Source organism: Micromonospora sp. NPDC049801, from assembly GCF_040656575.1.
In the GTDB taxonomy this organism is placed as follows: domain Bacteria; phylum Actinomycetota; class Actinomycetes; order Mycobacteriales; family Micromonosporaceae; genus Micromonospora.
Genome location: NZ_JBFAMS010000003.1, coordinates 57,320 through 172,662, shown reverse-complemented (window position 1 = coordinate 172,662; position 115,343 = coordinate 57,320). Strand labels below are relative to the sequence as shown.

The following is a 115,343-nucleotide window of genomic DNA, read 5'->3' as shown; positions in this document are numbered from 1 at the left end:
CCACCGTAGTAGCGCAGCGCGGCCAGCCCGGTGAAGCCGACGCCCGGCTTCGTCGTGTAACCGCCGGCCGGGCCGGGGCCGATCTCGGTGACCATGGGCGTGGCCGGCGGTCGGACGTCCGAGCCGTCGCTGATGTCCCAGCTGGCGAGCTGGGTGAGAGTGTCGCCGGAGTTCGCGGAGACCACCAGCCGGTACCAGCCGTAGGCCGTCGTGTTGGTGACGCCGTACCTGTTGGTGGCGAACCGCTTGGCGAAACCCTGCTTCGTCTGGCGGTCCAGGTCGACCCAGGCGCTGCCGTCGGTGGACCCCTGGAGGGTGAAGTCGCGGGGGTCGCGGCCCGGCTCGTCGTCTGCCGAGGTCAGCGCGTACCGCTTGACGACCGCCGGCTTGGCCAGTTGGTACGTCACCCACGCGGTCGATTCGAACGCCAGCCACTTGGTCGACGGCTTCCCGTCGGCGAGGTTCGCCGCGATCTCGTTCGGCGGGTTCTGGGCGCTCGCGGTGACGGCCTCGACCTGGCCGAGCAGGCTGCCGGGCAGGTTCGCGTCGCTCGACCCGCTGAGGTTGCCCTGCACGGGCCGACCGGAGCGGTCGACCTCGACGGTGCTCGGGGCGGGCTGCGGGTCGGCCGATTCGAACGAGGAACGGAAGGCGCCCGGTGGCGGGGCGCTCGGCGCGGCGCTGGCCAGCGGCGCGGCGACGACCATCCCCAGGGGAAGCAGGACGGCGGTTGTCGCCACGGCTATCCGCAGGGAGACGGCGCGCGTACGGGGGAGATACGGCATGGGGGCGGGACCTTTCGACTCGATCCGGTCGAGTACGTCGAGCGTCTGGGTGGCAGTGGAGGGTGGACCGGCTCTGACATCGTTGTCATCGGGCGTGCCTGACAAGCGAGGGCAGATCCGGTGGATGTTGGCCAGATGTTTCCGGGCAACCAACGGCCTGTCAATGGGTTGATCGCCGCGAAACGCGCCCAGCGCTTCCAGTTCGTAAGGAAGGGCACCTTCCTATACACGAGGCGTTAGGAAGGTGCCCTTCCTTACTCGGCCTTGGCGAGGCGCAGGTGGACTCGCGGCCGCTCAGCGACCGCCCGCCGCCAGCTCGGCCAGCATTCCCTCGCAGCTACGCACGACCACCTCGGCACCGCGCCGCTGGGTCAGTGGGAGCAGCGGATCCTCCGCCCGGTCCCGCCACCGCCACTGGGCGTCGGCGGCGGTCTCCCAGAGCCGTTGGGTGGTCGCCTCGTGCTCGACACCGAGCCGGGCGGCCAGGGAGACGCCCTCGCCGCCGACCAGCCGCCGCGCCTCGGCGGCCAACTCGGCGTCGAAACCGAGACGGGCGTTGCGCAACGCCACCAGCAGGCGCAACTCACGGAACTCGTGCGCGCCCGCCAGGATCTGCTCGATCGCGCCGACCAACTCGTCGCTGCCCCGGACCGGCTCGGCCCGCACCAGGGACTCCACCGCGGCCAGCGCCGAGCGCGCCTTGAGCGCGTCGCGCCGATCGACGAAACAACGGGTCATCGACTCGCGCAGCTCGGTGAGGCCGCTGCGCCGGATCAGCTCGGCCGACATCGCCACCCGGGTGTCGAACCCACCGCGGACCAACGTCGTGGCCAGCCGGATACCGAAGAGGCCGAACCGGTCCAGCAGGCCCGCGCGCACCTCGGGATCGAGGCGCACCGGAAGGTCGCCACGGACGAAGCGATCGGCGGAGAGCAGGTGGGGCTCCAACCCGGCGCGGGGCACCCCGGCCAGCGTCGCCAGCGCGGCGAATTCGGACTCGCTGAGCAGCCGACCCGCGAGGCCGACAGCTCCACTGCACGCCACCACGTTGACGGCCAACGCGCCCACCCGGGGATCGCGGTGGTGCCGACGGGCCAACTGTCGGGCGGTGAGCAGCCCGTCGATCCGGCCACCGCCGACCTCGTCCGCCCGGGACAACACCATGATCACGTTGACCGGGGCGGCCTGCCCGACGGCACTGTCCCGACCGGACTCCAACACCCGCAGATCGCTGTCGCGGCCGTCCCGGGTCAGGAACAACACCGCGTCCGCGTCGGCCAGCACCCGGTCCAGCACCGGCGCGTGCCCCTGCTCGTCGACCGTGCTGAGCGCCGGGGTGTCGACGAGCGTCACCTGCCGCAGCGCCCGCGTCGGCCACCGCACCACGATGTCGCGTACCTCCCCGGCACGCCAGCCGAGATCCACCCGCATGCCGGTCGCCGACTTGACCACCGTCAGCTCCTGCGGAGGCTGCCCCACCGGGTAGGCGGTGGCGCCCGGCGACGCGCCGTCCTCGTACCAGGTGAACGCGCCGTCGGCGCCCTCGACCGGCGCGACCTCCTCCCCCATCAGCGCGTTGAGCACCGTCGACTTGCCCGCACGCCACGGCCCGGCGACCGCGATCCGCAGCGGCTGCTCCAACCGCGCGATCTGGTGCCGCAACCGCCCGACCGCCCGCGCGTCGTGCTGGTAGACCTCCAGCGCCTGGTGCAGCAGCCCCCAGGCCGCCTCGTCCAACCGCACCCCGACAGTCATGCCCCGGGCTCCAACAGCACCGGGGTCGACCGGGCGGCGGTCAGGTGCTGGGACTGCTCGTAGAGCGCGGCGAGGCGGGTCATCTTCGACCGGATCTCCCGCTGCCGCTGCTCGCGCAGGGCGACGTCGGTGTCGGCCTCCTGCTTCGCGCTGCGGAACGACTGCACGATGGCCTCCTGCAACTCCTCGGTCAGACCCGTGAAGTGGTCGCGCAGCATCCGTTGCACCTGCCGGGTGGCGTCCCGGCAGTCCCGGACCATCCGGACGAAGAACTCGTCGACATGCCGCTGGATGGCCGTCTTCACGGTCGCCTGCCGGCGGCGCAACATCTGCTTGCTCTCGTCGCGGATGCTCTTGCCGCCGAAGAGGGCGCCGATGCCGACCGAGACCGGGTTGATCATCGGCATCCCGGCCAGGGTGGTCGCGAGGCCGAACATCAGCATGCCGCCGTACGAGCCCTTCATGCCGGTGAACAGCTTCTGACCCGTCGTGAACCGGTCGATCCGCGGCCGTTCCAGGTCCGGCAGCCGGTCGCCGAGATCCTCCGGCATCGTCATCGACCAGGGCGGCAGCACGTCGTAGCCGTACCGGTTGAAGTGGGCGGCCACCCGGCGGGCGATCCAGTCGCAGCGCTGGACCAGCCACTCGTGGTTGGCCTCCGCGGCCTCGACCAGGCTGCGTGACAGCCACTCGTCGAAGGTGTCCCAGGCGACGAGCGGGTCGGCCTCATCGAACGCCTCGTCGACCGCCCGCAGGATCTGGCGCGTCCGGTCCCGCAGGTCGTACTCGATGTCGGAGAGCAGGTCGGCCATCTCGTCGTTGAGGGTGTTCTGCCAGCGGGTCGAGCAGCGCCGCAGCTCGTCGACCTCCCGCTGGGCCGCGTGCAGCCGCGAGATCGGCCCGGACTGCTCCGCCGCCTCCTGCGTCGCCAACTCGGCGCGCAGCGGCGCGGCCAGTTGCTCCACCACCGTACGGGCCACCGCCTGCACCGACGCCCGCGCCAGGTGGTCGGCCTTGCCGGCCAGGTCCCGTTGCAGGCGGGCGATCAGCGCCGGAAAGCCGGACTCGGCGTTGAGACCACGGTCGTCGGCCGCCGCCGCGCGCAGCCGCAGCGTCGCCGACACCGGGATCAGCGGCGCCGCGACGCCGGCATCGGCGAGGTGTTGCCGGTTGCGCTCGGCGACCGTCCGCCAGTCCGCCACCAGGTCGGTCTTGCTCTGCACCACGACCACGTTCGGTTGCGAGCGCATGACGTGCAGCAGCATGTTCAGCTCGGCCACCGAGAGCTCCCTCGTGGAGTCGGAGACCAGCAGCACGGCGTCCGCGCGGGTCGAGGCGGCCACCTCCACGGCCGCGCCGAGCGCGGTGACCTCGTCGGTACCCGGAGTGTCCACCAGCACGAGTCCGGCGGCGAGCAGCGCCCGGGGCAGGCCGACCTCGACGTACGCCGGACCGCCCCCCGGCCGACGCCCGACCGCGCCGGACACGCCGGCCGCGACCTGGTCGAGCGCCAGGGAGGTCCGCTCGGCGAGCGTCACCGCCGGCCCTCCCGCGGGTCGTCCGGCCGACGCCTGGACCATCGTGGCGCAGGCGGATTCGGCGTGCTGCACCACGGTCGGCAGGACCGTGGTGCGACCGTCCCCGACCGGGCAGGCCGGCGCGTTGATGATCGCGTTGATGAGCTGACTCTTGCCCTGGTTCGGCTCGCCGACGACCAGGACCCGCAACGTCGGTTCGAGCAGTTGGGCACGCTTCTGCCGGACCGTCTGCAGCAGATCGCCGCGACCGTGTGTCGTACACGTCCGGGCGATCTCGTCCAGTACATCCAGCCAGATCCCCGCCATCACCGCACCAAGTGTGCGGATTTCGGCTTAATTAGCAAGAGGTGTCGGAGAGGAAACCGGGAAGGGCCGGGCCGCTCGACGCGACCCGACCCCCCGCTTCCGACGGAAAATCCCGTCAGAGCAGACCGCCGGTGATGCCCAGCAACCCGTGGTCCGACGAGGCGGGCCCCCCGTCGTGCGAGTCGCCGGTCACACCGTCGGTGAGCCCACCCGTCACGTCGCCGACCGTGCCGGTGACCCCGGGAAGGAGACTGTCCACGTGGTGCGTGACACCGCCCACCACGGACGGAACGTCCACCGGCGGCACCACGCCGCCGACGGCGCCCTCGCCGAGGCCCAGGCCACCCAGGGTGTCGTGGACACCGAGGGAGCCGACGATGCCGTCGACCTGACCGTGCACGCCGGAGAGGACGCCACCGGTCACGTCGCCGCCGAGCACCGGGTCGGTGACGCCGAGCACGCCGGTCGGGTCGCCGACCGTGCCGGTCGCGCCGCCGAGCACCGGGTCGACGATCCCGTCGACGGGCTGCACCACGTCCGCGTCGAGCGTGTGCGCCACGTCGGACACCCCGGTCAGGTCGGTGTCGAGGCCGCTCGGCCCGACACCCAGGCCGACACCCGGCAGCACGCTCACCCCGGCGGCGACGGTCGACGGGTCGACCGCGATGGCGCCGAGCACACCGGCCTTGACGTCCACACCAGACGGCGAGCTGGTGACGCTGATCTGCTGCGCCACGCTCTGCAACTGACCGACCACGTCGGTGGCGTCGGTCACCAGCGGGTCGAAGCCGAGCTGCCCGACCACCGGGGCCAGCGGCGCGAGGCCCTGCCCCGGCGCGTAGTCGACCACCAGCGGCACCACGTCCTGCACGTCGGCGGCGGTGATGTCGCTGAGCCCCGCGGCGTGCAGCGCGCCCTCCGGGTCGAGGTCGAACGCCGACCGCGCGTCGGGGTTGGTCAGCAGGTCGAGCACGAAGTCGTGGAGGGTCTGTTGCGAGTCCATGTGCCGGTTCTCCTCGGATTGGCATCGGCGACCGTCGTTCGTCGAGAGGAACGCTATGGCGGGGGGCGGCCCCGGACATCGGGGCTGCGCCCGCAATCGATCACGCCGCGTTAGGGCGTTCGCCGGCTCCCCCGTTAGGGGGACTGGGGGAAACCGTCCCGGTCAGATTAGGGTGCCGACCACGCAGTGATCTCTGGTACGAACGTAGGGGCCCGCGGGTTTCGCCGGGGGTGGGTCGCCGGACAGCGCCGACGCCATCGCCATCAGCCGGCCACTCGCGGAAAGAGAAGAGACGGATGCCGTACGTCCTGGGGATAGACATCGGAAGCACCAACACCGCCGCCGCCGTCGCTCGGCGCGACGGCCGGACCTGGACGCGTCCGGAGGCTGTCCCGCTGAACGCCGGCTCGCCGCTCGTACCGTCGGTGCTGCACCTGGCCGAGGACGGCGCGCTGCACATCGGCGGGCCCGCGACCGACGACGGCAGTCGCACCAGCAGGGATTTCGTCCGCCGGATCGGTGACGACGTGCCCCTGCTGCTCGGTGGCGAGGCGTGCGCGCCGCAGACCCTCACGGCGGAGTTGGCGGCCTGGGTGGTGGAGCAGGCGCACGCCGCGGAAGGCGGCCCGGCCGAGGCGGTGGTGCTCAGTCACCCGGCCGGCTGGCGGCCGTACCGCCGGGAGCTGCTGCGCCGGGCGCTCGTCGACCTCGGGCTGCGCACGGTGACGCTGCTCCCCCGTACGGTCACGGTCGCGGAGAGTCACGCGGCGCGTGGCTTCGCGGGCACCACGGCGGCCGTTTACGCGTTGGGCGGCGCCAGCTTCGAGGCGGCCCTGGTCCGGCGCACCCCGCACGGCACCTACGAGAGCTTCGGCACGCCCCAGGGTCTCGACCCGATCGGCGGGGCCGACTTCGACGAGCTGCTGGCCAGCCACGTCCGTACCGTGCTGTCCCGGGAGCTGGCCGCCATCGGGCGGCGGGACCACCACGCCGCCCTGCGCGGCCTGCCGGCCGAGTGCGACCGGGTCAAGCGGGCGCTGACCGTCGAGCCGGCCGCCGACGTGGTGTTGAGCCTGCCGACCGGTCCGGCACGCATACCGGTGACCCGCGCGCAGTTCGAGGCGATGATCCGCCCCACCGTGCAGGCCACCGTGGACCTCCTGCTGCGCACCGTGCAGGGCGCCGGCCTGACGCCGACACAGCTCGACGGCGTCCTGTTGGCCGGCGGCTCGACCCGCATCCCGCTGGTCACCGAGCTGATCAGCACGGCGCTCGGTGTGCCGGTCGAGGTCGAGCCGGACGCGCAGCTCACCGCCGCCACCGGAGCGGCGAGCGCCGCCTGCCAGGTGGTGTCACCCCGGCCGCGCCCTCGACCCCCGGCCCCGGTCCGCGATCCGGCGCCGGTCCCGGGTGAGGGCCGGGCGAGCCTCCCGGCCCTGCGGCGACCCCGGGACCACGCCACCGATCCGGGCGAACCGCCACCCCGACCGCCGGTCCGGATCCTCCCCCTCGACCTGCCGAAGGCGTCCCGCCTGGCACTGACGCTCAGCCGGGGACGCGAAGGATGACCACAATGATCATGAATAACCTCGTCGACTCCCGACTGGTGCTGGGCCGGGCGTCCAGGGCCCTGTTGGACCGGGTCGCCGACGATCCGGTCGCGCCGCTCACCGTCGGCCTGGCCGGCCCCGCCGGGCACGGCAAGACCGCCCTGCTCGCCGAGCTGACGAACATCCAGCAACGGGCCGGCGTCACCGTGCGCACGGGTGTTCCCGGGCCCGGCAAGCCCGTCGACCCGGACGACCTGATCCTGGTCGACGACGCGCACCTGCTCGACGACGAACGGATCGGCGTGCTGCTGCGCCTGGTCGCCACCCGCCGGCACCGGCTGGTCGTCGCCCACCGCCCCTGGCCCCGGTCGGCAGCCCTCACCGAGCTGGTCGACACGCTGCGCCGCGACGGGCAGGCCGTGCTGCTCGGGCCGTTCACCCGGGAGCAGACCGGGGCCTGCGTCGCCGCCGTCCCCGAGTTGACCCAGCGCGCCGAGCTTGTCGACTTCGTACACGCGCAGACCGGTGGCGTCCCCCGCGACGTCGAGCGGCTCACCCGCGGCCTGCGCGCGGCACCGAGCCTGACCACCGCCCCGACCGAGCCGCCCCGACCCGTCGTCCTCGAGTTCGCGCCGGAGCTGGAGATCCAGCCCGCCCCCGTACGACGACTGTTGCTCGCGGTCGCGGCCGGCGTACCGCTGCCGGTGGCCATGCTCGGCCCGCTCCTGGATCAGGAGCCGGAGGCGGTGGACGAGCTGATCGCCACGACCCGGGCGGCCGGGCTGATCGGCGCGGACGGCCGGCTCACCCCGCTGGTCCGCCGGGCCGTCACCACGCTCAGCCCGGCCACCGAGCGCAGCGCCGTCTGGCGTCGCCTCACCGAGTTGCAGCTCGCCCGGGGTGGTCCGGTGCTACCGCTGGTCCGCTCGCTGCTCGCGGTGGGCGTCCTCGGCGACTGTCCGGCCCCGACGCTCGCCGCGGCGGCCCAGGAGGCGCTTGCCGACCAGCCGGCCTTCGCCGCCGAGCTGTTCGCCGCCGCCACCGCGGCCGGGCACCCGACCGGCGCCCGCCAGGCTCTCGCGGCCGCGCTCGCCGGTGACCTCGACGACGCGCTGCGCCTGGCGGACCGGCTGCTGACCACCGCCGACCCGGCGGTCCGCGCCGAGGCGGCCGCGGTGGCGGCGACCGCGCTGGCGCACCGGGGCCACGCCGGCCGCAGCGTCGAGCTGTACCGGTGGTCGGGCACCGCCTCGTCGGTGGCGTTCGCCGCCGTGGGCGGGTTCGCCATCGGCGACCTGACCGCCGACGGGCCGCGCGTGGACGAGCCCGCCGGCGCACCGCCCACCCTGCACGCCAGCGCCGCCCGGCTGATGGCCGACGGAGTACGCGAGGGCGTCACCGGCACGCCGAGCGCGGCGCTCTCCGCGCTCGTGCAGTCCGCCGCCCTGCTGGAACCGGACGGTCGGGCGGCCCTCCTGCCGGACAGTCCGGCGGCGCTGGCCGCGCTGACCGCCGTGCACTGTGGCGAGCTGGACATCGCCGAGCGGGTCCTGCACCGCGCGGAGGCCGGCGGTGTCGGCGGACCGCTGATGGCCCGCCGGCATCGGCTGTTGCAGGCCTGGATCCTGATGGTTCGAGGTCAGACGCTCGCCGCCGCCGAGCGCCTCGCCACGGTCACCGCCGACGAACGCCCGTTGGAATCCCGCGACCTGCTCTTCGCCGCCGCGCTGCGGATGGGCATCGCCCGGCGCACCAGCGACCTCGGCGCGCTCAAGCGGGGGTGGGGCCAGGCGCTGGAGGCGGTGGTCCGCCACGGGGTCGACCTGTTCACGCTGCTGCCGCTGGGCGAACTGGCCATCGCGGGCGCGCGGCTCGGTGACGTGGCCCGGTTGGCGCCCTACCTACGGGAGGGCGCCACCCTGCTCGACCGACTCGACACACCGACGCTGTGGAGCGTCCCGCTGCACTGGAGCGGCCTGCACGCCGCCATCCTGACCGGCGAGCCGACGGCCGCCGACGACCACGTCGCCGCCCTGCTCGCCGCCGCCGAGCACAGCCGCTACGCCGGTGTGGTCGCCGCGGCCGCCGAGAGCTGGGTCGAGGTGCTACGGGGTGTGGTCGACCCGGTACGGGTCGAGGCCGCCGCCCGGGGCCTGCACGACACCGGACTGTGTTGGGACGGCGCCCGCCTCGCCGGTCAGGCCGCGATCCGCACCGCGGACCGACGGGCGATGACCACCCTGCTCGAGTGCGCCCGGGTGCTCCAGGGTCGGCCGGCCGGCGCGACCGGTGGGCAGCGCCCGAGCGACGGCGCGACCGCCACGCCGGCCGCCACCGCGGCCGGCCCCACCCAGCAAGGGCTGAGCGACCGCGAGTACGAGGTGGCCGAGCTGGTGCTCGCCGGGCTGACCTACCGGGAGATCGGTGACCGGCTCTTCATCTCGGCCAAGACCGTGGAGCACCACGTGGCGCGCATGCGCAACCGGCTGCACTGCGCCAATCGGGCGGAGCTGCTGGCGTTGCTGCGGACCATGGTCGCCGACCGGGCCAGCGACGCCGCCGGGCAGCCGTGGCCGCAGCGGTCGGCCCGATGAGCCGGCGCACCCGGCGGAGCGCCACGTGACGCGCGCACGACGACCTGGGGTCCGGCTCGTCGCGACGGCGGCGGTGCTGCTCGCGTTGTGGTCGTACGCAGCCTGTCTGACCGGCCAGGACGCCCTCGACCTGCTGCGGGTGCGGGCCCTGGCCGACACCCTGGGCCAGCCCATCGACCGGCTGGTCCTGAGCCTGCAGACCGAGCGCCGGGCGACCGCCGAGACGCTGGCCGACGCCGCGCCCGCAGGGGCCACGCTGGCCGGGGCGCGGGCGGCGACCGACGTGGCAGCGGCGCAGGTCCGGGCGTTCGGAGACGGACACGACCTGCGCCTGCTCAGCGCGGGGGCGGTCCGCGACCGGGCCGAGACCCTGGTCCGGAGGCTGAACGGGCTGGGGGCGATCCGGTCCCGGGTGGACGACGGGCAGCTCGACCAGGCGGGCGCGGTCGACGGGTACGACCAGCTCGTCGACGCCGCCTTCGACGTGTACGGACCGGAGTGGGGCGCGCACGAGAGCAGGCTGGCGGTCGACACCCGCGCGGTGATCGCGCTGGCCCGTGCCCGTGAGCTGCTGGCCCGGGAGGACACCCTGGTCACGGCGGCCGTCCTGAGCGGTCGACTGGGCGTCGAGGAGCGCCGCCGGCTGGTCGAGCTGGTGGCCGTCCAGCGGTACGCCCGGGCCGAGGCGACGGCCGGCCTGCCGGGCGACGGCCAGGGCGCGTACCAGCGACTCGTGGCGGGACCCGAGTTCGCGGGCCTGCTCGCCGTGGAGGACACGCTGCTGCGCACGGACCGGGTCGACGCGCTGCGTGGGGTCAGCGCGCAGAAGTGGCGCGCGGCGGCGGACGCCGCCCTCGGCGCGCTGCACGAGCTGGTGACGACGACCGCCCGCGCGAGCGTCGAACGGGCCACACCCGGCGCCGCGGTGATCGTGGGGCGGACCGGCGTGGTGGTGGGTCTCGGGCTGATCGCCGTAATCGCGGTGCTGTTGGGCTGGGCCAGGGCCGTACGCCGCGGGCCCGAGCACGAGACGCCGCCGGGCGCCGACGAGCCTCGGTCGGAACCGCCGACCGCACCCGTCGACCGGCTGCCGCCGGTTGCCGAGAACGGCGGCGATCAGCAGGGTGGCGGGCCGGCGCGGGAACGTCACGCGGCCGACCTGTTGCTGGGGATCACCCGGCGCAACCAGGTTCTGCTGCGCGACCAGCTCGACCTGCTCGACGCGATGCAGCGGCGGGAGCAGGACGCCGCGGAGGCCGACGAGCTGTTCCAGCTCGACCATCTCACCACCCGTATCCGCCGCAACGTGGAAAAGGTGATCACCCTCGCCGGGGCGCGGCCCGCGCGCCGCTGGCGACGCCCGGTCCCCCTGCTCGACGTGACGCGCGGCGCGGTCGCCGAGGTGCCGGAGTACCACCGGGTCCTGGTGGCGCCGCACTGGCCGTGGTCGCTCGCCGGCCCCGCCGTCACGGACGTCGTGCACCTGCTGGCCGAGCTGATCGAGAACGCTCTGACCTTCTCGACGACCGACACCACGGTCCGGGTCACCGGCGAGCACCGGCCACACGGCTGCGCGATCGTGGTGGTCGACGACGGTCCCGGCCTCGACGCCACCGCGCTCGACGAGGCGAACCGTCTGCTCGCCAGCCCGCCGAACGACCCGCCGAGCGACGCCGGAGGGTTGTACGCGGTCGCCCTGCTGGCCGCCCGGTGCGGTGCCCGGGTCGTCCTGCGGCCCAGCCGACGCGGCGGGACGGCTGCCATCGTGCACCTGCCGGCCGAGCTGGTCACCGTGACCGGCGGCCCGGACGCGACGTCGCCGGGGCCCGCGTACCGGCCGCTGCCCGGAGCGGTCGAGGTGCCGGACGCGAGGCCGACGGGCAGCGCCGACGGGCTGCCGATGCGGATCCGCCAATCCGGGGCGCCCGTGCCCGGCCCCGGCAACGCCGGCCCCGAGACCGTCGAGCTGCCGATCACGAGAACAACGAGGAGACATCGATGACGCACGCAGTGGTCACCGAGGACAGCCTGACCGGCGCGCTGGACCGCCTGGTGGACCGGGTACGCGGTGCGGAGTTCGCCGTGGTGCTCTCCCCGGACGGGCTCCCGCTCGGCGGTTCCCGGCAGGTGCAGGCGAAGCTGGCCGAAGAGATCTCCGGGATCGTCGCCGGCCTGTTGGCGCTGGGACTGGCCGCCACCCGGACGTGCGACGCGGGCGGGCTGCGCCAGATCGTGGTGCAGATGTCGCGGGCGTTCCTCTTCGTCGCCACCATCTCGAACGGGACCATCCTGACCGTGCGGATCTCCGGCGACGAGGTCGAGGTGGGCGACATGGCGTACGAGGTCGCGCTCTTCGTCGGGCAGGCCGAACGGCACCTGCCGATCCGCCTGGAGACCGCCGCCGCGGCGAGGAGCGGAGATTCTGGTGCCCAGCGCCGGCTCAGCTGACGAGGCGTGGTACGACGACGACGCCGGCCCGGTCGCCCGTCCGTACACGATGACCGGTGGGCGTACGACGTCCGAGCGCGGCCGATTCGACCTGATCTCGCTGGTCGTCGCGCGGCGGTCGGCGACGTCGCCCACGTCGCTCTTCCCCGAACAGGCGCGGATCGTCGAGCTGTGTCACCATCCAGTGTCGGTGGCTGAGGTCAGCGCCGAGCTGGATCTGCCCCTCGGCACCGTTCGGGTCCTCCTCGGTGACCTGCTGGGGGCGGGGTTGGTCGAGACGCACGAACCGCCGTCGCTGTCGGATCTGCCGTCGCAGGAGCTGCTCGAGTCGATACTCGTCGGGCTGCGCGCCCTGTGACCGCTCGGGTGCCACCGCGACCGAGCGGTCGCGGGCGGGCGTCCGGCGACGAAGTGAAGGGGAGACAGGCAGTGCCGGCAACACCGCCGCAGCCACGGCGTACTGTGGCGATCATTCTGCTGGACCGGATCGTGGCCGCTGCCGCAGCCGCACGGCGGGTGGTCACCGGCCGGGCCGACGTGTCGCGGGCCACCTGGGTCGCCGTATTCGCGGCGCTCGGGGTGGTGGTGGCGACGGTGGTCTCGATCGTCAGTGTGGTGCGTACCCCGGAGCGGCTCGCGCCGGTGACCCTGGACGCGCCCCCGTCGGTGGACCAGTTGGGCACGCCGGGCCCCGGTACGCCCCGGGGGCAGGCACAGCCGGCCGCCACCAGCCCGACCACCGTGGGGTCGCCCTCGGCCAGCGCCGCGCCGCCACCCGTCGAGCCGCCGTCCAGCGCGCCGGCCGTGACCCCCTCGTCGGCCTCCCCGACCCCGGCCGCCCTCGCCGCCGACTTCGTCGTCGAGGACAACGCGCTGCTCAGCTACGGCGCGACCGTGACGATCAGCAATCCGGGGCCGGTGCCGGCGACGCGGTGGACGCTGACCATCACGCTGCCCCGGGAGTCGCTGCGGGTCAGCGCGGTCGAGGGCGCGCGGGCCACCCAGGACGGCGCGGTGTGGACGTTCGTGCCGGACGGCAGCGTGGGGCAGGTGCCGGGCAGCGCCTCGACGCGGGTGACCTTCCGGGTCAACGGCGCGGTGGTCGGCGCGACGCCGACGGCGTGCACGATCGACGGGGTCGCCTGCGGCGGCCTGTCGAGCTGAGCCCCGGCCGCCGAGTCGGTCCCGACGGCGGCCCGGACGCGGTGGCGAGCATCGCTCATGCTGAAGGGGTGATTCGCTTCGTCCTGAACGTCCTGTGGCTCATCTTCGGCGGTGGCCTCGTGCTGGCGATCGGCTACGGCTTCGCCGCGCTGATCTGCTTCCTGCTGATCGTCACCATTCCGTTCGGCGTCGCCGCGCTGCGCCTCGCCGTCTACTCGCTGTGGCCCTTCGGCCGCACGCTGGTGCCCAAACCGGGCGCGGGCGTCGGCTCCGGGCTGGCGAACGTGCTCTGGGTGGTGCTGGCCGGTTGGTGGCTGGCCCTGTCCCACATCCTCGCCGGCATCGCGCTCTGCGTGACGATCATCGGGATCCCCTTCGGCATCGCCAACTTCAAGCTCGTCCCGGCCGCCTTCTGGCCGCTGGGCCGGGAGGTCGTCGAAGCGCCGTGACACGTCGACGGGTCGCCCGTTTCCGAGGCGGGCGACCCGGTCGGGGCCGACGCCGTCGATAGTGGACAATCCGGTTCACCCCGACGGACCCCTCGATAGGAGCCTGGCATGGCCGGCCCGGACGCCGAACTCACCGCGACGCTTCAGCCCGACGTGCCGCACGCGGCACGGATCTGGAACTACTGGATGGGCGGCAAGGACAACTTCCAGTCCGACCGGGCGGCCGGTGACGCGGTCGCCGAGGTCTACCCGGAGATCGTCCTGATGGCGCAGCAGTCCCGCCGCTTCCTGGTCCGGGCGGTCCGGTACCTGGCCGCCGAGGCCGGCATCCGGCAGTTCCTGGACATCGGCACCGGCCTGCCGACCATGCAGAACACCCACGCGGTCGCCCAGGGCATCACGCCGGACGCGCGGGTCGTCTACGTCGACAACGACCCGATGGTCCTCGTGCACGCCCGCGCGCTGCTGGCCAGCACGACCGTCCAGGGTGTCACGACGTACGTGCCGGCCGACTACCACGACCCGGAGGCCATCCTCGCCGAGGCGGCGCGGACGCTCGACTTCGACCAGCCGATCGCCGTCATGTTCATGGGCGTGCTGGGGTACGAGCCGGACCTGGAGGTGGTGCGCTCGATCGTCGGGCGGACGATGGACGCGACGGCGTCCGGCAGCCACCTGGTGCTCTGGGACGGCACCAACACCAGCCCGCAGGTGGTCTCCGGGGCGCAGCGGCTGGCCGAGAACGGCGGTGTCCCGTACATCCTGCGCAGCCCGGCGGATCTCGCCGGCTGCTTCGCCGGGTTGACGCTGGTGGAGCCCGGTCTCGTGCCGATCCCGCTGTGGCGTCCGGACGAGGCCGACGCCCGGGGGATCGACGCCTACGGCGCGGTGGCCCGCAAGCCCTGACGCGACGCCGACCCCCGGGTACGTCGCCCGGATCAGCGCGCGCAGGTCAGCGTCAGCCCGGCCGGCGGCGCGCTGGCCGTCGCGAGCAGACCGAACGTCGTCGACCCGTCCGGCGCCAGCGTTCCGTTGTACGGTGCGTTGCGCACCACCACGTCAGCGCCGGCCGGGTCGACGACACCGCCCCACACCGCCTGGATCCGCTCGTCGCCGGCCCAGCGCCAGGAGACGCGCCACTGGTCCAACGGCTGCGTGCCGACGTTGCGGACCGTCACGGTGGCGACGAATCCGGTGCCCCAGCGCGAGTCGATGGTGGCGGTCGCCCGGCAGGACGTCAGCGCGGCGGTCCGGCCGCTCCCCCCGTAGTAGGGCTCCCACCGGCCCTCGGAGTCGCGGAACCCGAACCAGTACTCGGTGTCGGGGGTCAGCCGGTCGAAGGTGACGGTGCCGTCACGCTCGGCGGAGACCAACTCGGCCACCGGGTTCCGCCACGCGTAGGCGTCCTCGCGGCTGGCGAAGAGTCCGACGGTGATCGGCGGCCGGTAGCCGCACGGCGGGCTGAGCGCGATGAAGTAGACGACGGTCAGGCTGGTGGTGGTGGCCGCGGACACCCGACCACCGATGGGCAGTGCCGGCGGGCAGACCGGGGTGGGTGTCGGCGCCGCCGTGACCGACGCCGTGGGTGTCGGCGCCGCCTGGGCGACGCCGGTGGTCGCGGCCCAGCCGGTCGTGGCGGTGGTCAGGGCGATGGTCGTGAGAGCCAGGAAGATGCGACGCATCCGTACCTCCGAGAAGCCGTCGCCGTCGCGGCCACGGATGGGCAGCCGACCGTACGGGTCCGGACCTGCGCGGCGGCCGCCCGACGGCGATCGGCATGCGGCCGCTGACGGGGACTGCCCGCGCGCGGGTGGTGGGGCCACCTCGCGCGTCCCCGACTCCGGAGCAGAGATCGACCACGCCGGCTCCCGAGCGCGGCCGAACCACAGCATCGCATTCGACGGTTGTCGATACAAGCGGGGTGTCGCGAGCCCGTCGGACGCCCGCCGCCTGCCCGTCGCCGCGAGGACACGCGCCGGGCCCCCGGATCGACGATCATCCATAGTGGTATGTCACTTCGACGCGGGAGCACACACCATGCGCGACAGGAGCAACACGAACCGGCGGGTGACGAGGGCACTGACGGCGGCGGCCACCGTGGCAGCGCTGACGCTGGCCCCCCTCACGACGCCGTCACCCGCAGCCGCCGCTCCCAGCCGGGCCGACCTGGCCCTGCGCTGGGCGCCCATCCACTACCAGGACGTCGACGCCACCGGCACCCACGCCCTGGGCGGCCGGAGTGACTACGTCACCGCCGTGGACTTCGACGGCGACCTGAACGGGCGCAACAACTGGGACCGCACCGGGGCGTCCGGCACGTCGCTCGCCGCGCACGTGTACTACTCCGTCGTGGAGACGAGCACGCACTGGTACATCACGTACCTGTTCTTCCACCCCCGGGACTGGACCGACCACCCGTTCTTCGAGACCGAGCACGAGAACGACGGCGAGGGCGTCCTCTTCGCGATCGAGCGGGACGGCTCCACGTACGGCGTCCTGCGCGGGGCGGTCACCGTCGCGCACAGCGACTTCTACTCGTACACCCCGGCCGGCAGCAGCTGGACCAGCGGCCGGGAGAGCGTCGACGGCACCCTGCAGTTCCAGTCCTCGCCGCACGACTCCTTCACCCACCCGGTCACCGCCCAGGAGGCGCAGGGCCACGGACTGAAGGCGTACCCGCAGTACGCCATCAACGGCGACGGCCTGGTCTACTACCCGTCCACGGTGGCCGAGACGCCGGAGAACGGCGACGACCGGGACGTCCGTTACCAGCTCATCGACATCTTCGCCGCCGGCGGCCTGTGGGCGCAGCGGACGAACGCGAATCTCTTCGCCAGCCTGGGCACCTTCGCCGGCGACACCTCCGGCGACTGCGGCGTCGGCACCTGGAGCTGCTCGTCGAACTCCGCGAACGCCCCCTGGGGCTGGGACGACGGCAACGACGTACCCGCCCGTGGCGAGTTGGCGAGTGACCCGGCGAAGCTGTCCGCCGATTACTTCACCGTCCCGGCCGGGTTGGCGCGCAGCTACAGCTACAACCCGTACGCCACTGCCGCCAAGGCACTGGCTGAGGCGGCCCGCACGGCACCGCCGACCGTCGACTGACCCGATCCGCGCAGGTGCGCGGCCGACCCGTTCGGCCGCGCACCCACGCCCACCGGCGGTCGCGCCACGCCGGATCGACACGTAGCCTGCGCAGATGCGACACACCCTCGCACCGGACGACAAGACCCTGCACGGCCACTTCTCCCCCGACCTCGCGCCGGTGCTCACCATCGACTCCGGCGACACCGTCACCTACCGCACCCTGGACTGCTGGTGGTCGGCCGGCCCGTACCCCGGCGGCGCGAACCGGGACCGCCCCCGGGTCCCGCAACGCCGGCCCGAGGACGGGCACGCGCTCGTCGGACCGGTCGCGGTCCGCGGCGCTCGCGCCGGCCAGACCCTCGCGGTACGCATCGACGCGATCGTCCCGGGCACCTGGGGTACGACGGTGGCGGGCGGGTGGCCGAGCGCCTTCAACGAGCGCTACGACGTCGAGTCGACACAGGTGGTACACGCCTGGGAGCTGGACCCGGCGACGATGACCGGCCGCAACCAGCACGGCCACACGGTGGCGTTGCGTCCCTTCATGGGGGTGCTCGGCATGCCGCCGGCGGAGCCGGGACGGCACTCCACCACCCCACCTCGCGAGTGCGGCGGCAACCTGGACTGCAAGGACCTGACCGCCGGGACCACGCTGTTGCTGCCGATCACGGTCGACGGAGCGTTGTTCTCGGTCGGGGACGGGCACGCCGCCCAGGGCGACGGCGAGGTGGGCGGCACGGCGATCGAGTGCCCGATGGACGAGGTGACGCTGACCTTCGACGTCCGCGACGACTTCCCGGTCACCGGCCCGGTGGCCCGTACCGCCGACGCCTGGCTGACGCTCGGCGTGGGAGCGACCCTCGACGAGGCGACGCTCCGTGCCCTGGAGGCGATGATGACCCTGCTGCAACGGCTGCACGGTCTCAGCCGGCCGGACGCGGTGGCGCTGGCCAGCGTCCTCGTCGACGTACGGGTGACCCAGATCGTCAACCAGACCGTCGGCGCGCACGCCGTGCTGCGCGACGACGCGCTGCGCTGAGTTGACGCCGGTCCGGGTCGTGGTCAGCGCAACCGGCGGGCCGTGAACCGGGCCGGCGGCTCGGCGATCGCGTCCTGCGCGGCGATCAGTTGGATCTCCCGGGTGCCCGCCGCGAGGGTCGCTTCGAGGACGGCGAAGACCGAGGAGACGGTCCGCTCCAGCGCGGTGGCCGGTGAGCCGGTGGTCGACAGGTGCGCCAGGTACAGCGCCGCCGTGACGTCGCCGCCGCCGTTCGGGTTGATCGGCAGCAGCGGGGTGGTGACCGCCCAGGCCCCCTCGTCGGAGACCGCCACCACCTCCAGCGAACCCGCCGCCACGTCGTCGTGCAGCACGCTCGTCACCAGGGCGTGCCTCGGCCCGGTGGCACGGACGACGTCGACCGCCTCCAGCACCTGGGCGAGGGTGGTGGTCGTACGGCCGGCGAGGAAGTCCAGCTCGAAGTGGTTCGGCGTGATGATGTCGGCGCGCGGCACGACGGTGTCGCGCAGGTACTCCGGGATGCCGGGCCGGACGAACATCCCCCGGCCGACGTCGCCCATCACCGGGTCGCAGCAGTACACGGCGGCCGGGTTGGCGGCCTTGACCTGGGCGACGGCGTCGAGGATCACGGCGCCCATCGCCGGGTCGCCCTGGTAGCCGGACAGCACCGCGTCGGCGCTGCCGAGAACCCCCCGGTCGGCGATGCCCGCGATCACCTCGGCCACGTCGGCGGCCGCCAGCAACGGGCCGCGCCACGCCCCGTACCCGGTGTGGTTGGAGAAGTGGACGGTCAACACCGGCCAGACCTCGTGCCCGAGACGCTGCAGGGGGAAGACGGCGGCCGAGTTGCCGACGTGGCCGTAGGCGACCGACGACTGGATGGACAGGATCTGCACGGACCCATTCTGGCCGCCCCGTCCGCCCCGGGACGCGCGGGCCACCGATTCTGTCGGCTGGCCCACTGCGGTTCGCCCGGACGCCACACGGCACTTGGGGGCGGCCCGGACCGCCGAAATCCGGGCCGCCCCCTCGTGCCGCGCGGTCAGCCGCCGAGGCTCGCCGCGGCCGAGGCGATCGACGAGGCGAAGTAGCTCACCTGGGTGTAGACGCCCGGGTAGTTGGGTCGGGCGCAGCCGTTGCCCCAGCTGACGATGCCGACCTGGATCCAGGCGTTGGTGGCGTCGCGGCGGAACATCGGGCCACCCGAGTCGCCCTGGCAGGTGTCGGTGCCGCCGCTGGCGTAGCCGGCGCAGATCTCCTCGGCCGGGATGAGGTCGCCACCGTAGTTGGAGTTGCAGGTGGAGTCGCTGACGAACGGCACGCTCGCCTTGAGCAGGTACCGCTGCTGCGCGCCGCCCTCACGGGCCGCGCCCCAGCCGGCGACGGTGAAGGTGCCGCTGTCGTACGCGGTCGTGGTGGCGATCTTCAACGTGCTCAGCCCGGTGACGGGGGTGGCCAGCCGGATCAGCGCCCAGTCCTTACCGTTGCCGTTGTAGCCGGGCGCGCGGTAGACGTAGTTGGACCGGACGGTGATCCGGCTGGACGACTGGAGGTCGACCACCCCGAGGGTCGCGGTGATGCTGGTGTTGGTGCCGGTCGCGCCCACGCAGTGTGCGGCGGTGAGCACCAGCCGGGAGCTGTAGAGGGCCCCGCCGCAGCCCATCGAGAGCCGCACCATGAACGGGAACTCGCCCTGGGCGGCGCGGGTGCCGCCGACCACGTTCGGCGTGACGGGGTTGTCGGCCGCGGCGGCGGGTGCCGCGAGGGTGAGGCTGGCCGCGGCCAGCGCGGCGGCCACCAGGCCGGTGAGGGTACGCCAGCGAACCATGCATTCCTCCGCTTCGGTACGGCACGCCTTGTGGGCGCACCTGATCGATAGCGGCTATCGTATTGATGGGAATATATGTTCCGGGTCATCCCCTCTGGGTCGTACTCCAGGGTTATGGATCGCGCTAGACGTCGCGGTCCCGCCGACGGCGACGCCCACGGGCGGCGACGACCGCCATGAGGCTGACCACCGCGGCGGCCAGTTGCAGCACCGCGCCGAGCAGGTCGACCAGGCTGGAGAGGGCGGTAGCGTCGGGGACAAGGTCCATCGCGGCCTCCGGGTTTCGACCCCCACCATCCGCGCCTTGCGGAGGGCTTCCCCCGGGCCCACGGACATCGACGGGCGCCACCACCATTATGGCAGCGGCCGGCGAGCGCACCAACCCCGGATTCCGAGGCGGTGACCGGACGGCGGCCGGCTCACCGCGGAACGGACTCCTGCCCGGCCAGCACCACCAGGCCGTCGGCCGGAACGGAAACGGAAGCCGTCGCGCCGTCGGGCCAGACGAGGTAGCCCACCGGTGGCCCCGCCGATCCCCATCGCGCCCCGACGATCGTGGCCAGTCGCGCGTCGTCCGCCCCCGCGGCACGTCGTACCCGGGTGCCCGGGGCATGCCCGTCGTCGGCCACGATGAGCAGCGCGTCGAGGATCTGTCCCACGCCGGCGGCCGGCAGTCCCGGCACGTACGGCTCGTCCACGGAGCCGAGGCGCGGCGTCATCATCGTGCGCAGCAGCGCGGCCTGGCGGACCGCCGCGTGGCGGAGCTGCCCGTCCACGCCAGCCTCGACGACGGCCAACGCCTCCTCGATCGCCGACCAGAGCCGCGTCGGCGTCTCGTCGAGCAGCCGGCGGGCCTCCCGGTCGACATCGGAGCAGGCGGTGTCGACCGCCGTGTCCTCGCCCAGCTCCGCGATCCAGGCGACGTCCCCCACCTCCGGGAGCAGTCCGGGCGACTCGGCCGCGACCACGAGGTACAGCATGGCGAGCAACTCCTGCCGACCTTCGCCGTGGTAGAGCCGACCGACGCCGGAGCCGGCCGGCCCACGGCTGGGCGGGAAACGTTCGACGAGGTGCGCGGCGCGGCCCTCCGGCAGCGTCGCCGCGCGGCGCGTGTCGGCCACCCGTTCGCCGAACGAGCGCCGTTCGCGGCGGTCGACGAGGGCCTGACGGTACGGGTCCGCGCTGGTCGGATAGATCGTCCGGCCGTACCTGGCGAGGGTTTCGCCGGGCTTCAGACCGGCCGAGTCGAGTTGCCGGGCGGCCACCGAGTAGCCGACGCCGGTGCGGGCCGCCTCCTCCCGGATGGCGCGCCTGCGGGCGCGGCCCGCGACGGGGGAACGGTGGGACGGGTGATCGGACATGACGCCTCCGGTGCAGCCCCACGCGCTCCACGGAGCGGGCGACGTGACCGGCACGCCGAGAATCGACACGACCGCGCGGAGTCGGCGACTCTTGGCCCCAGGTATGTGGTCGGGCGTGGGCCACCACATCGGGCGCGGGCAGGCGCTCTGCCGCCGCCAGCATATCGCGACGCCCGCGCCGACGGCCGCCCTCGCGTCGGCACGGTGTCGGCCCGCGTCGGCGGGGCTGTCAGCGGCGTGTCGGGGCCGTGTCAGGCGCGCCGCGCACGCTGGTCGGCATGACAAGCGATCTGGTGATCGAGGCCGAGGGCCTCGTCAAGACCTTCGGGAAGACGAGGGCGCTGCAGGGCGTGGACCTCGCCGTACCCCGGGGGACGGTGCTCGGGGTGCTCGGCCCCAACGGCGCCGGCAAGACCACGGCCGTCCGCATCCTCTCCACCCTGCTGGCCCCGGACGCCGGAAGCGCCCGGATCGGCGGCTTCGACGTCGTCCGCGACGCCGGGCGGGTCCGGCAGCGTATCGGCCTCACCGGCCAGTACGCCTCGGTCGACGAGGATCTGACCGGGCGGCAGAACCTGGAGCTGTTCGGCACGCTGCTGGACCTCGGTCGCGCCGGTGCCCGGCGGCGGGCCACCGAACTGCTCGAATGGTTCGACCTGACCGACGCCGCCAACCGGCCCGCCAAGACGTACTCCGGGGGTATGCGCCGACGGCTCGACCTGGCCGCGAGCCTCGTCGGCTCGCCGGACGTGATCTTCCTGGACGAGCCGACGACCGGGCTGGACCCGGCCAAGCGCGAGGACATGTGGGACGTGGTCCGGTCGCTGGTGACCAACGGCTCCACGGTGCTGCTCACCACGCAGTACCTGGAGGAGGCCGACGCGCTCGCCGACGCGATCACGGTGATCGACCACGGCCGGGTCATCGCCCACGACACACCCGACGGGCTCAAGCGGATCGTCGGCGGGCAGACCCTCGAGGTCCGGCCGACCGACCCGGCGCAGCTCCGCCGAACCGCGGCGATCCTGACCGAGGTCGGCTCGGGCGGGCCGGCCGACGAGATCCGCAGGGGCGTCCTCGCCGTGCCGGTCGCCGACGACACGGCGCTGACCGAGAGCGTCGCGCGCCTGGCCTCCGCCGGCATCGCCGTCACCGAACTCTCCCTGCACCTGCCCAGCCTCGACGAGGTGTTCTTCACCCTCACCGGGCGTACGGCGTCCGAGGACGACACCACTTCGCGTACGGAGGTAGCGGCATGAGCACCCTGGTCGGCGCACCAACCACACCGAACTCCACACCGTCGACGGCAGCGGTGAACCCACGACCGTTCCGGCTGGTGCGGCACTCGCTGGCGCTCGCCAAACGCAGCCTGATCAAGACCTGGCGTACGCCCGAGGCGCTGATCGATGTCACGCTGCAACCGGTGCTGTTCCTGGTCATCTTCGTCTACATCTTCGGCGGCGCGGTCGCCGGCTCCACCCATGACTACCTGCAGTTCCTGCTGCCGGGCATCCTGGCGCAGACCATCGCCACCGGGGCGATCGCGATCGGCGTGAACCTCAACACCGACATCGCCAAGGGCATCTTCGACCGGTTCCGGTCGCTGCCGGTCCCCCGCTCCGCACCGCTTGTCGGCGCGGTCCTCGGCGACGTCGTCCGGTACGTGATCGTCACGGTCTCGACCCTCGCGATCGGCTACCTGATGGGTTTCCGGATCGACACCGACCCGTTCCGGGCGATCGCCGGCTGCGTGCTCGCGGTATTGTTCGCGCTCTGCCTGAGCTGGCTGCCGGTCTGGGTGTCGATGAAGGTGCGCACCCCGGGCGCCGTGCAGGGACTGATGTTCGCCCTGATCATGCCGCTGAGCTTCGGGTCGAACGTGTTCGTCGGCACCGACACGCTGCCCGGCTGGATGCAGGCCTTCGTGAAGGTCAACCCGATGACCCACCTGGTGGCCTCGGTACGCGGACTGTTCCTCGGCACCCCGCTCGACGCGCACGTGTGGTGGACCCTCGCCTGGTGCGCCGGCTTCGTGGCGGTGTTCATGCCGATGGCGTTGCGCGCCTACCGCAAGAAGGTCTGACCCGGGCTAGGCGAGCAGGTCCTCCATCAGCTCACGGACCCGGGTGACGGCCGCGGCCACCGGCCGGGCACGCCAGACGGCCAGCAACGACTCACGCTGCTCCTCGTTACCGAGGGCGGCGTCGAGTCGTTCGCTGCGTTCGCTCGGGAAGAACAGCTCCATGTGCGTCCCGAGCCGCTTGGCGAGCGCGGACAACTCGCGGGTGGTGGCGATGTCGTCCCGGTACGCGGCGAGGTCCGCGCCGCCTGACGCCCACGCCCCGATCACCGGCAGGTCCTTCGAGTTGAGCGCGTCGTCGCGGGCGAGCGCCAACAACGTGGCCGCCTGGCGGGCGGCGTCGGTGCCCGATGCCCCCCGCGCCTCGGCCACCCGCAGGTACAGGACCGCCACCGAGGCCCGCAGCATCACCCGCGGCTGCGGTGGCGGGCCGGTCCAGCCGGCGAGAGTGCGGTTCACCTCGTCGGCGTGGGCCAGTGCCTCGTCATAGCGCTCGCGCTGCCAGGCGAGGTGCGCCAGGCCGAGAAGCGCCTGCGCGACGTCCATCTGCTCGGCCTGGCCCGGCGTCGCCGTCTCACCGAGTCGCCGTTCCGCGTCCGCGTCGCCGGTCAGGGCGAGCTGCACGTCCAGCCGCACCCGGATCGACCGGGCGTCCTGCTGTGCGCCGATCATCTCCATGTGCCGGACGCTGCGCGCCAGCCACTCGGCCGACCGCCCCTCCCTGCCAGGGAGCAGGAACTGCCCGACGGCACCCGCGGCCATCGCCATGCCCCAGTGGTCGCCCGCCACCTCGAAGCGGTGGTACGCCTGCTCGGCGTCCTCGATCGACGCCTCCGGCAGGCCGTTGTTCTCCCGTACCGCCGCGCGCGCGATCAGGCCGAGCGCCTGCACGTACGGGTCCGGGTGCGCGATCAACTCGGTCGCGGCCTTCAGGCTCTTCTCCGGGTCGGACTCGTCAAAGCCGGGCAACGCCACCGCGAACGCGGTCAGCCGCGGCGACACCTCGGCGGGCCGCTCCGCGAGCAGCGTGCGCAGGGCGCGCCGCGCGAGCACGGCGGGCCGCAGGTCGGCGCTGATGCCGCCGTTCGCGCTGATCAACAGGCACGTCCAGGCGAGTCGGTCCCCGTGCGGCAGGGGCCGGCCGCTGGCCCGGCCCCGCAGGATCGCCGAGCGTCGACGCCGATGCGGCTCGTCGACGTGCAGCATCCCGCGTGCCCAGACGAGGACTTCCAGGTGCAGGCCGCGCACCGTCCAGAGGTGCAGCAGCGCGGTGGCGACGTCGACGGCGGCCGGCTCGTCGTCCTGACCCAGCGCCCACCGCAGGCCCGCGACCAGGTTGTCCTGCTCGACGGCGCAACGGTCGAGCGCCTCCACCTGGTCGGGGCCGACGAAACGGTCGCCGAGCGCGACGGCCTCGTCCCGGCACCACCCCGCCAGGCCGGCCATCGCCGCGTCCCGGTCGCCGGACGCACCGAGTCGGGCCTCGCCGTACTCGCGGACGGTCTCCAACATCCGGTAGCGGGGCGGCCCGTCCCCCTCGACCAGGGTCAGCAGGGACTGTTCGACGAGCCTCGCCAGACCTCGCCGTACGTCGGGGGTCCGCGCGACCGCGGCGGCGAGGTCGGCGGTGAACGGCGCGGGGATGACCGCGACCCGCTCCAGCAGCGCCCGGTCGTCGGGGGCGAGCAGTTCCCGGCTCCAGTCGACCATCGCCCACAGGCTGGCGTGGCGTTCCGGCAGCCCGCGCAGCGCGTCGTCGAGCAGGGCGAACCGGTCGGTCAGCCCGGCGAGCACGTCGTCGATCGGCATGTGCCGCAGCCGCGCGGCGGCCAGTTCGAGGGCCAACGGCAGGTTGTCGAGCCGGTTGCACAGCGCGAGAACCCGCGTGGTGTCCCAGGTCGGCACCGCGCCACCGGCCCGTGCCCGGGATTCGACCAACCCGAGCGCGTCGGCGTCCGGCAGGGCGGTCAGGCGGTGGACCCGCTCGCCGGCCAGGCCCAGCGGGGCGCGACTGGTCGCGAGCACCGCCACCTCCGGGGAGACCACCGCGAGCAGATCGGCGACGACGGTGGCGACCGCGTCGAGGACGTGCTCGCAGTTGTCGAGCACGACCAGGCCGTCGAGGTCCGGCGCCACGGCCCGCATCCGCTCCTCGGGGCTGAGCACCCGGCGTTCGAGGCCCAGGTTGCCGCCGGTGGACGAGGTGTCCGCGCCGCCGAGCGCCGCGAGCACGGTGGGCAGCACCTCGTCGGGCGAGCGCAGACCGGCCAGCTCGACCACCCGCACCCCCTGCCCGGCCGCCGCCGCGCGCCGGGTCACCTCGGCGGCGAGGCGGGTCTTGCCCGCGCCGCCGGTCGCCACGATCGTCACCAGGGCCGACTCGTCGAGCGCCGCGTCCAGGGCCTCCACGTCCCGCTCGCGGCCCAGCAGGGCGGTCATCGGCCGGCGCCACGCGGCGGGCAGGACGACGCGTGCCGGCGGACGGGGTGACGCCACGACGGCCGGCTGGTTGAGTTCGCCGCGCAGGAGGGCCAGGTGGACCTGTGTGATCACCGGGGACGGGTCGGTCCCGTAGCGGTCCGCCAGCTCGTCGCGGAGACGCTCGACCACCTCCAGCGCCTCCGCCTCCCGCCCCTGCGCGGCGAGCACCCGCACGAGCAGGGCGGCCGACGGCTCGTCCGGGGGCGTCCGCGCGGCCAGCCGGCGCAGGTCGGCCTCGTCGTACGGGCCCGCGCCGGCGAGCGCGGCCTCGGCGCGCAGCGCGGCGACGGCGGCGAACAGGCGCGCGTCGTCCGCGCTGGCGATCTCCGGCACCTCGGGAAACAGGGCGCGGGCCCGGTCGGCCGCGTCGCGGGCCGCGCGCGCGTCACCGGCCCGCAGCGCGACCCGACCGCCCTCGACCAGCGCCCGTGCCTCGACCGCGTCGACCGTCACCTCCTCGGCCGGCAGGCGGTAACCCCCCGGCACGGCCACCACGGGCAGCCCGAGACGACGTACGCGGGACACGAGCGCCTGCACGGCGCCGGTCGCGTCGTCCGGCGGGGCGCCATCCCAGACCGCGTCCACGAGCAGGCTGGTGGAGACCGCCCGCCCGCGCGCCTCGACGAGCGCGCGGAGCACCGCGGCCAACCGCTCGCCCCGGACCGGCCGGCCGTCGACGGCGAGGGGACCGAGGATGGTGATCTGCACGGGACCAGCATCCCTCACGCGCACCACAGAGCTATGCAGGGTGCCCGACGGCGCGGGGTGCGGCCGGGACGCCGCGGTGCGTACAGTTTCGGGTCGGACTTGGGGTGGGCCGGCGAAATCCGGCACAGGAAACGGGACGAGACAACGACGCATGACGGTGGACAACATTCCCGACAACGCTCAGGGCGGCATCGACCGGAACCGGCTGGAGACCTGCCTGAGCGTCTTCGAGGCGTTGGAGGCCCTTCCTCCCGACCACCCCGACGTGGTGCGGGTGCAGCGGGCCACCGCGCGGCTCTACAAGGTGATCAAGCAGCGGCGACGTGAGGAGCGGCGCGACGCCATCCTGGCGGCCGACCGGGCGGTGACGGAGGCCACGGCCACCGGCGCCCCGGGTCGGATCGACGACGAGACCCAGGGCATCCCCCTCGCCTCCCCCACCAGCGGCACGACGGCGGGGCTCCTGCACAACCCGCGCGGCTGCTACATCTGCAAGCAGCGCTACCGCGAGGTGGACGCCTTCTACCACCAGCTCTGCCCGTCCTGCGCCGCGCTGAACCGGGAGCGCCGGGACGCCCGTACCGACCTGACCGGCCGGCGCGCCCTGCTCACCGGCGGGCGCGCGAAGATCGGCATGTACATCGCGCTGCGGCTGCTACGCGACGGCGCGCACACGACGGTGACGACCCGGTTCCCGCACGACGCGGTCCGCCGGTTCGCCGCGATGCCCGACAGCGCGGACTGGCTGCACCGCCTGCGGATCGTCGGCATCGACCTGCGCGACCCGGCGCAGGTGATCGCCCTCGCCGACTCGGTCAGCAGCCAGGGCCCGCTCGACATCCTGATCAACAACGCGGCGCAGACGGTCCGCCGCTCGCCCGGGGCGTACGCCCAGCTAGTCGCCGCGGAGGCCGCGGCCCTGCCGGACGGTCCCCTGCCGGAGCTGATCACGTTCACCAAGCCGGCCGGCGCGGGTGACGCGCTCACCGCCGGCTCGGAGTCGCCGGCCCTCACCCCGCACGCGCTCACCGCACTGGCGTTGACCAGTCGTTCCGCCTCGCCGGAGCGGATCGCGGCGTCCACCGCCATCGACGCCGGCGGTCTCGTGCCGGACCTCGATCCGGTCAACAGCTGGGTGCAGCGGGTGCAGGAGGTCGACCCGGTCGAGCTGCTGGAAGTGCAGTTGTGCAACGTGACCGCGCCGTTCGTGCTGGTCAGCCGGCTACGTCCGGCGATGGCCGCCGCGCCGGCCCGCCGGAAGTACGTGGTGAACGTCTCGGCGATGGAGGGTCAGTTCGGTCGCGGCTACAAGGGGCCGGGGCACCCGCACACCAACATGGCCAAGGCCGCGCTGAACATGCTGACCCGCACCAGCGCCCAGGAGATGCTGACCGACGGCATCCTGATGACCAGCGTCGACACGGGTTGGATCACCGACGAGCGGCCGCACCCGACGAAGATGCGCCTGGCCGACGAGGGGTTCCACGCCCCACTGGACCTGGTCGACGGCGCGGCCCGGGTGTACGACCCGATCGTCCGCGGCGAGCAGGGCGAGGACCTGTACGGCTGTTTCCTGAAGGACTACGCGCCGTGCGCCTGGTGAACGACGAGGAGAAACCCATGCCATCCGACCACGATTCCTGGCCGACCCTGGACGAGCTGCTCCGCGAGGAGGCGGAGCTGGAACGTACCGGCCTGTCCGAGACGGACGCGTACGAGCTGGGCATGCGCGCCGTGGCCGCCGCGAGCGAGCGGGCGCTGCCGGTCGCGGTGGGCGTGTGGCGGGCCGGGCGTCAGCTGTTCCACTGTGGCCTGCCCGGCTCCAGCCAGGACAACGACGCCTGGCTGCGCCGCAAGGGCCGGGTGGTGATGCGGTTCGAGCACTCGTCGCTCTACGTGGCCCGGCTCTGCCAGGACAAGAACGTGACGCTGACCGAACGTTACGGGCTGCCGGCCTCCAAGTACGCCGCCGCCGGGGGCGCGGTGCCGCTGCGGGTGCGCGGCACCGGCGTGGTGGGCTGGATGGGCGTCTCGGGGCTTCCGCAGTTGGACGACCACCGCTTCGTCGTCGACATCCTGCGGTCGGCCGCGCAGTAGTTGGCGAACCCGCCGCCCGTCCGGCGTCGGACGGGCGGCGGGGTCTCTCCGTCAGCCCGCCCGACGGTTGGCGCGCACGGCGCCCAGGATCACGCCGAGTTTGGCCAGCGACAGCGGGTGCTCGCGCATGGAGACGACCTCGTTGAACCGGCGTGCGATCGCCACGTCCGTCACGGTCGCCGTGAGGATCTGCCGGCTCGCCCAGCTGGAGATCCGGTAGCCGCGCGGGTAGGGGCCGTCGACGTGCGGCAGCGCCAGGTCGGCGGAGGTCGACGTCGACCACGCGGCGTCGACCACGACCTTCTGCAGGCCGAGGAAGTGGCGGGCCGGCACGCTCAGGTCCGGGCCGGGGCGTAGGTACGCCGACAGGCAGGCCGCGTGCAGGGCCGCGGCCGTCATCCCCTGCCCGTACACCGGGTTGAACGACGCGACGGCGTCGCCCACGCTGACGAGCCGGGCCGGGAAGCGCCGCAGCGCGTGGAAGTCCCGACGCCGACTGTCGGCGTGGTGGTAGGTCTGCACGTCACCGAGCATCTCCTGGTCGGCGACCTCGCCGAACTCGGGCGGGAACTGCTCGCGCAGCCGTCGGACGAAGTCCTGCGCGGTGCGTCCCGGCCGGTCGTCGCCGTAGCCGGCCATCATGGCCATCCACCGGCCGTCCTCGATGGCGAAGAAAGCGGCGCCGGCGACGTCCGTCATGGTCCGTGGGGTGTGCAGGGCCATGACGACGCGCATCTGAGGGGTCTGCTCCGGGCGTCGGAACAGCGCGGTGGCGTAGTTGAGGTGCACCGGCATCCGGCGGGTGGCGGGCCGCTCCCAACCGGCCTGTTCCAACCAGTCGGAGAGCCGGCTGGACCGGCCCATGGCGTCCACCACCAGATCGCCGCCCTCGACGCCGGCCACCCCGTCGACCTCGCAGCGCACACCGGTGACCGCGTCGCCCTCGATCACGAGCCCGGTGGCGCGGGCGGTGACGGTCTTGACGTTGGGGAGTCGGAGCACCTGCTGGCGGATCAGCCCCTCCAGCAGCGGCCGACTGCCGGCGAGGCTGTCGTCGTCGTCGGGTACGACCACCTTGCGTCGACCGTCGAGGTAGCTGCGTCGGGTGGCGGGTGGCGCCTCGACCGCGCCGTGGGCCAGCGCCTGCTGGCGGAACCCGGGGAACAACTGCTCCAGTTGCAGAAGACCGCCGGGCAGCAGCGCGTGCAGTTGGGTGCCCTGGGGCACGCCGGGCCGTGCGCCGCTGACCTGCGGGTCGTCCCGGTCGATGAGGATCACGCTCTCGGCGTGGTCGGACAGGACCCGGGCGGCCAGCAGGCCGGCGACGCTGCCGCCGACCACCACCGCCTTACCCAGGACCGAAGTTGGCTGTTCGGGAGGTCGCACGGCGTTCAACGCGGCGAAGACCCGAACCGGGGAGAGGGACATGGTGCTCTCCAAAGGAGTACGAGGCAGGGCACCCTCCCCCGAGTCTGCCGCACGGACAGACCGGCGGCGCCGGCCGTTCGACAGGATGCCTGACGATCGTTGCACAGGCAGTGTCGGTAGTCCGTACGGCCCACACGGGTGTCGGAAACCGGCCACACCGCTGGACGAGGTGAGCGTACGGCTGATTGGGCTTGGCGCGCGCGAGTCGGATCTGTCAGCATCACCGGCATGCCCGTCGCCCGTCGTACCCTGCTCGGGGTTGGCCTGGCCGCTGCGACCTCCGCTCTCACCGGCTGTGGCGACAGCGGCGGTGAGTCGGCGGGTGGGGCCGACCCGGGCGGCACGGTGACGGCCACCGACGCGGCGGGGAACAGGGTGGGATTCGGCGCGGCCGGGAAGCCCACGGCCCCTTCGTCGGGCACGCCGAGCGCCTCCCCCACGGCCGGCGCGGGCGTGCCGGGCAACCAGGCCCGGTACGCCGCGGACGTGACCGCGTTGCTGCGGCGACACCTGCCCGCCTCGGCGCAGACCGTCACGCACCACGGCTTTCCCGGTGCGGTCGCTCTCGTGCTGGTGAACGGGAAGACGACCGTGCACACGGCGGTCGGGGAGGCCCTGCGCTACGCGGCCGGCCCGAAACTGCTCGCGGCGAAGAGCCGGGTCGCGATGCGCCCGGACTCCATCTTCGACCTCGCCTCGGTCACCAAGGTCTACACCGCCATCCTGCTGCTGCAGCAGGTCGACAGGGGCCGTGTCGACCTGGGCGCCCCGGTACGCGACTACCTGCCGGGGTTCACCGGCACGGGCAAGGACCGCGTCACCGTCGAGATGCTGCTCACCCACACCAGCGGCCTCCCGGTCGGCGCCAAGGTCACCGGTCTGCCGGACAACGCGGCCCGGTGGAACGCGGTCCTCGCCACACCGCTGGTATCGGGCGCCGTGCCCGGGGACACGTTCCGCTACTCCAGCGTCGGCCTCATGGTCGCCGGCAAGATCGTCGAGAAGATCACCGGCAAACGCCTCGACCAGGCGCTCAAGGCGAACCTCACCGGCCCGCTCGGCCTGCGCGACACCGGCTTCGCCCCCACGACCTGGCTGTCGGCCAGCGAGAGGGCGGCCCGGATGGTCGCCACCGACGCCCGCTCGTCCCGCGGCCTGCTCCGCGGCACCGTGCACGACGACGTCGCCAACCACCTCGGGGGCGTCGCCGGTCACGCGGGGGTGTTCGCCAGCGCCAGCGATCTCGCGGCGGTCGGCCAGCTGCTCCTCGACGGTGGCACCTACCAGGGCCGCCGGGTCCTCGCCGCCGACACCGTGCGCCGGATGCTGACCAACCACAACGCGGGCAAGCCGGCCGTCGACCCGGAGCGTCCGCACCGCACGGCCGCCCACGGTCTCGGCGTCGTGCTCAACCAGCAGTGGTTCATGGGCCGGCTCGCGTCGGGTCGCACCTTCGGCCACACCGGGTTCGCCGGTCCCTCACTGCTGGTCGACCCGGGCCGCAAGCTGGTCCTCGCCCTGCTCACGAACCGGGCCCACCCGAACTGGTCCTGGGCGAATCCCGATCCGGTCCGCGCGGCCGTCGGCGACCTCCTCGCCTCGTCGGTCACCTGACCGACGCCATCGGCGGTCAACCCGCCATGGCGGCCGGCTCCCGGTCCCGACGACGCCCCGCGTAGCTGACGATTCCCAGGCCCAGCCCGATGACCGCCAGGACCAGGCCCACCCGGGCCGGCGCGAGGTAGCCGAGCCCGGCGGCGATGCCGACGCTGCCCAGCGCCGCGCCCAGGCTGTTCGCGATGTTCATGGCGGACTGGTTGAGCGCCGCGCCCATCAACTGGGCGCCGGGGGCGACCGTGATGAGGCGTGCCTGCAGGACCGGACCGAGGTAGAGACTCGTCGCGCCGACCAGGAACGCGCCGACGAAGAGACCCACGGGGTGCGACGCGACGAGACTGAACACGCCGATGCTGACGATCATCGCCACGAAACCGATCATCTGGCTGCGACGCAGGTCCCGATCGGCGAGCCAGCCGCCCAGGGCGTTGCCGACGGTCATGCCGAGGCCCACCGCGACCAGCACCCAGGGCACGGTCGCGGCGGAGAGTCCGGCGACGTCGGTGGTGACCGGCGCGATGTACGAGTCAACCGCGAAGAACCCGGCGAAACCGATCGCGCCGGTGGCCGCGACCAGCCAGACCTGCGAGGTCCGCAGGGCCCGCAGCTCGGCGGCCGGCGAGCCGTCCGCCGCCGCGGCGACCTCCGGCACGACCGCCAGCACGGCCAGCAGCGTGAGCAGGAAGACACCGGCGATGACCAGGTACGCCGTACGCCAGCCGGCCGCCTGCCCGAGCCGGGTGATCAGCGGTACGCCCACCACGTTGCTCACGGTCAGGCCACCGAGCACGGTGGCGAAGCCCCGCGCCTCGTTGCCGGGACCCATCAGGGTCGCGGCGAGCAGGCCGGCCGCGCCGAAGTACGCGCCGTGCGGCAGCGCGGCGACGAACCGCGCGACCAGCACCAGCTCGAAGTTCGGGGCGGTCGCCGAGGCGATCGTGCCGGCGACGAAGAGGACGAGCAGCCCGAGCACGAGCCGGCGGCGGGGCAGGCGCGCGCTGAGCGCGGCGATCAGTGGGGCGCCCACGACGACGCCCAGCGCGTACGCCGTGATCATCCAACCGGCCCGCGCGACGGCGTCCGACGAGGATCGGGCGTAGTCCTGGGCGAGCAGGTCGCGTGCCATCTCGGGGAGCAGGCCCATCGCCACGAACTCCGTCAGGCCGACCGCCACGCCGCCCAGTGCCAGGGCGGCAAGCGCCGCGAGGCGTTGACCTCTGCTCAGTGCGTTCACCGAGCGAATTTAGCAACAGCGTTGCGTAATAGAGTGGCGAGATGACGCGGACCACAGCGGACGTGACGTTCCTGCGCGGCTACAACCAGGCGCAGGTGTTGGCCGTGGGGCGTACGGCACGGACGTTCGAACGGTCGACCGTCGTCGCCGCCACCGGCCTGACCCCGCAGGCCGTCTCCAAGGTCATCGCGCGCCTGGGCGCCGACGGCCTGATCCGCCCCGCCGGTGTCCGCCGCCCGGGCGTCGGCAAACCCGCGCTCGTCTACGAGCTGGTCCCGGACAGCCGGTACGCGATCGGCGCGCACGTCGCCCGGCGCACGCTGCGACTGGTCCTGGTCGACCTGGCCGGCGCCGTGCGCCACTCGACGGTCCGACCGCTGCCCGCGGACTTCACCCCGGAACAGCTCCTCGACGCCCTGTGCGTCGGCATCGGAACGATCACCGCGGACCCCGCGCTACGGGACCGGCTGACCGGCGTGGGCCTCGGCATGATCGGCCCCCTGGACCACGCCAACGGGCTGGTCCGGGACGCGCACGGCCTACGGCACTGGCACGACGTACCGCTGCGCGAACTGGCCGAGGCGCGCCTCCGCCTGCCGGTGCACCTGGACAAGGACGTGACCGCCGGTGTCACCGCCGAGGCGTGGCGGTACGGCGCGACGTTCGGCGACGCGGCGCTCATCATGGTCGAATCCGGCATCGGGGGCGGTTTCTGGCTGGGCGGCGCGGCCCATCGGGGGGCGCACACCAACGCCGGCGAGTTCGGCCACACGGTCGTCGACCTGGACGGGCCCGTCTGCGTCTGTGGACGCCACGGCTGCCTGGAGGTCGTCCACCTCCGTGCCGTCGAGACGGGGGACGTCCCGCGTGCCGCCCGGGTCCTGGCGATCGGCGTCGTCAACCTGCTCCAGACCCTCGACCTCGCCCACGTGGTCCTCGCCGGCGCGGATCTGCTGCGCCACGCCGAGGTCTACCGCGCCGCCGTGGAGCAGGCCGTCCGTACCGACGTGCGGCGTGCGGACTGGCTCGCCCCGAGCGTGACCCTCTCCAGCCTCGGCGCGGACGTGATCGCCGCCGGGGCCGCGATCCAGGTCCTCGACCAGCAGTACGGCGTCCCGGCGCTGGCCCCGGTCAGCTAGACGAGTAGTGCCTAACCTCGCTGGGGCGCCGGGCGCGGCCGGTGGCCGGGGTGACCCTCAGTCACCCGCGTGGGGGCGGATGCGGCGAGCCGCCGAGCCAACCTGTACACCTTTCGTGACCACCGAGGTATCGGAGGGTGATGCCGCGTCGGGATGCTGACGGCATGCGCAGAAGACGAGCCCCATGGGTCCTGTTGTCATTGCCGCTGCTCAGCCTTCTTACCGCCTGCAGTCCACCCGACGAGCCTGTTGTCGCGCTAGCCGTCCACGATGGTCGGCCGGTAGGTGTCCTGGTGACCTGCGGCGGGATGTCAGCCCGGGTCCGTGTCTACGAGGACCCCCCGGACGACGGGACCGAGCGTCCGCTGGTCTTGTGGGCCGCCAGCGGTCGACCCACAAGCGGGACCGTGGAGGTTGTCCTGCTCGGTCAGCCGCCGGATGGCTGGGAGGTCGAGGAGGCTACCGACTTCTTCGCCGAAGGACTTGGCACAGTGGTGGACGTCGAGCCGCTCACCGAACTCAGGCCCGAGGTCACCTACAGCGTCGGGGGGTCTGGTGGGCGTGATGCCATCTCGGTAGATTTCACCCTCGCGGATCTCCCGCGAATCGGGCCGGACCAGGTGCTGGCGCCGAGCGGCCGGGATTCGACGAAGATCGTTTCGCGGAAGACCTTCCTGCGCAAGGCCCGCGCCAGTTGCTGACGACATGGGCGTCGCCGTGCAGTCGTTACCGACCCCTGCGTGTCGTACGTGACCTCGTACCCGCTGAGCGACCCCGGGACCGAGCGGTCACCTACCGCGGGACGGCGTCCGTGTAGACGCAGCCGTTGCCCGGGTCCTCGCTGGCGCTGATCACCGCGTCGAGGCGATCCCGGACCTGGACGAGTTGGTCGATCTGGTGGGTGATGCGGTCCCGTTCGGCGTTCAGCAGGGCACGGGACTGCGGGGTGTTGACCTGAGCGTCGACGCAGGGCAGCAGATCCAGGATCGTCCGGCTGGACAGACCCGCGCCGTACAGCGTCTGGATGAGCTGGACGCGGTCGATCGCTCCCTCGCCGTAGTGGCGCTGGCCGCCGCCGCTGCGCTCGGGGATCAGCAGCGACTGTTCCTCGTAGTAGCGCAGGGCGCGCACCGACACTCCCGTGTTGGTGGCGAGTTCTCCGATCCGCACGGCCCCTCCCCCCTCACGTGGTGACGCCGACAACACTTACCTCTGACGTCAGCGTCAGATTCTAGCGTCGTCCACGCGACGGCTGCCAGTGCGACGGCTCCCGTCGACGTACGCCGGCGGACCGGGAGGGTTGGCGCACCCCTCCCGGTCCGGACCACGGCGACGTCCGTCGCAGTCGGTCAGCGGGTGTACGGGCCGTTGACGACGTCCATGATCGGATGCTGGGTCGTCCTGTCCTGCGCCCGGCCGCCGGTCGAGCCGACCGGGTCGGCCCGCCCCTCGCTGACATCGAAGTCGTAGGCGCTCTCCGCGTGCAGGACCTGGTCGATGCCGGCGACCTCGTCCGATCGCGGCACCCGGAAGCCGACCGTCACATCAATGATCTTGACGAGCAGCCAGGTCAGCGCCACCGAATACGCGGCGACGGCGAAGGCGCCGACCGCCTGCTTCCCCAGTTGCCCGGCACCCGCGCCGGCGACGAGGCCGTCGGTGGTGTCGAACACTCCGATGAGCAGCGTGCCGACGAAACCACCGACCGCGTGAACCGCCACGACGTCCAGTGAGTCGTCGTAGCCGAAGCGGTCCTTGAGGCCGACGGCCCCGGCGCAGACGACACCGGCGATGACACCGATGGCGATCGCACCCCAGGTGTTCACGACCGCGCACGCGGGGGTGATCGCCACCAGGCCGGCGACCGCGCCCGACGCGGCGCCCAGGGAGGTGAAGCCACCCTTGCGTACGCGCTCCCAGACGAGCCATCCGATCATGCCGGCACCGGCCGCCACCTGGGTGTTCATGAAGGCGACACTGGCGGTGCCATTGGCGGCGAGGGCCGATCCGGCGTTGAACCCGAACCACCCGAACCACAGCAGGCCGGAGCCGAGCATCACGAGCGGCAAGCTGTGCGCCCGCATCGACTCACGCCTGAAGCCGACCCGGTTGCCGAGGACGAGGAGCGCGCCGAGGGCGGCCATGCCGGCGTTGATGTGGACCGCCGTGCCTCCGGCGAAGTCCTTCACGCCGAGCTTGAAGATCCAACCGTCGGCCTGCCACACCCAGTGGGCCACCGGGAAATACACCACGGTCACCCAGAGCGCGACGAACAGCATCCACGCGCCGAACTTGGCACGGTCGGCGATCGCCCCGCTGATCAGGGCCGGCGTGATGACGGCGAACATCATCTGAAAGACCGCGAACGCGAGCACCGGAATGCTGCCCGTCAACGTGGTGTCCGAGATGCCGCTCAGGCCCACGTTGCTCAGGTCGCCGACGAGTCCGCGTCCACCGACGTCGTCGCCGAAGGCGAGCGAGTATCCGTAGGTCACCCAGAGCACGCTGACGATGCCCAGGCTGATGAAGCTCATCAGCAGCATGTTGAGAACGCTCTTCACGCGAACCATGCCGCCGTAGAAGAACGCCAGGCCGGGGGTCATCAGCATGACCAACGCGGCGCTGATCAGAACGAATGCGGTATCCCCCGCGTCGAAGCCGTCTGGCATCGAGATGCACTCCATGTCGTGGTAGCTGCCGCAGCAGTGCGGCGTGGTGAATGTCGGTCCGACCGCCTCAGACGAGGTCGGCGGCCTCCAGGGCGCTGCAGCAGGTGTCGACGATGAGGCGGGTGACGGTGTACGGGTCGACATTGGCGTTGGGCCGGCGGTCCTCGATGTAGCCCTTCTTGTCGATCTCCACCTGCCACGGGATGCGGACGGAAGCACCGCGATCCGAGACGCCGTAGCTGTACTCGTTCCAGGGCGCCGTCTCGTGCGCGCCGGTCAGACGGGCCTCGACGCCGGCACCGTAACTGCGGATGTGCTCGGCGGGCTTGTCGCCCCGGCCGAGGGCCTCGCAGGCCTCGATGATCGCCGAATAGTTCTCGCGCATGGCGCGCGTCGAGAAGTTGGTGTGCGCGCCGGCGCCGTTCCAGTCGCCCCGCGCGGGCTTCGGCTCCAGGGTCGCGGAGATGCCGAAGTCCTCGGCCGTGCGGTGCAGGAGCCAGCGGGCGATCCACAGCTGGTCGGCGACCTCCAGTGGGGACAGCGGACCGACCTGGAACTCCCACTGGCCGGGCATGACCTCGGCGTTGATGCCGGAGAGGGACAGTCCCGCGGCGAGGCAGTTGCCCAGGTGCTTCTCGACCACGGCGCGGCCGTAGATCTCGTCCGCGCCGACGCCGCAGTAGTAGCCACCCTGCGGAGCCGGGTAGCCGCCGTCCGGGAAGCCCAGCGGGCGGGAGCCCTTGAAGAACGTGTACTCCTGCTCGATGCCGAACAGCGACTCCTGGCCGGCGAACTGCTCGGCCACCGGGCGCAGCAGCGCCCGCGTGTTGGACTCGTGCGGGGTGCCGTCGGTGTTGAACACCTCGCAGAGCACCAGCAGGTGCGCCCCGCCGCGGATGGGGTCGGCGTAGGTGGCGACCGGCTCGAGGACGCGGTCGGAGCTGCTGCCCTCGGCCTGGTTGGTGCTGGAACCGTCGAAGCCCCACGTGCCCGGCGTGACGCCGTCCTCGATGATCTTCGTCTTCGACCGGAGCTTCGCGGTCGGCGCGGTGCCGTCGATCCAGATGTATTCAGCCTTGTACGCCATGGGTCTCTTCTCCTGTGATCGGGCCGGATGGCCCACGAAATCGTGATCGGTGAAACGGGCGGTTCAGACCGCCGCGAGCGGCGCGTCGGTTCGCACGAGGGTGGCTGACGCCGGGCCCTCGCCCACCGTCGACGTGAGCAGTGCGACAACGTTGTCATGTGCTCCGCGTTCGGCATCGGAGAGCGCCGTGCCTCCCCAACGGTCCCGCAGAGTTGGATCGGCCCCCCGGTCCAGGAGGTACTGGACCACGTCGAGGTTTCCGTCGGAGGCGGTCAGGTGCAGCGCCGTCCGCCGGTCGTAGTCGGCCGAGTTCGGATCCTTCCCCGCGGCCAGCGCGAGCCGGACGTACTCCAGATCGCCGTGACTGGCGGCCCACAGCAACCGCGTGGTCGACGCCACCTCGTCCTCGTTCCTGCCACGTCGCGGATCGCGTTTGCCGGAGTCCTCCCCGGCGGCCAACGAGTCGTAGACGTGGAAGTTGAACCGGTTGATGAGTTCCTTGCAGAACGCGACTCCCCGGACGGAGTTGCCGAGCGCGTCGAGGCGGGGCGACCAGACGCAGACGCCCATCACGCCGGGAACCACGATCATGAGTCCGCCGGAGACACCGCTCTTCGCCGGCAGACCGATGGTGAAGGCGAACTCCCCCGAATAGTCGTACATCCCGCACGACGACATCAGCGACAGGCACTTGCGTGCGGTGTCAGCCGAGAAGATCCGCTCCCGGGTGAGCGGGTTGACGCCGCCGTTGGCGAGTGAGGCGGCAACGACCGACAGCGACCGCGCGTCGACCTCGATGGAACAGCACTGGAAGTAGAACTCCAATGTCTCGGTGAGGTCGGTGCCGTCCGGAAAGGCCTGATGCTCGCGCATGAAGTACCCGAGCGCGAAGTTCCGATCCGCCGTACGCCGTTCCGAGAGATAGACGGCATTGTTGAAGCCGACCGTCCCGCCGCCGGCCAAGCTGCGCCACGTTTCGGCGACGTGGTCGAAACGGTCGGCCATCTCCCATCTCGGGCGCAGCAGCGAGCAGCACATGATCGCCCCAGAATTGATCATCGGGTTGTGCGGAAGGCCCTCGTTGTTCAATGTCAGCTCGTTGAACCCGCGACCGCTGGGTTCCCGCCCCACGTGCCGATGGACCTGTTCGGCGCCGTGCTGCTCCAGCGCCAGACAATAGTTGATCGGCTTGCAGACCGACTGGACGCAGAACGGGGTCTCCGCGTCCCCCACGGCGAAACGCTGGCCGTCGGTCGTGCACAACGCGATCCCGAAATTCTCCGGATCGACGCGGCCGAGCTGCGGGATGTAATCGGCTACCCGCCCCCCGTCCACACCCCTGAGGCCCTCGTAGATCGAGAAGATCTCCGTCTGTAAGGCGGCGAAGTCCGGAATGACGAGGTCTCCGCGAAGGGACCTCTCGATGACACCGCCACCCGTCCTGCACCACGCGATGAAACGGGATATGTCGATGCGGGCCGGACCGTCGCCGCTGGTGGCAGACCGCACCTCGACCAGGCGCGGGTCCGTCTCCGAGATGCCTGCGGCGCGCAGCCGGCCGACGAGTTCCGCCGCCGCGACCGTTCCGTCGGTGTCGACCGTGAAGGATCCGAACAACTTCCCGTACTCCGCCGCTGCAAAATCGTCGAAGCCGGACGGCTCGATACGGCGGGACCACGCCTGATCGGGGCGACGTGGCACGGCTCTGGTTTTCCTGGTCGCGGGCATAGCGGGTTTCAACTACTCCGTAATCAATGGTGACAACGTGGTGGCGACGCCATCTCCGGGAGTCGCGCTCCGGTGACGGTCGACCCACCGACCTTTCGAAGACTAGGAGGGACCGGTGTACGACCGCTTGATTCCCTCTTACCTGCGACTGCCGCCCCCAGCCGCTCCATCGGGGGTGCCGGGACACGTGAGTGAATAGGGGCAGCACTACCGCTACGGTGATTTCTCACACACCTTTGAACAGGTTGTGTGAATCCGTTGGGCGCACGCCTCCGATGTCATGGTCGCGCGCACGCGGTCACCCAGCCGTCCGTACGCGCCCGGCTAGCCGCCGGTCCCCCCGTCGTCGACGAACGCGACCACGGCTGCCCAGGCCGGCCCGGCACCTGTCGCGACGCCTCGTGCGGCCGAGGGCGCCGGGGCGGACGACCCCGTGGGAGGCTGGCGACACCGCCGACACCCGCGCGGCGGCGGGGATGGACTGCCGACGGACCCGCCGATTACGTCTTTTCGAGAATCGATATCCAATCGACAGGAGAGACCGTCGCGCAGAGCTGACAGGGCAATCCCGGAGCGATATTTAAGGCATATTTAATCGGCACGGCCGGATAGGCGCAGGGGGTCGACTCGTACTCTTTCTTCTCGGAAGAAAGGTGCACCCTCGTTGACACATCTGCGATCCACCCCTCGACACCGTCGCGCCCTGACCGCCCTGCTGGTGGTGGGCCTGGCATTCACCGGCGGATGCAAGGAGTCCCCCGGCACGCCCGGCGCGTCCGGCCCGTCCAGCGACACCGGCATCGGCTCGTCCGGGGCCGCGACGCCGACGACCGCCCCGGCGGGCGACCCGGCGACCACCCCGAGCGCCCCGGGCACCTCGACCAGCCCGTCCGCCCCGGCCAAGCCGGGCACCTCGTCCACGACCGCCGCCGCGCCCACCACGTCGGGTGGTTGGATCACCGTCGACGCCGCCGCGCAGGCCGCCGCGACGAGGGCGTTCTTCGCGCGCAAGCCGAAGCCGGTGACCGGCAACCCGGTGAAGGTCGCGGAGTTCAACGTCGGCTGCACGGTCAGCCACCACAACAGTGACGACCCGATCGTCCTGCCCAAGCTGGCCGGCGCCTCGCACAACCACACCTTCTGGGGCAACAGGTCGACCGACGCCACCTCGACGGCGGAGTCGCTGCGGGCGTCGAAGGCGACCACCTGCAACTCGCCGGACGACCAGTCGGCCTACTGGGTGCCGACCATGTACCAGAACGGCAAGGTCGTCGACCCGACCGAGGTGACCGTCTACTACGGTTCCCGCCTGAAGGACCCGAGCAAGACCCAGCCCTTCCCGTTCGGCCTGCGGATGATCACCGGCAATGCCAAGAACCAGGTGGACACCCCGGACAAGCAGGGCAACCACTTCTGGTGCGCCGGCATCGGTGGCGAGATCGGCCGCAGCGCCGACAAGACCTTCCCCGTCTGCGCCAAGACCGCGCACGTCGTCCGGCAGATCACCTTCCCGGACTGCTGGGACGGCAAGCACCTGGACAGCCCCGACCACAAGGCGCACATGGCCAACGGCGACCACACCGGGGCCTGCCCGAAGAGCCACCCGGTACCCGTACCGTCGGTGTCCTTCGTGATCTCGTACCCGTTGAGCGCGAACACGAACGGCGTCACCCTCGCGTCCGGCACCTCGTTCTCGATGCACGCGGACTTCTTCAACGCCTGGAAGGACGAGGCGCTGGCCGCAAGGGTCCGCAACTGCCTCGACCAGAAGGTGAAGTGCAACTCCGCCGGCAACTTCTGAACTGACCGGCCGGCGAGTCGACGCCGATCGACGAGGTCTCCGGTGGACGATTCGGGCGACCAGCCCGGACCCGATGCCGGAGACCTCGCGTCAGCCGACTCGACTGCCTACTTGCGCAACAGACCCAGGAATTTCTGCTGCCGTCGGGAACGCCCGGTCGGCGGCGAACTCGCCGATGTAGACGACGGCGGCACCACCGCTCAAGCGCGGACATCCCTGGTCCATCCGAGGAATCGGCGGTGCAGCACACCGGCCGGCGTCCACCGCATGTCCTCGGTCGCCTGCACGAGGTAGGACCCGAGGTAGAGGGCCAACGACACCGGAGCGTCCGCATACTCCGCGCGCAACTCGCGCTTACAGATCGTGCAGGGCCAGGGCAGGCCGCAGCCACCGCAGCTCCAGATCGGCATGACCGGGCCGTGGGCGGTCATCGCACACCGGCCAGGAGGCAAGCGATCATCGTCGATGTCTGCCGACTGGTCGCCCATCCGCCCTGCCAGCAGGGGTACGGCGCGAGCCGCGTCCACGACGTCCGGCAGCCGTTCCACCTGTCGTACGAGCCCCGGATGTGAACCGCGATGTTCGCCTCTCGCCGCCCACTGCTCACTGCTCACCCTCCTGGGGCCAGTGGACACGACTGATCGGAATCCGGTGCCGGGCACGGCAGGGCAGGTCTGCTCCGCAGCGGCAGACGTGTCGCCAGAGCCGCCACGACCACACCGGCCGATGCCTGCGGGCGAGCGTCAGCGCGGTGGCCGAAAGGTACTCCTCATAAGAAACGCGCCGCACCGACCTCTCCCTCGTTCGAGCACGAGGAGGGCTCCCTGCCCTCGAAGCTGAGGGACGCGGCGACCAGGCGATACCCGCACCGCCCGCCGCATCCCGTGAGCAAGAAGCTACGGTGGGTCGCGGAACGGAATGGGTAGAGTTCCTACCCCTGGATCACGAGAGAAGCCCGACCTTGACTGCGAGGTCACGGGCGTCGTCACGAGTGGAACGTGGGCCGTCGAGCAGGTCCACGGTGATCTGGCGGGCGTACCCGTTGAAGCGGATGGTCTCCGGTGCCGACTCGTACGCCTGCCGGAGGGTCGAGACGGCCGCTTCCGTGTCGTTCTTGCCATGGTGCGCCCGCGCGACCTCGATGAGATGGCGCGCCCGGCGCGGCCTCGACGGGATCGCCGCGGAGTCATGACGGCGCGCCTGTCTCACCGCCTCACCGGACTTCTGCAACTCCACCGCCACGGTCACCGCATGAGCGCCCATGATGACCTTCGAGAACGATGTCTGCGGCTGATAGAAACCCGTTGGCAGGCGCTGCGCCACTCGATCCGCACGATCCCAGTACCGCCAGGCCCTACCTTCCTCACCAGCACGGGCGGCGGTGTAGGCAGCCTCGAAGTTCAACGCACCCCAGAGCGCCAACAGGTTCGTGTTCCCATCGGCCGCACGGGACTCCAGCGCCGACAGGAGGTTCACTGTCACCGCCATCGCCGTGTCCCAGTCACCGGCATCCCGATGTACCTGGCAGAGGAACCACCCCGCGCACGCCACCGCCTCCGGGTCGCCAGACTCCTGCGCCGCCACCATCGCCCGGTCGGCGACCCGCCACAACAACTCGGCTGCGGGCTGATACGCGAGGAACATCTGCGCCAGGCCGAACGTCTCCGCCAACAGGGCCTGAGCCTGCCGACGCTCGTCACCCTCGTACGCCAACGCAGCACGCTGCACGTCGCGCAGCAACCCCGGCAACAATCCGCCCAACACCGTACGGTGATCCGACGCCTGATGACGCGCACGCCAGGCCATCGCGAGCCGATCCCTCAGTCTCGTCAACGACTCCGGCGAGATCTCGTCGAAAGCTGCGAAGCGGTTCACCGCGTCCCGCACCGACGCCAGCGCCGGGTGCTCCGGCCCATTGACAGCAGCAGACCGCGCCCCCAACTCGCCGGCAAGGACGGACACCTCGACCTTCAGAGCACGCGCGATCCGGTCCAGCATGTGAATACGGGGCGGCAGGATCCGATCGGTCTCCACCGCCTTGACCCACTCGGCACTGCGACCGACCAACCCACCGAGCACCGCGCGGGTTTTGCCCGACCGCTCGCGGTAAGCCTTCAACCGCTGCCCGAAGGTCAGTTCCGGCACGAGATCCATCCCGAACCTCCTCGTAGCGCGACAACACCAGCCGTATCCAGGGCCGACGTTGCCTCAACGCTACCGAGCGGCCAAGTCCCTCATAACCCCCTCGCTGGCAAGTTCTGGGCGCTCCGACACCCCACCCGCAGCTGTCTCCGGGGTCGGGGTCGGGCTGGTGCTGGTCCGTCGCAGCCCCACCCGGCTCGCGACGGTCCGGGCCGATATGACGGCGGTGACCGGTCACCCCGAGGGGTGACCGGTCACCGTCACGTCGATCGGTCAGAGCTTCGCCGCGCCCGCCTCGGTGGCCTCCTGCACCGCCGAGGTACGACGGACCTCAGCCCGCTCGTCGCCCGCGTCCTCCCGGTCGGCGGCGGACATTCGGGCCGCCCGGTTGGCGGTCGGCGCGGCCTGGTCACCCGTCACGCCGCCCCGGATGCGGTTGTTCGCCGCCACCTGCGCGGCCGGGTCGTTGCCCGTCACCGTCAACTGGCCGTTGATGATGTTGTCGTCGACGGTGACGCCACCGGTGGTGTTGGTGACACTGACGTCCGCGCCCCAGTAGCCGCCCGACGCGCAACTGTCCAGGGTGCCGTTCGGGCCGAGCTGCACGCCGCCCAGGTTTCCGGCGAAGGTCGCCCGACCCTGCACGGCGCTGCCGCACACCACACTGCCGGTGGCGCTGTTGAGCACCGAGAGGGTGCCGTCGACGAACGAGTCGTGCACGTCGGTGTAGTACGTGCCGGTGCTGCTGACGTTGCGCGTCACCTGGGTGCCCTGGTCGAGGCGTACCTCACCGGCGCCGACGGTGACGTTTCCGCCGATCGTCGACGCCTCGGCGAACAGGAAGCTGTCGATGGTCGCCGAACCCTTCGGCCGGACGGTCAACGCGCCAGTCCGGGCGTCGGACAGGAAGACGCCGTAGCCCCCGGCGGCCAGCACGACCTGGCCGTCGACGGTCGTCTCGGTGGCGTCGAGGTAGCCGTCGGCGGCGATCCGTACCTCACCGCTGACCCGGCCGCCGGTGACCACCAGGTTGGCGCCGGCGGCGACGGTGACGTTGCCGGTGATCGTGGTGCCGGTCAGCGCGCAGGACTCACCGGCCGGGACGAGCAGGTCGTTGGGCACGGTCACCGCGCCGCCGGTGCCGATGCAGTGGGTGACCAGGTCGGCGTGGGCGGTGGGCGCCACGGCCAGCACCGAGGCGGCGATGACGGCGCTCACGGTGGCCAGCTTGGCGACGGTACGTCCGGGCATCGTGGTTCTCCCTCTGAATGAGATGCGGGGGCTCATGCGCCGACGTCCGATCGGGCCGCGGCCCGGACGATGGCGCCCTGCTGGCGCTTGCTGAGCGTTCCGGCGGTCACCAGCGCGGTGGTGACCGCCTCGACGTGCCGGACGAAGTCGGCGTGGCCGGGGTAGTCGGCGTGTTCGTCGATGAGATCGTTGATGGTGCAGCCGTCACCGGTGTCGATGTTCGCCACGCCGGTGTCGACACCGTCGATGACCACCGTTTCCCGCGTGTCGGAGGCGGGGCAGGCGTCGGTGCCGTCGGCCACGACGGTGAACGTCACCGACTGCTCGGCGGCGGTGTTACCGGCAGTGTCCGTCGCCCGGTAGCGCAGGGTGTGCGCCCCGACGGTACGGACGACGACCGGCGCGGTGTACGCGGTCCACGCGCCGCTGTCGAGGGCGTACTCGGTTCGCGCCACGCCCGAGTCGGCGTCGGTGGCCGTGACGGTCACGGTCGCGCCGCCGACGTACGCGCCGTCGCCGTTCCGGTCGCCGGCCACCGTGGCCGTCACGGTGGGTGCGGTGGTGTCCTCGGCCGGCGGCGCGACGACGGTGAAGTGGGCCATCTGCTCGGCCGAGGTGTTACCGGCCACGTCGGTGGCCCGGTAGTGCAGCATGTGCATCCCGGTGGCGGTCACCACGACCGGGCTCGTGTACGCCGTGAAGGCGGCCCCGTCGAGGGCGTACTCGATGGTGGCGACCCCCGACCCGGCGTCGGTGGCGGTCAGCGTGGCGGTGGCCGTACCGACGTAGTTGCCGTCGCCGTCGCGGTCGCCGGTCAGCGCGGCCGTGACCGTCGGCGCGGTGGTGTCCTCCTCGGTCGGCTCGACGACCCGGAACGACACCGAGCCGACCGCGCTGGTGTTGCCGTCCCGGTCGGTGGCGCGGAACTGGACCGAGTGGTCGCCGACCGCGTTTACCTGCACCGGCGCGGTGTACGGCTGAAAGCTGGTGTCGTCGACCTGGTATTCGACGGTGTCCACACCGGAACCGGCGTCGGTGGCCGTGACGGTCACCGTCGCCGCGCCCACGTAGTTGCCGTCGCCGTCGCGGTCACCGGACACGGCGGCGGTGACGGTCGGTGGCGTGATATCGCCGCCTCCCCCGCCGTCGGTGACCACCAACTCGCCGACCATCTGGCTGTGGCCGGGAATCGAGCAGAAGTAGCGGTAGCGGCCCGGCGTCAGCGTGACGGTCGCCTCGTGCCGGCCGTTGTTGGCGTCGAACGGACTCGCCAGGATGTTGAGCGTGACGTCGTGGTTGTAGCCCTCGGTGGACGTGTCGAAGGTCAACGTGTGCGGCATTCCGGTGGTGTTGCCGGTGGCCGCGCTGTTCTCCCAGACGATTGTCGTCGCGCCGGCCACCGCGGTGGTGGGGACGGACTTGTAGCGGGTGGTGTTGTCGTCGGCGGTCCAGGTGAGCACCTGGTCCGCGGCGGCGCGCGGGGCGGCGGAGGCGGGTGGCGCGGCCAACGGCGCGACCGTGAGCAGGACCGCCGCCAGCGCGGCCGTGAGTCGTCGGATCATCGTCTCTCCTAGAGTTCGCGCACGCGGATGTTGCGGAACTCGGTCAGGTCGTTGTCACCGTGGTTCTGCAGGCCGATGAAGCCGCGCAGGAACTGCCGCAGGTCGGTCGGGGGGTCGCCGGCCCGGGAGGACTGCTTGCCCGGCGTGTTGTCGAACTCGTTGATCACCACGCCGTTGCGGATCATCGTGTAGTGCTGCCCGACCACCCGGATCTCGTAGTCGTTCCACACGTTCTTCGGGGTGATGCCGGCCTGGGCGAGCGGCACCGGGTCGAAGTTGTAGACCGAGCCGGTCTTCTGCGGCTCGCCGCTCTCGCCGTCGTAGATCTGGATCTCGTGTCCGCAGTAGATCGCCATCCAGGCGGTCGAGGTCCGGGCCGAGCCGATGGTGCCGCAGCTGCCCGCTGGCCGCTGCTCCAGCGGCACCCGCAGGTCCGGGAAGCGGATGAAGACACCGGTGTTGGCCCGGTTGGTGCCCGGCGCGATGTCCTTGAACTGCACCTTCAGCGAGAAGTCGCCCAGCTCCCTGGTGTGCCAGAGCATGCCGAGGCCGCCGCTGGAGCGCAGCGCCCCGTCGGGCTGGATGCTGAACGAGCCCGTCGGGGCCTGCTCCCAACCGCGTAGCGACTCGGCGGTGCCGTCGTAGAGCGGCTCGTACCCGGTGCGACCGTCCCGGCCGATGTCGGAGGCGGCGGCCAGCCGGGTGAGCGTGCCCGCCTCACGGGTGTTGAGCAGGCCGTCGTCCTGCAACGCGCGGGTCACCGCGCTGACGTGCCGGACGAAGGCGTTGTGGTCGGGCCAGGTGCTCTCGTCGTCGACGAGGTCGTTGATCGTGCAGCCCTGCCCGACCGTCCGGCTGGGCACGCCGGTGTCGGTGTCGCCGAGCCAGACCGTGGCCCGGGCGTCGGGCACCGCGCAGCCGACCGTGACGGTGGTCCGCACGGTCGCCGTCGCGCCGTCGGCGTACGTGACGGTGAGCTTCGCGGTGTAGGTGCCCACCTTGGCGTACGTGTGTCGGGGGTCCGCCTCGGTCGAGGTGCCGCCGTCGCCGAACTCCCACCGGTGGCTCACGCCGCCGGACTTCGAGCCGGTGAAGGCGATCGTCAGCGGCTTGTTCTGCACGGCCACCGAGGTCGCTGCGGGCGCCGGGGTGGGCGCGCCACCGGTGTAGGTGACCCGGATCAGCTTCTGGTTGGGGCTCAGGCTGAAGAAGCCGCCTCCGTAGTCGAGCAGGTAGAGCGCGCCGTCCGGGCCGAACTTGGCGTCCATCCAGCTCTGCAACCGGTTGTCGCCGTTGCCGCTGGGGATGATGGCCCGCAGCGACTCGGCGTACACCGGCGGGGCGGCCTGCGGCACCCCGGCCTCGTCGACGGTGACCGCGACCCGGTTGACCGGGTTCGACTGGTCGCCGATCAACCACTTGCCGTCCCAGTGTTCCGGCCAGGCGACGCCGCTGTCGGTGTCGACCAGGCTGCGGTGGTACGTGGGGCCGGACATGATGGCCTGCCCGCCGCCGCGCAGGTACGGCTGAGTGTAGGTGGCGTCGGCCGCGACGTAGGTCGGAAGGCCGCTGCCGTCGGTCCGCTTCGGGAAGACCGGGCCGCCGCCGTCCGGCGAGTACCAGATCATGTTGTCCCGGGCCGCCGGGATGTCCTCCAGTCCGGTGTTGCGCGGCGAGGTGTTCTTCAGGTTGTCGCAGTCGTACCAGCCGGTCAGCACGCTGGCGTCGGTGTTGCTGCGGTCCCGGTACGGCTGCCGGTTACCCATGCAGTACGGCCAGCCCTGGTTGCCGGCCGAGGTGATGATGGTGGCCGTCTCGTACTTCGCCGGACCGAGGGTGGGGCTGGGCGACGAGGCGTCCGGGCCGACCCAGCCGGCGGTCAGCCACTGGTGCACCGGGTCGATCTGGAGGCGGGCGATGTTGCGCACGCCCATCACGTAGATCTCCGGGCGGGTCTTCTCCGTGCCCGGCGGGAAGAGGTTGCCCGGCGGGATGGTGTACGTGCCGTCCGCCTCCGGGTGGATCCGGATGATCTTTCCGGCGAGGTCGTTGGTGTTACCCGACGTACGGCGGGCGTCCTGGAACGAGGTCCCCTGGTACTCCTCGGTCCAGTTGTTGCCGGAGTAGCCCTGCGACCCCTCCGAGGAGTTGTTGTCGCCGGAGCCGACGTAGAGGTTGCCCTTGGCGTCGAATGCCATGCCGCCACCCGCGTGGCAGCAGCTGTGGATCTGCACCGGGAACCGCAACAGGTCCTTGCGGGTGCCCTGGTCGATCGTCTGGGTCGTCCGGTCGTAGGTGAAGCGGGAGATGGTGCGCTGCCCGACCCGTTTGACCCGGTCGATCGACTCGTGTGGCATCCAGTAGACGTAGAGCCAGCCGTTCTCGGCGAACGTCGGGTCGGGCACGATGCCGAGCAGACCCTCCTCGTTCTTGACCAACTCCGAGCCGCTGCCCCGGTTGCCCATCACCTCCAGGGTGGTGAGCAGCTTGACCTGCTTGCTGCGCGGGTCGTAGGAGTGGATGGTGCCGCAGCCCAGGCCGACCTTCGGATCGTTCCAGTCCGCGATCGGGCCGCTCGGGCAGGCCGCCTTGCCGACGTAGAAGACGGTGCCGTCGGGGGCGATGGTGAGCCCGTGCGGCTCGCCGATCTGGTCGAGCTGCCCGGTCTGGTTCGCGGCGGTCAGCCGTTCGACCTTGTAGTTCGCGGCGATCGTCGCCTGGCAGTCACCGCGTACGCGGCCGGTGGTCCAGTTCAGCGCCCCGGTCAGGTGCGCCCGGAACGCCTCCTCACCGTAGCTGCCCTCGGTGTGGCCCATGCCGGTGTAGAACGACCGCCCGCCGTCGTAGTCCCGGCACCAGGACACCGGGTGGAACGGACCGTTCGCGCCCGGACCCGGGTCGTAGTGCCGCTCCTCGACCTGGGCGAGGGTGTGCACCGCCCCGATCGGGTTCGTCTCCCAGTTGTCCCAGCGGTCCGACCGGGTGAGGGTCAGCGGCAGCGACGCGGTGGCCGGGTGTTTGCGGTCCAGGATGTCGACCACCGCCCGGTTCACCGGGGTCGGCGGCGGCGCGGTGGCCGTGCCGGTGAACAGCCGCAGGTCGGCGAGCTGGATCAGCGGCTCACCGCTGTTGGCGGTGATGTTCAGCCGGTAGCGGCTGAACTCCTGCGGCGAAGCGATGTCGAACCGCCGGGTCTGGAACCGTTCGGCGAACGTCTGGTTGGTGCGCTGGTCCAGATCGGTCCAGCTCTGGCCGTCCGTTGAGCCCTGCAGGGTCCAGTCCTTCGGATCCCGCCCGACGAAGTCGTTGGCCGACGTCAGCGCGTACCCGGTGATCCTCTTCGGTGCGGCCAGCTCGTAGGTCACCCAGGCCGTGGGCGTGCGGACCAGCCACTTCGTGTTGGCGTCGCCGTCGGTCAGCTTCTCCTTGGTCTCGGTGGGCGGGTTCTCGCCGCTGGCGGTCACCCGGGCCACCGGCTCGGCCACCGGGATCGCGCCGGCCGGGCGGGCGCCGATCAGGCCGGTGAACCAGGTCGAGTCGACCTGCGCGCGGGCGGCGTCGGCGATGCCGACGAAGCCGCCGCCGGCCTTCAGGTAGGCCTGGAGCGCCAACTCCTGGTCGCGGTTGAGCGCGGCGCCCGTCGCGGAGAGGAACACCACGCTCCGGTACGCGGACAGCTTGGTCGGAGTGAACACACCCGGGTCCGTGGTGGCCATGACATCGATGTCATGACTGGCCGCAAGTTGTCGGATGGTGTCCACCGCGCGCGCCACCGGGTCCTGCTGTTCGGCCACCGGCCCGTGGAACACGAGCACGGCCGTGCCGCTCTGCTGCGTCGGCGCTGGCGCCGCGCTCGCCGCTCGCGGCGCGGCTGCCGCCGCCGATGCCGTGGTCGTGGCCGGGATCAGCGTGGCGAAGGCCGCTATCGCGGCGAGGGTACGTCGTAGGTCTCTTGTCATCCCCGTCCCCACCTTTCGGTCAGCTTCCGTGCGTGTGGGTGTGGCCCTGGAACCGGTGGATCGCCTCCTCGGCGCCGGGGGGCATGCTGCCGTCGGCGTTGCGCACCAGGAAGATCCCGGCCATGCCGCCGTCGGAGTGGTTCTGCACGTGGCAGTGGTACATCCACGCGCCAGGCCCGACGCCCTCCCCGGCCAGCACCTGGAACCCGAACGAGCTGCCCGGGTTGAGGTCCTTGTTGTCGACGACCAGGCTCGGGTCGGCCGGCCCTTCGAGCATCCCGGTGCGGTTGTCCGCCCAGCGGTGGGCATGCAGGTGGAAGGTGTGGAACAGGTTGCCGTGCCCGATGGCGAGCCACTCCACCCGCTGGCCCAGGTTCGCCTCGAACATGGGCGTGTTCGGGGCCATCCGGTTGTTGATCGTCATGTCGTGGAACACGACCGTGAACTGCTTCTCCGGCAGGATGTCGCCCCGACGCCGGACGATCAGCGCGCCGTACAGTCCCTTCGCGACACCGGCCGTGCCGTGGTCGGTGCCCATGGCGTGGTCGTGGTAGTGCCAGTAGCCGGCGCTGCCCGGCATGTACCGGCGACCCGAGGCCGCGACCATCTCGTGCGAGCGCCACACGTACGTCCGTGTCTCGCCGGGGTCGTTGAAGGAGTCGTTGAACGGACTACCGTCCGAGTCGGTGCTGTAGTCCACGCCGTGCGGGTGGATGGACAGCCGCTGGTCGGTGGTGTTGACCAGGGTGATCTCCAGGGTGTCACCCTCGTAGATCTCCAGCACCGGTCCGGGCACGGTGGCCTGGCCGGGTGCGAGGCCGTAGCCGTACAGCCCGCCGGGCAACTGCTCGGCGTAGATGGTGACCTTCCTGGTCACTCCGGCGGCGGCCTGCGCGGGGCTGCCTCCGAAGGCGCTCCCGAGCGTGGGGGCGGACGCGCCCAACGCTCCGGCGGCGAGCGCCCCGGTGGCGATCAGTGATCGGCGGGACAGGTGGCGATGGGAGCCAACGGCGTGATCGTCCATGGGTCTCCGTTCCCGACCGGGCGAAGACGCGACGAGCGCAGGGTGCATCGACCGCCGAGCACAAGGCGGCAGCACGACTGGGGTGAGGATCGTCGCGGACTTCGCTCGGAAGACTCAGAACTTTCGATGGATGAACCCAACTTATGTAATCCATCGACGAAAGTACAGGTCTGATTGCAGGAAGATTACCGCGACATCACAATGGCCATCGATCGGCCGGCGCTGGTGGTGTCAGAGACCGTGCCGGTCGTCGGCCGGCAGGCTGGGGGTTTCCGGTGGCGCCGGCGGCTGCTCGGGCTGACCGACCCGCGCGTGCGTCGGGTCCAGGACGCGGGAGAGGAACGCCCGGGTCCGTTCGTGCTTCGGCGCGCCCAGCACCTCCTGCGGCGGCCCCTGCTCGACGACGACGCCACCGTCCATGAACACGACCCGGTCGGCGACGTCCCGGGCGAACGCCATCTCGTGGGTGACCACCATCATCGTCATGCCATCCTCGGCGAGCCCGCGCATGACGGTGAGCACGTCACCGACCAACTCCGGGTCGAGCGCCGAGGTCGGCTCGTCGAAGAGCATCAGCTTCGGGTCCATCGAGAGCGACCGGGCGATCGCGACCCGCTGCTGCTGCCCGCCGGAGAGCTGCGCGGGGAACGCGTCGGCCTTGTCGGTGAGGCCGACCCGCTCCAGGTTGGCCCGCGCGATCCGCTCGGCCTCGGCGCGCGAGCGGCGCAGCACCTTGCGCTGCGCGACGGTGAGGTTGCGGAGCACGGTCAGGTGCGGGAACAGGTTGAACGACTGGAACACCATGCCGATGCCCCGGCGGACCGCGTCGATCTCGACGTCCGGGTCGGTCATCTCCACGCCGTTCACCCAGATCGTGCCGGCGGTGGGTTCCTCCAACAGGTCGACACAGCGCAGCAGGGTCGACTTGCCGGACCCGGACGGCCCGATCACGCAGACGACCTCGCCCTGGCCGACCTCGAAGTCGATGCCCTTGAGCACCTCGATCGGCCCGAACGACTTGTGCAGGTCACGGATCTGTACGGCGGGACGGGACGGGCTGGTCGTCATGCGGGTCACCGGGCCTTGGCGTAGCGGAGTTCGAGGCGGCGTACCACCTGGGACAGCGGCAGGGTGATGACCAGGTAGGCGAGGCCGGCCACCAGCAGCGGGGTGGCGTTCACCCGGTCGTTGAGCATGTCCCGGCCGAACTTGGTGACCTCGATGGTCTGTGCCGTCACGCCCAGCACGTACGCCAGCGACGAGTCCTTGGTGAGCAGAATGAGCTCGTTCGTCAGCGGCGGGATGACGATCCGGAACGCCTGCGGGATGACGATCGTGCGCATGGCGGTGAAGTGCGACATGCCGAGGGTACGGGCCGCCTCCATCTGCCCCTTCGGCACCGCCTGGATGCCGGCGCGGATGGTCTCGGCCATGTACGCCGCGGCGGTCAACCCGAGACCGATCGCGATCGAGCCGAACACGCCGCCGGGGATCTGCCGCTCCGGAAAGGCGATGGGGATGCCGTACCCGACGAGGAAGAGCACCAGCAGCGCCGGCAGCCCCCGGAACAGCTCGATGTACGCGGTCGCCAGCCAGCGGTACGGCGCCACCCGGGACAGCCGCATGAGCGCGAGCACGGTCCCGAACACGAGGCCGAAGGCGAACGCGCCCAACGTGTAGAGGATCGTGTTGCGCAGCGCCACGGTGATGATCGTCGGGAACATCGATTCGATGATGTCGACGCGGAAGAACGCGTCGGCCAGTCGGCCCCAGTCCGCGGCGAGGAGCACCGCGGCGATGATCGCGACGAAGACCAGGTACTGGATACCGAGGGACAGTCGTTCCCGCTGGCGGCGGCGCAGCTTCACGTTGGCTCGTTGCCTTCCCGGATTGTGCCGACGGGGCAGGGCACGCGGTCCGCGCGCCCTACCCCTTTGGAGCGTCGATCAGGCGTGCGGCCGCTTGCCGATCCACTTGGAGTAGATCGTGTCGTACGAGCCGTCCTGCTTGGCCTTGGCCAGCGTCTCGTTGATCTTCTTGAGCAGTTCCGGGTTCGCGTCCTTCTTCACCGAGAACCCGTACTGCTCGCCCGTGTCGAACTCGGCGGTCACCGCGAACCCACCCGGGTTCTTGCGCAGGTACTCGGTCCACACCGGCAGGTCGTTGACGGCGGCCTCGACCTGACCGTTCGCGACGGCCTGCTGCAGGGCGGCGAGATCCTCGAACTCGACGAGCTGCAGGCCCTTCTCCTTCTCGAACTTGCGGGCGTAGTCACGGCCGGTGGTGGCCGCCTGCACGCCGAGCTTCTTGCCCCGCAGGTCGTCGAGCGACTTGTACGGCTTCCCGGTCTTGACCAGCATCGCCTGCGTCGCGTCGAAGTACGGGTCGGAGAAGTTCATCACCTTCTGCCGCTCGGCGGTGATGGTCATGCCGGCGGCGGCCGCGTCGCACTTGCCGGTGTTCAGGTCCTGGCCGGACTTGATGCCCTCGAAGGGCGTGTCGATGATCGTCTGCTCGACGCCCAACTCCTTGGCCACGAGGTCCATCACGTCGACGTCGAACCCGGTGACCTTGCCGCTGGCGTCCTTGGACTGGAACGGCGGGTACGGCAGGTGGGTGCAGACGGTCAGCTTGCCGGCCTCGACCAGCTTGACCCCGCTGGCCTGGACCTCGCTGTCGTCCTTCTTGGCACACCCCGCGGTCACCGCCAGAGCGGCGATCGCCACGACGAGGCCGGCCTGACGGACTGCGCTACGGACCCTCACGAATGTGTCCCTCCGGTTCGGCTTCCCGTTGCGCCGGGCAGCCAGGTTGGTACGAAGACGGTGTGACAGGGGACGGTACCTGATTCGACGAACGGTAACTCAGGTCACGCGTTGTAGCCGCAGCGCTGCGGCGACCATCACAGGCCGTGAACGGGACAGTGGGCCCCGAAGGGGACGGCGAACGGGACCAGGCCCACCCGTGCGCCCTGGCGGGCCGCGCGTTCGCGCCGCCGATCCGCCGCGACGACCGGCATTTGAGTATCCGCACCACCCCGAAGGAGTAGGCCAGCGCCCCGAGCGCCGCTGCGCCGCCGCAGAAGCTGATAGACGATCAGTGGTACCGCCGTCACCGCAGGGCAGATCAACCCGGATGGGAGGGCAGGACCTGAGGATGGACACCTACCCCACGACACCTCAGATGGCCTTCGCGCAGTTCGTCCGCCAAGCCGTCGACGACGCCCGCGAGGAACACGGCTGGACCGTCGGCGACATCGCCCACCACACCGGGGTGAGCCGCTCGACGCTGTTCCGCTGGCTCGCCGGAGACTGGCAGCGCTACCCCGAGCTGGCGAAGGTGCGTAGCCTCTGCGCCACCCTCGACCTCTCCATCGCCGCCGCGATCCGGCCGCTCGCGATGCCGGACGCGGCCGAGACGCCCCGGGCGCTGGCGCAGGTCGAGACGGACATGGGCACCATCCGCCGTCGTTTGCTGGACGACACCGTCTCGGCCGCGGACAAACGCCAGATCCGCGACCTGCTCCGCCGCCTCGCCGGCCGGGACCTTCCGGTCGAGGCGGCGTCGTCGACCGGCGCCGGGATCACCCGCCGGCCCCGTCGCGGGTGGGAACATCGCGCCGGTGAGCCGAGCGCGCGGACCCCCTAGGGCCCGCCGACGTCAGGTGGCGGCGCGTCCCTGCCGGCGAGAGCCGCCGTCGGGGCGACGGGACCCGATCCGGGGTGCCCGCACCACCGGCGAGCTGCCGACGCCGGGGCGATAGTCACGTGCCGCGGCGGCCACCATGTCGTCGGAGTCGTTCTTAAGCGCCTGCCGCACGTGCGACGGGATGAGCTCGGACGTGGCCATGGCCAGGCGTACCTGCACGGCACGGTCGTCGACCAGACCTGCCAGATCCGCCTCGCTCAGCTCCAAGGCGCGGACCAGGGCCGCCCGTACGTCCACCGCCGGGTCCCTGGCCAGGGCGCTGCGCTGCGCGGCGGTGGTCCGCGGGTTGCGGGCGAGCCCCTTGCGGACGCGGACGGTGCGGTCGGCCAACAGGGCGACGACGACCTCGGGGTCGTGGGTGTGGGTGGCGAGCCGCTCGCGTACCTCGGGTGAGGCGTCCTCGACCAGCTCGGCGGCGAGGTGGGGCTCCAACTCGCGGGTCTCGGCGAGCAGGCCCCGAAGCTCCTTGTCGGGCGCGGCGACCATCACCCGGCGGACCGACTCGTCGCAGGCCGGGTTGCTGGCGACGGCCCACCGGACCCACCGGTCGGCGTCCTTGACGAGACGCAGGAGGTTGCCGACCGACGTGGCGGGATTGCGTGCCACCGCCTCCCGGACCTGACGATCGTGGTCGCGGGTCAACGTCCGCAGAGCCTGCGCGGGCGCGTCCGGCCGCGCCGCGACCGCCTTGCGCACCGTGACCGATGCATCCGACGCCAGGTCGATGAGGGTCATCTGTGGTGTTGCGGGGTCCTGTGCGAGGGCGAGTCGAGCGTCCGCCCCGCCGTCGGTCGGACGGTCGGCCGTGGTTCCCGACCCGCTGTGCCGGTCGGCCCCGCCGACGTGCTGCTGCTTGCCCATGGGCGCAATCATGGCACGGGTCGACCGGGGCGCCGCGCGGCAAGCCTGGACGCCGTCCCTGCTCCGGGGGCCGCCGACCTCAGTGCTGACGCGGGGCCACCAGCCCGGACTCGTACGCGACGACGACGAGCTGGGCGCGGTCGCGGGCGTGCAGCTTGGCCATGGCCCGGTTGATGTGGGTCTTGGCGGTCAGCGGGCTGATCACCATTCGTGCCGCGACCTCGTCGTTCGACAGACCCTGGGCGACCAGGACGACGGCCTCGCGTTCCCGGCTGGTCAGCTCCCGCAGCCCGGTCGGGACCCGCAGGTGCTGTGGTTCGGCGACGTACCGGTCGATGAGGCGGCGGGTGATCGACGGCGCGAGCAGCGCGTCCCCTCGGGCGGCGACGCGTACGGCGTGCAGGAAGTCCTCCGGCTCGATGTCCTTGACGAGGAAACCGGCGGCGCCGGCGCGCAGCGCGTGGAAGACGTGTTCGTCGAGTCCGTAGTTGGTCAGGATGACGACGTGCACGCCGGCCAGCGCCGGGTCCGCGGCGATCAGCCGGGTCGCCTCGATTCCGTCCAGCACCGGCATCTGGATGTCGATGAGCGCGATGTCGGGCAGGTGACGTCGGGCGAGGGCCAACCCCTGGAGACCGTCGGCCGCCTCGGCCACCACCTCGATGTCGTCCTCGATGTCCAGGAGCGCGCGGAAGCCGCTGCGCAGCAGCGCCTGGTCGTCGACCAGCAGGACGCGGATCACGCGGACGGCCCGACGGGAAGTTCGGCGCGGACGGTGAAGCCGCCCCCGTCGCGGGGCGCCGCGTGCAGGCGACCGCCCAGGGCGGTGACCCGTTCGCGCATCCCGAGCAGCCCGACGCCGGGCGCCGGGGCGGCGGCCGGCGTGGCGGCGCCGTCGTCGTCGACCCGGATCGCGAGGGCGTCCGGACGGTAGTCGACGTGGACCGACGCGGTGGCCGCGGCGGCGTGCCGTGCGACGTTGGTGAGGGACTCCTGGACGATGCGGTAGGCGGTCCGGTCCACGGCCACCGGCACGGCCTGTCGCGGCCCCCGCACCGTCAACGTCGCGTCCAGCCCGGCCAGCCGAGCCCGCTGCACCAGCTCCGGCAGGTGGTCGATGCCCCGCGGCGGGTTCCTGCTGTCGTCCCGCAGCGCCTCCAGGGTCGCGCGCAGCTCGCGGCTGGCCTCCCGGCCGGCCTCCCGGATCGCCAGCAACGCCTCCGGCACCGCCTCGCCACGCCGACGGGCCAGGTGGACGGCCACCTCCGCCTGCACCTTGATGATCGAGATCTGGTGGGTCAGCGAGTCGTGCAGCTCCCGCGCGATGTGCAGCCGCTCCTCGTCGGCCCGGCGTCGCGCGGTCTCCTCCCGGGTGCGCTCGGCCTCGTCGGCCCGCCGCTCGGCCTGCCGCAACGCCTCCCCCGCCGCGCCGGCGGCGATCAGCCACGCCACCTCCAGGGCGCCCCGGGCCCGCGCGAGCGCGTCGCCCAACGGCAGACCCTGCGGTGGGGCGAGCGCGGTGAGCGGCAACGCGACGAGCATCAGCACGGCGGCGACGACCGTGACGACGCGGTGGCCCGCCCGCACACCGGTGTACACCGCGAACAGGAAGGCGACCGCCGGCACGTCGAAACCGACCGCCTGGTAGCCCACCGCGCACAGCCCGGTGACGGCCAGGACGGTGACCGGAGCCCGGCGACGCGCCGCCAACGCCAGACCACCGGCGGCCAGCAGCGCATAGCCCAGCAGGTCGAGGTCCATCGTGGAAGGGCCCATGGACCGCCCGGCGACCAGCAGCACCACCGCCACGCCGACGGCGATGACCCAGTCCCGGACAACGGCACGCCCTGTGCTCATGCGCGCACCCTAGCCCGGGGCGCGCACCGGGCGACTCCTGCGCGCGAACGACCGTCGACTACCGCGTCCGTGGTAGTCGCGCGGCGGGTGCGTCGTACGCGGCAGCCGCCTGCGCCCGCCGCGGCAGGACGAAGAGCCTCCGGTTGCCGGACGACCGGCGGCCGGCGCGGCGACACGATCGAACGGCACACCACGATGTACGAGAAGGAGAAGCACATGTCGGTGTTCACCGCTGCCACGTCCGCCCTGCTGGAGGGGATCGCCGCGCCGGACCAGCCGTTGGCGGCCAGCGTCACCACCATGAGCACCGGTCGACTCGGGGCGAGCGTCGGCGGCCTGCTGGGCCTGGCGGGGGTGATCGTCGGCGCGCTGGCCCTGGCCCGCCCGACCAGTCGCGTCGGCACCGGCAGCGGGATGATCGGCGCGACCGTGGCCCTGGCGTCCGGGCTGCTCGCCGTGGGCCTCGGCGCGCTGGTGGTGGCGACTTCCGACAGCGGGATCGGGACCGGCAACGGTCGGGGCGGGGCGTACGTGGCCCTGGTGGTGGGGTCGGCCGCCCTGGGCCTCGGTGGTCTCGCGTTGCGGCGCGTACGAGGTTGAGGGACCGCCCGTCCTGCTCCGCGCGGGAGCGGGACGGGCGGGCCACCCGCCGTCAGACGCCCCGCGCGCCCCTGCGGAAGCCCACGATCACGACCGCGCCCACCACCAGGTGCATCAGGACGAGGGCGACCCGGGTGCCGGCCGAGGCGTCGACCAGGGAGGCCGGCACGAGCGACAGCACGAGGACGACGAGAGCGATCCCCGTCCAGATCGTGATGGCGCTCGCCCGGAAGCGCTCGAGCACCGCGAGCAGGCCCCAGCCGAGCAGCGCCGCGATCGCGGAGTTCAGGACGACGGCGAGCACCGTGACGTCCCGCGGGCCGGCGCCCTGGTCGACGGTGAGCTGCGCGCCGGCGAGGGTCGCGATCGACCACACGGCCACGGCGGCGAGCACGGCGACCGCGACGGCGATGGCCCGGTCTCGCACGCGCGAGGCGCTGGCACCGGCACGGGGAACAGAGGCTTCCGCAGACATCAGGGGTGACTCCTCAGTGGAGGGGACGTGCTGTCGAGATCGAACCGTATCAGAAGGTTCTGTTCTTTACTATCTCGTTCTTAACTTGTTCGCGAGGCGACGATGCTCCGCTACGAGATAGTTCGAATCACGAACCAGTTGCTAGGCTGCCGCCATGACCACCGGAACCTCCGGGCCCGATGCCGCGACACCAGACCTGATGTTCCTGATGTCCTGGGCCACCCACGCGCTGGCTCAGGAACACGCCGCCGCCCTCTCCGGCCTGAGCATCTCGACGCGTGCCTACTGCGTGCTCGATCGCGGTCTCACCGGCGAGTTCACCCAGAGCCAGCTCGGCGAGATGTGCGGCATCGACAAGACGACGATGGTCGTCACCCTCGACGAGCTGGAACGTGCCGGCCTGGTCGGGCGTCGCACCTCGACGACCGACCGACGCGCCCGCATCGTCACCGTCACGCCCGACGGCGAGCGGCTGGTCGCCGAGGCGCGGCAGATCGTCGCGGGACTACAGCACGACATCCTCGCCACGGTCCCGTCGCGCGACCGCGCGATCTTCCTGGACGTGCTCGGCCGGCTGGTGCAGGGCCGACTGTCGACATTCGTGCAGACCGACCGCCCCGCCCGCAGGCGATCCTCCCGGGCAGCCTGACCTCGAGCGGGGAGCATGCCCAGGTGAGTTCGGACCAGCTCCTCGTCACGCTCGACCGCGCCAGTGCGGTGCCGTTGCAGCAGCAACTCTGCGACCAGATCAGCTCATCCGTACGCGCCGGCCGGCTGCGCCCCGGCGACGCGGTGCCGCCCAGCCGCGAACTGGCACACCAGCTCGGGGTCTCCCGGACGGTGGTGACCCGCGCCTACGAGCTGCTGCGGGCCAACGGGGTGCTCACGTCGCGGCGTGGTTCCGGCACCCGGGTCAGCGCCGCCCCGGCCGACGCGCCACCGCGGGTCCCCCGCGCCGCCCGCGCGCACCTGCGACCCGAGCCCCCGCTGCCCACCGACGCCGGCAGTCCCCTCTGGAAGCCCTGGGAACCGGCGCCGATGCACCGGCCGGACGGCACGTACGACTTCCGGCACGGCACCCCGGCGCTGGCCAGCTTCCCGGTGACCCGGTGGCGGCAGTCGCTCGCCGACGCGGTCAGCCGGGCGGACGCGGTGGCGTTGGGCTACGGCCCGGCCGAGGGTTCCCCGTCGTTGCGTACCCAGATCACCGCGCTGCTGCGACGCAGCCGGGCGCTGGACGCCCGCCGCGAGGACACGGTCGTGACCAGCGGCGCGACCCAGGCCATGGACATCCTGGTCCGGCTGCTCGTCGGCGCGGACGACGTGGTGGTCATCGAGGATCCGAGCCACACCGTGCTGCGGCAGATCTTCGGCTACTCGCGGGCCGCCGTGGTGCCGGTCCCGGTCGACGAGGAGGGCCTGCGGGTCGACGAGATCGACTGCCGGGTCCGCGCACACGGCCTCGACCCGGCCCGGGTACGCCTCGTCTACGTCACCCCGTCGCACCAGTTCCCGACCGGGTTCATCATGTCCGACCGGCGACGGCGGGCGTTGCTGCGCTGGGCCCGCGACCACGCGGCGACGGTGCTGGAAGACGACTACCACAACGAGTTCACCTTCGCCGAGGAGCGGCTCGCGTCGTTGGCCGCCGACCCGCAGGACGCGGACGTGGTCTACGTCGGCAGCTTCAGCAAGACCCTCTTCCCGTCGCTGCGCATCGGATACGCGGTGTTGCCGCCGCACCTCGTCCGGTCGTTCCTGGGCATCAAGTGGATCACCGACCGGCTGACCCCGACGGTGACCCAGGAGGCGTTGGCCGAGTTCATCTCCTCCGGCGCGTACGCCCGGCACATCGGCCGGATGGACCGCCTCTACCGCCAGCGTCGCGCCCGGCTGCTGGAAGCGCTGTACGAACACTTCGGCGCGGGAGTACGGATCTCCGGCACGGCGGCCGGGCTGCACGTGCTCGTGACCCTGGGCGGCGCGCACGACGTCGATGAGGCCGAGATCGTGCGCGCCGCCGCCGCCCGGGGCGTACGGGTCTATCCCGCCTCGGGCTACTTCGTCACCCGGCCGCCGACCGAGCCGACCTTCCTGATCGGGTACGCGGCGTTGCCCACCGCTCGGATCACCGAGGGAGTGGCGCTGCTGGCCGCCGCGGTGCGGGACGCGACGGCTCGGTGAAGCGGGGCCGGTGAAAGCGCGCGCTCTGGGCGTACGGGACGGTGCAGTCGAACACCGCCTTGGCCGTGCGCCCGTCGGCCGAGAGCGACGGCGAGTAGCCGGTGTGCTGGCTCGGGTCGAGCGGAAAGCCCTCCCGGTCGGGCAGCACGACCAGGTCCTGATCGGCCTGGAACCGGGTGACCATCGCCCACCACAGGTCCTGGTCGGACTCGATGTCCACGTCCTCGCCCACGCACAGCACCAGCTTGGCCATCCGGAACTGCTCCAGCACCGCCTCGGCGGCGGCGCGCACCGCGACGTCGTCCTGTGGCCCGCGCTTGGCCGACCACTGGAGCACCACCATGAGCTGACCGCCACCGGCGGTGTGGCAGTGCGCCGCGAGCGCCGGTGTCCCCCGCCGCCGCAGCACGTCCAGCACGGCGGCCTCCATCCCGAAGCCGAGCAGGATCGACTGCTCGTGCCCGGGCCCGGAGACCGCCTGCAGGATCGGGCTCTCCCGGGCGGTGATCGCCGTGGCCCGGATCAGCGGCAGCCAGGGGTGCGCGCGACCCTGGTAGCCGAGGAACTCCGGCGTGGCCACCGTGCCGTGCGCGCTCTCCGGCGCGTGGTCGGCCAGCAGCTCACCCTCGATGACGTACTCGGCGTGGGCGATGAACTCGGCGTCCACCGTGGCGCAGGGCAGCAGCTCCACCGGCTGGCCGGCGAGCGCGCCGGCCACCGCCAGCTCATCGAGGTCGGGCGGGACCAGCGAGGTCGGGCAGCAGGAGGAGAGCAGCACCGCCGGACTGAGGCCGAGGTGGATCGCCACCGGCAGTGGGCGGCCCCGGCGCAGGGCGGCCTGGTACGCGAGTTCCAGGTCGCGTCCCGGCACCATCCAGATGGTCAGCGTGTCAGGCCCCTGCACGCACATGCGGTGCACGGACAGGTTGCGGACCCCGGTGTCCGGGTCGGTGGCGAGCACCGCGCCGAGGGTCAGGTAGGGCCCGGCGTCCTCGTCGGTGAGGACCGGCACCGGCAGCGCGGTCAGGTCCAACGGCAGCGACTCGCGAAGCCAGCGGGACGCGTCGGCGGCGAACTCCGCCGGGCGGGGGGCGGCCACCGCGTCAAGCAGCCGGTGCGGCAGCTCGGCGGGCGTGCACCCGAGCAGGCCGGCGGCTCGTCGACGGGTGCCGTAGAGGCCCATCAGCACCGCCCGGGTGGGTCCGTCGTCGGGGCGTACCCGGTCGAAGAGGACGGCGGGGCCGGCGCCGGTGGGAGGGGCGGCGGGCGCGCCCGCCCAGCGGGCGTAGTGGGCGGACACGCCGTAGCGGGCGGGCAGCTCGGTGGCGACCCGCACCAGCTCGCCGGGGAGCGGGTCGAGGCTGGCCAGGGCGTGCCGCAGGTCGACGGGCAGACGGTGGCTCATCTGGTGTCCGTCGCCGCGGCGGCGGCGCGGCGGGCCGCCAACATGTCGAGCTGCATCAGGGTCAGCTCCTCGATGAGGGCGCGGTACGTGCCGACGGCCACCTCGGGCGGCATGCCGTGCCCGACCGCCAGGGCGTGTACGCGGTCGAGGACCTGCCGCACCCGCTCGGGTGAGCGGACCGTCCCCTCGTCCGTCTTGTGCACGGTCAGCTCCCGCACCACCCGGGTGCGCTCGGCCAGCAGGGCGATGATCTGCCGGTCGAGCCCGTCGATGGCGACCCGAAGCTCGGCGATCCGGGCCGGCCCGTCGGCGTCGCCGGCCGGCGTCGACCCGGCCGGCGAGGCGACGCTCTGCGGGTCGCTCACGGCTGCGGAACCTCATCGACCACGAAGACGACGGTGGGCTCGGCGTCGCTGCCCTGCGACCGGTGCTCCTCGTCGTCGGGAATGACGAACCCCATGCCGGGGCGACACGGCACCGACCGGTCCCGGAAGTGGATGGTGAACTCGCCCTGGAGCACGTAGCCGGTGTGCCCGCGCAGGCACCAGTGGTGCTCGTCGAAGCCGGGTGGCAGCTCCAGCAGGCGCAGCCGCTGACCGCCCACGTACGTCATCTTGACCCGGCCCTCGGCGCCCGGCTTGTCCCACCTCTCCCACTCGGTGGCCGGGAAGTCGATGCCGACCGGAGTGGCGACCTGCTCAGTGGACATTCTCGATATCTCCTCTGCTCTGGACGGTTTCGGCGCGGCGGGGCCGCGGGACGCGTTCGTTGCGGTCCCGGCGCGGCAGGACCGGGCCACCGTCGACCCGCTGGTGCCGCTTGAGCAGCTGCACCATGTCGAGCATCCGGTGCACCATCCGCTCCAGCGCGTCGACGCCTTCGGCGTCGGTCAGCCCGGGGCTGCCGGTGGTGTTGCGCAACAGGACGGGGAATCCGCTGCCCACCAGGATCATCCTGTTGAGCAGCAGGTTGTTGACGATCTGGTTGTGCACGGAGGAGTCGCTGTACCGACGTCCGGTGACGATGATGCCGCCGACCTTGTCGGCCAGCGGCCGGTTGAACCGCAGGTAGCCGACGCCCGCGCGCTCGATGAAGACCTGCATGAGGTGGGCGAGGCCGAAGCCGTGCACCGGGGCCGCGTAGATGAGTCCGTCGGCGGCGGCCATCTGCTCCACCAGGGCGGGGACGTCGTCGTCCACCCGGCAGGGCAGGGTTCGGCTGTTGCAGTCGCCGCACGGGCTGCACGGCGAGATGCGGTGCTCGCGGAGCACGATCGTGCGCAGGGTCGCGCCGCGTTCGGCGATCAGCCGGCCCGCGTGCGCGATGGCGTGGTCGGTGTTGCCGCCGGCCCGTTCCGACCCGTTGATGGCGAGGATGGTGGCTGCTTCGCTGTGCATTGGCGCCCCCGGTGCTCGGCGCGGGGGCGGACGCCACGACGGCGTCCGCCCCAGCGAGGTCAGTCCGTCAGCTTTCCGGCGAAGTAGTCGATGTAGGCCTGCATGTCGAAGTGGCCGTGCCCCGAGAGGGAGAAGACGATCGCCTGCGACTCGCCCGTCTCCCGGCAGCGCAGCGCCTCGTCCACCGCCACCCGGACGGCGTGGGTGGACTCCGGCGCCGGCACGATCCCCTCGCTGCGGGCGAAGAGCACGCCCGCCTCGAAGCAGGCGGTCTGCGGCACGGCACGCGCCTCGATGAGGTCGAGGTCCCGCAGCGCGCTGATGATCGGCGCCATGCCGTGGTAGCGCAGTCCACCGGCGTGGATGGCCGGTGGGCGGAACTCGTGGCCCAGGGTGTGCATCTTGGTCAGCGGGGTGAGGCCGGCGGTGTCCCCGAAGTCGTAGTCGTAGGTGCCCTGGGTCAGCGACGGGCAGGAGGAGGGCTCGACCGCGACGAACCGCACGGCCGGGCCGCCGCCCAGTTGGCGGCGCAGGAACGGCAGGGCCAGCCCGGCGAAGTTCGAGCCACCGCCGGCCGCGCCGATCACGACGTCCGGGTAGTCGTCGGCCAGGGCGAGTTGGAGTTGCGCCTCCTGGCCGATGATGGTCTGGTGCATCAACACGAGGTTGAGCACCGAGCCGAGGGCGTACTTGGCGGCGCCACCGCTGGCCATCGCCGCCTCAACCGCCTCGGAGATGGCCAGGCCGAGGCTGCCGGTGGAGTTCGGGTCGGCGGCGAGCGCGGCCCGGCCCGCCGCGGTACGGTCGCTCGGGCTCGCCGTCACCGACGCGCCGAACGTCTCCATCAGCCCCCGCCGGTACGGCTTCTGGTCGTAGCTGACCCGCACCATGAAGACCTCACAGTCGAGGCCGAAGTACGTGCAGGCCATCGAGAGCGAGCTGCCCCACTGGCCGGCGCCGGTCTCCGTGGTCAGCCGCCGCACGCCGTCGAGCTTGCTGTAGTACGCCTGCGGTACGGCGGTGTTCGGCTTGTGGCTGCCGGACGGGCTGACCCCCTCGTACTTGAAGTAGATCCGGGCCGGCGTGTCGAGGGCCTTTTCCAGACGGTGGGCGCGGACGAGCGGGCTGGGCCGCCACTGGCGGTAGATGTCCAGCACCGGCCCGGGGATGTCCACGTCCCGCTCGGTGCTGAACTCCTGCTCGATCATGCCGGTGGCGAAGAGTGGTTCGAGGTCCGCCGGGGTGAGAGGTTCCCGGGTGCCGGGGTGCAACATCGGGGGCAGCCCCTTGGGCAGGTCGGGAACCACGTTGTACCAGGTCGTCGGGATGTCGCTCTCGGGCAGCACGAACTTCGACGTCGTCATGGCGCCTTCCGATGAGGGGTGGGTGGGTGTCAGGGACTGGCGGTGGCCGGTTCGGCGGGCGCCGGCACGGGCCGGACGGCCGGTCGGATTCGCAGCGCCGCGAACGCGACCACACCGACCACCGGGGTCAGCAGGAGGATCAGGAGGACGGGCTGGTGCCCCTGGGTCTGCCAGACGAAGCCGAGACCCATCGGCACGACCAACCGGGCCGAGCTGAGCACGAAGGCGTTCAGGGCCATGAAGCTGCTGACCCGACGCTCCTGCACGTGGTCGGCGATGTAGGTGGGCACCACCACCGAGGCGATGATCTCCCCGAGGGTCCAGACCACCGTGGAGAGCAGCACGGCGGGCAGCGAGAAGGCGAACACCAGGACGGCCATGCCGGCCGACCAGAGCAGGCCGGCCACGATCAGCAGGACCCGGGTCGAGTACGCCTTGATCCGCTTTTCGATCAGCAGGCTGGCGCTGACCACGACGACGCTGTTGATGGTGTAGACCGCGCCGACCACCGCCACCGACGAGTGCAGCACGGTGGTGACCGCGAGGGGCAGCGTGTATTCCAGGCCGATCAGCGGCGCGACGTAACAGAAGGAGACCAGCACCAGCAGCGCCACGTCGACATCCCGGCGCAGCCCGGCCCAGCGGGTCGTGACGACCGGCGCGGTCGTCGGGGCACGGCGGGTGTCGGCGGGTACGAACAGCCAGATGGTGGCCGCCGCGAGCAGACCGAGCAGGATGTTCCCGGCGAACATCAGCTCGTACGACAGGGCCGCCGCGAACCCGCCGAGCAGCGGGCCGACCCCCATGCCGAGGTTGTTGGCGAGATAGCTGACGGTGTACGCGAAGGGCCGCTCGCCCGGCTCGGTCAGGTCGGCGATCAGCGTGTTGGCCGCCGGGGAGAACATGCCCATGCCGACCAGCGCGACGAAGAGCAGCACCGCGTACGTCCAGGTGGGTCCGTCGACCACGGCCAGGCCCAGGTAACCGGCCGCGTTGAGCAGCAGGCTCGCCACCAGCGCGGCGCGGCGGCCGGCGCGGGCGCAGACCGGCCCGCTGAGCAGGCTGCCGGCGAGCAGGCCGGTGCTGCCCGCGGAGATCAGCACGCCCGCCTCGCCGGTGCTGAGCTGCCGGCTCTGCACCAGGTAGACCGCGAGCAGGGGAAAGACGAACATGCCGGCCCGGTTGATGAAGGACGCGTAGACCAGCATCCGCAGCGGGCGGGGCAGGGCCCGGAACCGGCTCAGCCACATGACGGCTCCCCCACCGGTTCGGTGCGCACCTCGAACGAGTCGCGGATGACCTTGAAGCGGGCGCGGACGGCGTCGAAGTCCCGCCCTTCGCAGACGTACCAGCCGAGCACGTCGTTCGAGGCGGTCGGCGCGGCGAGCACGTCACCGACGCGCTTCCACACGTCCGCGTCGCGTACCGCGTCGAGCGCCCGCAACTGCGCCGCCGAGGTGATCGCGGTGATCCGCCCGTACCGGTCGGAGCACAGGTACTCGGTGCCGATCTCCGGCCCGAGCGTGGTCGTCGGCACGTGCTCCGGGTCCAGTTCTAGGCGGCACCACTCCCCGGCCAGGTTGATCCCCCGCCCGGCCTCGATGGCGGGGACGATCGAGCCGCCACCGGCCCGGGCCGCCGCCTCGCCGAGGATCACCTCGCCGTCGTCGCGGAGGAAGAACTCGACGTGCGCCACGCCGGTCCGCATCCCGAAGCCACGCAGCACGGTGGCGCTGGCGGCCAGGATGCGCCGCTCGGCGTCGGTCAGGTCGTGTTTGCGGGAGACCGTGCCGCCGGGCTCGTCGCGGAACTCCAGGACGGAGTACGTGTAGCGGGAGAGCTGCTCGAAGACCACCTCGCCGTCGCGCAGCAGCGAGTCGACGTGGTATTCCGCACCCCGGACGTACTCCTCCACCCGGTAGTCGTGCCGGTCGTCGGCGATCAACGGCCACACCCGGGCCAGGTCCTCGACGGAGTCCACCCGGTGCGTGTCGCCGCAGGCCCAGCCGGCGTACGGCTTGACGACCACCGGCCAACCGACCTCGGCGGCGAACTCGGCGACCGCCCCGACCGTCTCGGGGCGGCAGGAGCGGGCCACCGGCACACCGAGCTCGGTGGCGCGGCGGTGCATGACGTTCTTGTCGCGGAAGGTCAGCGCCCCCTCCGGGTCGAGCCCGTCGATGCCGTGGTCCCGTCGGCAGTGCGCGGCGGTCAGCACGTCGCCCTCGAAGAGCGGGAAGACGCGCCGCACCGGGTGCTCGGCGACGATCGTCGCGACGATCGAACGGACGGCCTCGCGGTCGTCGAGGTCGGCGTGGTAGCAGGGCAGACCGGCGGTGTCGGCGGACGGCTGCCCGGTCGGCAGCAGCGCGACGGTCGCCACGCCCCGCTCGGCGGCGGCGGCGACCACGGCGCGGAACTGGGCGGCGTACCGCCCGGCCGCCGGGCGGTAGATCACCAGGATCGCGCCGTTCACGGACGGCTCCGACCGTTGCTGCCCGCCGGGCTCAGCGGTCCCGCGGTACCCAGGACGGCGCTCGTCGCGTCGCGGTCGAGCACCGCCTCCTGCCGTGGGCCGGCGGACATCCCGGCGAGGACGCCGCCGAGGCGGGCCAACGCGTCAACCACCTCCGCCCGTCCGCCGGGGTGGGCCGACTCGACGGTGAGCAGCAACGCGTGCGGGCCCAGGTCGGTGCGGACCAGGTGGCCCTGCCGCCAGTTCCAGCGCCGCGAGTGGGCCCGCCCGTCGGCGTCGGCGTAGACGACCTCACCCGGCTCGGGACGCTCGGGCGCGTCGGGAACGCCCAGCGGCAGGTACGTCTCGGTGCCGTCGGCCGGCCGCACCACGAGGTCGGTGAGGCCGTCGACCGCGCACGACGCCACCGGCAGCGCCGCGCCGAGCGAGACGGCGTTGCAGAGGTCGACCAGGGCGTTGATCCGGGGCAGCCGGTCGCCCTTGGCCACCCGGCGGGTGATCGATTCGGCGGCGCAGGGGAACCGGTTCGGGTTCACCCCCACCGCCCGGTACGCCTCGCGCCAGGCCGCGATGCCCGGCAGGTCGGCCACGCCGGCCTTGTCCAGGCCGGCGCCGTGCAGCGCGTCCTCCGCGGCGGTGAGCAACGCCGACACGGCGGGAGGGGCCGGCACGACCTCGACCAGCGCCACGGCGAGCACGCCGAGCACGTAGTCCGGCACCGCGGTCAGCACCCGGTCGTCGATGCGGACGGTGAGAGTGGCCGCACCGTCGCTGAGCTGGGTCATCGTGATCCTCGTGAGAGTGGGGTCCGATTGTCCGCCCGACCGTACGCAGCGGGACGACCACCGCTTGTGGCCAATCCGGGGTGATCCGGTGAGGCCAATCCGGGTGGCCGTTGCGCGGTCGTCGACGCCTGGCGCAGGAAGTTGTCGAACAGCCGCAGGCCGGCCTCGGTGAGCACGCTCTCCGGGTGGAACTGCACCCCCTGCACCGCGAGCGTGTGGTGTCGTACCCCCATCACGTAGCCGTCGTCGGACGACCGCGCGGTCACCCGCAGGGCCGGGGGCACCGGGTCCGCGACGATCAGCGAGTGGTAGCGGGTGACGGTGAGCGGCGCGGGCGTGCCCTCGAAGACGCCCTGGCCGTCGTGGGTGACCACGCTGGTCTTGCCGTGCATCAGGTGCCGGGCGACCGCGATCGTCCCGCCGTAGGCGAGGCCGATCGCCTGGTGGCCGAGGCAGACCCCGAGCAGCGGGACCCGACCGGCGAAGGCGTGCACCAGCTCCACGTGCCCGGACTCGGCGGGGTGGCCCGGCCCGGGGCCCAGCACTACCGCGTCGGGCCGCAGGGCCACGAGCTGGTCGTTGGTCGCCGCTCGGGAGCGGACCACCACGGTCTGTGCGCCGAGCGTCCGCAGGTACTGGTCGATGATGTGGGTGAAGCTGTCGTACGCGTCGACGAGCAGGACCTTCACGACAGCAGCTCCCTACCGGTCAGGGCCCAGTAGGTGGCGTTCATCTTGGCCAGCGTCTCGCGCCACTCGTCGCCCGGGGTGGAGTCGGCCACGACCCCGGCCGAGGCCTGGGTCCGGTAGTGCCGGCCGTCGTGCACGGCGGTCCGGATGCAGAGGGCGAGCACCGCGTAGCCACGGACGTCGACCAGCCCGACCGCGCCGGCGTAGACGCCCCGGGGCTCGTCCTCCAGACCGTCGATGATCTCCATGGCCCGCAGCTTCGGGGCGCCGGTCATGGTGCCGGCCGGGAAGGTCGCGCAGATCGCCGCCCACACGTCGGCGTCGTCGGCGAGCTGGCCCGAGACGGTCGAGACCAGGTGGTGCACGTACGCGAACGGCTCGACGTCGAACATGCTGTCGACGCTGAGCGTCCCCGGCACGCAGACCCGGCCGATGTCGTTGCGGCACAGGTCGACGAGCATGACGTGCTCGGCCCGTTCCTTCTCGCTCGTCGCCAGCTCGACCACCCGCCGTCGGTCGGCTTCGGGGTCGGCGGCGCGGCGGGCCGTTCCGGCGATCGGACGCATCGAGAGGCGGCCGTCCTCGATGCGCAGGAACAGCTCCGGGCTGGCCCCGATGACGGTCCGGCCGGCCCACGGGGTGAGGTACATGTACGGCGACGGGTTGCGGTGACGCAGTCGCCGGTAGACCTCTAACGGTGTCAGCGTCGTCTCCACGTCGATCCGGTGGCCGATCTGGATCTGGTAGCTGTCCCCGACCTCGATGTGCCGCAGGCACTGCTTCACCCGGGCGGCGAACGTCTCCTCGTCGACGGTGTCCCGGACCAGACGCGGTGGCGGGGCGGCCGGCACGTGCGGGTGCTGGGCGGTCGGTCGCACGGGCAGCTCGGGCAGACGGGCGGCGTCGTCCGGGGGCAGGTGCGGCCCGCTGGCGTCGAGCCGCCGGACCGTGCCGGCGCGTAGATCCCACCAGACGGTGTGCCGGAACAGCGCGAGCGTGCAGCGGGGAACGTCGTCGACCACCCGCTCGGTACCGAGTTCGTCCATGTCCCGCGCGGCCTCGTACGCCAGGGTGGTGAGGAATCCGAAGGCGAAGGTGTCGGTGGGGACGGTCGTGCGCACGGCGAACGCGCGCTGTGCCGCCCGGACGGCGGCCCACACCTCGGTCGGTCCGGCGACGGGCCAGACTCGCGCCGTGGTGGCCCGCCGGCCCGGTTCGCCCAGGACGGCGGTGAACACGGCGGCCAGGGCGTCACCCAGCGGACCGTCGGCGGCCAGCTCGAGGCGGTCGGCGATGAGTCGCACCTCGGCGAGGAGACCCCAACCGACGGCTGCGGCATATCGGTCCCGAACAGGACCGTCCAGGCTTTCGAACAGATACAGGTCGTCGTGGGAAAGACTGTCGGCGAGTGCCGTGTAGAGCGACAACGGATCGATCGACGGCAGTGTGACAGATGTCACTTCCACCGGAATTGAGTCCATAAATGCGGTACGTGTATCGGTCGACGAATGTGCTCGGATCGACCACGCGGCGGGTTCGGTTGACAATAGGGACACTTGCGGAACCCCCTCTGAACAGCCCGATTCCGCACCACCGTTGGCGCTGGTCCCGCCGACGACGCGGCAGGTCGGACCCTTCCCCCAGGCGAAAGGACTTCGCACGACCACCCCGGCGCCGGCGGCGGGGCGTCCACATTGGACACGCTCGGAACATACGCCCTGATTCGCCGGCCACCGGGCGGTTGTGCACCCGACCAACACTTTCCACAGGCACGGATCACGCTGTCCATACCACTTCGACGATCTCGGAGCGGACCACTTGTCCCTTAATCTAAGCCTGTCAATAGACGGGCAATCGCGTGGAACGCTGGCAGTGCAGCTCCGTAACGCATTCCGTACGCAGATCGAGGAGGGCGCGCTGCGCCCCGGCACCCGGGTGCCGTCGAGCCGGCAGCTCGCCGCCGACCTCGGCGTGTCCCGCAGTGTGGTCGTCGAGGCGTACGGACAACTCTGCGCCGAGGGGTACCTCGTCTCCCAGCACGGCTCGGGCACCTCGGTGGCGGCGGCGGCCCGCGCCGACGTCGCCTCGGCGCTCACCCCGGACGACCACCCGCCCGCCCCGGCGGTCTGCGACCTGCGCACCGGCAGCCCGCACGACTCGACGTTCCCCCGCCAGGACTGGATCCGGGCGGTCAGCGCGGTGGTCACCTCGGCCGGCCGTCGCGAGCTGGGCTACGCCCCGCCGTCCGGGCTGCCGGTCGTACGGCACACCCTCGCCGGCTACCTGGGCCGGGTGCGTGGGGTACGGACCCGGCCGGAGCGCCTCATGGTCACGTCCGGCTTCGCGCAGGGGCTCGCGCTGCTCTGCCGCGTGCTGCGCGACCGTGGCCACGACACGCTCGGGGTGGAGGATCCGGGGCACCCGGGCGAGTGGGAGTTCGTCGCCGAGGCCGGCCTGCGTCCGGTGGGCATCCCGGTGGACTCCGACGGCATCCGGGTGGACGCGCTGGACGCGAGCGGCGTCCGTGCCGTGCTGATCACCCCGGCCAGCCAGTTCCCGACCGGGGTCACGCTCACCGCACGACGCCGGGCACAGCTCGTGGCCTGGGCGAAGAAAGTCGACGGCTACGTCATCGAGGACGACTTCGACGCCGCCCTCGTCGCCCCGGCGCACCGGCTGCCGGCGGTGCAGAGCCTCGCGCCCGACCGGGTGGTCTACGCCGGCAGCGCCAGCAAGGTCCTCACGCCGGCGCTGCGCCTCGGCTGGCTGGCCATCCCCGCCGACCTGACCGCGGCGGTCGAGCGGATCCGGGCCAGCTGGGACATCGGCTGCTCCGGCCTGGAACAGCTCGCCTTCGCCCGGTTGATCGACACCGGCGCCTTCGACCGACACCTGCGCCGACTCGGCGCGGACGTGCAGAAGCGCCGTCAGGCGGTCCGCGACTTCGTCGCCGGGCACCTGCCCGACGTCACCCTGCTCGGCGCGAACGGCGGACTCCAGGCGTACCTGCTGCTGCCGGCCAGGTACGCGGAGGAGGCCGTGGTCCACGCGGCCCGGCGTCGCTCGGTGCTGGTCCGCGGTGGCCGCTTCTACGCCCTACGGCCGGACGACCGCCCGCCGGCGCTGGTGCTCGGCTACGCCGGGGTACGCGGCCCGGAGTTGGGACGCGGCCTGACCGCTCTGGGCGCGGCGTACCGGGAGACGACCGGTCGCGGTTGATCAGTCGGCCGGCCGGCCCGGTTCGGCTCGCGCACCATGAACACGTCGATCGGATCCTCGGTTTCGAGCGTGAATCCGTGCCGCTCGTACAGCCGCCGGGCCGCGCTGCCGCGCAGCACGTTCAACCGGACGCGGACGCCGTCGCGGTCGCACCGCTCGAGCAGCGAGCGCAGCACGGCGGCGCCGATGCCGACGCCCTGCGTGGGCGGCGTCAGGTAGAAGTGCTCCAGCCAATGGGCGTCCTCGCCCGGCCGCAGGGACACGCACCCGGCGAACGCGCCGTCTACCTCGATCAGCCAGGTGTGTGCCGGCGAGAACCCGTCCCGCAGTCGTTGCCGGACCCGCTGCGCGTCGTACCGCCCGAGCCGTTCCAGATCCGGCCGCAGCACCACGGACCGCAACTCGGCCACCGCCTCGACGTCCGCCGTCAGCGCCGGCCGCAGCGCCCAGTCCCGCACGACCGCAAGGCTACGCGGGCGCGTTCCGGCTCTCGCGTCGAGCCGTCGGCGTACGCGGTCAGGTGGCCCGGACCGCCTCGATGATCGTCTCGGCGATCTCGCTCGCGGCCTGCGGGGCCGCCGCCATCGCGTGCGAACCGCCCGCCACCTCGCGTTGGCCGCGCGGGGCGGCCCGCTCGGCCATGAACCGGTGTACGGCGACCGGGATGTTCTTGTCGGCGTCGCCGAACACGAACCAGCTCGGCAGGGACCGCCAGGCGGGTTCGCCGGTGAGCCCGTCGCCCAGGGCCTGCTCGGTGATGGGCCGCTGGGTGCGGGCCATCAGCGCGGCGAGGTCGTCCGACGCGTCGGCGCAGAACTGGGCGTGGTACGCGTCCTGGCCGATCGCCACCTCGTTGCCGCCGGTCGACACCGGGTACTGCACCAGCGTGTCGGCGAGCGTGCTGCCGGGGAACTTTCCCGACAGCGACAACGCCGACTCGCCGGTGTCCGGCGCGAACGCGTTGACGTACACGAGAGCCCGCACCGACGTGTCGCCCGCCGCGGCCTGCGTGATCACCATGCCGCCGTACGAGTGGCCGACGAGCACGACGGGCCCGCCGATCCCCCGTGCCACGTCCCGCACGTACGCGGCGTCGCCCGCGACGCTGCGCAGCGGGTTGGCGGCGGCCACGACGTTGTACGCGGCACCCAGCCGCTCGATCACGCCGTTCCAGCTGGCCGACTCGGCGAACGCGCCGTGCACCAGGACGACGGTGGGCTCCGCATCGGGCATGACAGGCGCTCCCTCGCTCGTGACACTGCTTTCCACCGGCCGTGCCGGTGCGCCTGAGTACCCGCCAGGCGATGGTGAAACCTCCGTTGCGACCGACCGCGTCACCCGCCGTCGCGGGTGGTGGTCGGTGCTGCGCGGTGGCCCGGGAACTACCGGAAGACCTTGACACTCGTCGATGTTAGCGCCAACACTGAGGCCGTTACCTGGGCGCAACAATCCCGTCACACGTTCCTGCACACGGGCGCTCGCGCCCTCGACGTGCCGCAGGTCGGCCGCCGAGGGCCGCGTCGACCAGCGCGGTACCCACAGCTCACGGAGGACAGATGCCGCTGCCACTCGACCGGAGGACCGCCGGTCCGGGCGTCCCCCGCCGCCGCTCGATGCTGGCCGCGCTGCTGGTGGTGCTCGCCGTGTCGGTCGGGCTGCCCGTGGCGGGGCCCGCGCAGGCCGCGCCCGCCGTGAACTACACCAACCCGCTGGTCAACCAGCGGGCCGATCCGCACATCTTCCGGCACACCGACGGCTACTACTACCTGACCGCGACCGTGCCGCAGTACGACCGGATCGTCCTGCGCCGCGCGACCACCCTGCAGGGTCTGGCGACGGCGGCGGAGACCACGATCTGGAGCCGGCACACCAGCGGAGAGATGGGCGCCCACATCTGGGCCCCGGAGATCCACTTCATCAACAACCGCTGGTACGTCTACTTCGCCGCCGGCCGGACCGACGACGTGTGGCGCATCCGGATGTACGTGCTGGAGACCGCCAACGCGAACCCGCTCACCGGAGGGTGGACCGAACGCGGCCGGATCACGACACCCTGGGACACCTTCAGCCTGGACGCCTCGACCTTCGTGGCCAACGGGGTGCGCTACCTGACCTGGGCGCAGCAGGAGCCGGGCATCTCCACCAACTCGAACGTCTACCTCGCCCGGATGGGCGCCAACCCGTGGCAGATCACGGGCACCGTGACCCGGCTCGTCGTACCGACGTACGCCTGGGAGACCCGCGGCTACCGGGTCGCCGAGGGACCGGCCGTGATCCAGCGCAACGGACGTCTCTTCCTGACCTACTCGGCCAGCGCCACCGACGCCAACTACTGCCTCGGGATGCTCAGCGCCTCGACCACCGCGAACCTGCTCGACGCGGCCGCCTGGAGCAAGAGCCCCAACCCGGTCTTCGCCACCAGCGCGGCCACCGGCCAGTACGGCCCCGGCCACAACTCGTTCACCGTCTCCGAGGACGGGCAGAGCGACATCCTGGTCTACCACGACCGGAACTACCGCGACATCAGCGGCGACCCCCTCAACGACCCGAACCGGCGGACCCGCCTGCAGAAGCTGTACTGGAACGCCGACGGCACCCCCAACTTCGGCATCCCCGTGCCCGACGGGGCCACCCCGGTCCGGCTGCGGTCGCACGACCTGACGACCAGCTACGTCCGGCACTACGACTACCGGGCACGGGTCGAGCCGAACGTGACCAACCTGGCCGACTCCCAGTTCCGCATCGTCAACGGCCTGGCCGGCGGCGGGAGCGTGTCGTTGGAGTCGACCAACTACCCGGGCTACTACCTGCGCCACTACGGATTCGCCCTGTCCATCGCAGCGAACGACGGGTCGTCGATCTTCGCCAGCGACGCGAGTTTCCAACGCCGGCCCGGCCTGGCCGACAGCGCCGGCATCTCCCTGGAGTCACAGAACTACCCGGGCCGCTTCGTGCGGCACCGCGACGGTCTGCTCTACCTGGAGGCGGTCGGTACGAGCGCCGAGCGAAGCTCCGCCACCTTCCACCTGGAATAGCCCCGGCGGGCGGGCCGCACCGCGCCCGCACGCGCCCTCGACACCGTCGGCCGGTCCGCGCGACCCGTCGACGCCGATTGGAGCACCCGATGAACCGGCGTCCCACCATCGCCATCCTGGCCGGGCTCTGCCTCGCGGTCAGCGCGGCACCCGTTCCCGCCGCCGCCCGAGGATCGGCGACCGCCCAGGCCGACGCGTACGTCAGGCTCGCCGGCCCGCCCGGCACGCCGCCCGGCGCCTGCCCGACGGGGGCCAGCTACGGCTCACCACTGCCGGCCAGTTCGGTGACGGCGCCGCGGATCCAGGGCGGGTTCTCGTTCCTCGAAGGGCCCGTCTGGGTCGCCGACGGCGGCTACCTGCTCTTCTCCGACATGGCCGCCGGCACCGGGCCGTACAACGTGCAGCCGTCCACGATCCGCAGGTTCACGCCGCCGTCGACGTTCGACACGTTCATCTCGAACGCCGGCAGCAACGGCATCGCGCTCAGCGCCGACGGCCAGCAGCTCGTGGCGGCCACCCACGACCAGCGCAACGTGTCCGCGTATCGGCTGAGTGACCGGGCCCGCAGCACCGTCGCGGCGAACTACCAGGGTCGGGCGTTCAACTCGCCCAACGACGTCGCGGTTCGCTCGGACGGCGTCACCTACTTCACCGACCCCAACTTCCAGCGCGGCAACCGCCCGGACCAGATGAACGGGCGTACCAGCGTCTTCCGCGTCGTCAACGGGCAGGTGTCGCTGGTGGACGACCAACTGCGTCAGCCCAACGGCATCTCGCTCTCACCGGACGGAAGCACGCTGTACGTGGGTGCCTACTCCGAGAACAAGATCTACAAGTACGCCGTCCAGCCCGATGGCAGCACCGGCGCGCGGAGCGTCTTCGTGAACTACATCGGCGGCCCGGACGGCGGCACGATCGACTGCGCCGGCAACGTGTACTGGACCTCCGGCGGGGACTCCCTCGTCCACGTCTACTCCCCCGCGGGCGTCCAGTTGGGCACGATCCGGCCCGGCTTCACCGGCACGACCAACGTCGCCTTCGGTGGCTCCGACCGGCAGACCCTGTTCATCACCTCGGGTCCACGGAACGACTCCGGCCTGTACAGCGTCCGGCTCAACGTTCCGGGCTACCCGTACTGACGAGAAGGACCGGCACGACCTGGGCGGGCCGTGGGAGGAATCCCCCGTTGTGCTCCTCGCGGAGCGGATTCCTCCCCGCTTCCCCCCAGGTTCGGCCCGGACGGCCCTGATCGGGCCCGTCGCGCAACAGGCGTTGAGCACAACGGGTTCACGCTCAACGGGTGTTGCTCCGAACAGGAGCGAGCTTACGCTCACGTTCCGTGTGCCTGTCAACGTCTGTTTCGCGGCGGGGCGCATCTGCGACACTGTCGTTCAGGTCGCCGGAGGGTGAAGAGCATGGTGGACGTTCGGCGCACGGAGCGGGAGTTGCCGCCCCTCGACACGTTGGCAGCACGGCTGGAGTATCTGTTCGACAAGATCCGTCCCACGCCTGACGAGCTCGGCGACTCCGACGAGCCCGGGCGCAGGTACACCAATCGGGAGATCGCTGACAAGATCAACGAAGCGGCGGCCGAGACGGGCGTGACGATCAGCGCCGCCTACATCGGCGAGCTGCGTCGTGGCGTGGCGAGCGATCCCCGTACCTCGCACGTACGCGCCCTGGCCGCCGCCTTCGGTGTCAACTCGGGCTACTTCGTGGACGACGCGGCGGCACGACGAATCCAGGACCAGATCACGTTGCTCAGCGAGCTGCGGCGGATGGACGTCAAACGGGTGGCGCTGCGGCAGGTGCTCGCCGACAACGGCCTCTCCGCGACCGACACGCGGCTCGTCGAACAGATGGTGGCCCGGCTACGGGCCGTGGCAGAGGGCACCGGCACGACCGCGTCCGACGATCGTCGGTAGCGGGTGGCCGTGCAGATCCTGCGGTGGGAGCACACCGAAGAGTGGGGGAACACCGACGTGAGGTTGCATCGCCTACGCCGACGCTGCGAACGCATCGTCGCCGAGCTGGAGATGCCGGACCCCTTCGACGTCCGGAGGCTGTGCGACGTCCTCGGTGAGCGGCGCGGCCGGCCCATTCACCTGGTACCGATCGCGCTGCCGGCACAGACGGTGTGCGGGATGTGCGTGCCGACGAACGACTTCGACGCGATCTTCTACGAGCAGGACACCTCGCCACTGCACCAACTGCTGATCATCGGCCACGAGCTGGGTCACCTGCTCGCCGGGCACCAGGCGACCGAGGTGCTGGACGCGGACGCGTCCCGGCTGCTGCTGCCCGACCTCGACCCGCAACTCGTGCGGCGCAGTCTCGGCCGCAGCAACTATGCCGCGGCCGAGGAGCGCGAAGCCGAGATGATCGGCTCGCTGCTGCTGCGGCGGGTCCGCAGCGGGCGCGGTGACGCGGACGAGGCACCTGTCGACGGGCCGGACGCCGAGTTGTACGGCCGGCTGCGGCACTCCCTCGAACACCCCCACTGGTAGCGCGGGAATGGACACCGTCCTCTACACCGTGTGCGCGGCCTCCGGTTGGGTCGCGTTCGTGTACATGGTGCGGTTGCAGCGCCGGCATCCGAGCCGGGCCCGCCGCGCGATCTGCGCGGGCCTCGGTGCGTTCGCCGCCGGGATCACGGTCGCCATCCCGCCCGTCGCGAGCGCGATCGACGAGGTGTCGGGCCTGCCCAACCTCGCCAAGGTGATGGCGCACGCCGGCGCCCTGACCATCTCGGCCAACGCCGAGATCATGCTGCTGCACTTCGCGCTGCCCCCGGCGACGGCCGCCGTCCGGGCCCGCCGCTGGGTCTGGGTCACCGCCTGCGCGTTCCTCGTCATGTTCGGCCTGTTCGCCGTCACCCTCACCTACGACGAGCCGGTGCGCCTGACCGTCGAGTACGCGACCGACCCGGTCGTCACCGCCTACCTGCTGATCTTCCTGCTGCTCGGCTTCTTCGCCTACTGCTTCGACATCACCCGGCTGTGCTGGGGTTTCGCGAAGATCTGCGGACGCCCCTGGCTGCGCCGCGGCCTGCGCATCACGGCCGTGGGCGCCGCCGTCGCGCTGCTCTACAGCACCAACAAGATCGTCTACCTCGTCGCCTACTGGGCCGGCTACCGGCCGACCGGCGAGCGGCAGATCGCGGCGGTGCTGGTGACCATCGGCGCGTTGCTCATCACGATCGGCCTCACCATGCCGGCATGGGGACCCACCCTCAAGATCGGCCAACGGTGGGAGGATTTCCACTCCTACCGGCGACTCGAACCGCTCTGGCGGGACCTCGTCGCGGCCCTTCCCGAGCTGGAACTCGACCCCACCCTGCGCCGCCGGTTCGCGGCCCTGCGCGACACCGACTACGCGCTCACCCGTCGGGTCGCCGAGATCCGCGACGGCCGCCTGGCGCTGCGCCCGTACACCGAGGTGGGGGTGACGGCGCTGGCCGAGCGGTTCGCCGCCGGGGCCGGCCTCGGCGCCACCGAGCGGCAGGCGGCGATCGAGGCCGCGCACCTGGCCTGCGCGCTGCGGCGGCATCGGGCCGGGCTGGTGGCCGCGGCCCCGCAGCCCGCCGACGAGCTGCACCGCCCGGACGGTGGCTATGCCGGCGAGGTGGCGTGGCTGACGCTCGTCACCGACGCCTACGCCCGATCACCCGTGGTGGCCCGGACGCTCGCCGCGGCCGCCCCGCGACCGACGGCAGGAGACGCGCGCCGATGAGGGGCCGGTACGACAACCTGAGGCGGATCCGCACGCTGGACCCGCAGCGCGACTACCTGGACATCTACCAGACGATGCTGCGCCACGAGTTCCCCTGGGACCTGAAGCTGGGCCTCAACCTGGCGTTCAACAGGTCCTTCTCGGTCCCGGCCATCGCCGCCGTGCACGCCACCACCGGCGAGCTGACCGACCGCACCCAGAAGCGCATCGACGACACCGGCCTGCTGATGTACGAGATGGTCCTCAACGGCTTCGACCAGCCCCGGGGCCGTGACGCGCTGCGGCGGGTCAACCAGATCCATCGCCCGTACGACATCGGCAACGACGACTTCCGCTACGTCCTGGGCTGCCTCGTCGTGATTCCGATCCGGTGGCTGCGCGCCTACGGCTGGCGGCAGCCCTGCTGCCACGAGCGGCAGGCCGCCTACCTGTTCTACCGGGAGCTCGGCCGGCGGATGGGCATCACCGACATCCCCGGGTCGTTCGAGGAGTTCGAGACCTGGTTCGACGCCCACGACGCCGCCCACCTGCTGCCCAACGAGGACGCGGCGGCCATCGAGCGGGCCACCCGCATGCTGATGCTCGCCCGCCTCCCCCGCCCGCTCGCGCCACTGGGGAACGCGCTGGTCAGCGCCATGTACGACGAACCGCTGCGGCGCGCGACACGGGTCGACACACCGCCGTGGCCGGTCCGGGTCGGCCTGCGCCTCGCGTTGCGGACGCGCGCGCGGTGGCAGCGGTGGTTCGGGGCGCCCCGGGCCACGCCGCTGTTCGCCGACGGCATCAGGGCTCGGACCTACCCCCAGGGTTACGAGATCAGCCAGCTCGGCCCGCACTGATCAGCGGCTGGTTGGCGCCGGGGCCGCCAGGGTCGGGAACCGCTTGACGTGGCGGCCACCGTAACGGATGGTCAGATATCGGCAACCTTCTATGATTCGAGGAGGACCGATGAAGGCAATCGCCACCACCGCCGCAGCCCTGCTGCTCCTGGTCACGGGCGGCGCATCCGCCGCACGAGACGCATCCGACGCACCACCGGCACCCGCCGCGCCCTGCGCCGGGCAGGTGCACCCCAACCCGTCGTTCGAGCGCGGCGCCAACGGCTGGACGGCCGGCCCGCGCATGGTCGTGCTCGGCGACGAGACCCGGCCGGCACACACCGGTCGCGCGTACGCCACCTTCGCCGGCCTGGACGTGACGCGTAGCGACCTGCTGCGCACGACCGTCACCGTGCCGGCCAACTGCGACCTGACGGTTCGTTTCTGGGTCCGCACCATCACCACGGAAACCACCCGCGGTGACTACCTGAACGTCGGGCTGGCGGTCACCGGCATTCCGCCGAAGACGAGGTTCTCGCTGGCCTTCGACGGCGGGGCGCAGTGGCGGGAGTACGTCATGTCGAGCGGGACGGCGGCGGTCGAGCGCACCGCGACGGCGAGTTTCCTGAGCAGCGAGACGGCCGGCAACGGCGTCACGGCCTTCGACGTCGACGACGTGACGTTCACTTTGAGCTGACGACACCGGGCGGGCGGTCGACTCGACCGCCCGCCTCCGCGGCGCTCGCCCTCGCGCCGTCGTCGCGGCACGGTCGAGGCTTACCGTCACGCCTCGAAGTCGCGGCCGCCGGGCGTCTCCCGCCCGCCCGACCGGGTGGTCACCTGCGGCGCGGACCGCCGGCTGCCGAGTGCGTCGAGGACCGCGACCAGGGCCAGCACCCCGGCCACCGCACACAGGCCGACCATCGGCGGCCACCGGATCAACAGCGGCGTGCCCAGCAGCAGGATCACCAGTCCGATCAGCCGTGATCGGGAGACCCGGGCGAACACCTCGTACTCCAACCGCAACCGCGCGACGAGGAAGAGCGCCGGCCCGCCCACCACGAACAGCAGCCACATCGGCCGGGGCGCGCCGAACGGGTCGTCGATCACCAGTTCGTAGCTGACCGAGGTGAGGAGCACGCTGAGCACGATGAGCAGGTGCGTCCGCTCCGACGCCGTACCGAGGCGAGCGGGCTGGCCCGCCCCACCCAGCGCCTCGGTCAGCAGCAGCCCGGCGCGGTGGAAGTAGATCCGCCAGATCAGCGCGCTGGTGACGAACGCGATCGTGAAGGCGGCCGCTCGACCCGCGGAGTAGTCCTGGCCGCTGAACACCACGCCGATCACCAGGATCGACTCGCCGAGCGCGATGAGGAACATCTGCTGGTAACGGTCGGCGAGATGCGTACCGGCGATCCGCCAGTGCGCCACCGCCGCGGAGCCCAGGCGCGGCAGCGGCCACCCCAGGAACCAGGCGAGGTAGTCGACGCCGACGGCGATGGCCCACAGCGGCAGGCGCAGTCGCTCCGGGCCGAGCGCGCCGATCAGCCAGATCGGCGCGCTCAACGCAGCCCACGCGGCGAGCCGGAACGCGACCAGCCGCCGCGGATGGCCCCGCAAGGCGGCCGCGATCACCAGCGGCCGGACCACCATCACCAGCAGGTACGCGACCGCGAACGGGAACGCCCGCTCCTCCATCGCCCGGGGCAGCGTGACCGCCATGACCAGGCCGGCGAACATGGTGCCGACCACGACGGCCTGGATGATCGCGATCTCCGGCTCGTAGCGGCTGGTGATCCAGGTGGTGTGCGACCAGACCAGCCAGAGCGCCAGGAACAGCAGCAGGGTACGAACGAGCCCGTTGACGAGCTCCCACCCCGCGTCGCCGTCCAGCTCGACGAAGCGCTGCGAGACCCGCGTGAGCGCCACCACGAAGGCGAGGTCGAAGAAGAGCTCCAGGAACGTGGCGCGGCCAGCGCTGTCCGGAGGACGCAGGAGGTCCGCACCCCGTTTCCCCGACATCGTCCCCCTCCGTCCGCCCTCGTCGCACCAACGAGCGGCCCGCCGAGAGGGATGTGCCGTCGGGGGTACGCGACAGGGTGGTTGACCGTCATTTCCGCGTAACTCGGCACATACCCCCCTTAGGTTCGATGCGCAGGACGCGGCCGAACCGGGGAGAGACGTGGACAGCTATCCGGCGATCGAAGATCACGGACTCATTGGTGACCTGCAGACCGCCGCGCTCGTCACCTGCGACGGCACCGTCGACTGGTTCTGCGCGCCGCGCTTCGACTCGCCGAGCATCTTCGCCGCACTGCTCGACAAGGACAAGGGCGGCTACTTCCGGATCGCGCCGGACGACGTCCGGTACGTCACCAAGCAGCTCTACCTGCCCGGCACCCCCATCCTGATCACCCGCTTCATCAGCGTCGACGGGGTGGCCGAGGTGATGGACTTCATGCCGGTCACCGGCGAGCGGGTCACCGACGCGCACCGCCTGGTCCGGATCGTCACCATGGTCCGCGGCAGCATGCGCTTCCGGGTGGAGTGCCGGCCACGGTTCGACTACGCCCGCCAGGAGCACCAGATCGAGCGCCACCACAACGGCTACGTCTTTCGCAGCCGGTCGGCGACGCTGACGTTCAACCCGGTCGACCCGGTACGGCGGCTGATCTCCGAACACGGCGACGTCCACCTCGAGGGCGGCGACCTCGTCGCGTACGGCACCCTGAACGAGGGCGACACCGGCGGCGTGGTCCTGGAGACGGGCGGCACCGAACCACGGATCTTTCCGCCGGAGGAGATCCAGGGCATGTTCGAGTGGACCCGGGACTACTGGCGTCGCTGGCTGGAACGCTCCAGCTACACCGGCCGCTGGCGGGAGATGGTCGAGCGCTCCGCCATCACGCTGAAACTCATGACGTACGCGCCGACCGGCGCGATGATCGCCGCGCCCACCGCCGCGCTGCCCGAGCTGGTCGGCGGCAGCCGCAACTGGGACTACCGCTACACCTGGGTACGCGACACGTCGTTCTCGGTGCACGCGCTGCTCGGCCTCGGCTTCACCGAGGAGGTCAGCCGCTACATGGACTGGCTGGACGAGCGCATCCGCACGGCCAGCGAGCACCAGGACCCACTGAAGATCATGTACCGGGTGGACGGCTCCTCCGACCTGCACGAGGAGGTGCTCGACCACCTGGAGGGCTACCGCGGCTCCCGGCCGGTGCGCATCGGCAACGGCGCCGCCGACCAACTCCAGCTCGACATCCACGGCGAGGCGCTCTACGCCATGCACCTCGCCGACGAGCAGGGCATCCGCGTCTCACACCAGGTGTGGAAGAGCACCGTCCGGCTCGTCGACTGGCTCTGTCACAACTGGGACCAGCGCGACGCCGGCATCTGGGAGAGCCGGCACCACCCCCGTAACTACACGTTCGGGCGGGTGATGTCCTGGGTGGCGCTGGACCGGGCCATCCGCCTGGCCAACCGCACCGGCCGCCCCGGCGACCTGACCTGCTGGACCGAACAGCGCAACCGCATCTACAACCAGGTCATGGCCCGCGGGTACCACCCGGAACGCGGCAGTTTCGTGCAGGCGTACGACGAGAACGTGCTCGATGCCGCGCTGCTGGCCATGCCGGCGGTCGGGTTCGTCACGCCGAGCGACCCGCTGTGGCTGTCCACCCTGGACGCGATCGAACGCGAACTCGTCTCCGACAGCCTCGTCCACCGGTACGACCCGGTCCACTCCCCCGACGGACTGCCCGGCCACGAGGGCACCTTCAACATGTGCACCTTCTGGTACGTCGAGGCGCTGGCCCGGTCCGGCCGCCTCGACGACGCCCGACTCACGTTCGAGAAGATGTTCACCTTCAGCAACCACCTCGGCCTCTACGCCGAGGAGATCGCCGCGACCGGTGAGCAGATCGGCAACTACCCACAGGCCTTCAGCCACCTGTCGCTGATCAACACGGCGCTGACCCTCAACAGCCTGCTCGACGCCGAGGCCGACGCCCGTCGCCGCCGCTAGCGCCGCGTCACGGTGGTTGACCGGACGGGTGCTCAGGCGGTCTCCGCGGCGTCCGGCAGCCGGCTGGTCCGGCGGCTGGCCGAGATCGCGGTGGCCACCCGGACGAACGCGGCGACCGCGAGCGAGTGCGAGTTCTGCGACCACGCCACCGAGAAGGCGGCCTCCGGCGCGTCGTCGACGGGCCGCCAGGTGAGCTGCGGCCTGGCGTTGCGCTCGGCGAGCGAGACCGGGAGCAGGGCGAGCATCCGCCCGAGTTCGATCTGACGCAGCATCTGCACCATGTCCCCGAACGGTGGCGGTTGCTCGCCGCGTCGTACGTAGACGTGGGCGCCGGAAACAGTCCGTTGATGCCCGGTCTCGATGTCGGCCATCCGCAGCCGGGGCCGTCCGGCGAGCGGATGCCCGGCCGGTAGCGCCAGCACCTGCGGCTCACACAGCAGCGGCTCGACGTCCAGACCATCGGCATCGAACGGCTCGATGACGATCGCTACGTCGGCCTCGCCCGCACGCAGCAGGGCCGGCTGCTCGCGCCAGCCGGTGAACATGACCTCGATCGGCACGGCGGCGTGCTCCGCCTGGTACGCCGCGAGCACGTCCTCGAGCAGGCCGCCCTCGACGTCGGCCTTCACCGCGACCACCAGCTTGCCGCCGGGCACACCCGCGGCTCGCCGGGAGCGTCGGGTGGCGGCGTCGAGCGCGACGAGCGCTGCCCGCGCGTCGGCGAGAAGCACCGCGCCCACGTCGGTGAGCGCGACGCTTCGGGTGGTGCGGTCGAGCAGACGGACGCCGAGGTCCGCCTCGAGCCCGGAGATCGCGCGCGACAGGGCCGGCGCGGCGATGCCGAGCCGCTCGGCGGCCCGGCTGAAGTTGAGCTCCTCGGCGACGGCCACGAAGTAACGCAGCGGCCGGGACTCCACGGGATTCATACCCTGAGGATAATAATGCCGCCCGAACTGGTCCTTCTCGCCCGCGAGCACCCGCGCGACGATGGGAGCCATGATCGTCATCACGACTCCCACGGGCACGATCGGCGCCGCTGTCGCCGAGTCCCTGCGCGCCGCCGGCGCACCGCTGCGCCTGATCGCCCGCGACCCCTCCCGCCTGCCCGAGCCCCTTCGCGAGCACGCCGACGTGATCGTCGGCTCCCACGCCGACCCCGCCGTGCTCACGACCGCGCTGACCGACGCCACGGCGCTCTTCGTGCTCGTACCACCGAACTTCGGCGCCCCGGACGTCACCGAGCACTACCTCGGCTTCGCGCGCCCCATCGCGGAGGCGGTACGTGCGCACGCCGTACCCCGCGTCGTGGCCGTCTCCTCGCTCGGCCGCGGATTCGACGGCCCGGCCGGACTGCTCTCGGCGGCCTGGGCGATGGACGACACGCTGGAGTCCAGCGGCGCCGCCTACCGTTCGCTACAGGCGGCGTTCTTCATGGAGAACCTGCTGCACCAGGTCGACCTGATCAGCGGCCAGGGAATGTTCGTGCTCACCGCCGACCCCGACGCGCCGCTCGCGGCGGTAGCCACCGCCGACATCGCCCGCACGGCCACCGGCCTGCTCGCCGACACCACCTGGACGGGCCACCAGGACGTACCCGTGCGCGAACCCGTTGACCACACCCCGCGCGAGATGGCGCAGATCATCTCCGAGACCCTCGGCCGGCCGGTCACCTACCAGCAGGCCACCCTCGCCGACTATCGCGCCCGGTACGCGTCGTCCGGAGCGAGCCCGGCCGTCGTCGACGCCATGATCGAGATGGCCGAGGCGCAGACGGCGGGTGTCTACCCACCCGCCCGCGAGGAAGGCGTCGGCACGACGTTCCGCCACTGGTGCGAATCGGTGCTCGCCCCGGCCGTCGGCTGACCGGCACCGGCGGCCCGGTTCCCTTGCTCACGATGATTGATCGTTGGACGAGGGCTGGCGACCAAACTGCGGCAGATCCGGGTGGATACACTTTCGGGCGCTTCGAGACCGTGTCCGTTCGGAACTGGGGACGCGTCCTCCACGATCATGAAACGCGAGCGGAATGACCAGCAACGGGATCGTCCTGCTCTCGGGCCCTCCGTGCTCGGGCAAGACCACGGCCGGGGCGGTCCTGGCCGCCGGGCGGTCCTGGCCGGGTCGCGGTCGGATCCACCTGCAGGTCGACACCCTCTTCGACCTCCTGTTTCCGGGATCCGATCGAAATCGTGACGATCGCCTGCGCGCCTACGACGCCGCGCATCTCCTCGCCCGCATGTTCGTGGATCAGGGAGAGACGGTCGTCCTCGAGTGCACCTATGCTCGGCGTGACCAGCGTGCCAGTCTCCGCAAAACGTTGGCCGGCTCCTCCGCATCGCTCTGGGTCGTCGAGTTCTTCGTGACGCCCGACGAGGCCGTGAGCCGATTCCGGGACCGTCATCAGGCCACGGATCTCGACGAAGCGCTCGTTCGCGAGCGGGCCGATGCGTTCCCGTACTTCGACGAGGCCCTCCGCCTGGAGTCATCCGCCGAGACCCCCGAGGAACACGCCCAGCGCATCATCACGTGGCTGCAACAGGGTCCTCGGCCGGTGGACCAGGAGGCGTGGACCCGGGCTGGAAGATCCTGGAACTGAGGCCGTACTTCCATCGGACCGGCACCGGTCCGGTCCGAGGTCTGCGTCCTGGGTCTGCTCGTCGGTCTGTTCGGCATCGCCCTGCTCGTGCTCGGAACGCAGGCCCACGACCTGTTCCCCGGCGGTCCCGCCCGGTGTGCGAGAGACGCCGGTGTCAACGAGGCCTGCGCGGCGTCCTTCCGCCGGCTCGACGAGGGGTACGGCTACGTCGAGAACCTCCTGGCGGCCTTCTACCTGGTCCCCGTCGTCATCGGCGCGTTCCTCGGCGCGCCGCTGCTCGCGCGTGAGCTGGAGGACGGCACCTGGCAGCTCGCCTGGACGCAGGCCGTGCCGCGGATGCGCTGGCTGGCGGCCAAACTCGTGGCGCTGGCCGGCGTCACCGTCACGCTCACCGGGATGTTCACGGCTGCTCACCTGGTTCCGTCAGCCGTTCGACGCGTGGGAAGGGCGGTTCCAGTAGGACGCCTTCGACCTGGAAGGGCTTGTTCCGGTGGCGTACGCGCTGTTCGCGTTCGGCGTCGCCACCGCCGCCGGGGCGATCCTGCGCCGCAGCCTGCCCGCGTTCGGCGTCGCGCTCGGGGCGTTCCTCGCCGCCCGGATGACGGTGGCGCTGTTGGCCCGTCCCGCGTACGCCACCCCGCTCACCACCATGACGCCGGTCCCCGTCGGCGGTTCGAAGGCGGGGCAACGGGCCGCGCCCGGGTTCGCCGACTGGGTGGTCGAGCGCGGCTACGCGGACGCCACCGGGCGCAGGCTGAGCTCGACCGAGTACCACGAGCTGGAGGACGCCGCCAACCAGGCCGGCACCAACCTCAACCAGTTCCTGCACGCGCGGGGCATCCAGCAGTTCGGGGTCTACCACCCGGCGGACCGGTTCTGGACGTTCCAGCTCATCGAGGCCGCGCTGTTCGTCGCGGTCGCGGGGGTCCTGATCGGTGTGGTGGTGTGGCGGGTACGGCGTCGCATGATCTAGTGCCTGACCCCTTCACCGGCGACCACCGGTCAGGGGTGCATGTCGGCGCCTTTCAACACCCTGTCCACCGCGTTGCGCGGACCGTAGACCGCCAGCCCGACGAGGTCGAGCTTCTCGGTGGGTACCGCCCGCACGGCGGACCGGTTGTCCCGGTCGTGGGCCGTGCCGAACAACTCGGCCGTGAACACCGACATGGGCAGGTCGCGGCTCAGGGCCCGCTGGTGCGCCAACCGCAACACATCCCGGTCGCCCTGGAAGACCAGGACGGGCTGGCGGAACATGGGCAGGTACTGCGCGCCGTCCGCGTCCTCGTACGGCTCGCCGATCACCTCGGGCACCACCGTGCCCACTCCACTGACCAGGAACGCCGTGATGTTCAGGCGCTGCCAGGGCAGCACGTCGTCGCGGAGTAGCACGGCAATCTTGGTGTCGAAGCGCACGGGCGCTGGTTCAGGCTGCATGGCTCGATCATGTGGCCTGGGCATCTCAGGGGTCTTGTACGAAGTTGACGTGACTCCTCGGCACGGGCAAGGACGGCACTTCCCGGCAGCTACGTCGACGCCGCGGCGAGCCCAGCCGTGCGAGCGAAGACCCCCGGGCTGACGCCGAGGATCCGCTTGAAGTGGCGGGCCAGATGCGGCTGATCGTAGAAGCCGCTGCTCGTGGCGACCCGGTCCAGGGGGTGCCCGTCCAGAATCAGGCGTCGCGCCTCGTCGACCCGCCGGGAGGTCAGGTAGCGGTGCGGCGACATGCCGAACTCGCGGCTGAACGCCCGAACCAGGTACGAGGGGTCGAAGTGCAGCAGCCGACCGGCCTCGTACAGCGAGACCCCGTCGGCAATGTGCTGCTCGATCAGGTCGCGAAGCAGGTAGGCCGCCGTGGGATCGGCGTCCGGCATGACGATCCGCTCCCCCAGGCGGGCGCGCACACTGTCGGTGAGCAGAGTCAGCAGCGTCTCGGCCCGCAATTCGTCCCCGGGTTGCAGAAGAGCGCCGTGCAATGCCGAGATGGCGTCGCGCAGCCAGGGATCGGGGAAGCTGGAGATGCCGACCGATCGACCGGCGAGGTCGGCCGACAGGTGGCTGCTCGCGTCAAGGTAGATCACCCGTTTCCGAAAACCCTCCGGACTGGCCGAGCGACCGTTGTGCGGAACGTGCGGAGGCAGGAGGGTTACCAGCTCACCGAAGGCGTAGCGCTCGTGCCGGTGCAGGTCGTAGCGCACCGCGCCCTCGTCGACGATGAGGAGCGTCCAGGTGTCGTGAGCGTGCATCGGATAGGCATGATCGGTGAAATGGGCGTGTAGCACCTCGGTGACGCCCGACAGTTTCGGCCGCCACGCCTGCACCTCCGTGGCGGGTTGCACGTCCGGTGACACGAGAGCATCCTTCCCGCCCCGGCCGGGAATCTCCACCTTGAACGTCTCATTCCGCCGGTACGGCGATCAGCTCTGTTGGTAGTTCACCGCGGCGAACCCACAGGGCTGGTGCAGGTGCAGGTAGTAGGCGCCCTCGCCGTACTCGTCCAGGTCCGCGCCGCCGACCAGGCCCAGGTAGTCCATCGGTTGACCGCACCCGGGGCAGTCCGCGTGCTCGGCGTCCTGGATCCAGTCGGGCCGCCCGCCCAGCGTCGAGCCGCCCTGGTCCCACGCGCTCGCCTGGTAGGGGGTCGACCTCGCCGGGCCCAGAACCGGCGCCAGCGCCGGCGGGTCCTCCGGTTGAGCATCACCGAGGTAGCTCGGGCGGGTGTTGCCGGTCCACCAGGTGCTGTCGCCGGCCGAGGTGACCTGGCTGTACAGGGTGGCGTAGCAGGCGCAGAACTGGCAGGTCTCGATCACCAGCCGGCCGGACCAGCCGGTGTGCGCCATCGCGTCCCGGACAGCGGGCTCCGCCGTGTCGAGGTCCGCGGCGATCCACCGTGGCGACGCACACCACGGGCAGGTGGGACCGTCCGCACGTCGCGGTGCGTCGCGCATGACCCACTGGTACGCGGTGGTCCCGCAGAGATCCCGGCGGCCGCCGTCCACGTCGACCGTCCAGCCGCCCTCGAGCGCGTAGCTCAGGACGCTGACGTGCAGCTCGTCCGCGCCGGCCGGCGGTCGCGTCGACCAGCGACGCATGGCGCTCTCGGCGAGCGGGTGCGCGGTGTGCGCGAGGATGACGAGCAGATGGTTGAGCCGGTCCGGCGTGCGCCCGCCGTCGATCCGCTCGATGATCCGGCGTACCACGTCGTCGTCCGCCGCCCGGTACACCCTCGCGGGCCACAGCACGTCGGCATCGAGCAGGGCGCCCAGGTACGGGGTCAGGCTCTGCGGGTCGGCGTCGGCGATCACGCACAGCTTCTCGATGGCGTCGTCGTCCTCGGCGGCAGCGCTCCTGATCAATTCTTCGATCACGAGGGCATGCTAGTCAGGGCGCGCCGGAGCGGGACGCGGCCCGGTGTTGATCGGATCATCCACACCTGTTGAACCTCACCCGCCGCCGACGCCTCGGTGGGAGTGCCGGATGAAGTCCAGGCCCATCCGCCCAGCCGTCGTTGCACGTCCGCCACGCCGGGCCGGCCCGCCGTTCGATCTCGGCGGGCCGGTACGGGGTGCGGCGTCAGGGTCCGAAGTTCTCGGGGCCGGCCGGTTCGACGGATGGGCGCTCCTTCGCGCGGTGTGCCCCGGGTTTGCAACCCGCGAAGGGACCCGAAGGGTTGCGGAGCGCGGTCATGGTGGGGCCGAGGTGGTCCCGGTGCCACTCGGAGGGGCCGGTGAGACTGGCCTTTGGGCCGGTCTTGTCCTGCCAGGCCAGCCACAGCCCGTGAAAGTAGGCGACGGCCTCGGTGTGCTCGTGCCAGCGCGGGCACCACGGCGCCCCGGATGTCACCTCCTCGCCGTACACCGGGATCAGGAGCTTCTCCACCCACAGCGACAGCCGTCGCATCTCCTCCAGGTAGGTTGGGCCGTTGAGGTAGAGAATGAAGAACGGCTCGCTCTTCTTCTCGGACGCAGGCGCTTCCCGCGGCGACTGTGCGTCGGGAACGTCATCTCGGAGCGACTCGGACTGCCGAGTTTCGCCTGTCACGGATAGTCCTCACAATTCCTCTGCGACAACGCTGAGCCCGACCATCACGAACCTTGAGCCGCGGCCTTCACCTTCTCCTTACCCTTGCGGCGGTGGAGGCCCGGGTTGTCTTCCCGCCCTCGATCCCGGCCCTCCGCGCTCTGCGACTCCAGGCCGGCGAAGCCGTGATGCTGATTGACCCCCGTTTCCTTCTCCTGCTGCGCCCGCGCCCGCTTGTCGAACACGAGGGCCGCGAAGGCACCCCCGGCGGCGATACTGGCGGGAATAGCCGCCAATCGCATCTCGGCCCGATTGAACACAACCTGGTTCGAGTCCCCCGCACCTGGCTGGTAGGCGCGGTACATCTGAGCAGGGATGCCAGCGGTCGCCCCATACGCGATGGCCTTCGAAAGACCACTCAACGCCCTGTCCCAGTTTGGCTTCTGACCGTTCTGGTACTTCACGAATTCAGCTTTGGCGTTCCACAGCCCGTGCACCACATCCGGAGCGCTTGTCGCGGCAACAGCGGCGACAACGCCCGCAGGGGCGACCAATGCCCTCGCCAGAGCCTCCCCCGTCAATCCCACGGCGGCCCCGAGCAGGGCGGCCTGTTCCCAGGTCGCCCAATGCCTTCGGCCGGCCGCATCGATCCGCACCACACTTGATTGATCGTGACTGCGGCGGTCTGGGGTTTCCGAAATCTGATACTGATCGGAGGGAGCCAACCCTCTGATGCTCGCATCGGAGTCGGCGTTCTGCAGGGAAGGCTGATAAGACCCGGGCTGCGAAGCCTCACCCACCCCCAGGCTCGACCCACCGTCCTGCAGGGAAGGCTGATAAGACCCGGGCTCCGGAGCGGGAACCACACCCACCTTGCCATCACCAGTCGACACGATACTGACCGGCCTTCCCTCGAGGGCGGCGATGAAGCCGGCTTCCAGCCCGCGGTACTCGCTGTGGTTCCGATCGAGATCCAGGCCCGACCGTTCAGCTACCGGCGAAGTTGGCGAGTTTCCCTCTCCCATGAGCCGGTAGTTGTAGTCGATATTCGGGTAGAAGTCATTTACCGTTCGCCCGTCCGTCTGCGAGAACAGCAACTGCTCCCGAGGGACGGGGTCGATCCGGTAGGGCGTGGGCGCGGCGGCGTACTGCGCGTAACCCTGGGAACCGCTGTCCACATACTGCGAACCGCTGTCCACATACTGCGTGTCAACGCTCAGTCGGTCGTACGAGACGACGTCACCCGACCGGTAGCCAGCCAGATTCGGGTCCGATCCAGCCCCCGGCGACTGAGCGTACTGGGCATAATTGTTCGACCCGGCGGCCGTCGGCGAGTTCCGGCCACTGTAAGCGTTGGCGTAGCTGCCGTCCTGGTTGTAGTAGTCCCACTCATTGTAAAGATCCGACATCTGTTCTTCCTCCTACCATCTGTGGAACCGGATACCCGCTCTACGCGGCACACCTGGCCGGGGTTCATGAGGATCTGGGGTTTTTCCGAGGATCGTCAGTCCGACGGCGCCGCGAACGAGCTGGGGAACTGCTTACGGGTGGCCCGCTCGGTGATCGCGGCCACCTCCTGCTTCGCGGCGGCGGAGATGCGGGCGGCGTCGGGCTCCTTGTACCAGGGGCGCAGCCGGATCACCGCCGGGCGGATGCCGGTGGCCAGCAGCAGCGCGGTCCCCTTCGGCAGGGCGCGGATCCTGTCCGGGGGCAGGATGTTCTCCTGCCGGAACGAGGTGGAGCGCGAGGAACCGTCGCGGCTGCGCGAGACACTGAGCGTGCTCACGTCGTGCTGGCCCACCAGCTTGGAGACCTTCTCCACGAAGTCGGCGTCGTCCAGGCCCGCACCGAGCAGCTTGATCGTGGCGGCGCCCCACAACGCGTCCATCCCCGCATCGCCCCAGACCCGCGACCCCTGCCGGTAGCTCTGCAGCAGCGTCACCACGTTGATCCCCCGCGAGCCGAGGTGCGAGTAGAGGTCGGGCAGGTCGGAGATCCGGCAGACGTTGGCCGCCTCGTCGAGCACCGCCGTCATCGGCGGGTCCAACCGCCCGCCCATCCGCTCCGCGGCGACCACGCCGGCCCGCAGCGTGGCGTCCGCGATGCCGGCGATCACCCCGGCCGCCGAGCCGCCGCCGTCCTTGGAGAGCAGGTAGAGCGTGTCCCGACCGAGTACGTGCAGGTCCGGCAGGAACTCCGGCAGATCCGGGTCGTATGACACCCAGGCGAGGATCTCCGGGTCGAGCAGGCAGGCCACGCACTGGCGCGCGGTCTCATAGATGCCGTCCCGGGTCTCCACCGCGCCGCGCACCGTTCCCTGCAACTGCTCGGCCATCGCGCCCATCCCGGCATCGCGGAGCAGGTCGATCGGCGTACGGTCGGCCGGGTCGGCGAGCCAGCCCAACAGGTCGGAGATGGTGGCCCCGCCCCGAGCCGCGGCGAGGAACAGCGCCGTCAGCGTGTTCTGCGCGGCCGCTATCCAGAAGTCCTTCTTGGTCGTGTCGTCGTTGACCGAGGCCACGAAGTGCCCGGCCAGCCGCCGCGCACCCTCGATCGTCACGCAGACGGCGAGCATGTCCCACCACATCTCGCGGGGTGTGTGCGCGATGCCCTGCGGGTCGAAGGTCCAGACCGTGCCGATCCGCTCCCGCTCGGCCCTGGTCACCGAGTACACGTCGGACTTGTTCGAGGTGAGCAGCACCGCGCCCCGGGCCCGGAGCACCCGGGGAATGGCGATTCCGGTCGACTTACCCGCGCGCGGCGCCATCAGGTCCAGCTCCACGTCCTCATAGGAGGAGCGCAGCTCCGGCCCGTTCGGCATCAGGTCGCCCAGGAGGTTGCCCCGCTCGTCCGGCGGCAGCTCCCGCATGCCCGCCAGCGAGGGCCGCAGCTCGCGGGCGCGGGCCGCGATCCCCGCGGGGGCGAGCGACGCCAGCTCGTGCGTACCGGCCAGTCCCTTGCCACGGGCCCGCAGCTCCAGGACCTTGCGGACGCCCAGCGCGGCGGACAGGGCGAGCAGCAGGAACGACACCACCATGCCGCTGTAGACGGCGAACGGTGAGACCCCCGGCCAGAGCACCTCGATCCGCCCGGAGACCAGCAGGACGTACGAGTCCAGCGTCACCGGTGGCGGGTGCCAACCGTGCAGGGTCACGACAGCGCCGAGGGTGCCGCCGAACCAGGCCACCAGGAAGATCCCCGCGTTGGCGAGCACCATCACGGTGAAGGCCCAGAAGAACAGGTCGGCGCCGTGCGGACGGCCACCGGGTGAGCGGCTCACGACGACCACCCCTCGGCGTCGGACACCAACTCGGGACGGATGGCCAGGTTGCCCAGTTCGGCTTCGGCCTCGAAGGCCACCATCCGGGCCGCCGCGCGCTCGGCGGCCTGCTCCTGCGCGTACCCGTTCTGCACCCAGCGCAGGTTCGTGTCGTGCAGCCGCCGCTCGGTCTCGGTGATCGTGACCCGGATCGGGATGCCCGGACGTCCACCGACCTTGATCAGAAAACGGCCGCGACCGGGGGGTTCCTCGTTCGAGCCGGTGCTCGCCCAGCCGGGCGGGGACGACCACGACGAGACCAGCTCGATCTCCCGGCGGGACATGCCCACCACCCGACCCAGCTCCTGCATCTCGGCCATCGGCAGGCCGGCGCAGGCGACGATCCCGGCCCGCTCCACGAAGCCGCGCGCCTTCGCCCGGTCCGCGTCGGTGCCCAGCGCCTCGGCGTCCTTGAGGGTATGGGTGATCTTCGCGTCGCCGAGGCCCAGCGAGCGGTTGAGCCGGGTCAGGGCATCGATCCGGTCGACGATCCCGGAGGCGGCCCGCAGCGGACGCCACAGCTCGTCGAGGATGGTGAAGAACCAGCGGCGCGGCGCCAACCCCACGTCGGCCAGGGCGTGCGAGGCGGCCACCGTACCCAGGCCGTCGGACCAGGCCGCGAGCATCGCCGCCGCGGTGAGCTGGGTGTCCGCCTCACCGATCCGGGAGATGTCGATGCACACGGCCGGGGCGTCCGGGTCGATGCGGGTGGAGGTCTCCGAGCCGAAGGTGTCCCCCAGCGCCCCGTCGAGGATGCCCAGCAACGACCGGTGCAGCGGGTCCACCGCGTCCCGGTAGCGGGTGTCCTGCCCCCGATCGAGGGTCACCGCACGGACCCGGTCCGGCCCCTCGTCCAGCACCCGCAGCAGGTCGGGCAGGAGGGGTGCGCGGTTGCTCGGCGTACGGTCCCGCAGGTGACGCAGACAGGCAGAGAGCACTGCCTGCTCGTGGTCGTCCAGCGCCCGGCCCCGCACGATGGTCAGCAGCGCCGCCACCATGTTCAGCACCCGGCCGTGTGTCTCGGCGGCGAGCGCCTTGCCCGCCGGACCGCCGATCCGCTCGGCGGCGATGCCCATCGCCCCCGGGTCCAGCACGTTGATGCCGCCGACCCCGCGTCCGATCGGGATGACCTGGCCACCGAGCGCGCGGACCGTGTCCGCGTAGTCCGGCTTGAGGTCGCCGAGCACCAGCGGAACCACGCCGGTGGCGGCCAGCCCGACCGCCATCCGGTTGATCAGCGTGGACTTTCCCAAGCCCGGCATGCCGAGCATGAACAGCGAGGGGTTCGAGATATAGCGGGCCCGGGTGAACCAGGAGAGCGGATCGCCGCAGACCGTGGCGCCGGTGAAGAGGTGCTGTCCGATCGGTACGCCGGACATCGGCGCACCCGAGCCGGCGGAGAACGGCCACAGGCCGCACGCCTGCACGGTGGTCGCCCGCCACATCGTCGGCGAGTCGAGATAGCCGACCCGGCCTCCACCCCGGCCCGCCCAACCGCGCGTCGACTCCGGCACGGCCGGACGTTTCCTGGGCTTCTGATTCCGGGTCACCGGGGCGCCCTCGGCCAGGTCGCCGGTGACTCCGGTCAGAGCGGTCTGCCCACCCGAGTGGCCGGCCGGCCAGCCGGCGCCGAGGTCGACCGCACGCGTAACGGTCCCGGCAGGGCGCGCTCGGATGTCTGTCACATCGCCTCCTGAAGTTCGTGCGGCAGCAGGGTCTGTTCCCAGGGCAGGATCCCGACGGGGAGCGTGCAACTGAACGCGGCGGCCTGCATACGGTGGGCGGGGCGCATCGCGATCCGGCTGGAACCGGTCATGTTGCGGACCACCACCGCCGCGTCGTCGAGCTGGTCCGGGGTGTCGACGGTGATGGTGAGCATCAACGAGAACTCCACCAGCCCCGCCCCGGTCGCCTCCTCGGCGGCGGCCTGCTCGGCGGCGCGCACCTCGGCGCTGGCGCGGGCCTGCACCATGCCGCGCTTGGATGTCGCCATGAACTGCGCCGTACGTCGGTCCGACTCGACGATCCGGGCGGACGTCGCCGGATCGAGCGGTCGGTAGAGCAGGGCGACCCGCTTGCGGCGGGTTCCGTCGGAGGCGTCCAGCATCGTGCGCAGGACGCTGGCCCGCACCGTGCCCCGGGGCGCGAGCGTCAGCAGCCAGGTCCGGGAGACACCCGAGTCGTGGTGGTACGCGTCGACCGACTCCACCGCCGCGACCGGGCCCGCGTCCTCCCACTCCAGACCGGTGTGGCCGTGCTCGGCCCGTACGTTGAGCACCTCGGCGGCGCAGGCCGGGTCGTAGGCGACCCGGACCATCTCGGCGATCTGCTCGGCGCTCAACGGCTCGGCCACACCGCCGCCCGCGCTGATCAGCCCGGTCAGCAGACTCGGCACCCGGACGGCAAGGTCCGCGACCACGTCCTCGGGGTCGCGTCGTGGCCCACCCGACGCGCCGTAGGTGAGCGTGATGTAGGAGTTCATCTCGGACGAGGCTGACGGATAGTCGCCGACCACCTCCTCCATAACGGCCCGAGCGGCGGCCGGCGCGTCCGGGGCGAGGCGGGGCAGGATCTCGTTCGCCAGCCGGGTTCCCGGGTCCGGGGCGGTCTCGACGATGACCGAGGCGCCCCGCAGGGCCGGCTCGTGGGCGAGCCGGGCCAGCCATTCGCCCCAGAGCGCCACCCAGGTGTCGACCTGGTCCGGGTCGACCAGCGAGCCGCCGTCCGGCTCACACCGCAGCACGATCGTGTAGAGGTTGCGTCCCTTGTGGTGCAGCACTCCGAAGGCGCGGTCGTAGCCGTCGCGGCCCTCCAGCGCGCTCACCCGGGTGAGCAGGCCGGGCGGACGGAACCGACCACCGGGGCGCGCCGACAGCGGGCCCGAGACGTAGAGGTGCTCGCCCCGGGACTTGCGCTGTGACCAACCGATCCGCAGGGATATGAGCTGATACACATTGCGCCCGTCCTGGGTGCGGATCGCCAGGGGCGCCAGCAGGACGACGAAGGGGACGCCGACCACCATCGCCGCCCCGAGCGAAATCATCGACGCGAACAGCACCACGACCAGGCCGCCGAAGACGCCGACCGTACCGACCAGCCCGAGCGGGCCGAGTCCGGCCCGACGCGGTCGCCGCCAGTTGCCGTACGTTGGTTCGACCGCGGCTTCCACCGACATCACCGTGAATCCTTTCGTTCCGGTCTACCTGCCTTGATCAGCGGGGACGCCGCCCGGCGGTGGCCCTTGCGACGCTCGGGCGCCGTCACTGGTTGTGTCCGGCGTTGCCGTCGGCGCCGTCCACGGCGCCCGTCACGATGGCCCTGCCGTGCCGGCCGGCGCGGACCGCCGCGTCGGTGGCGGCCCCGGCGACGGTGCCCGCCGCCCGGACCGCGCTGGCCCCGCTGCTCCCGCTACTGCCCGAAGCGCCCTGGTTGCCCCGCTGGCCCTGGTTACCCCGCTGGCCCTGGTCGCCGTTGGACCCGGGGGCTCCACCGGCCCCCTGGCTACCGGAGGGGCCTCGTCCTCCGCCTCCACCCTGGGAGGATCCTGCCCCGCGCGCGCCGGACGGCCCGCTCTCGCCGCCGTAGGACATCGCGGAGCCGGCGACCTTCTTCGCTCCGGACGCGACTCCGCCCACGACGGACGAGGCGACGGCGCCGGACGGATCGCCGGTGCCGAGGGCCGCCGTGGCCGGCACAATGATCTTCAGTAGGGCGGGCATCGCGATCGCGGACAGCAGCAGCACGCCGACGCCCGCGATCCGCATATGGACGAGGCTGGTCCGATTGCCTTCGGCGATCATCGCGGAGCCGGAGAACATGATCAGACCGACGGCCGGCTTGTAGATGAGCCAGGCGATCAGCCAGCCGAGGTGTTTGCGCCACCACCCGGTGCCCCAGTTCGTCATGGAGGCGGCAGCCGCCATCGGCAGCGTGCCGAGCAGCATGGTCACCACGCCCAGGCGGATGTAGAGCATGAGAACGTGCACGATTGCCGAGAGGAGCAACAGGAAGGCGAGAAACAGCAGGAGAAAGGCCTCCATGGTGGTTCCCAGGCCGATACACGGGACACTCTTGACGAGGTTGAGCGCCGCGCTGGAATAGAGGTGGTCGGAGTAGTCGTCGGAGAGTTTCGCGGCATTGGCGGCGACGTACGTGCCGGCGCCCGCGACCAGGATGACCCGCAGGAAGCCCTGGATCGCGACCCGCCCGGCTTCACCACGCCGGTCGAGCGCCATCTTGGCCGCGGCGAAGAGCACCGATCCGATCGCCAGGTAGGTGACGACCCACTGGACCTGATCACTGATCTGGCCCGGGACGCCGGCGTTGTTCTCGCTGAAGCCGGGACCGAGGGTCGGCACCGACTCGCTCAGCTCGCCGAAGATCTTGATCGCGGCGGCCAGGATGATGTTCGCCACGATCCGCATCAGCGTCCCGATCGGGTCGCCGAGAAAGTCGAAGAAGCCCGTGCCGCCGCTGTCGAGCGCGTCTCCGGGAGCGCAGTCCATGTCGCCCAACCCTCACTTCGTCCACATGGTGAAACCGGCGTTCGCCAGGACCGTCTCCGACGGCGTGCGCACCTCGCCGACCCGGGATGGCTGGATCTTCCAGTCGCCGGCATCCCACCGCAGTTCGACGTCGGTCGAGACGTGTTGCCCAGCCGTGGTCTGGACGAGCAACCGCACCAGCGCGGCCTCCGGCGAATACGTCACGACGCGGTAGCCGACATAGCTGCCGTGCCCTCCGCCCGCGCCGGGCGTGGCGAAGCCGAGGCGTCCCGCCAGGACGTCGCGGCCAGTTCCCGCCATCACCTGGTGCTCCACGGTGGCCCGCCAACCCCGCTCGCCGAGTTGGGTCGGCACCACGTGCGCCGCCAACACCGCCCCCATCGGGGTGTGCGCGAAACACCGCAGAACCTGCCCGTCAACCTCTCTTGGGCCGTCGCTCGCGGAGGTCGGTATCCGTTTCCCGCTCTCCAGAACCTGCCAGGTCAGGTCCTCGGGGGGCAGGCTCGACGTCGGTGCCGCCGGTGTCCCGGAGCCGCACGGTGGCCTGGTCGTCTCGCCACCCGTGGCGAGCCCTACCGACTCCCCGTCCCGGCCCGTCAGGCCGATGGCCGCGGCGAGCAGGGCGGAACCCACGATGAACGCGGCCGACAGGATCCACCCCTGTTGCCGCCAGAACGGCGGATCCTCATCGGAGCGTCGTCTGCCGCTACCGAACATGATGCGTCTCTCCCGTGTCAGCCGGTCGACGTCAGAGGAAGAAGTCCGCGAGTGGACCAGCGGCGGAGACCAGGATGCAGCCGCCGAGCACCATGCCGAGCCGCGACATGTGCTCCGAGCTCTCGCCGCGCTTCATCGAGATGGCCATCATGACCCCGGTGATCAGCACCCCGGCGGTACCGGCGGCGGTACCGGCCCAGGCGATCAGACCGAGCAACTTGTCCACGAGATCCTTCAGTTGACCCGGCGCCCCGGGCTTGGGGTCGAAGACGCCCGCGACCGGCCTGGGGAGTTCCGGCACGCGGACGGAGATGGAGGCGGCGAGGACGTAGGGAAGGTCCATCAGGTTCATGGGGTGCGTCTCCTTGAGGCGTAGGCCACCGATGTGACCGCATAGGTGGGACTCAACTCGTATGAAAAGGTAGAAAACGGCTCAGAGTCCAAGGTCGCCGAACCAGGTCACCAGCGGCCCCGCGCTGGCCCCGAGCAGGCAGGCGAACATGACGATGGTGAAGCCGCGGAAGTGTTCGCTCTCCTCACCCGGGGTGCCTCGATTCAGCTGAAGCATCATCAGGATGCCGACGATCATCAGTCCCGCGACGCTGGTGGCCGTGACCGCCCAGGCGAGCAGGTTGAGCAGGGGCTCCAGCCCGCCGCTTCCCAGCGGGTCGTACTGGGGCAGCGGCGCGAGCGAGGGCATCGGTTCCCGCTGCGGCACCGGCATGCCCCGCGGTGCGACGTTCACCTGGATCACCCCTTGCGCCCGGGTAGCTCACGATCGGCACCGACGACACCGGCCAAGCCGAACAACTCTTTCGGCAGCTGTCTGGGTGGGATCCCCAGACGCCAGGCAGGCATCCACGGCACCCGGTGCACCGGGGCGATCGACCGCAGCACCCGGATCCGGCGCGCGAGCGGAAGGGGCAGCCGACCGGGCGCGTCCGCCACCAACACCAGACCGATCAGCCGCATGGCGGCCGGATGCCGGCCCTCGCGCAACGCGTTCAGCGCCCGTCCGGCGGCACCCATCCCCTCGGCGTTGGTCCGTGCCACCAGCATCACCTTCGCCGGCTCCCCGAGCGCGGCGTCCGGCCAGCGGCAGCCGAGGTCGATCCCGCCGAGCATCCGGGTGAGCGTGGTGGTCCCGGCGCCGCCGTGCGCCGCTATCCACCCGATCCCCTGCTCGGAAAGGGCCCACTGCGGGGTCACGACGTCGCCGTAGGCCCCCGCGTGACCGGCCGCTCCCAGCGGCACCCGCCGTGCCGCGTCGACCGCTGATGGAACGCCCATCCGAATCACCACCCTCTTCCTGTCCGCACCGCTCTCGACGTCCGATGCCATCGGTCCGGTTGGTATTCGGGCCGCCGCCGTTGAACCAGGCGCTGCTTGGTCCCGTTGGACCGGCGACCCCGGACCGGATGACGGACGCCTCTACGGCGGACCTCAGCCCCCGGTTCAAGGCGGGTTCGACATTTTTCGTGCACGACAACCCCGAGGGAGAGGGACATGAGCGGTTCGAGCGCGAAGGACGGTGGCTCGCAGAAGAGCACGGCCGTCCTGGTCGGCGCGGCGATCGCGACAGCCACGACCTGTCTGATGGGCGGCCCGGTCGTCGTTGTCGTCGTCGCCGGGGCGGTGCTCATCATCGGCGGGCTCGGCGTCCTGCTGTTCCCACTGATCGTGCTGATCATCCTGTTCACCGGCCCCGGCGGCAGCGACAGCGGCGACGCCTGGGACCGGGCCGACGAGTCGCTGGCCGCGTTCCAGGGCGACGGCAAGGGAACGCTGGACCGGACGCAGGTGCCGGTGTCCCTGGCCGACACGATCGAGGACGCGGGTGCCATCTGCACCTCGATCGGCCCGATCGTGATCGCGGCGCAGATCGAGGTCGAATCGCGCTGGGATGGCGCCAAGGTCGGCGCGGACGGTGAGGTGGGCATCTCCCAACTGCCACCCGCCGTCTTCACCCGGTACGGCAAGGACACCGACAAGAACGACAAGACGTCCGCCCTCGACCAGAAGGACTCGATCATGGCGCAGGGCCGGTACCTCTGCGCCCTGGCCGACGAGGCGCAGAGCCTCATCGACAGCAAGCAGGCGATCGGCAGCGCGCTCGACCTGGCCCTTGTCGCGTACGACCAGGGCATGGACGCCGTGCGGGAGGCAGGTGGGATCCCCGCGACGGCCCAGGCCCAGGGTTACCTGGCAAAGGTGCGGGCCCGTTTCGGCCAGTACCAGGGCCTCGGTGGCCCACCGCCGTCCTTCCCGTCCGCCAGCCCGACCTGAGTCACCACGCGATCCGGACGCGCGCTCACAGCCCCGCTGAAGTGGCCCGTCGTTGCTGGCGCGGCAGGTGTGCCGGGCTATTCGGCTCTGCCCGGCCGGAATCGTGGTCCGGTCCGCCGGCTCGATCGGCCCGCAACGACGGCATGGCCGCGATGTCGGCCAGCGGCGGGCCGGGCCGGGCGGATGGGATCGGGTACTCCCGACGTTCGATCCTGAGCTGCGGGAGGTGCCGGGACACGCCGTCGAGGTTCCCGCTCGACGAGAGTCGCCGTAGGACCGGGCTCTGGTCGAGCAGCTCACCGAGACGGTTGCTCGTACGCCGATAGAGATCGCTGCGGGGGTCGATGCTGCTCAGGTCCGGCAGATTCCGCAGATCGGTCGGGAGCCCGTCAGAGCGGTCCGATCTCGCGTCCAGTTCCTTCAGCCAACGCCTCACCTTCCGGGCGGTACGCACGAGAAGGTTGAGGAATTCGTCGTGCCATTGAACGTGCGCCGCCGACCCGACGGGCGGGGCTGTCGGCACTGTGGACGGAACGCCCGCCGCCACACCCTGCGCCGGGGTCTCCGATGGAAGGCGCCCCATGCGCTCCTTGACGATCCCGATCGCCTCAACCACGTCGTCGGACGGCGGCTGGCCAGCAGCCTCGCGCCTGGCCCAGAGCTTGTGCAGCTCATTGCCGAGGGTCACGAGCGCCAGAGCTTCCACCTCGACCTCGATCGGGTCGCGCGGCCGGTCATGGTGCTGACCGGCTCGCGAGCCACGCGGATCGGGTGCGTTTACCTCGGGCATGGCGGTACCTCCGGAGAGCTTCGGGTTCTGTTGTCCGGAGCTCTACGGCTCACCCCTGGCGCGGGTTCACCTCGTTCAGCGGGGAGAGCCGGCGCCGCGAGTGATCGGAGCGGTGACGACGCCGACGCCGTCGCTGGTCCCGACGGTGATGAACGCCAGCTCGTCGATCGGCAACGCGGTCTCGCCGGTCACCTTCTGCGGGCCGTTCGACGCCAACCAGTCCCGTACCGTGTGGGTGACCCCGTCGCGGGTCACCGCGTAGAGCCGATAGCGCAGGCCCGGTCGCAGGCCCGTGACGGTGATCCGGATCGTGGAGTGGTCGCTGTCGTCGGCGGTGACCAGGACGGAGAGGCTCGCGCCGTAGGCGGGCGCTTCACCCGAGGCGGTCAGCGTCGGCTCGGGGTCGCCCCGCCCGTTGACCACGACGACCCCACCGGCCAGGGCCAGGGCCAGAACCGCGGCGGCCGCACCGCCCCAGATCCGGATGCGACGACGACGTGCGCCGCCGCGATCGTTGGTCGGGCCGCGATCCGGGCGGGCACCCGCCGGCCGATCCCCGCCGGGCCGCGCGCCGGTGGGTCGAGCCGACCCGGCCGGGTCACCGCCCGATCGCGCGGCGGGGTTCGGCGGCGGGTCCGCCGCCACCGGCAGCTCCCAGTCGACGTCCGCCAGACCGGCCAGGCCGCTGGTCGAGGCCCCGACCTCAGTCGCCTCGTTCAGGCAGCGCCAACACCCAGCCAGATGCTCCTCGAACGCGACACGGTCGGCCTCGTCGAGGGCGCCGAGCAGGTAGAGCGCCAGCCTCGACTGCTCGTCGGTGGCATGCTCACCGCCTGGACCCATCCCGCTTCTCCTCAACGCGTCGACACCGCACCAGGTGGTGGCATCCCGGGACCGCTTGCGTGCTGGTCGACAGGCCAGGCTCGGAACGGCCGGGCCGGGATCACGACGACTCCGTCGAGCCGATCGCCGCGTGCAGCGCGCGAACCGCATAGTACGTCCGGGATTTTACCGTACCCTCGGGTATCCCGAGGCGCTCCGCCGCCTCGGCGATGGAAGCCCCCTTGTAGTACATCTCGATCAGCACCTGCCGATGCTCCGGACTGATCTGCTTCAGGGCCACCTGCACGGTGTGGTTGCTCACCACGCGATCCATCACGTCCTCGGCCGAGGAGACCCGGTTGAGGTCCGGCAGGTTGATCTCCTGCGGACGTGACTGCCGCGACCGGATCGCGTCGATGGCCACATGCCGGGCGACCGTGTACAACCACGGGGCGATCCTCTGCGGGTCGGTGGCGAGCATGTCCAGGTTCCGCCAGGTACGCAGAAACGTCTCCTGCACCAGATCCTCGGCCAGTTCCCGCTGGCCGAGGACGAGCCGGGTGAGGAACCGCAACAGCGGGACCCGGTGCTCCTCGAAGATCTGCCGCATCAGGGCTTCGGCGGCGGAAGGGCCACTGGCGGCGGAGTCCCCAGCCCACGGACCGAGCGCTTCGTTGTGCACCGCCGACACAGACCGCCTCCCCTGACGCACGGGTAGGACCCGCACGACCACACCGGCGCCTCGCCCGCTTTCGACCGGACGCTCTCCGGGGAGGATAGCCGTACCCGCCAGTCGGCGTGTTTCGGCTACGAGACGATTGAGAGCGACCGGCCGCCGGTGGGGATCCACAGAGGATTGTCCGTGTCACCGTCCGAAGCGCAACCACCTGATGTTCAGGTACTCCTGGGGCTGCCCGCTGGCGAAGGTGAGGAACACGTCGTGCCGGCCGGTGACCGCCGCCATGTTCCCCGGGATGGTCAACCACCGCTGCCAACCACCGGTGCTGGCCACCGCGATGGTTCCGATCGGCGGACTCGTCTCGCTGTCCAGGCGTACCTGGATCAGCCCGGAGAGCCCCAGGTCGGCGCCAGAGGCGACCCGGACGACGAACTGCGTCATCGGCCGGTCGCCGAACTCGACCCCGTGGTAGGCGACCCAGTCACCGTTGGCGATGGAACAGAGGTTCTCGCCGCCCTCGCCGCAGGGCTCTCGGCGTACACCCTGCTCGCGGTCGAAACCGGACGCGGCGATCTCCTGATCGGCGACGCGGACCTGACCACCGGCGGTCCCGGCCGCGACGGCCACTCCCGCCGCGGCCGTCGGGGCCGGGGCCGGCACCGCCGCGGGCGGGGGCTGCGCGATCGGGTACGACGCCTCGCCGCCGGCGAACGGGGTGAGGGTGACGGTCACCTCCCGGGGCGTCGAATCCTGGATGTACGAGGCGTCCCCGACGATGTCGTCGTACGGGAAGCCGTACACCCGACCGTTCGCGGAGTGGTTGTGCAGGATCCGGGAGTAGTGGTTGGTCACCGAGTGCTGGTAGAAGGCCGCTCGGTCGTCGACGGGTTGGAACGGCCGGTCCAGCACCGACCGGTTGAACCCGGCGGCCAGCGCCGCGGCCACCTTTCCGCTCGCGTCATTGGGCCTGCTGAACGTGCCGTTGCACATGAGCACGTCCATCGTGGTCGGCCGGTCGAAGGCGCCGATCCCACCGTCGAAGTGCATCCTCCCGTCGTCGCCCACCCGACCGGTGAAGGCGCCGAACTCGTTGGAGACACGCAGGTCGGTGCCACGGTACCGATCCCACACCTCGGCGATATAGCCGTCGAAGTAGGTGGGCGAGAAGCGACCCGCGACGATGCCGTGACCCGGCGCGATGACGCGAAGCCCGTCTCCGATGATCAGCCGCTCATACCCGGGTTGCCGTGCCACCTCCGCGAAGATCGCGTCCCGGCCGCCGTCGGTGAGCTTCCCGGCGGTGTGTTCTCCCGCGCCGACCAGCCGCGTCGCGATCGGGATGCTGAACATGTCGACCATCGTGGTGTTGCAGTGCATGCCGTTCGGGTTGTAGGTGAACTCCCAGAAATCCCAGAGCACCCCGAAGTTCGGATCGCTCTCGACGGACCCCGCCGGCTCCTGCAACATCGGCTTTCCGCCACCGTCGACCACCTTGAAGCGCAGCCGCCCGTCGATCGAAAAGTAGATCCGTCCACCGTCGAGCATCGGCAGGACGAACGGAGTGGCGCCCTCCTCGGCGAGGGGGACGGCGATGTCCAGGAACCCGTCCGTGCCGTTGTCCGCGAACGAGGCGGGGGTGAACCTCCCCGGGCTCCTGACGTAGCCCATCTGCCTGGTCACGGGGTCGTACCCGGTGATGTACATGTGGATCGAGGAGTTCGCGTAGCGACCGGTACTGTTGACCACGGTCAGCGGCAGTCCACCCTCGGCCCTGGCTCGCGCCAGTAACGGTGTCGCCACCAGCGGCACACCCACCACCGCCGCACCGGCGACCCCCAGTCCGAGCATCTTTCGTCTGGTCAGCAACGGACACACCTCCATCGATCGGCATGCTGGACGGTGGGGCGCAGCGAGGCGCGAACCGTCGAAGACAGCCACGTCCACGGTCCCGACCCCCCTCCGGTTCAATCGCCGGGGAGACAAAATTTGATGGATTCGTGGTCGTGCGGTGAACATATGCGGCAGCTGATCCGTCACGACAGTGATGTCGCCCCGCCGAAAGGGATGGCCCCGTGACAACCGACCCCCGCACCATCCGGCCCTGGTTCGGCCGGACACCGCGCCGAATCGTGGCCGTCGCCGCAGCTGCCCTGGCCGTCGTCTGCGCGGCGATCGCCGCGATCGGCTGGGGCGTCGCCTCGGCCCGCGACCAGCTGATCGGCGGACCGGTCTCCGACGAACAGGCCGCGGTCATCGTGGCCGCAGCCCGTTCCTGCCCGATGCTGAGCCCGGCCCGGCTCGCCGGCCAGCTCATGGCCGAGTCGAAACTGGCCTGGAGCGCGACGGAGACCGCATCCGGAGGCACGGGCATCGCCGGACTCGACAACCAGGACTGGAAACTCTGGAAGCCGTGGCCGGACGCGGAACGCTCCGACGGGGCCGCGAACATCGTCGCACTGGCTCACCAGGTGTGCGACTACAGCGGCAAGCTGCGCCTCGCCAACGTCTCCGGTGACTCGTGGCGGCTGTCGGTCGCCGCCTTCCACAGCGGCCTGGAGTCGGTGACCACGGCCGGCGCGGTGCCGCCGGACGCGGTCGACTACGTCGACCAGGTCAGCGGCTACGCCGCGTACTACGGGAAGCGGACCCATCTCGGCGGGCCCGGTGGCGTCGCGCCGACCGGGCCGGAGGTGGACGCCAAGGGAGTCCCGAACGAGTACGTCGATCTGCTCCTGCGGGCCGGCTCGGTCTGCCCGGCCGTGACTCCCCCGGCGGTCGCGGCGCAGCTGATGGCGCTCTCCAGGTTCGACCCGAACCTGCTCGGGCCCGCCGGCCAGCGGGGAATCGCACAGTTCCTTCCCGAGGTGTGGCAGGCGTACGGGCCAAGCGACGCCTCCGCCTGGGAGCCCGCCGTCGCGATCCCGGCCGTCGGCACCGCCATGTGCGCGATGGCCGGCGAACTGTCCCCCCTTGAGGGCGACCCCTACCTGCTCGCGCTCGCCGCCTACCGCAGCGGCCCGACCGCGGTGCGGCAGAGCGGCGGCGTCCTCGACGGCGACACCAAGGCCTTCCTGAAGTCGGTCAAGTCACTCACCGACTTCTACGCGCTCGACGGGCGGCTGGTGGTCGGCGCCAAGCCGGCCCCGTCCACGCCCGCGCCACCGTCGGTGACCCCTGCCGCGCCGACGCCGGCCGGTCCGGGCACGCCGACCCCGACGGCCGGCGATCCGCCGGCCCCGCCGACGCCTTCCAAGCAGCCCGTCCGTCCCGTCGGCGCAAAGCAGCTCTACCACCCGATGAGCAAGCTCTGCGTCAGCACCGGCGGGACCGTCGGGGGGACCCGGCTGACCTTGAAGACGTGCGACAACGACGACCCGACCCAGTGGTGGGTGGTACTCGCCGACGGAACGTTCCGCGCCTCGGGCCTCTGCATGGACGTGCAGGACGGCGCCAACAAGGACGGGGCGGCCGTCATGGCCGCCACCTGTAACGGAAGCCCCACCCAGGTGTGGCGGATGAACAGCAAGGGCGGCGTTCTCAACCTGCACATCCTCAAGGCGCTGGACGCGAACGTGAACGTGCCGAACAAGCCGCTGCTCGTCTGGACCTTCGTGGAGAACCGCGAGCAGCAGTGGGCCTGGCGCTGACGAACGGCCCGGGTACGCGGCTCGTCCGCGTACCCGGGCCGCGCCTGCTCCGCTATCCGTTCGCGCGGCGCCGGAAGCGGATCGCGAAGACAAGACCGATCGCGGCGACCAGCCCGAGGCCGAGGAGGACGGCGAGCGCGGTCCCACCGCCGCCCCCCGCGTTCTGCTCGCCGGACACCTGCCGCTCCTCGTCGAGCTTCTTGGCCACGGAGGCAGCCGGATTGATCATTCCGGCGCCGTATCGGGCGTCCCCGTTCTCCATCGCGTCGGCCGTACTCCGAATGCGTTCCTTCACCTGAACGGCAGTCAGGTCGGGGTAGGCCGCCCGGACGAGCGCCGCTTGACCGGCCACGAACGCCACCGCGAACCGGGTACCCGTGTTGCTCATCACCCCGGTGCCACTGATCCCGAGACTCGCCACCTCGACCCCCGGAGCGACGACCTCCACTGTCCCCTGCTGGTACCCCTCGGCGAGCTGCCCATCGGCGCCGACACCACCGGCCAGGAGCAGCGCACCGGTCGCGGACCGCTCAGAGCCCGATGGGGCGGTGACCGGTTTCGTCGGCGCCCCCGCCACCACGACCACGTCGTGGTTCAACGCCGTGGTGATGGACGCCGCCACCGTGGGGGCTCCGAGGTCGACGTCGGCGCCCAGCGCGACGACCGAGGCGCCGGCGCTGACCGCCACCTCGATGGCGTTCGAGGCGTCCATGGCCCGGCTGCTCGCGGAGGGCCCCAGCATCCGGATGGGCAGGATCGTGGCGTCGGGCGCGATGCCGACGGGAGTCTTGTCGGCGCTGGTGGAGGCGCTCGCGGCGATGATGGACGCCATCGCGGTGCCGGTACCGAGGCAGTCGGTATCACCCCGGCCGTTCCCGGCGGTGACGTCCGCGCCGACGGCAACCCGACCATTGAGCTGCGGGAGCTTGCCGTCCACACCGGAGTCGACCACGGCAACCATGACACCGTTGCCCCGGCTCATATCCCAGGCGCCGTCGGCCGCCAGCCGCAGCTGGGCCCAGTTGGACCGGCTGCTCGACCCGGCGGTGGCGGTGCACCCGGAAGGCGCGCCGCTGCCGTTCGGTGGCCCGCTCGGCGAAGCGCCCGGGCCGGGTCCGGCCGAGGGCGACGTGGTGACCGGCGGCTTCGGGCCGGTCCGGGACGGCTTCGGGCCGGGCCGGGAGGGCTTCGGGCCGGGCGGGAGCTGGCCATACTGCACGCCCTCACCTGCTGCGTCCCACGGAAGCACCAGGCGCCAGCCGGGGTTGAGCTTGGCCGGATCGGTCAGCCCCGCGCCGTCGGCCTGGACACGCCCCGCGTTCAGGTTGTAGATCTCCGCCGACCGTTCGCCGCTACCGAGGAAGCGCACCGAGATCTCGGTCAGGTTCTCCGGCTGCCCCTGGTGCTCCGCCGCGACCACGTAGAACTTGACATATGCCTGCGGGTCCGGGGTGGGCGCCTGAGCCGCAGCCGCTCCCGCCGCCGCCACGAGCACGCAGCAGGCAGTCGCAACGACCGCCATCAGGCGTGCAAGGGTTGGACGCTTCGCTAGCACTGATGTCCTCCTTCAATCGCCGAGCCCGATCGCCTCGGCTGTCACCGTCTATTGCGGATCAGCGGCCGGTTGGTTCAAATCAATCTGAACCGAAGTTTCATCAACTTCGTGGTGTGGGCAGATCTGGTGTCGGCGGACCGAGGGTACCGAGAGCGCGGCGTGCGGTGGATCGCGGCTGGCCGCCCCGATCCCGGCGGGCACGAAGGCAGAGTGGATGGATGGTGGTGAGCGCATGAACCCGGTGACACCGACGATCGACGCGGGCATCGACGAGCTGCCGGCCACCCGACGGTTTGACCCGCGCAGACACCTGCGGATCGCCGGCCTGTTCGACCTCTGGCTGGAGCCGGGGCCCGAAGGCGGGCTGGTGGTGCCGACCGAGCCCAGCGTGCCGCTCAATGCGCGAGGCATCACCGACCTGGTCCGACGATCCGGTGAGGCCGCGCACGACGTCCGGATCCTGACCAGCGACGGCACCCGCAACAGGGACCTGTTCAGCGAGGTCGCCGGCCTGCTCGGACATGACGTGCTCGTGAGCCCCGACGGCGCCGACGTCCGACACCGGTACCGGCGCCAGGAGAACGCGGAGGGTGGCCCGCTGCACGCGGTACCGCTGGACCGGGTCACCCGCCGCAGCATGGACTGGGTCGTGATCCAACCGCCGGACCTCGCCACCCCGCTGCCCGGCTGGTTCGCAGTCGACCGGGGTGTGGTCCGTCCCCGTACCGGTCTGGTCGGCCTCCCGCTGCCGGCCGGACTCGCCCTCGCCACCCGGGCCGACTTCGTGACCCGTCGCGCCATCGCACACCAGCTCACCGGCACATCGGACGGACTGGTCACCGTCGCCGTCACGGCGCGGGCAGAGGGATTCCTCGTCGGGGATTACGGCGGGACCCAGACGGTGCACGGTGGTGAGCAACTCGCCGCCCTCCTCGGCGACCTTCCGCTGTACGGCAGTGACCTGCGGCTCTGGGTCACCTGGCCGTCAGATCCGCAGGAGCAGCGGGGCCTCGCCGAGCAGGCACGGGACCTCGCCGAGCAGACCGGCGCCACGGTCTGGACACCGGCGCCGGGCGGCAGCGCCGAGCTGGTCGACGGTGGCCGCGACCTCCGCGCGCTCGACCCCGCCGGAAACGCCGGTGAGTGGCACGCGTACCGGCCCGGATCCGCCGCCGGCCCGTTGGCACTGCGTGCGACGCCGGACGGTCTCCTCGTGCCGGCGCTGGCCCGCGTCCGCATCACGGTGTCCCCGCGGCTCGCGCTGCCCGCCTCCACGCCGGCGGATCAGCCGGATTCGGCGCACGATCCGGTCACCGTACCGGCCACGGCCCTTGATCGCCCCGCCCTGATCACCGAGAGTCGTCGGGCCCCGGTGTACGGCCCCGCGTGGCTTCCACCCGGGCAGCAGGTCAACGCCGAAGAGTTCGAGGCGTTCGTCGTCTGCCCCGTGGACCCCGCCCGCGCGGTCGCCGAGGGCGTGCAGAGCGCCGAGCTCTTCCTGACCGCCCTCCTGGACCCGGGTGCCGTGCCGAACGACACCTACCTGCTGCGGGTACGCGTCGCGCCCGGAGGCGCGATCCCCATGACGACGCTCCGCTCGCACATACCCGCGCGTCTGCAGCATCTGCGCGGAGTCAACGACGCCTATCTGCTGCCGGCGGGACGGCTGGACCGGGTGTCCCCGCTCAGCGGATTCCGCACCTACCGGTTCGGCCGGCTCCTTCCAACGACCGACTGCGCAGACGGACCGCTGCGAATCCACTGCTCTTCCCGGTACCGGACGATCGCCGGCCTGCCCAACGATGTCCGCCGCTGGCCCGGTGTCGGCAGCCGGCGGGCGTACGCCCTCGTACCGGCGTCGGGCAGCCGCCTGCCACGCGGCTGGCTGCGTCTGCACCGCAAGGCCCCGCCGGCCCGGCCGGGCCGGCTCCTGCTGGAGGTCCGGGTGCCCCGGGGCCGCACGATCGACGTCACGTCGACGGCCGAGATGCTCGCCCCGCTCACCCGGCTGCGGAGCCAGGCCGAGCGGCTCCGGGCCGCCGGGGTGGAGCTGATCGTGGGCAGCCGCTCGTACGAGCGTGTCCAGGTCCGCCGCGTGTACCGCGCAGAGGAGCACGCCTGGCGGCGCGTGCCGGGGACCGTGACCGGGCCGCTCCCGGCCGTACTCAGCCAGGTTCAGCCTCCGTCCCCCACCCGAACCGACCACCGGCCGCCGGGGATCGGACCGACCACGACCGGCACGTAGCGACCGCCTGTCGCTGCGGCGAGCCCGCGCATGTCGTCCGCCGCGCCTGCCGGCAGGCCAGCGACGAAGATCACGCACGGATCCGGCGGCCCCTCGCCCGGAGGTGGCGGTGACGGCAGGCCGGGCAGCGTCTCGTAGCCGTTCAGGTCCACCGCGCCGAGCGCTTCACCGACCACGGCGACCCGGACGCCCTCGGAGTGGAGTCGTCGGGCGAGTGCGGTGGCCAGCCGCTGGCAAACGTCGAGGGCCCCGACAACCGTGAGGACGTCGGGCACCTGGCCGAGATCGACGTGGAGCCGCCACGGGCCCTGCCTGCCCAGCACCAGCGGCACGGTTGCCGGGGGCGCCGGTTCCGTTTCGCCGAGCCAGGCGTAGGCGGGTGTCTCCCGACGCTTCGCTGCTCCGACCAGTCGGACGTGCACGGGACCTTCCTCGCTGAGCAGATCGGCCCGCAGATAGGGCACCTCGCCCGGGGCCAGAGCCGCCGGCCGCGACCCCACCGCCCGCGGCTCTGCCGGCAGCGGCTCTGCTCGTAGCGGCTCTGCTCGTAGCGGCTCTGCTCGTAGCGGCTCTGCTGCCCGCGACCCCACTGCCCGCGGCTCTGCCGGCAGCGACTCTGCCGGCAGCGGCTCCAGTGCCTGCGGCTCTGACGGCAAGGCGGTTGGCGTCGGAGTACGTGGCGGCGGCACGGTTCGCGATGGCGGCAGGGGCCACGACGGCGGGGACGGCGGGGACGCACGAGGCGGCGCGGGCGTTTCCTGCGGTAGCGGGGCTGCGGCAGTCGCGCCGTCAACGGTGTCGGTAGCGACCTCGGCGGGGGCCGGGGTGTGGTGTCGCTCCGGCGGCCACGGGCCGGTGTCGTCGAGGGCAGCCGTGCGCAACCGGTACCCGCCCCGACGCAGCGTCAGCACGGCGAACATGGCGAGCACTATCGCGAGGATGCCGGCACCACCCCTGACCAGGAGGGGCGCGAACCGACCAGCGTCGGGGTTGCCGGAGGCCCGTGGGGCGGCGGCGCTCTCCGTCACCGCCGGGGCCGGCGTCGGGGACCGGGCGACGGCGCTGGACGCCGTAGAACTGGGTTTCACCGCAGTGGTGCTCGGCTTGGGCGCCGCAGCGCTCCCGCCGGGTGGCGAGGACTTCACCCCGATCGTCGGCAGCGCTCCACTGCGCACCCCGGATCCCCTGGCGTCGCGCGGCAGCACGAGAAGCCAGCCGGGTCGCAACTCGACGCCGTCGGTGAAGGTGCCGCCGTCGGGCTGCTTTCTGCCGATGTTGAGCTGCGTGATCTCCCGGAACCGGTTGCCGTTACCAAGGGTACGCAGGGCGATGTCGTACAGGTACTCCCGCTGGCCGTTCACCGGCGGTCCGACCACGTAGTACCTTCCTGTCTCGTCCGGTGCCGCAACCGCCGGTACCGTCGGCGCGGTCAGCACCAGACCGACCATCAGCAGCACCGTCGCCAGCGCTTTCCGCATCAACACCGCTGCCCTCCACGCCCTCGCATCATCGCCATCCTTCCGTCCCGGCCCCCTTCTACGCAGCGGCGTCCGGGAGGTTCAACCACCCAGCGGATTCGACCGGGCCGGTCCATCGTGGACGGAAGTAGGTGGTTCGAGCCCGACCTTGGTCGCCCGGGGGGATGAGCAGACACTGCGCGCCCGGAGTATCAAGCAGTGAGAAGCACAGATGGCGTTTCGCGAACGGTGATCACGGCCCGGTTGCGCGGGATCGCCGCCCCTGGCATCGCGACGCCGTCACCAGTCCTGCCCCGCCTCGATGGATATGTCGCCCGCGGACCGATATCCGTGGAAGCCACCGACTGCGGCGCCCAGCGTCAGACCGAAGAGCCCTCCGATCCACCCGTGCAGCCAGACGATCAACAGGACGATCGGGTAGGTCGGCAGCGCCATGAACACCAGCCACACCACTGGAACGATCATGAAAGCGCCGTTGCCCATTCCGCGGAACGCGAAGCCCAGGACCACAGACCCGATCTTCGTCTTGACCAGCAGTCCGACGATGGCGACGCTGACCGCCACGAGCACCCCCTGGACCAGAGCGTCCGTTGCGTTGGGAAAGCGCTCCAGTAGCCAACCGCCCACCGGGGCGACCAGGATCGCGGCCAGCGGCATGGCGACGATTGTCATGAGCACCGCCACCACCGCCGCGCCGGCGACAGACCAGGCGACGCGCGAGACAGCGACCCCCAGGCCACGTAGAACGCCCCGCTCGTGCTCGATCGCGACGACGACGGGCCCCAGTCCCAGAAAGTACGCGGCGAGCGTGACGCCGACCCAGCCGGCATAGCCCGCGCCGCTGCCGAACACCCAACCGGCCACGCCACCAACCATCGACCCGAGCACGGCGCCGACCATCTCCGTCAGGCCCCAATGACGGTTGATCATCGCTTTCGCTACTCGTCGCATCCGGGTCATCATGAATCCGGATGTCAACTCATACGAACCTGAGCGTTACCGTCCGCGACAACCGGGCCCGAGCCGTGGCACTTTGGTGTTCCGGAACAGTCCTCCCGGACGGCGGGCCGGGTGCCGCCCACCCCGGGCTCCCGGACCATCCATGCCCCGACAGATCCACGGCGTTCGCCGAAGGCCTGCACACTCGGCGTGCTGGACGGCCGGACACGTGCCAGCCTGACGAGGCAGCCGTAACGACGGTCCTGGCCCGCGACACCCGCTCTGCCACAGGCCAGGACCGCGCCCCTAGACGAGGTCGAAGGACTCCCACGGGCCGATCGCCGTGCGATTCGCGATCAGCGCCCCGGCGCCGGCGTCCTCCGCGCAGACGTACCTGCCGTTCGCGGCGCTGCGGAAACTGACGCTGCCGTCCGGGTTCGTCACCTTCGTGAACGTCTCCCAGCCGCCGATCGCGTCGCGGTCGGCCACCAACGCCGCCGCGCCGGCCTGCTCCGCGCAGACGTACCTGCCGGTCCTGCTGGATCGAAGGGCCACCAGTCCGCCACCGGCGTCGACGACGGTGAACGTCTCCGACGCCGAGGTCAGCGAGGCGACCAACGGCGAGCCCCCGACGAAGCGGCCGTTGGCCCGGGACCGGATGCCGACGGCGGCGGGCGCGGTCGGAGTGGAGCCGAGCACCGGTGCGGTCGGCCGGGTGGGGGTCAGCGCGATCGCGCCCTTGAGCATCCGACCACCGTCACCGCTGAGCCGCAGGTAGTAGTCCGCCGAGCACTTCGTGCCGTCCTCGTCCAACGGCAGGAACTTCGAGCCGACCGGGACGAACGCGGCGGTCTCGGCCGTCTTGGCGATCTGGTTGCCCTCGTTGTACTCGTCGAACATCGAGATGTAGATCGCCGGCGCGCCGGCCCTGATCACGTTGTAGAACTGCCGCCACATGAAGTCGCCGTGCGCACGCTGACGCTCCTGCAGGTCACCGGGGAGCACGCAGGGCTGGTAGTCGATGCCGTGCGCCACGCAGTCCTGCACGTCGGGCAGCGTGACGTTCGTGTAGAACCAGTCCGACCCGGCCACGTCGCCGATCCGGCCCACCATCCACGGCGAGATCATGTCGTACGCGTGGTAGACGTCGGAGAAGCCGGACCGCGAGTCGCCGTTGCTGTCGCCGCTGCGCCAGTGCGTCGGCGTACCACCCATGACGTACACGCCCTGCGCCTTGAACCAGTTGATGACGTCCAGGCAGACCGGGGCGCTCCACGGATGGTTGCTGTCGTTGAAGCCGAATCCCCAGATGCCGACGACGGGCTTGCCGTTCTGCCTGGCGTACGCCGGGGAGACCGTGTACGCCTTCATCTTGCTCGTCCAGTCGTCCTTGATCTGCTGCTGCATGTCCGTCCAGCCGCTGACGTCGTACATGATGTAGAACTTGCGGCCGAACTCCTCGGCCGCGTTGCGGACCTTGATCGTGACGGCGTCGCGGATCGGGCCCTCTCCGCCGACCGGGTTGAAGCGCTGCAGCGCGGCGGTGTCCAGCCCGTTCTCCCGCATCCAGCGGAAGTGGGTGTCCACGGTCTGCTGGTCGTAGGACGAGAACAGCGAGGCGGGCTGCCCGTTGCCCAGGTTCTGGTATCCGGTCTTGTACACCCGGTCGTAGTCGCGCACGTCCGGCCACGACTTGAGCGCCTCGTTGACGGGCGAGGGGGTCTTCTGCCAGTCCTGGCCGTAGTGCCACCAGCCCGACAGCGGGCTTCCGTCGCCGGCCCCGGTGAACCACCCCTGGTAGCCGACGGTGATCTTTCCGACCACGTCGCCGGGCGGGCTGACCGCGGCGGCGGCGGGACCGGCCGTCAGGGCGTCGAGCGAGACGCCGGCGACGGTGGCCGCGGTGCCGGCCATCGCGGAGCCGAGCAGGGTACGGCGGGACAGCCTCATGACAGTGGCCACTTTCCTCAGGGGACGTTTCGCCCGGATCGTGGAGCTGAGGGTGATCCGGACGAGATGAGGTTAGTGAGCCGGTTTGCCGAGCATCAAGCGGAGCGGAAGAACTTCAAAGAACCTTAAGAGTACGAGGATCGTCGACGGCCGGAGCCGGCGCTGGGCGGTCGTCACGGGGCATCGGCGGGTGCGACACCGAAGGTGATCCGGATCATCGCGTCAGCACCGAACTTGTCGTGCGCCACGAGCATCTCCGTATGTGGAGGGTCC

98 protein-coding genes and 3 pseudogenes (1 of these 101 cut by a window edge) are annotated in these 115,343 nt (G+C 71.6%); 37 read left to right on the top strand and 64 right to left on the bottom strand.

Annotated features, from left to right (window positions below; genetic code table 11):
• The 4 genes from AB0I89_RS06585 to AB0I89_RS06570 all read right to left on the bottom strand — a co-directional run.
• Positions 1–785, bottom strand: the start of a protein-coding gene (locus AB0I89_RS06585; protein WP_357121251.1) for a GH92 family glycosyl hydrolase. 4,840 nt of this gene lie to the left of the window's left edge; only the first 785 of its 5,625 coding nucleotides appear in the window; it begins with the start codon at positions 783–785; its stop codon lies beyond the left edge, outside the window.
• 294 nt (positions 786–1,079) lie between these two features.
• A complete protein-coding gene (locus AB0I89_RS06580) occupies positions 1,080–2,540 on the bottom strand; it encodes a GTP-binding protein (RefSeq protein ID WP_357121248.1) in 1,461 nt (486 codons plus the stop codon).
• Positions 2,537–4,384: a dynamin family protein gene (locus tag AB0I89_RS06575; RefSeq protein ID WP_357122157.1), complete on the bottom strand. Its 1,848-nt coding sequence runs from the start codon at positions 4,382–4,384 to the stop codon at positions 2,537–2,539. The genes AB0I89_RS06580 and AB0I89_RS06575 overlap by 4 nt, the downstream gene beginning before the upstream one ends.
• 115 nt (positions 4,385–4,499) lie before the next feature.
• The gene (locus AB0I89_RS06570) at positions 4,500–5,387 is read right to left on the bottom strand and encodes an IniB N-terminal domain-containing protein (protein ID WP_357121244.1); all 888 of its coding nucleotides are present in this window, start codon (positions 5,385–5,387) and stop codon (positions 4,500–4,502) included.
• Between the two features lie 296 nt (positions 5,388–5,683).
• Here AB0I89_RS06570 and AB0I89_RS06565 point away from each other — a divergent pair, with 296 nt between their 5' ends.
• The 8 genes from AB0I89_RS06565 (at position 5,684) to AB0I89_RS06530 (ending at position 14,498) form a co-directional block, all read left to right on the top strand.
• Complete coding sequence (locus tag AB0I89_RS06565) at positions 5,684–6,955, top strand: Hsp70 family protein (protein WP_357121241.1); 1,272 nt, start codon at positions 5,684–5,686, stop codon at positions 6,953–6,955.
• A 5-nt stretch (positions 6,956–6,960) separates the two neighbouring features.
• Complete coding sequence (locus tag AB0I89_RS06560; RefSeq protein WP_357121238.1) at positions 6,961–9,531, top strand: LuxR C-terminal-related transcriptional regulator; 2,571 nt, start codon at positions 6,961–6,963, stop codon at positions 9,529–9,531.
• Between the two features lie 25 nt (positions 9,532–9,556).
• Positions 9,557–11,533 carry a nitrate- and nitrite sensing domain-containing protein gene (locus AB0I89_RS06555; protein ID WP_357121235.1) on the top strand — a complete coding sequence of 659 codons (1,977 nt, stop codon included), beginning with the start codon at positions 9,557–9,559 and terminating at the stop codon, positions 11,531–11,533.
• Positions 11,530–11,979, top strand: coding sequence for a roadblock/LC7 domain-containing protein (locus tag AB0I89_RS06550; protein WP_357121231.1), 450 nt, complete (start codon positions 11,530–11,532; stop codon positions 11,977–11,979). Before AB0I89_RS06555 ends, AB0I89_RS06550 begins: the two co-directional genes overlap by 4 nt.
• Positions 11,957–12,337, top strand: coding sequence for a DUF742 domain-containing protein (locus AB0I89_RS06545; protein ID WP_357121228.1), 381 nt, complete (start codon positions 11,957–11,959; stop codon positions 12,335–12,337). The genes AB0I89_RS06550 and AB0I89_RS06545 overlap by 23 nt, the downstream gene beginning before the upstream one ends.
• A gap of 104 nt (positions 12,338–12,441) precedes the next feature.
• Positions 12,442–13,143 (top strand): cellulose binding domain-containing protein, encoded by a 702-nt coding sequence (locus AB0I89_RS06540; protein ID WP_357121225.1) that lies wholly within the window; start codon positions 12,442–12,444, stop codon positions 13,141–13,143.
• Positions 13,144–13,211: 68 nt separating this feature from the next.
• On the top strand, positions 13,212–13,592 hold the full coding sequence (locus AB0I89_RS06535; RefSeq protein ID WP_357121222.1) for a YccF domain-containing protein: 381 nt from the start codon (positions 13,212–13,214) through the stop codon (positions 13,590–13,592).
• 108 nt (positions 13,593–13,700) lie between these two features.
• Positions 13,701–14,498 (top strand): SAM-dependent methyltransferase, encoded by a 798-nt coding sequence (locus AB0I89_RS06530; protein WP_357121219.1) that lies wholly within the window; start codon positions 13,701–13,703, stop codon positions 14,496–14,498.
• A gap of 32 nt (positions 14,499–14,530) precedes the next feature.
• Here AB0I89_RS06530 and AB0I89_RS06525 read toward each other — a convergent pair whose 3' ends face one another.
• The gene (locus AB0I89_RS06525; protein WP_357121215.1) at positions 14,531–15,274 is read right to left on the bottom strand and encodes a cellulose binding domain-containing protein; all 744 of its coding nucleotides are present in this window, start codon (positions 15,272–15,274) and stop codon (positions 14,531–14,533) included.
• 355 nt (positions 15,275–15,629) lie between these two features.
• Between AB0I89_RS06525 and AB0I89_RS06520 the strand changes: the two genes are divergently transcribed.
• Together AB0I89_RS06520 and AB0I89_RS06515 are read left to right on the top strand one after the other, a co-directional pair.
• Positions 15,630–16,697 carry a hypothetical protein gene (locus tag AB0I89_RS06520; RefSeq protein WP_357121212.1) on the top strand — a complete coding sequence of 356 codons (1,068 nt, stop codon included), beginning with the start codon at positions 15,630–15,632 and terminating at the stop codon, positions 16,695–16,697.
• A 94-nt stretch (positions 16,698–16,791) separates the two neighbouring features.
• Positions 16,792–17,718, top strand: a complete 927-nt coding sequence (locus AB0I89_RS06515) for an acetamidase/formamidase family protein (RefSeq protein WP_357121209.1) — start codon at positions 16,792–16,794, stop codon at positions 17,716–17,718.
• Positions 17,719–17,741: 23 nt separating this feature from the next.
• On the opposite strand, the gene pdxY is transcribed toward AB0I89_RS06515, so the two are convergent.
• The 4 genes from pdxY to AB0I89_RS06495 all read right to left on the bottom strand — a co-directional run bounded on the left by pdxY (position 17,742) and on the right by AB0I89_RS06495 (position 20,886).
• Positions 17,742–18,593 (bottom strand): pyridoxal kinase PdxY, encoded by an 852-nt coding sequence (pdxY, locus tag AB0I89_RS06510; RefSeq protein WP_357121206.1) that lies wholly within the window; start codon positions 18,591–18,593, stop codon positions 17,742–17,744.
• Between the two features lie 146 nt (positions 18,594–18,739).
• Positions 18,740–19,525: a serine protease gene (locus AB0I89_RS06505; protein WP_357121203.1), complete on the bottom strand. Its 786-nt coding sequence runs from the start codon at positions 19,523–19,525 to the stop codon at positions 18,740–18,742.
• A gap of 124 nt (positions 19,526–19,649) precedes the next feature.
• Positions 19,650–19,793: a hypothetical protein gene (locus AB0I89_RS06500; RefSeq protein WP_357121200.1), complete on the bottom strand. Its 144-nt coding sequence runs from the start codon at positions 19,791–19,793 to the stop codon at positions 19,650–19,652.
• A gap of 151 nt (positions 19,794–19,944) precedes the next feature.
• Positions 19,945–20,886 (bottom strand): hypothetical protein, encoded by a 942-nt coding sequence (locus AB0I89_RS06495; RefSeq protein ID WP_357121197.1) that lies wholly within the window; start codon positions 20,884–20,886, stop codon positions 19,945–19,947.
• 278 nt (positions 20,887–21,164) lie between these two features.
• On the opposite strand from AB0I89_RS06495, the gene AB0I89_RS06490 reads away from it, so the two are divergent.
• Both AB0I89_RS06490 and AB0I89_RS06485 read left to right on the top strand, forming a co-directional pair.
• Positions 21,165–22,145 (top strand): ATP-binding cassette domain-containing protein, encoded by a 981-nt coding sequence (locus tag AB0I89_RS06490; protein ID WP_357121194.1) that lies wholly within the window; start codon positions 21,165–21,167, stop codon positions 22,143–22,145.
• On the top strand, positions 22,142–22,969 hold the full coding sequence (locus AB0I89_RS06485; RefSeq protein WP_357121190.1) for an ABC transporter permease: 828 nt from the start codon (positions 22,142–22,144) through the stop codon (positions 22,967–22,969). Before AB0I89_RS06490 ends, AB0I89_RS06485 begins: the two co-directional genes overlap by 4 nt.
• Positions 22,970–22,975: 6 nt before the next feature.
• Here AB0I89_RS06485 and AB0I89_RS06480 read toward each other — a convergent pair whose 3' ends face one another.
• Entirely contained in the window at positions 22,976–26,155 is a 3,180-nt protein-coding gene (locus tag AB0I89_RS06480; protein ID WP_357121187.1) for a BTAD domain-containing putative transcriptional regulator, read from the bottom strand.
• A 151-nt stretch (positions 26,156–26,306) separates the two neighbouring features.
• On the opposite strand from AB0I89_RS06480, the gene AB0I89_RS06475 reads away from it, so the two are divergent.
• Both AB0I89_RS06475 and AB0I89_RS06470 read left to right on the top strand, forming a co-directional pair.
• The gene (locus tag AB0I89_RS06475; RefSeq protein WP_357121184.1) at positions 26,307–27,758 is read left to right on the top strand and encodes an SDR family NAD(P)-dependent oxidoreductase; all 1,452 of its coding nucleotides are present in this window, start codon (positions 26,307–26,309) and stop codon (positions 27,756–27,758) included.
• 17 nt (positions 27,759–27,775) lie between these two features.
• Positions 27,776–28,252 carry a heme-degrading domain-containing protein gene (locus AB0I89_RS06470; RefSeq protein ID WP_357121181.1) on the top strand — a complete coding sequence of 159 codons (477 nt, stop codon included), beginning with the start codon at positions 27,776–27,778 and terminating at the stop codon, positions 28,250–28,252.
• A gap of 51 nt (positions 28,253–28,303) precedes the next feature.
• On the opposite strand, the gene AB0I89_RS06465 is transcribed toward AB0I89_RS06470, so the two are convergent.
• Entirely contained in the window at positions 28,304–29,680 is a 1,377-nt protein-coding gene (locus AB0I89_RS06465) for an FAD-dependent oxidoreductase (protein WP_357121178.1), read from the bottom strand.
• Between the two features lie 228 nt (positions 29,681–29,908).
• Between AB0I89_RS06465 and AB0I89_RS06460 the strand changes: the two genes are divergently transcribed.
• Positions 29,909–31,294: a serine hydrolase domain-containing protein gene (locus AB0I89_RS06460; RefSeq protein WP_357121175.1), complete on the top strand. Its 1,386-nt coding sequence runs from the start codon at positions 29,909–29,911 to the stop codon at positions 31,292–31,294.
• A 16-nt stretch (positions 31,295–31,310) separates the two neighbouring features.
• Here AB0I89_RS06460 and AB0I89_RS06455 read toward each other — a convergent pair whose 3' ends face one another.
• A complete protein-coding gene (locus tag AB0I89_RS06455) occupies positions 31,311–32,531 on the bottom strand; it encodes an MFS transporter (RefSeq protein WP_357121172.1) in 1,221 nt (406 codons plus the stop codon).
• A gap of 41 nt (positions 32,532–32,572) precedes the next feature.
• Here AB0I89_RS06455 and AB0I89_RS06450 point away from each other — a divergent pair, with 41 nt between their 5' ends.
• Entirely contained in the window at positions 32,573–33,670 is a 1,098-nt protein-coding gene (locus tag AB0I89_RS06450) for an ROK family protein (protein WP_357121169.1), read from the top strand.
• 407 nt (positions 33,671–34,077) lie between these two features.
• Positions 34,078–34,371, top strand: coding sequence for a hypothetical protein (locus AB0I89_RS06445; protein ID WP_357121166.1), 294 nt, complete (start codon positions 34,078–34,080; stop codon positions 34,369–34,371).
• Between the two features lie 91 nt (positions 34,372–34,462).
• Here AB0I89_RS06445 and AB0I89_RS06440 read toward each other — a convergent pair whose 3' ends face one another.
• The 4 genes from AB0I89_RS06440 to glsA all read right to left on the bottom strand — a co-directional run bounded on the left by AB0I89_RS06440 (position 34,463) and on the right by glsA (position 39,127).
• Entirely contained in the window at positions 34,463–34,840 is a 378-nt protein-coding gene (locus AB0I89_RS06440) for a MerR family transcriptional regulator (protein ID WP_357121163.1), read from the bottom strand.
• A gap of 179 nt (positions 34,841–35,019) precedes the next feature.
• A complete protein-coding gene (locus AB0I89_RS06435) occupies positions 35,020–36,339 on the bottom strand; it encodes an ammonium transporter (protein ID WP_357121160.1) in 1,320 nt (439 codons plus the stop codon).
• A gap of 67 nt (positions 36,340–36,406) precedes the next feature.
• Complete coding sequence (glnII, locus tag AB0I89_RS06430; protein ID WP_357121157.1) at positions 36,407–37,426, bottom strand: glutamine synthetase; 1,020 nt, start codon at positions 37,424–37,426, stop codon at positions 36,407–36,409.
• Between the two features lie 63 nt (positions 37,427–37,489).
• Complete coding sequence (gene glsA, locus AB0I89_RS06425) at positions 37,490–39,127, bottom strand: glutaminase A (RefSeq protein WP_357121154.1); 1,638 nt, start codon at positions 39,125–39,127, stop codon at positions 37,490–37,492.
• A gap of 691 nt (positions 39,128–39,818) precedes the next feature.
• Between glsA and AB0I89_RS06420 the strand changes: the two genes are divergently transcribed.
• Positions 39,819–40,955, top strand: coding sequence for a DUF1996 domain-containing protein (locus AB0I89_RS06420; protein ID WP_357121151.1), 1,137 nt, complete (start codon positions 39,819–39,821; stop codon positions 40,953–40,955).
• A gap of 215 nt (positions 40,956–41,170) precedes the next feature.
• Here AB0I89_RS06420 and AB0I89_RS06415 read toward each other — a convergent pair.
• The 9 genes and pseudogenes from AB0I89_RS06415 to AB0I89_RS06375 form a co-directional block, all read right to left on the bottom strand.
• Positions 41,171–41,386, bottom strand: a pseudogene (locus AB0I89_RS06415) (hypothetical protein); the annotation flags it as partial.
• 511 nt (positions 41,387–41,897) lie between these two features.
• Complete coding sequence (locus AB0I89_RS06410; protein ID WP_357121148.1) at positions 41,898–43,109, bottom strand: helix-turn-helix transcriptional regulator; 1,212 nt, start codon at positions 43,107–43,109, stop codon at positions 41,898–41,900.
• 261 nt (positions 43,110–43,370) lie between these two features.
• The gene (locus AB0I89_RS06405; RefSeq protein ID WP_357121145.1) at positions 43,371–44,348 is read right to left on the bottom strand and encodes a hypothetical protein; all 978 of its coding nucleotides are present in this window, start codon (positions 44,346–44,348) and stop codon (positions 43,371–43,373) included.
• Positions 44,349–44,380: 32 nt separating this feature from the next.
• Positions 44,381–45,910, bottom strand: a complete 1,530-nt coding sequence (locus tag AB0I89_RS06400; protein ID WP_357121142.1) for a plastocyanin/azurin family copper-binding protein — start codon at positions 45,908–45,910, stop codon at positions 44,381–44,383.
• Between the two features lie 8 nt (positions 45,911–45,918).
• Positions 45,919–49,869: a ThuA domain-containing protein gene (locus tag AB0I89_RS06395; RefSeq protein ID WP_357121139.1), complete on the bottom strand. Its 3,951-nt coding sequence runs from the start codon at positions 49,867–49,869 to the stop codon at positions 45,919–45,921.
• A 19-nt stretch (positions 49,870–49,888) separates the two neighbouring features.
• Positions 49,889–50,893, bottom strand: coding sequence for a multicopper oxidase domain-containing protein (locus tag AB0I89_RS06390; RefSeq protein WP_357121136.1), 1,005 nt, complete (start codon positions 50,891–50,893; stop codon positions 49,889–49,891).
• Between the two features lie 231 nt (positions 50,894–51,124).
• Positions 51,125–51,961, bottom strand: coding sequence for an amino acid ABC transporter ATP-binding protein (locus AB0I89_RS06385; RefSeq protein ID WP_357121133.1), 837 nt, complete (start codon positions 51,959–51,961; stop codon positions 51,125–51,127).
• A gap of 5 nt (positions 51,962–51,966) precedes the next feature.
• Positions 51,967–52,761: an amino acid ABC transporter permease gene (locus AB0I89_RS06380; RefSeq protein WP_357121130.1), complete on the bottom strand. Its 795-nt coding sequence runs from the start codon at positions 52,759–52,761 to the stop codon at positions 51,967–51,969.
• Positions 52,762–52,839: 78 nt separating this feature from the next.
• The gene (locus tag AB0I89_RS06375) at positions 52,840–53,658 is read right to left on the bottom strand and encodes a basic amino acid ABC transporter substrate-binding protein (protein ID WP_357121127.1); all 819 of its coding nucleotides are present in this window, start codon (positions 53,656–53,658) and stop codon (positions 52,840–52,842) included.
• 391 nt (positions 53,659–54,049) lie between these two features.
• Between AB0I89_RS06375 and AB0I89_RS06370 the strand changes: the two are divergent.
• Positions 54,050–54,436, top strand: a pseudogene (locus AB0I89_RS06370) (helix-turn-helix transcriptional regulator); the annotation flags it as partial.
• Between the two features lie 117 nt (positions 54,437–54,553).
• On the opposite strand, the gene AB0I89_RS06365 reads toward AB0I89_RS06370, so the two are convergent.
• The 3 genes from AB0I89_RS06365 to AB0I89_RS06355 all read right to left on the bottom strand — a co-directional run bounded on the left by AB0I89_RS06365 (position 54,554) and on the right by AB0I89_RS06355 (position 57,319).
• Positions 54,554–55,462, bottom strand: a complete 909-nt coding sequence (locus tag AB0I89_RS06365; RefSeq protein WP_357121124.1) for a hypothetical protein — start codon at positions 55,460–55,462, stop codon at positions 54,554–54,556.
• Between the two features lie 79 nt (positions 55,463–55,541).
• A complete protein-coding gene (locus AB0I89_RS06360; RefSeq protein ID WP_357121121.1) occupies positions 55,542–56,204 on the bottom strand; it encodes a response regulator transcription factor in 663 nt (220 codons plus the stop codon).
• Positions 56,201–57,319, bottom strand: coding sequence for a histidine kinase (locus tag AB0I89_RS06355; RefSeq protein ID WP_357121118.1), 1,119 nt, complete (start codon positions 57,317–57,319; stop codon positions 56,201–56,203). The genes AB0I89_RS06360 and AB0I89_RS06355 overlap by 4 nt, the downstream gene beginning before the upstream one ends.
• Before the next feature lie 216 nt (positions 57,320–57,535).
• On the opposite strand from AB0I89_RS06355, the gene AB0I89_RS06350 reads away from it, so the two are divergent.
• Positions 57,536–57,919, top strand: a complete 384-nt coding sequence (locus AB0I89_RS06350; RefSeq protein ID WP_357121115.1) for a DUF6223 family protein — start codon at positions 57,536–57,538, stop codon at positions 57,917–57,919.
• A 52-nt stretch (positions 57,920–57,971) separates the two neighbouring features.
• Here the strand turns inward: AB0I89_RS06350 and AB0I89_RS06345 are convergent, their stop codons facing one another.
• Positions 57,972–58,346 (bottom strand): DUF6069 family protein, encoded by a 375-nt coding sequence (locus AB0I89_RS06345; protein ID WP_357121112.1) that lies wholly within the window; start codon positions 58,344–58,346, stop codon positions 57,972–57,974.
• 202 nt (positions 58,347–58,548) lie between these two features.
• Here AB0I89_RS06345 and AB0I89_RS06340 point away from each other — a divergent pair, with 202 nt between their 5' ends.
• On the top strand, positions 58,549–59,043 hold the full coding sequence (locus tag AB0I89_RS06340) for a MarR family transcriptional regulator (RefSeq protein WP_357121109.1): 495 nt from the start codon (positions 58,549–58,551) through the stop codon (positions 59,041–59,043).
• Positions 59,044–59,066: 23 nt separating this feature from the next.
• Positions 59,067–60,578 (top strand): PLP-dependent aminotransferase family protein, encoded by a 1,512-nt coding sequence (locus tag AB0I89_RS06335; protein WP_357121106.1) that lies wholly within the window; start codon positions 59,067–59,069, stop codon positions 60,576–60,578.
• Here AB0I89_RS06335 and AB0I89_RS06330 read toward each other — a convergent pair.
• The 10 genes and pseudogenes from AB0I89_RS06330 to AB0I89_RS06285 form a co-directional block, all read right to left on the bottom strand.
• The gene (locus tag AB0I89_RS06330; RefSeq protein WP_357121103.1) at positions 60,523–61,983 is read right to left on the bottom strand and encodes a UbiD family decarboxylase; all 1,461 of its coding nucleotides are present in this window, start codon (positions 61,981–61,983) and stop codon (positions 60,523–60,525) included. The genes AB0I89_RS06335 and AB0I89_RS06330 overlap by 56 nt on opposite strands.
• Positions 61,980–62,348, bottom strand: coding sequence for a chorismate mutase (locus AB0I89_RS06325; protein WP_357121100.1), 369 nt, complete (start codon positions 62,346–62,348; stop codon positions 61,980–61,982). The genes AB0I89_RS06330 and AB0I89_RS06325 overlap by 4 nt, the downstream gene beginning before the upstream one ends.
• A complete protein-coding gene (locus AB0I89_RS06320) occupies positions 62,345–62,692 on the bottom strand; it encodes a cupin domain-containing protein (protein ID WP_357121097.1) in 348 nt (115 codons plus the stop codon). Before AB0I89_RS06320 ends, AB0I89_RS06325 begins: the two co-directional genes overlap by 4 nt.
• Positions 62,682–63,380, bottom strand: coding sequence for a flavodoxin family protein (locus AB0I89_RS06315; RefSeq protein WP_357121094.1), 699 nt, complete (start codon positions 63,378–63,380; stop codon positions 62,682–62,684). The genes AB0I89_RS06320 and AB0I89_RS06315 overlap by 11 nt, the downstream gene beginning before the upstream one ends.
• Before the next feature lie 59 nt (positions 63,381–63,439).
• A complete protein-coding gene (locus AB0I89_RS06310; protein WP_357121091.1) occupies positions 63,440–64,744 on the bottom strand; it encodes a TrpB-like pyridoxal phosphate-dependent enzyme in 1,305 nt (434 codons plus the stop codon).
• 29 nt (positions 64,745–64,773) lie between these two features.
• Positions 64,774–65,994: an MFS transporter gene (locus tag AB0I89_RS06305; RefSeq protein WP_357121088.1), complete on the bottom strand. Its 1,221-nt coding sequence runs from the start codon at positions 65,992–65,994 to the stop codon at positions 64,774–64,776.
• Positions 65,985–67,220, bottom strand: coding sequence for an ATP-grasp domain-containing protein (locus AB0I89_RS06300; RefSeq protein ID WP_357121084.1), 1,236 nt, complete (start codon positions 67,218–67,220; stop codon positions 65,985–65,987). Before AB0I89_RS06300 ends, AB0I89_RS06305 begins: the two co-directional genes overlap by 10 nt.
• Entirely contained in the window at positions 67,217–68,005 is a 789-nt protein-coding gene (locus AB0I89_RS06295) for a phenylalanine--tRNA ligase beta subunit-related protein (protein ID WP_357121081.1), read from the bottom strand. The genes AB0I89_RS06300 and AB0I89_RS06295 overlap by 4 nt, the downstream gene beginning before the upstream one ends.
• 125 nt (positions 68,006–68,130) lie before the next feature.
• Positions 68,131–68,694, bottom strand: a pseudogene (locus AB0I89_RS06290) (aminodeoxychorismate/anthranilate synthase component II); the annotation flags it as partial.
• On the bottom strand, positions 68,691–70,154 hold the full coding sequence (locus AB0I89_RS06285; RefSeq protein ID WP_357121078.1) for an anthranilate synthase component I family protein: 1,464 nt from the start codon (positions 70,152–70,154) through the stop codon (positions 68,691–68,693). The pseudogene AB0I89_RS06290 and the gene AB0I89_RS06285, both read right to left, overlap by 4 nt.
• A gap of 412 nt (positions 70,155–70,566) precedes the next feature.
• On the opposite strand from AB0I89_RS06285, the gene AB0I89_RS06280 reads away from it, so the two are divergent.
• The gene (locus tag AB0I89_RS06280; protein WP_357121075.1) at positions 70,567–71,913 is read left to right on the top strand and encodes a PLP-dependent aminotransferase family protein; all 1,347 of its coding nucleotides are present in this window, start codon (positions 70,567–70,569) and stop codon (positions 71,911–71,913) included.
• Here the strand turns inward: AB0I89_RS06280 and AB0I89_RS06275 are convergent.
• Complete coding sequence (locus AB0I89_RS06275; RefSeq protein WP_357121072.1) at positions 71,829–72,371, bottom strand: GNAT family N-acetyltransferase; 543 nt, start codon at positions 72,369–72,371, stop codon at positions 71,829–71,831. The genes AB0I89_RS06280 and AB0I89_RS06275 overlap by 85 nt on opposite strands.
• A 58-nt stretch (positions 72,372–72,429) precedes the next feature.
• Positions 72,430–73,146, bottom strand: a complete 717-nt coding sequence (locus tag AB0I89_RS06270) for an alpha/beta hydrolase (protein ID WP_357121069.1) — start codon at positions 73,144–73,146, stop codon at positions 72,430–72,432.
• Between the two features lie 323 nt (positions 73,147–73,469).
• Between AB0I89_RS06270 and AB0I89_RS06265 the strand changes: the two genes are divergently transcribed.
• The 7 genes from AB0I89_RS06265 (at position 73,470) to AB0I89_RS06235 (ending at position 80,195) form a co-directional block, all read left to right on the top strand.
• Positions 73,470–74,948, top strand: coding sequence for a family 43 glycosylhydrolase (locus tag AB0I89_RS06265; protein WP_357121066.1), 1,479 nt, complete (start codon positions 73,470–73,472; stop codon positions 74,946–74,948).
• Between the two features lie 89 nt (positions 74,949–75,037).
• Positions 75,038–76,087, top strand: a complete 1,050-nt coding sequence (locus tag AB0I89_RS06260) for an SMP-30/gluconolactonase/LRE family protein (RefSeq protein WP_357121063.1) — start codon at positions 75,038–75,040, stop codon at positions 76,085–76,087.
• 276 nt (positions 76,088–76,363) lie between these two features.
• Positions 76,364–76,873: a hypothetical protein gene (locus tag AB0I89_RS06255; protein WP_357121060.1), complete on the top strand. Its 510-nt coding sequence runs from the start codon at positions 76,364–76,366 to the stop codon at positions 76,871–76,873.
• A 111-nt stretch (positions 76,874–76,984) separates the two neighbouring features.
• Positions 76,985–77,455 (top strand): hypothetical protein, encoded by a 471-nt coding sequence (locus AB0I89_RS06250; protein ID WP_357122154.1) that lies wholly within the window; start codon positions 76,985–76,987, stop codon positions 77,453–77,455.
• Between the two features lie 7 nt (positions 77,456–77,462).
• Positions 77,463–78,680 carry an MAB_1171c family putative transporter gene (locus tag AB0I89_RS06245; protein ID WP_357121057.1) on the top strand — a complete coding sequence of 406 codons (1,218 nt, stop codon included), beginning with the start codon at positions 77,463–77,465 and terminating at the stop codon, positions 78,678–78,680.
• Positions 78,677–79,519: an oxygenase MpaB family protein gene (locus AB0I89_RS06240; RefSeq protein ID WP_357121054.1), complete on the top strand. Its 843-nt coding sequence runs from the start codon at positions 78,677–78,679 to the stop codon at positions 79,517–79,519. Before AB0I89_RS06245 ends, AB0I89_RS06240 begins: the two co-directional genes overlap by 4 nt.
• 109 nt (positions 79,520–79,628) lie before the next feature.
• Positions 79,629–80,195: a hypothetical protein gene (locus AB0I89_RS06235; protein ID WP_357121051.1), complete on the top strand. Its 567-nt coding sequence runs from the start codon at positions 79,629–79,631 to the stop codon at positions 80,193–80,195.
• An 86-nt stretch (positions 80,196–80,281) separates the two neighbouring features.
• On the opposite strand, the gene AB0I89_RS06230 is transcribed toward AB0I89_RS06235, so the two are convergent.
• Positions 80,282–81,517, bottom strand: coding sequence for a low temperature requirement protein A (locus AB0I89_RS06230; protein ID WP_357121048.1), 1,236 nt, complete (start codon positions 81,515–81,517; stop codon positions 80,282–80,284).
• Positions 81,518–81,677: 160 nt separating this feature from the next.
• Between AB0I89_RS06230 and AB0I89_RS06225 the strand changes: the two genes are divergently transcribed.
• A complete protein-coding gene (locus AB0I89_RS06225; RefSeq protein WP_357121045.1) occupies positions 81,678–83,525 on the top strand; it encodes a glycoside hydrolase family 15 protein in 1,848 nt (615 codons plus the stop codon).
• Positions 83,526–83,557: 32 nt separating this feature from the next.
• Here AB0I89_RS06225 and AB0I89_RS06220 read toward each other — a convergent pair whose 3' ends face one another.
• Complete coding sequence (locus AB0I89_RS06220) at positions 83,558–84,532, bottom strand: LysR substrate-binding domain-containing protein (RefSeq protein WP_357121042.1); 975 nt, start codon at positions 84,530–84,532, stop codon at positions 83,558–83,560.
• On the opposite strand from AB0I89_RS06220, the gene AB0I89_RS06215 reads away from it, so the two are divergent.
• The 3 genes from AB0I89_RS06215 (at position 84,522) to AB0I89_RS06205 (ending at position 87,094) form a co-directional block, all read left to right on the top strand.
• The gene (locus AB0I89_RS06215; protein WP_357121038.1) at positions 84,522–85,388 is read left to right on the top strand and encodes an NAD(P)H-binding protein; all 867 of its coding nucleotides are present in this window, start codon (positions 84,522–84,524) and stop codon (positions 85,386–85,388) included. The genes AB0I89_RS06220 and AB0I89_RS06215 overlap by 11 nt on opposite strands.
• 163 nt (positions 85,389–85,551) lie before the next feature.
• On the top strand, positions 85,552–86,121 hold the full coding sequence (locus AB0I89_RS06210) for an AAA family ATPase (RefSeq protein WP_357121035.1): 570 nt from the start codon (positions 85,552–85,554) through the stop codon (positions 86,119–86,121).
• Between the two features lie 490 nt (positions 86,122–86,611).
• Positions 86,612–87,094: a hypothetical protein gene (locus AB0I89_RS06205; RefSeq protein WP_357121032.1), complete on the top strand. Its 483-nt coding sequence runs from the start codon at positions 86,612–86,614 to the stop codon at positions 87,092–87,094.
• Positions 87,095–87,123: 29 nt separating this feature from the next.
• Here AB0I89_RS06205 and AB0I89_RS06200 read toward each other — a convergent pair whose 3' ends face one another.
• From AB0I89_RS06200 to AB0I89_RS06140, 13 genes are all read right to left on the bottom strand, one after another.
• Positions 87,124–87,555, bottom strand: a complete 432-nt coding sequence (locus AB0I89_RS06200; protein ID WP_357121029.1) for a DUF2000 domain-containing protein — start codon at positions 87,553–87,555, stop codon at positions 87,124–87,126.
• An 89-nt stretch (positions 87,556–87,644) separates the two neighbouring features.
• Complete coding sequence (locus AB0I89_RS06195; RefSeq protein ID WP_357121026.1) at positions 87,645–88,469, bottom strand: AraC family transcriptional regulator; 825 nt, start codon at positions 88,467–88,469, stop codon at positions 87,645–87,647.
• Between the two features lie 66 nt (positions 88,470–88,535).
• Complete coding sequence (locus tag AB0I89_RS06190) at positions 88,536–89,486, bottom strand: hypothetical protein (RefSeq protein WP_357121023.1); 951 nt, start codon at positions 89,484–89,486, stop codon at positions 88,536–88,538.
• Between the two features lie 205 nt (positions 89,487–89,691).
• Complete coding sequence (locus AB0I89_RS06185; protein WP_357121020.1) at positions 89,692–90,159, bottom strand: DUF4913 domain-containing protein; 468 nt, start codon at positions 90,157–90,159, stop codon at positions 89,692–89,694.
• 44 nt (positions 90,160–90,203) lie between these two features.
• Complete coding sequence (locus AB0I89_RS06180; protein ID WP_357121018.1) at positions 90,204–91,547, bottom strand: hypothetical protein; 1,344 nt, start codon at positions 91,545–91,547, stop codon at positions 90,204–90,206.
• Positions 91,548–91,642: 95 nt separating this feature from the next.
• A complete protein-coding gene (locus AB0I89_RS06175) occupies positions 91,643–93,418 on the bottom strand; it encodes a TraM recognition domain-containing protein (protein ID WP_357121015.1) in 1,776 nt (591 codons plus the stop codon).
• Positions 93,415–95,142, bottom strand: coding sequence for an ATP/GTP-binding protein (locus AB0I89_RS06170; protein ID WP_357121012.1), 1,728 nt, complete (start codon positions 95,140–95,142; stop codon positions 93,415–93,417). Before AB0I89_RS06170 ends, AB0I89_RS06175 begins: the two co-directional genes overlap by 4 nt.
• The gene (locus AB0I89_RS06165; RefSeq protein ID WP_357121009.1) at positions 95,139–96,632 is read right to left on the bottom strand and encodes an SCO6880 family protein; all 1,494 of its coding nucleotides are present in this window, start codon (positions 96,630–96,632) and stop codon (positions 95,139–95,141) included. The genes AB0I89_RS06170 and AB0I89_RS06165 overlap by 4 nt, the downstream gene beginning before the upstream one ends.
• Before the next feature lie 85 nt (positions 96,633–96,717).
• On the bottom strand, positions 96,718–97,962 hold the full coding sequence (locus AB0I89_RS06160) for a hypothetical protein (protein ID WP_357121006.1): 1,245 nt from the start codon (positions 97,960–97,962) through the stop codon (positions 96,718–96,720).
• Between the two features lie 12 nt (positions 97,963–97,974).
• Positions 97,975–98,679 (bottom strand): hypothetical protein, encoded by a 705-nt coding sequence (locus tag AB0I89_RS06155; RefSeq protein WP_357121003.1) that lies wholly within the window; start codon positions 98,677–98,679, stop codon positions 97,975–97,977.
• Positions 98,680–98,710: 31 nt separating this feature from the next.
• Positions 98,711–99,031 (bottom strand): hypothetical protein, encoded by a 321-nt coding sequence (locus tag AB0I89_RS06150; protein ID WP_357121000.1) that lies wholly within the window; start codon positions 99,029–99,031, stop codon positions 98,711–98,713.
• An 81-nt stretch (positions 99,032–99,112) separates the two neighbouring features.
• The gene (locus AB0I89_RS06145; protein ID WP_357120997.1) at positions 99,113–99,424 is read right to left on the bottom strand and encodes a hypothetical protein; all 312 of its coding nucleotides are present in this window, start codon (positions 99,422–99,424) and stop codon (positions 99,113–99,115) included.
• 5 nt (positions 99,425–99,429) lie between these two features.
• The gene (locus tag AB0I89_RS06140; RefSeq protein ID WP_357120994.1) at positions 99,430–99,969 is read right to left on the bottom strand and encodes a DUF6668 family protein; all 540 of its coding nucleotides are present in this window, start codon (positions 99,967–99,969) and stop codon (positions 99,430–99,432) included.
• Positions 99,970–100,185: 216 nt separating this feature from the next.
• On the opposite strand from AB0I89_RS06140, the gene AB0I89_RS06135 reads away from it, so the two are divergent.
• Positions 100,186–100,965 (top strand): lytic transglycosylase domain-containing protein, encoded by a 780-nt coding sequence (locus AB0I89_RS06135; protein WP_357120991.1) that lies wholly within the window; start codon positions 100,186–100,188, stop codon positions 100,963–100,965.
• Positions 100,966–100,990: 25 nt separating this feature from the next.
• Here the strand turns inward: AB0I89_RS06135 and AB0I89_RS06130 are convergent, their stop codons facing one another.
• The 4 genes from AB0I89_RS06130 to AB0I89_RS06115 all read right to left on the bottom strand — a co-directional run bounded on the left by AB0I89_RS06130 (position 100,991) and on the right by AB0I89_RS06115 (position 105,122).
• A complete protein-coding gene (locus AB0I89_RS06130) occupies positions 100,991–101,755 on the bottom strand; it encodes a hypothetical protein (protein WP_357120988.1) in 765 nt (254 codons plus the stop codon).
• Positions 101,756–101,830: 75 nt separating this feature from the next.
• A complete protein-coding gene (locus AB0I89_RS06125; protein WP_357120985.1) occupies positions 101,831–102,598 on the bottom strand; it encodes a zf-HC2 domain-containing protein in 768 nt (255 codons plus the stop codon).
• A gap of 100 nt (positions 102,599–102,698) precedes the next feature.
• Positions 102,699–103,259 (bottom strand): sigma-70 family RNA polymerase sigma factor, encoded by a 561-nt coding sequence (locus AB0I89_RS06120; RefSeq protein ID WP_357122151.1) that lies wholly within the window; start codon positions 103,257–103,259, stop codon positions 102,699–102,701.
• A 183-nt stretch (positions 103,260–103,442) separates the two neighbouring features.
• Positions 103,443–105,122: a beta-1,3-glucanase family protein gene (locus AB0I89_RS06115; protein WP_357120982.1), complete on the bottom strand. Its 1,680-nt coding sequence runs from the start codon at positions 105,120–105,122 to the stop codon at positions 103,443–103,445.
• 206 nt (positions 105,123–105,328) lie between these two features.
• Between AB0I89_RS06115 and AB0I89_RS06110 the strand changes: the two genes are divergently transcribed.
• A complete protein-coding gene (locus AB0I89_RS06110; protein ID WP_357120979.1) occupies positions 105,329–106,903 on the top strand; it encodes a ricin-type beta-trefoil lectin domain protein in 1,575 nt (524 codons plus the stop codon).
• Positions 106,904–106,955: 52 nt separating this feature from the next.
• Here the strand turns inward: AB0I89_RS06110 and AB0I89_RS06105 are convergent, their stop codons facing one another.
• On the bottom strand, positions 106,956–108,425 hold the full coding sequence (locus AB0I89_RS06105; RefSeq protein WP_357120976.1) for a S8 family serine peptidase: 1,470 nt from the start codon (positions 108,423–108,425) through the stop codon (positions 106,956–106,958).
• 265 nt (positions 108,426–108,690) lie between these two features.
• Between AB0I89_RS06105 and AB0I89_RS06100 the strand changes: the two genes are divergently transcribed.
• Positions 108,691–110,703 (top strand): hypothetical protein, encoded by a 2,013-nt coding sequence (locus tag AB0I89_RS06100; RefSeq protein ID WP_357120973.1) that lies wholly within the window; start codon positions 108,691–108,693, stop codon positions 110,701–110,703.
• On the opposite strand, the gene AB0I89_RS06095 is transcribed toward AB0I89_RS06100, so the two are convergent.
• The 3 genes from AB0I89_RS06095 to AB0I89_RS06085 all read right to left on the bottom strand — a co-directional run bounded on the left by AB0I89_RS06095 (position 110,634) and on the right by AB0I89_RS06085 (position 115,070).
• Positions 110,634–112,187 (bottom strand): hypothetical protein, encoded by a 1,554-nt coding sequence (locus AB0I89_RS06095; RefSeq protein ID WP_357120970.1) that lies wholly within the window; start codon positions 112,185–112,187, stop codon positions 110,634–110,636. The two genes, AB0I89_RS06100 and AB0I89_RS06095, sit on opposite strands and share 70 nt — an antisense overlap.
• 273 nt (positions 112,188–112,460) lie before the next feature.
• Complete coding sequence (locus AB0I89_RS06090) at positions 112,461–113,144, bottom strand: hypothetical protein (RefSeq protein ID WP_357120967.1); 684 nt, start codon at positions 113,142–113,144, stop codon at positions 112,461–112,463.
• A gap of 282 nt (positions 113,145–113,426) precedes the next feature.
• Complete coding sequence (locus AB0I89_RS06085; RefSeq protein ID WP_357120964.1) at positions 113,427–115,070, bottom strand: lectin; 1,644 nt, start codon at positions 115,068–115,070, stop codon at positions 113,427–113,429.
• Positions 115,071–115,343: the final 273 nt, after the last annotated feature.

Coding starts and splice junctions, on each gene's coding strand:
- AB0I89_RS06435 (WP_357121160.1), bottom strand. CDS start 36,339: ATGCCAGACGGCTTCGACGCGGGGGATACCGCATTCGTTCTGATCAGC.
- glnII (WP_357121157.1), bottom strand. CDS start 37,426: ATGGCGTACAAGGCTGAATACATCTGGATCGACGGCACCGCGCCGACC.
- AB0I89_RS06270 (WP_357121069.1), bottom strand. CDS start 73,146: ATGCCCGATGCGGAGCCCACCGTCGTCCTGGTGCACGGCGCGTTCGCC.
- AB0I89_RS06260 (WP_357121063.1), top strand. CDS start 75,038: ATGAACCGGCGTCCCACCATCGCCATCCTGGCCGGGCTCTGCCTCGCG.
- AB0I89_RS06475 (WP_357121184.1), top strand. CDS start 26,307: ATGACGGTGGACAACATTCCCGACAACGCTCAGGGCGGCATCGACCGG.
- AB0I89_RS06385 (WP_357121133.1), bottom strand. CDS start 51,961: ATGACGACCAGCCCGTCCCGTCCCGCCGTACAGATCCGTGACCTGCAC.
- AB0I89_RS06235 (WP_357121051.1), top strand. CDS start 79,629: ATGAAGGCAATCGCCACCACCGCCGCAGCCCTGCTGCTCCTGGTCACG.
- AB0I89_RS06180 (WP_357121018.1), bottom strand. CDS start 91,547: ATGTCGGATCTTTACAATGAGTGGGACTACTACAACCAGGACGGCAGC.
- AB0I89_RS06500 (WP_357121200.1), bottom strand. CDS start 19,793: ATGGACCTTGTCCCCGACGCTACCGCCCTCTCCAGCCTGGTCGACCTG.
- AB0I89_RS06525 (WP_357121215.1), bottom strand. CDS start 15,274: ATGCGTCGCATCTTCCTGGCTCTCACGACCATCGCCCTGACCACCGCC.
- AB0I89_RS06485 (WP_357121190.1), top strand. CDS start 22,142: ATGAGCACCCTGGTCGGCGCACCAACCACACCGAACTCCACACCGTCG.
- AB0I89_RS06240 (WP_357121054.1), top strand. CDS start 78,677: ATGAGGGGCCGGTACGACAACCTGAGGCGGATCCGCACGCTGGACCCG.
- AB0I89_RS06135 (WP_357120991.1), top strand. CDS start 100,186: ATGAGCGGTTCGAGCGCGAAGGACGGTGGCTCGCAGAAGAGCACGGCC.
- AB0I89_RS06165 (WP_357121009.1), bottom strand. CDS start 96,632: ATGTCGGTGGAAGCCGCGGTCGAACCAACGTACGGCAACTGGCGGCGA.
- AB0I89_RS06520 (WP_357121212.1), top strand. CDS start 15,630: ATGCGCGACAGGAGCAACACGAACCGGCGGGTGACGAGGGCACTGACG.
- AB0I89_RS06100 (WP_357120973.1), top strand. CDS start 108,691: ATGAACCCGGTGACACCGACGATCGACGCGGGCATCGACGAGCTGCCG.
- AB0I89_RS06130 (WP_357120988.1), bottom strand. CDS start 101,755: ATGCCCGAGGTAAACGCACCCGATCCGCGTGGCTCGCGAGCCGGTCAG.
- AB0I89_RS06310 (WP_357121091.1), bottom strand. CDS start 64,744: ATGACGACGTCGAAGTTCGTGCTGCCCGAGAGCGACATCCCGACGACC.
- AB0I89_RS06405 (WP_357121145.1), bottom strand. CDS start 44,348: ATGCCCGGACGTACCGTCGCCAAGCTGGCCACCGTGAGCGCCGTCATC.
- AB0I89_RS06150 (WP_357121000.1), bottom strand. CDS start 99,031: ATGAACCTGATGGACCTTCCCTACGTCCTCGCCGCCTCCATCTCCGTC.
- AB0I89_RS06330 (WP_357121103.1), bottom strand. CDS start 61,983: ATGAGCCACCGTCTGCCCGTCGACCTGCGGCACGCCCTGGCCAGCCTC.
- AB0I89_RS06305 (WP_357121088.1), bottom strand. CDS start 65,994: ATGTGGCTGAGCCGGTTCCGGGCCCTGCCCCGCCCGCTGCGGATGCTG.
- AB0I89_RS06580 (WP_357121248.1), bottom strand. CDS start 2,540: ATGACTGTCGGGGTGCGGTTGGACGAGGCGGCCTGGGGGCTGCTGCAC.
- AB0I89_RS06570 (WP_357121244.1), bottom strand. CDS start 5,387: ATGGACTCGCAACAGACCCTCCACGACTTCGTGCTCGACCTGCTGACC.
- AB0I89_RS06125 (WP_357120985.1), bottom strand. CDS start 102,598: ATGGGTCCAGGCGGTGAGCATGCCACCGACGAGCAGTCGAGGCTGGCG.
- AB0I89_RS06210 (WP_357121035.1), top strand. CDS start 85,552: ATGACCAGCAACGGGATCGTCCTGCTCTCGGGCCCTCCGTGCTCGGGC.
- AB0I89_RS06315 (WP_357121094.1), bottom strand. CDS start 63,380: ATGCACAGCGAAGCAGCCACCATCCTCGCCATCAACGGGTCGGAACGG.
- AB0I89_RS06090 (WP_357120967.1), bottom strand. CDS start 113,144: ATGATGACCCGGATGCGACGAGTAGCGAAAGCGATGATCAACCGTCAT.
- AB0I89_RS06460 (WP_357121175.1), top strand. CDS start 29,909: ATGCCCGTCGCCCGTCGTACCCTGCTCGGGGTTGGCCTGGCCGCTGCG.
- AB0I89_RS06245 (WP_357121057.1), top strand. CDS start 77,463: ATGGACACCGTCCTCTACACCGTGTGCGCGGCCTCCGGTTGGGTCGCG.
- AB0I89_RS06565 (WP_357121241.1), top strand. CDS start 5,684: ATGCCGTACGTCCTGGGGATAGACATCGGAAGCACCAACACCGCCGCC.
- AB0I89_RS06365 (WP_357121124.1), bottom strand. CDS start 55,462: ATGGGCAAGCAGCAGCACGTCGGCGGGGCCGACCGGCACAGCGGGTCG.
- AB0I89_RS06530 (WP_357121219.1), top strand. CDS start 13,701: ATGGCCGGCCCGGACGCCGAACTCACCGCGACGCTTCAGCCCGACGTG.
- AB0I89_RS06265 (WP_357121066.1), top strand. CDS start 73,470: ATGCCGCTGCCACTCGACCGGAGGACCGCCGGTCCGGGCGTCCCCCGC.
- AB0I89_RS06550 (WP_357121231.1), top strand. CDS start 11,530: ATGACGCACGCAGTGGTCACCGAGGACAGCCTGACCGGCGCGCTGGAC.
- AB0I89_RS06400 (WP_357121142.1), bottom strand. CDS start 45,910: ATGATCCGACGACTCACGGCCGCGCTGGCGGCGGTCCTGCTCACGGTC.
- AB0I89_RS06355 (WP_357121118.1), bottom strand. CDS start 57,319: ATGAGCACAGGGCGTGCCGTTGTCCGGGACTGGGTCATCGCCGTCGGC.
- AB0I89_RS06575 (WP_357122157.1), bottom strand. CDS start 4,384: ATGGCGGGGATCTGGCTGGATGTACTGGACGAGATCGCCCGGACGTGT.
- AB0I89_RS06395 (WP_357121139.1), bottom strand. CDS start 49,869: ATGACAAGAGACCTACGACGTACCCTCGCCGCGATAGCGGCCTTCGCC.
- AB0I89_RS06390 (WP_357121136.1), bottom strand. CDS start 50,893: ATGGACGATCACGCCGTTGGCTCCCATCGCCACCTGTCCCGCCGATCA.
- AB0I89_RS06505 (WP_357121203.1), bottom strand. CDS start 19,525: ATGGTTCGCTGGCGTACCCTCACCGGCCTGGTGGCCGCCGCGCTGGCC.
- AB0I89_RS06295 (WP_357121081.1), bottom strand. CDS start 68,005: ATGACCCAGCTCAGCGACGGTGCGGCCACTCTCACCGTCCGCATCGAC.
- AB0I89_RS06465 (WP_357121178.1), bottom strand. CDS start 29,680: ATGTCCCTCTCCCCGGTTCGGGTCTTCGCCGCGTTGAACGCCGTGCGA.
- AB0I89_RS06105 (WP_357120976.1), bottom strand. CDS start 108,425: ATGGCGGTCGTTGCGACTGCCTGCTGCGTGCTCGTGGCGGCGGCGGGA.
- AB0I89_RS06215 (WP_357121038.1), top strand. CDS start 84,522: ATGATCGTCATCACGACTCCCACGGGCACGATCGGCGCCGCTGTCGCC.
- AB0I89_RS06160 (WP_357121006.1), bottom strand. CDS start 97,962: ATGGACTGCGCTCCCGGAGACGCGCTCGACAGCGGCGGCACGGGCTTC.
- AB0I89_RS06515 (WP_357121209.1), top strand. CDS start 16,792: ATGCGACACACCCTCGCACCGGACGACAAGACCCTGCACGGCCACTTC.
- AB0I89_RS06140 (WP_357120994.1), bottom strand. CDS start 99,969: ATGGGCGTTCCATCAGCGGTCGACGCGGCACGGCGGGTGCCGCTGGGA.
- AB0I89_RS06495 (WP_357121197.1), bottom strand. CDS start 20,886: ATGTCCGATCACCCGTCCCACCGTTCCCCCGTCGCGGGCCGCGCCCGC.
- AB0I89_RS06320 (WP_357121097.1), bottom strand. CDS start 62,692: ATGTCCACTGAGCAGGTCGCCACTCCGGTCGGCATCGACTTCCCGGCC.
- AB0I89_RS06250 (WP_357122154.1), top strand. CDS start 76,985: ATGCCGGACCCCTTCGACGTCCGGAGGCTGTGCGACGTCCTCGGTGAG.
- AB0I89_RS06490 (WP_357121194.1), top strand. CDS start 21,165: ATGACAAGCGATCTGGTGATCGAGGCCGAGGGCCTCGTCAAGACCTTC.
- AB0I89_RS06155 (WP_357121003.1), bottom strand. CDS start 98,679: ATGTTCGGTAGCGGCAGACGACGCTCCGATGAGGATCCGCCGTTCTGG.
- AB0I89_RS06085 (WP_357120964.1), bottom strand. CDS start 115,070: ATGAGGCTGTCCCGCCGTACCCTGCTCGGCTCCGCGATGGCCGGCACC.
- AB0I89_RS06410 (WP_357121148.1), bottom strand. CDS start 43,109: ATGGATCTCGTGCCGGAACTGACCTTCGGGCAGCGGTTGAAGGCTTAC.
- AB0I89_RS06450 (WP_357121169.1), top strand. CDS start 32,573: ATGACGCGGACCACAGCGGACGTGACGTTCCTGCGCGGCTACAACCAG.
- AB0I89_RS06470 (WP_357121181.1), top strand. CDS start 27,776: ATGCCATCCGACCACGATTCCTGGCCGACCCTGGACGAGCTGCTCCGC.
- AB0I89_RS06230 (WP_357121048.1), bottom strand. CDS start 81,517: ATGTCGGGGAAACGGGGTGCGGACCTCCTGCGTCCTCCGGACAGCGCT.
- AB0I89_RS06560 (WP_357121238.1), top strand. CDS start 6,961: ATGATCATGAATAACCTCGTCGACTCCCGACTGGTGCTGGGCCGGGCG.
- AB0I89_RS06340 (WP_357121109.1), top strand. CDS start 58,549: ATGACCACCGGAACCTCCGGGCCCGATGCCGCGACACCAGACCTGATG.
- AB0I89_RS06350 (WP_357121115.1), top strand. CDS start 57,536: ATGTCGGTGTTCACCGCTGCCACGTCCGCCCTGCTGGAGGGGATCGCC.
- AB0I89_RS06200 (WP_357121029.1), bottom strand. CDS start 87,555: ATGCAGCCTGAACCAGCGCCCGTGCGCTTCGACACCAAGATTGCCGTG.
- AB0I89_RS06220 (WP_357121042.1), bottom strand. CDS start 84,532: ATGACGATCATGGCTCCCATCGTCGCGCGGGTGCTCGCGGGCGAGAAG.
- AB0I89_RS06255 (WP_357121060.1), top strand. CDS start 76,364: ATGGTGGACGTTCGGCGCACGGAGCGGGAGTTGCCGCCCCTCGACACG.